This is a genomic window from Mycobacterium sp. 852013-50091_SCH5140682 (genome assembly GCF_001665685.1).
Lineage (GTDB): Bacteria > Actinomycetota > Actinomycetes > Mycobacteriales > Mycobacteriaceae > Mycobacterium.
The window spans coordinates 173,015-288,357 of the sequence record NZ_LZTB01000011.1; the positions used below are offsets into that span (position 1 = coordinate 173,015).

95 protein-coding genes, 3 tRNA genes and 1 pseudogene (2 of these 99 running past the window's edge) are annotated in these 115,343 nt (G+C 66.2%); 41 read left to right on the forward strand and 58 right to left on the reverse strand.

Features of this window, described 5'->3' with window-relative positions:
* The 10 genes from rplU to A5784_RS04350 all read right to left on the reverse strand — a co-directional run.
* Positions 1 to 157, reverse strand: the 5' portion of a protein-coding gene (rplU, locus tag A5784_RS04305) for a 50S ribosomal protein L21 (RefSeq protein WP_029367319.1). The gene continues 155 nt to the left of window position 1, outside the view; only the first 157 of its 312 coding nucleotides appear in the window; the start codon lies at positions 155 to 157; its stop codon lies beyond the left edge, outside the window.
* Between the two features lie 163 nt (positions 158 to 320).
* Positions 321 to 3,461: a ribonuclease E gene (gene rne, locus A5784_RS04310; protein ID WP_064942654.1), complete on the reverse strand. Its 3,141-nt coding sequence runs from the start codon at positions 3,459 to 3,461 to the stop codon at positions 321 to 323.
* 289 nt (positions 3,462 to 3,750) lie between these two features.
* Positions 3,751 to 4,173 carry a nucleoside-diphosphate kinase gene (ndk, locus tag A5784_RS04315; protein WP_029367322.1) on the reverse strand — a complete coding sequence of 141 codons (423 nt, stop codon included), beginning with the start codon at positions 4,171 to 4,173 and terminating at the stop codon, positions 3,751 to 3,753.
* A 24-nt stretch (positions 4,174 to 4,197) separates the two neighbouring features.
* A complete protein-coding gene (locus A5784_RS04320; RefSeq protein ID WP_064942656.1) occupies positions 4,198 to 4,941 on the reverse strand; it encodes a carbonic anhydrase in 744 nt (247 codons plus the stop codon).
* A gap of 61 nt (positions 4,942 to 5,002) precedes the next feature.
* On the reverse strand, positions 5,003 to 5,341 hold the full coding sequence (locus A5784_RS04325; protein WP_232005935.1) for a DUF4233 domain-containing protein: 339 nt from the start codon (positions 5,339 to 5,341) through the stop codon (positions 5,003 to 5,005).
* Positions 5,342 to 5,379: 38 nt separating this feature from the next.
* Positions 5,380 to 6,801, reverse strand: coding sequence for a bifunctional tetrahydrofolate synthase/dihydrofolate synthase (gene folC, locus A5784_RS04330; protein WP_064942660.1), 1,422 nt, complete (start codon positions 6,799 to 6,801; stop codon positions 5,380 to 5,382).
* A complete protein-coding gene (locus A5784_RS04335) occupies positions 6,798 to 9,449 on the reverse strand; it encodes a valine--tRNA ligase (protein ID WP_064942666.1) in 2,652 nt (883 codons plus the stop codon). The genes folC and A5784_RS04335 overlap by 4 nt, the downstream gene beginning before the upstream one ends.
* 98 nt (positions 9,450 to 9,547) lie before the next feature.
* On the reverse strand, positions 9,548 to 10,165 hold the full coding sequence (locus A5784_RS04340; RefSeq protein ID WP_064942668.1) for a DUF937 domain-containing protein: 618 nt from the start codon (positions 10,163 to 10,165) through the stop codon (positions 9,548 to 9,550).
* Positions 10,166 to 10,268: 103 nt separating this feature from the next.
* Complete coding sequence (locus A5784_RS04345) at positions 10,269 to 11,519, reverse strand: saccharopine dehydrogenase family protein (protein WP_064942670.1); 1,251 nt, start codon at positions 11,517 to 11,519, stop codon at positions 10,269 to 10,271.
* Between the two features lie 10 nt (positions 11,520 to 11,529).
* A complete protein-coding gene (locus A5784_RS04350; protein WP_064942838.1) occupies positions 11,530 to 13,506 on the reverse strand; it encodes a S9 family peptidase in 1,977 nt (658 codons plus the stop codon).
* Positions 13,507 to 13,644: 138 nt separating this feature from the next.
* Here A5784_RS04350 and A5784_RS04355 point away from each other — a divergent pair, with 138 nt between their 5' ends.
* Positions 13,645 to 14,793 (forward strand): FAD-dependent oxidoreductase, encoded by a 1,149-nt coding sequence (locus A5784_RS04355; RefSeq protein ID WP_064942672.1) that lies wholly within the window; start codon positions 13,645 to 13,647, stop codon positions 14,791 to 14,793.
* A gap of 4 nt (positions 14,794 to 14,797) precedes the next feature.
* Here the strand turns inward: A5784_RS04355 and A5784_RS04360 are convergent, their stop codons facing one another.
* The 7 genes and pseudogenes from A5784_RS04360 to A5784_RS04390 all read right to left on the reverse strand — a co-directional run bounded on the left by A5784_RS04360 (position 14,798) and on the right by A5784_RS04390 (position 22,784).
* Complete coding sequence (locus A5784_RS04360) at positions 14,798 to 15,280, reverse strand: transglycosylase family protein (protein WP_064942673.1); 483 nt, start codon at positions 15,278 to 15,280, stop codon at positions 14,798 to 14,800.
* A gap of 223 nt (positions 15,281 to 15,503) precedes the next feature.
* Positions 15,504 to 15,737 (reverse strand): annotated as a pseudogene (locus A5784_RS04365) (transglycosylase family protein); the annotation flags it as partial.
* Between the two features lie 1,091 nt (positions 15,738 to 16,828).
* Positions 16,829 to 17,398, reverse strand: a complete 570-nt coding sequence (gene mobA / locus A5784_RS04370) for a molybdenum cofactor guanylyltransferase (RefSeq protein ID WP_082944651.1) — start codon at positions 17,396 to 17,398, stop codon at positions 16,829 to 16,831.
* 90 nt (positions 17,399 to 17,488) lie between these two features.
* The gene (locus A5784_RS04375) at positions 17,489 to 18,598 is read right to left on the reverse strand and encodes a 2-oxoacid:ferredoxin oxidoreductase subunit beta (protein WP_064942676.1); all 1,110 of its coding nucleotides are present in this window, start codon (positions 18,596 to 18,598) and stop codon (positions 17,489 to 17,491) included.
* Positions 18,595 to 20,529 (reverse strand): 2-oxoacid:acceptor oxidoreductase subunit alpha, encoded by a 1,935-nt coding sequence (locus A5784_RS04380; RefSeq protein WP_064942677.1) that lies wholly within the window; start codon positions 20,527 to 20,529, stop codon positions 18,595 to 18,597. The genes A5784_RS04375 and A5784_RS04380 overlap by 4 nt, the downstream gene beginning before the upstream one ends.
* A gap of 309 nt (positions 20,530 to 20,838) precedes the next feature.
* Positions 20,839 to 21,657, reverse strand: a complete 819-nt coding sequence (locus A5784_RS04385) for a PfkB family carbohydrate kinase (RefSeq protein ID WP_064942678.1) — start codon at positions 21,655 to 21,657, stop codon at positions 20,839 to 20,841.
* 125 nt (positions 21,658 to 21,782) lie between these two features.
* Complete coding sequence (locus A5784_RS04390) at positions 21,783 to 22,784, reverse strand: LacI family DNA-binding transcriptional regulator (RefSeq protein WP_064942679.1); 1,002 nt, start codon at positions 22,782 to 22,784, stop codon at positions 21,783 to 21,785.
* A 141-nt stretch (positions 22,785 to 22,925) separates the two neighbouring features.
* On the opposite strand from A5784_RS04390, the gene A5784_RS04395 reads away from it, so the two are divergent.
* Genes A5784_RS04395 through A5784_RS04410 form a run of 4 tightly spaced genes read left to right on the forward strand, consistent with a single transcriptional unit; the run spans position 22,926 to position 26,939 of the window.
* On the forward strand, positions 22,926 to 24,083 hold the full coding sequence (locus A5784_RS04395) for a phytanoyl-CoA dioxygenase family protein (protein WP_064942680.1): 1,158 nt from the start codon (positions 22,926 to 22,928) through the stop codon (positions 24,081 to 24,083).
* Entirely contained in the window at positions 24,080 to 25,087 is a 1,008-nt protein-coding gene (locus tag A5784_RS04400) for a Gfo/Idh/MocA family protein (RefSeq protein ID WP_064942681.1), read from the forward strand. Before A5784_RS04395 ends, A5784_RS04400 begins: the two co-directional genes overlap by 4 nt.
* Entirely contained in the window at positions 25,084 to 25,953 is an 870-nt protein-coding gene (locus A5784_RS04405) for a sugar phosphate isomerase/epimerase family protein (RefSeq protein ID WP_064942682.1), read from the forward strand. The genes A5784_RS04400 and A5784_RS04405 overlap by 4 nt, the downstream gene beginning before the upstream one ends.
* Entirely contained in the window at positions 25,950 to 26,939 is a 990-nt protein-coding gene (locus A5784_RS04410) for a Gfo/Idh/MocA family protein (RefSeq protein ID WP_064942683.1), read from the forward strand. The genes A5784_RS04405 and A5784_RS04410 overlap by 4 nt, the downstream gene beginning before the upstream one ends.
* Here the strand turns inward: A5784_RS04410 and A5784_RS04415 are convergent.
* A complete protein-coding gene (locus tag A5784_RS04415; protein WP_064942684.1) occupies positions 26,936 to 27,922 on the reverse strand; it encodes a LacI family DNA-binding transcriptional regulator in 987 nt (328 codons plus the stop codon). The genes A5784_RS04410 and A5784_RS04415 overlap by 4 nt on opposite strands.
* A gap of 102 nt (positions 27,923 to 28,024) precedes the next feature.
* Here A5784_RS04415 and A5784_RS04420 point away from each other — a divergent pair, with 102 nt between their 5' ends.
* Entirely contained in the window at positions 28,025 to 28,999 is a 975-nt protein-coding gene (locus A5784_RS04420; RefSeq protein ID WP_064942685.1) for a Gfo/Idh/MocA family oxidoreductase, read from the forward strand.
* Positions 28,996 to 29,766 carry a TIM barrel protein gene (locus A5784_RS04425; protein WP_064942686.1) on the forward strand — a complete coding sequence of 257 codons (771 nt, stop codon included), beginning with the start codon at positions 28,996 to 28,998 and terminating at the stop codon, positions 29,764 to 29,766. Before A5784_RS04420 ends, A5784_RS04425 begins: the two co-directional genes overlap by 4 nt.
* A gap of 81 nt (positions 29,767 to 29,847) precedes the next feature.
* Here A5784_RS04425 and A5784_RS04430 read toward each other — a convergent pair whose 3' ends face one another.
* Complete coding sequence (locus A5784_RS04430; protein ID WP_064942687.1) at positions 29,848 to 31,077, reverse strand: trypsin-like peptidase domain-containing protein; 1,230 nt, start codon at positions 31,075 to 31,077, stop codon at positions 29,848 to 29,850.
* A gap of 297 nt (positions 31,078 to 31,374) precedes the next feature.
* On the opposite strand from A5784_RS04430, the gene A5784_RS04435 reads away from it, so the two are divergent.
* Complete coding sequence (locus A5784_RS04435; protein WP_064942840.1) at positions 31,375 to 33,999, forward strand: helix-turn-helix transcriptional regulator; 2,625 nt, start codon at positions 31,375 to 31,377, stop codon at positions 33,997 to 33,999.
* Between the two features lie 13 nt (positions 34,000 to 34,012).
* Here the strand turns inward: A5784_RS04435 and A5784_RS04440 are convergent, their stop codons facing one another.
* A complete protein-coding gene (locus A5784_RS04440; RefSeq protein WP_064942688.1) occupies positions 34,013 to 35,095 on the reverse strand; it encodes an aldo/keto reductase in 1,083 nt (360 codons plus the stop codon).
* 152 nt (positions 35,096 to 35,247) lie between these two features.
* Between A5784_RS04440 and A5784_RS04445 the strand changes: the two genes are divergently transcribed.
* Both A5784_RS04445 and A5784_RS04450 read left to right on the forward strand, forming a co-directional pair.
* A complete protein-coding gene (locus A5784_RS04445) occupies positions 35,248 to 36,162 on the forward strand; it encodes an AraC family transcriptional regulator (protein ID WP_064942689.1) in 915 nt (304 codons plus the stop codon).
* Positions 36,163 to 36,216: 54 nt separating this feature from the next.
* Positions 36,217 to 36,726, forward strand: a complete 510-nt coding sequence (locus A5784_RS04450) for a nitroreductase family deazaflavin-dependent oxidoreductase (RefSeq protein WP_064942690.1) — start codon at positions 36,217 to 36,219, stop codon at positions 36,724 to 36,726.
* Between the two features lie 92 nt (positions 36,727 to 36,818).
* On the opposite strand, the gene A5784_RS04455 is transcribed toward A5784_RS04450, so the two are convergent.
* The 4 genes from A5784_RS04455 to A5784_RS04470 all read right to left on the reverse strand — a co-directional run bounded on the left by A5784_RS04455 (position 36,819) and on the right by A5784_RS04470 (position 40,691).
* The gene (locus tag A5784_RS04455; RefSeq protein ID WP_064942691.1) at positions 36,819 to 37,637 is read right to left on the reverse strand and encodes an ATP-binding cassette domain-containing protein; all 819 of its coding nucleotides are present in this window, start codon (positions 37,635 to 37,637) and stop codon (positions 36,819 to 36,821) included.
* A gap of 4 nt (positions 37,638 to 37,641) precedes the next feature.
* Positions 37,642 to 38,700 carry an ABC transporter permease gene (locus A5784_RS04460; RefSeq protein WP_029372964.1) on the reverse strand — a complete coding sequence of 353 codons (1,059 nt, stop codon included), beginning with the start codon at positions 38,698 to 38,700 and terminating at the stop codon, positions 37,642 to 37,644.
* A gap of 34 nt (positions 38,701 to 38,734) precedes the next feature.
* Positions 38,735 to 39,721 (reverse strand): sugar ABC transporter substrate-binding protein, encoded by a 987-nt coding sequence (locus A5784_RS04465; protein ID WP_064942692.1) that lies wholly within the window; start codon positions 39,719 to 39,721, stop codon positions 38,735 to 38,737.
* Between the two features lie 232 nt (positions 39,722 to 39,953).
* Positions 39,954 to 40,691 carry a GntR family transcriptional regulator gene (locus tag A5784_RS04470; protein WP_064942693.1) on the reverse strand — a complete coding sequence of 246 codons (738 nt, stop codon included), beginning with the start codon at positions 40,689 to 40,691 and terminating at the stop codon, positions 39,954 to 39,956.
* Positions 40,692 to 40,902: 211 nt separating this feature from the next.
* Between A5784_RS04470 and iolC the strand changes: the two genes are divergently transcribed.
* From iolC to A5784_RS04500, 6 genes are read left to right on the forward strand one after another with little or no spacing between them, the layout of a single operon-like run.
* Complete coding sequence (gene iolC / locus A5784_RS04475; protein ID WP_064942694.1) at positions 40,903 to 41,910, forward strand: 5-dehydro-2-deoxygluconokinase; 1,008 nt, start codon at positions 40,903 to 40,905, stop codon at positions 41,908 to 41,910.
* Positions 41,903 to 42,778: a Cgl0159 family (beta/alpha)8-fold protein gene (locus A5784_RS04480; protein ID WP_064942695.1), complete on the forward strand. Its 876-nt coding sequence runs from the start codon at positions 41,903 to 41,905 to the stop codon at positions 42,776 to 42,778. Before iolC ends, A5784_RS04480 begins: the two co-directional genes overlap by 8 nt.
* A 1-nt stretch (position 42,779) precedes the next feature.
* Entirely contained in the window at positions 42,780 to 43,649 is an 870-nt protein-coding gene (gene iolB, locus A5784_RS04485) for a 5-deoxy-glucuronate isomerase (protein WP_064942696.1), read from the forward strand.
* A 2-nt stretch (positions 43,650 to 43,651) separates the two neighbouring features.
* The gene (gene iolD, locus A5784_RS04490; RefSeq protein ID WP_064942697.1) at positions 43,652 to 45,604 is read left to right on the forward strand and encodes a 3D-(3,5/4)-trihydroxycyclohexane-1,2-dione acylhydrolase (decyclizing); all 1,953 of its coding nucleotides are present in this window, start codon (positions 43,652 to 43,654) and stop codon (positions 45,602 to 45,604) included.
* A 13-nt stretch (positions 45,605 to 45,617) separates the two neighbouring features.
* Positions 45,618 to 46,523 (forward strand): sugar phosphate isomerase/epimerase family protein, encoded by a 906-nt coding sequence (locus A5784_RS04495; RefSeq protein WP_064942698.1) that lies wholly within the window; start codon positions 45,618 to 45,620, stop codon positions 46,521 to 46,523.
* 7 nt (positions 46,524 to 46,530) lie between these two features.
* The gene (locus A5784_RS04500) at positions 46,531 to 47,559 is read left to right on the forward strand and encodes a Gfo/Idh/MocA family protein (RefSeq protein WP_064942699.1); all 1,029 of its coding nucleotides are present in this window, start codon (positions 46,531 to 46,533) and stop codon (positions 47,557 to 47,559) included.
* Between the two features lie 169 nt (positions 47,560 to 47,728).
* On the opposite strand, the gene A5784_RS04505 is transcribed toward A5784_RS04500, so the two are convergent.
* On the reverse strand, positions 47,729 to 48,736 hold the full coding sequence (locus tag A5784_RS04505; protein ID WP_064942847.1) for a LacI family DNA-binding transcriptional regulator: 1,008 nt from the start codon (positions 48,734 to 48,736) through the stop codon (positions 47,729 to 47,731).
* Between the two features lie 98 nt (positions 48,737 to 48,834).
* On the opposite strand from A5784_RS04505, the gene A5784_RS04510 reads away from it, so the two are divergent.
* Positions 48,835 to 50,001, forward strand: coding sequence for a Gfo/Idh/MocA family protein (locus A5784_RS04510; RefSeq protein WP_064942700.1), 1,167 nt, complete (start codon positions 48,835 to 48,837; stop codon positions 49,999 to 50,001).
* A 1-nt stretch (position 50,002) separates the two neighbouring features.
* Positions 50,003 to 51,001 carry a Gfo/Idh/MocA family protein gene (locus A5784_RS04515; RefSeq protein ID WP_064942702.1) on the forward strand — a complete coding sequence of 333 codons (999 nt, stop codon included), beginning with the start codon at positions 50,003 to 50,005 and terminating at the stop codon, positions 50,999 to 51,001.
* Between the two features lie 105 nt (positions 51,002 to 51,106).
* Here A5784_RS04515 and A5784_RS04520 read toward each other — a convergent pair whose 3' ends face one another.
* A complete protein-coding gene (locus tag A5784_RS04520) occupies positions 51,107 to 53,281 on the reverse strand; it encodes a glutamine synthetase III family protein (protein ID WP_064942704.1) in 2,175 nt (724 codons plus the stop codon).
* Between the two features lie 205 nt (positions 53,282 to 53,486).
* Between A5784_RS04520 and fdhD the strand changes: the two genes are divergently transcribed.
* Positions 53,487 to 54,311: a formate dehydrogenase accessory sulfurtransferase FdhD gene (fdhD, locus tag A5784_RS04525; protein WP_064942706.1), complete on the forward strand. Its 825-nt coding sequence runs from the start codon at positions 53,487 to 53,489 to the stop codon at positions 54,309 to 54,311.
* Between the two features lie 75 nt (positions 54,312 to 54,386).
* Here the strand turns inward: fdhD and clpX are convergent, their stop codons facing one another.
* The 5 genes from clpX to A5784_RS04550 all read right to left on the reverse strand — a co-directional run bounded on the left by clpX (position 54,387) and on the right by A5784_RS04550 (position 58,772).
* A complete protein-coding gene (clpX, locus tag A5784_RS04530; protein ID WP_064942708.1) occupies positions 54,387 to 55,667 on the reverse strand; it encodes an ATP-dependent Clp protease ATP-binding subunit ClpX in 1,281 nt (426 codons plus the stop codon).
* A 230-nt stretch (positions 55,668 to 55,897) separates the two neighbouring features.
* A complete protein-coding gene (gene clpP2, locus A5784_RS04535) occupies positions 55,898 to 56,545 on the reverse strand; it encodes an ATP-dependent CLP protease proteolytic subunit ClpP2 (protein ID WP_029372951.1) in 648 nt (215 codons plus the stop codon).
* Positions 56,542 to 57,144, reverse strand: a complete 603-nt coding sequence (locus tag A5784_RS04540; RefSeq protein WP_064942710.1) for an ATP-dependent Clp protease proteolytic subunit — start codon at positions 57,142 to 57,144, stop codon at positions 56,542 to 56,544. The genes clpP2 and A5784_RS04540 overlap by 4 nt, the downstream gene beginning before the upstream one ends.
* A gap of 106 nt (positions 57,145 to 57,250) precedes the next feature.
* On the reverse strand, positions 57,251 to 58,657 hold the full coding sequence (tig, locus tag A5784_RS04545; protein ID WP_064942712.1) for a trigger factor: 1,407 nt from the start codon (positions 58,655 to 58,657) through the stop codon (positions 57,251 to 57,253).
* A gap of 41 nt (positions 58,658 to 58,698) precedes the next feature.
* Positions 58,699 to 58,772 (reverse strand) — tRNA-Pro (locus A5784_RS04550).
* Between the two features lie 137 nt (positions 58,773 to 58,909).
* On the opposite strand from A5784_RS04550, the gene A5784_RS04555 reads away from it, so the two are divergent.
* Positions 58,910 to 58,983: transfer RNA gene (locus A5784_RS04555), tRNA-Gly, on the forward strand.
* A gap of 217 nt (positions 58,984 to 59,200) precedes the next feature.
* On the opposite strand, the gene A5784_RS04560 is transcribed toward A5784_RS04555, so the two are convergent.
* Together A5784_RS04560 and A5784_RS04565 are read right to left on the reverse strand one after the other, a co-directional pair.
* Complete coding sequence (locus A5784_RS04560) at positions 59,201 to 62,851, reverse strand: hypothetical protein (RefSeq protein WP_156750365.1); 3,651 nt, start codon at positions 62,849 to 62,851, stop codon at positions 59,201 to 59,203.
* 174 nt (positions 62,852 to 63,025) lie between these two features.
* Positions 63,026 to 63,211, reverse strand: a complete 186-nt coding sequence (locus A5784_RS04565) for a hypothetical protein (protein ID WP_064942716.1) — start codon at positions 63,209 to 63,211, stop codon at positions 63,026 to 63,028.
* A gap of 523 nt (positions 63,212 to 63,734) precedes the next feature.
* On the opposite strand from A5784_RS04565, the gene A5784_RS04570 reads away from it, so the two are divergent.
* Positions 63,735 to 64,919: a serine hydrolase domain-containing protein gene (locus A5784_RS04570; protein WP_064942718.1), complete on the forward strand. Its 1,185-nt coding sequence runs from the start codon at positions 63,735 to 63,737 to the stop codon at positions 64,917 to 64,919.
* 51 nt (positions 64,920 to 64,970) lie between these two features.
* Positions 64,971 to 65,816 (forward strand): hypothetical protein, encoded by an 846-nt coding sequence (locus A5784_RS04575; protein ID WP_064942720.1) that lies wholly within the window; start codon positions 64,971 to 64,973, stop codon positions 65,814 to 65,816.
* Positions 65,817 to 65,887: 71 nt separating this feature from the next.
* On the opposite strand, the gene A5784_RS04580 is transcribed toward A5784_RS04575, so the two are convergent.
* The gene (locus A5784_RS04580) at positions 65,888 to 67,573 is read right to left on the reverse strand and encodes a cation:proton antiporter (RefSeq protein ID WP_064942722.1); all 1,686 of its coding nucleotides are present in this window, start codon (positions 67,571 to 67,573) and stop codon (positions 65,888 to 65,890) included.
* A gap of 116 nt (positions 67,574 to 67,689) precedes the next feature.
* On the opposite strand from A5784_RS04580, the gene A5784_RS04585 reads away from it, so the two are divergent.
* Positions 67,690 to 68,280 carry a hypothetical protein gene (locus tag A5784_RS04585; RefSeq protein WP_064942724.1) on the forward strand — a complete coding sequence of 197 codons (591 nt, stop codon included), beginning with the start codon at positions 67,690 to 67,692 and terminating at the stop codon, positions 68,278 to 68,280.
* A 9-nt stretch (positions 68,281 to 68,289) separates the two neighbouring features.
* On the opposite strand, the gene A5784_RS04590 is transcribed toward A5784_RS04585, so the two are convergent.
* The gene (locus A5784_RS04590) at positions 68,290 to 69,084 is read right to left on the reverse strand and encodes an Fpg/Nei family DNA glycosylase (RefSeq protein ID WP_064942725.1); all 795 of its coding nucleotides are present in this window, start codon (positions 69,082 to 69,084) and stop codon (positions 68,290 to 68,292) included.
* Between the two features lie 96 nt (positions 69,085 to 69,180).
* On the opposite strand from A5784_RS04590, the gene A5784_RS04595 reads away from it, so the two are divergent.
* Positions 69,181 to 69,729 (forward strand): hypothetical protein, encoded by a 549-nt coding sequence (locus A5784_RS04595; RefSeq protein WP_064942727.1) that lies wholly within the window; start codon positions 69,181 to 69,183, stop codon positions 69,727 to 69,729.
* Between the two features lies 1 nt (position 69,730).
* On the opposite strand, the gene A5784_RS04600 is transcribed toward A5784_RS04595, so the two are convergent.
* The 4 genes from A5784_RS04600 to A5784_RS04615 all read right to left on the reverse strand — a co-directional run bounded on the left by A5784_RS04600 (position 69,731) and on the right by A5784_RS04615 (position 73,266).
* Complete coding sequence (locus tag A5784_RS04600; RefSeq protein ID WP_064942729.1) at positions 69,731 to 70,690, reverse strand: isopenicillin N synthase family dioxygenase; 960 nt, start codon at positions 70,688 to 70,690, stop codon at positions 69,731 to 69,733.
* A complete protein-coding gene (locus tag A5784_RS04605) occupies positions 70,687 to 71,127 on the reverse strand; it encodes a nucleoside deaminase (protein WP_064942731.1) in 441 nt (146 codons plus the stop codon). Before A5784_RS04605 ends, A5784_RS04600 begins: the two co-directional genes overlap by 4 nt.
* Complete coding sequence (locus tag A5784_RS04610) at positions 71,124 to 72,518, reverse strand: purine-cytosine permease family protein (protein WP_064942733.1); 1,395 nt, start codon at positions 72,516 to 72,518, stop codon at positions 71,124 to 71,126. Before A5784_RS04610 ends, A5784_RS04605 begins: the two co-directional genes overlap by 4 nt.
* A 70-nt stretch (positions 72,519 to 72,588) precedes the next feature.
* Positions 72,589 to 73,266 carry a GntR family transcriptional regulator gene (locus tag A5784_RS04615; RefSeq protein ID WP_064942735.1) on the reverse strand — a complete coding sequence of 226 codons (678 nt, stop codon included), beginning with the start codon at positions 73,264 to 73,266 and terminating at the stop codon, positions 72,589 to 72,591.
* Positions 73,267 to 73,473: 207 nt separating this feature from the next.
* Here A5784_RS04615 and A5784_RS04620 point away from each other — a divergent pair, with 207 nt between their 5' ends.
* Genes A5784_RS04620 through A5784_RS04645 form a run of 6 tightly spaced genes read left to right on the forward strand, consistent with a single transcriptional unit; the run spans position 73,474 to position 79,182 of the window.
* Complete coding sequence (locus A5784_RS04620) at positions 73,474 to 74,286, forward strand: transporter substrate-binding domain-containing protein (RefSeq protein ID WP_064942737.1); 813 nt, start codon at positions 73,474 to 73,476, stop codon at positions 74,284 to 74,286.
* Between the two features lie 33 nt (positions 74,287 to 74,319).
* A complete protein-coding gene (locus A5784_RS04625; protein ID WP_064942739.1) occupies positions 74,320 to 74,982 on the forward strand; it encodes an amino acid ABC transporter permease in 663 nt (220 codons plus the stop codon).
* Positions 74,982 to 75,689, forward strand: coding sequence for an amino acid ABC transporter permease (locus A5784_RS04630; RefSeq protein WP_064942849.1), 708 nt, complete (start codon positions 74,982 to 74,984; stop codon positions 75,687 to 75,689). Before A5784_RS04625 ends, A5784_RS04630 begins: the two co-directional genes overlap by 1 nt.
* Positions 75,686 to 76,414, forward strand: a complete 729-nt coding sequence (locus tag A5784_RS04635) for an amino acid ABC transporter ATP-binding protein (RefSeq protein WP_064942741.1) — start codon at positions 75,686 to 75,688, stop codon at positions 76,412 to 76,414. The genes A5784_RS04630 and A5784_RS04635 overlap by 4 nt, the downstream gene beginning before the upstream one ends.
* Before the next feature lies 1 nt (position 76,415).
* Positions 76,416 to 78,005 (forward strand): N-acyl-D-amino-acid deacylase family protein, encoded by a 1,590-nt coding sequence (locus A5784_RS04640; RefSeq protein WP_064942743.1) that lies wholly within the window; start codon positions 76,416 to 76,418, stop codon positions 78,003 to 78,005.
* A gap of 40 nt (positions 78,006 to 78,045) precedes the next feature.
* Entirely contained in the window at positions 78,046 to 79,182 is a 1,137-nt protein-coding gene (locus A5784_RS04645) for a mandelate racemase/muconate lactonizing enzyme family protein (RefSeq protein WP_064942745.1), read from the forward strand.
* 21 nt (positions 79,183 to 79,203) lie between these two features.
* On the opposite strand, the gene A5784_RS04650 is transcribed toward A5784_RS04645, so the two are convergent.
* Positions 79,204 to 79,812, reverse strand: coding sequence for a mycothiol-dependent nitroreductase Rv2466c family protein (locus A5784_RS04650; protein ID WP_064942747.1), 609 nt, complete (start codon positions 79,810 to 79,812; stop codon positions 79,204 to 79,206).
* Between the two features lie 256 nt (positions 79,813 to 80,068).
* Between A5784_RS04650 and A5784_RS04655 the strand changes: the two genes are divergently transcribed.
* Both A5784_RS04655 and pepN read left to right on the forward strand, forming a co-directional pair.
* Entirely contained in the window at positions 80,069 to 80,461 is a 393-nt protein-coding gene (locus A5784_RS04655; RefSeq protein ID WP_064942850.1) for a DUF732 domain-containing protein, read from the forward strand.
* Between the two features lie 38 nt (positions 80,462 to 80,499).
* Positions 80,500 to 83,085 carry an aminopeptidase N gene (pepN, locus tag A5784_RS04660; RefSeq protein WP_064942749.1) on the forward strand — a complete coding sequence of 862 codons (2,586 nt, stop codon included), beginning with the start codon at positions 80,500 to 80,502 and terminating at the stop codon, positions 83,083 to 83,085.
* Between the two features lie 233 nt (positions 83,086 to 83,318).
* Here the strand turns inward: pepN and A5784_RS04665 are convergent, their stop codons facing one another.
* The 3 genes from A5784_RS04665 to A5784_RS04675 are packed head-to-tail and all read right to left on the reverse strand — an operon-like array spanning position 83,319 to position 84,721.
* Entirely contained in the window at positions 83,319 to 83,804 is a 486-nt protein-coding gene (locus A5784_RS04665; RefSeq protein WP_064942751.1) for a DUF5130 domain-containing protein, read from the reverse strand.
* The gene (gene ctaJ, locus A5784_RS04670; RefSeq protein WP_029372926.1) at positions 83,791 to 84,024 is read right to left on the reverse strand and encodes an aa3-type cytochrome oxidase subunit CtaJ; all 234 of its coding nucleotides are present in this window, start codon (positions 84,022 to 84,024) and stop codon (positions 83,791 to 83,793) included. The genes A5784_RS04665 and ctaJ overlap by 14 nt, the downstream gene beginning before the upstream one ends.
* 52 nt (positions 84,025 to 84,076) lie before the next feature.
* Complete coding sequence (locus tag A5784_RS04675) at positions 84,077 to 84,721, reverse strand: HNH endonuclease (RefSeq protein ID WP_064942753.1); 645 nt, start codon at positions 84,719 to 84,721, stop codon at positions 84,077 to 84,079.
* Between the two features lie 132 nt (positions 84,722 to 84,853).
* On the opposite strand from A5784_RS04675, the gene A5784_RS04680 reads away from it, so the two are divergent.
* Both A5784_RS04680 and A5784_RS04685 read left to right on the forward strand, forming a co-directional pair.
* Positions 84,854 to 85,258: a globin gene (locus A5784_RS04680; RefSeq protein ID WP_064942755.1), complete on the forward strand. Its 405-nt coding sequence runs from the start codon at positions 84,854 to 84,856 to the stop codon at positions 85,256 to 85,258.
* On the forward strand, positions 85,258 to 86,796 hold the full coding sequence (locus tag A5784_RS04685; protein ID WP_064942757.1) for a glycoside hydrolase family 13 protein: 1,539 nt from the start codon (positions 85,258 to 85,260) through the stop codon (positions 86,794 to 86,796). Before A5784_RS04680 ends, A5784_RS04685 begins: the two co-directional genes overlap by 1 nt.
* A gap of 88 nt (positions 86,797 to 86,884) precedes the next feature.
* Here A5784_RS04685 and A5784_RS04690 read toward each other — a convergent pair whose 3' ends face one another.
* The 9 genes from A5784_RS04690 to A5784_RS04730 form a co-directional block, all read right to left on the reverse strand.
* Entirely contained in the window at positions 86,885 to 87,547 is a 663-nt protein-coding gene (locus A5784_RS04690; protein ID WP_064942759.1) for a DUF8185 domain-containing protein, read from the reverse strand.
* The gene (locus A5784_RS04695) at positions 87,544 to 87,957 is read right to left on the reverse strand and encodes an acyl-CoA thioesterase (protein ID WP_156750367.1); all 414 of its coding nucleotides are present in this window, start codon (positions 87,955 to 87,957) and stop codon (positions 87,544 to 87,546) included. The genes A5784_RS04690 and A5784_RS04695 overlap by 4 nt, the downstream gene beginning before the upstream one ends.
* Positions 87,954 to 92,810, reverse strand: a complete 4,857-nt coding sequence (locus tag A5784_RS04700; protein WP_502687490.1) for an NAD-glutamate dehydrogenase — start codon at positions 92,808 to 92,810, stop codon at positions 87,954 to 87,956. Before A5784_RS04700 ends, A5784_RS04695 begins: the two co-directional genes overlap by 4 nt.
* A 109-nt stretch (positions 92,811 to 92,919) precedes the next feature.
* Complete coding sequence (gene ettA, locus A5784_RS04705; protein WP_064942763.1) at positions 92,920 to 94,593, reverse strand: energy-dependent translational throttle protein EttA; 1,674 nt, start codon at positions 94,591 to 94,593, stop codon at positions 92,920 to 92,922.
* Positions 94,594 to 94,698: 105 nt separating this feature from the next.
* Positions 94,699 to 95,193: a single-stranded DNA-binding protein gene (locus A5784_RS04710; RefSeq protein ID WP_064942765.1), complete on the reverse strand. Its 495-nt coding sequence runs from the start codon at positions 95,191 to 95,193 to the stop codon at positions 94,699 to 94,701.
* A 152-nt stretch (positions 95,194 to 95,345) separates the two neighbouring features.
* Positions 95,346 to 97,367 (reverse strand): bifunctional copper resistance protein CopD/cytochrome c oxidase assembly protein, encoded by a 2,022-nt coding sequence (locus A5784_RS04715; RefSeq protein ID WP_064942767.1) that lies wholly within the window; start codon positions 97,365 to 97,367, stop codon positions 95,346 to 95,348.
* Between the two features lie 40 nt (positions 97,368 to 97,407).
* A complete protein-coding gene (locus A5784_RS04720; RefSeq protein WP_064942769.1) occupies positions 97,408 to 99,807 on the reverse strand; it encodes a glycerol-3-phosphate 1-O-acyltransferase in 2,400 nt (799 codons plus the stop codon).
* Positions 99,804 to 101,396 (reverse strand): HAD-IB family hydrolase/lysophospholipid acyltransferase family protein, encoded by a 1,593-nt coding sequence (locus A5784_RS04725; RefSeq protein ID WP_064942771.1) that lies wholly within the window; start codon positions 101,394 to 101,396, stop codon positions 99,804 to 99,806. Before A5784_RS04725 ends, A5784_RS04720 begins: the two co-directional genes overlap by 4 nt.
* On the reverse strand, positions 101,393 to 102,877 hold the full coding sequence (locus A5784_RS04730) for a wax ester/triacylglycerol synthase family O-acyltransferase (RefSeq protein WP_064942773.1): 1,485 nt from the start codon (positions 102,875 to 102,877) through the stop codon (positions 101,393 to 101,395). The genes A5784_RS04725 and A5784_RS04730 overlap by 4 nt, the downstream gene beginning before the upstream one ends.
* A gap of 135 nt (positions 102,878 to 103,012) precedes the next feature.
* Here A5784_RS04730 and A5784_RS04735 point away from each other — a divergent pair.
* The 5 genes from A5784_RS04735 to A5784_RS04750 all read left to right on the forward strand — a co-directional run bounded on the left by A5784_RS04735 (position 103,013) and on the right by A5784_RS04750 (position 106,960).
* A tRNA-Arg gene (locus A5784_RS04735) sits at positions 103,013 to 103,085 on the forward strand.
* Between the two features lie 401 nt (positions 103,086 to 103,486).
* Positions 103,487 to 103,975 (forward strand): universal stress protein, encoded by a 489-nt coding sequence (locus A5784_RS04740; protein ID WP_064942775.1) that lies wholly within the window; start codon positions 103,487 to 103,489, stop codon positions 103,973 to 103,975.
* Between the two features lie 42 nt (positions 103,976 to 104,017).
* Positions 104,018 to 104,917 (forward strand): hypothetical protein, encoded by a 900-nt coding sequence (locus tag A5784_RS04745; RefSeq protein ID WP_064942777.1) that lies wholly within the window; start codon positions 104,018 to 104,020, stop codon positions 104,915 to 104,917.
* 215 nt (positions 104,918 to 105,132) lie between these two features.
* Positions 105,133 to 105,477, forward strand: a complete 345-nt coding sequence (locus tag A5784_RS38125) for a hypothetical protein (protein WP_156750368.1) — start codon at positions 105,133 to 105,135, stop codon at positions 105,475 to 105,477.
* A 7-nt stretch (positions 105,478 to 105,484) separates the two neighbouring features.
* Positions 105,485 to 106,960 carry a WXG100 family type VII secretion target gene (locus tag A5784_RS04750; protein ID WP_064942779.1) on the forward strand — a complete coding sequence of 492 codons (1,476 nt, stop codon included), beginning with the start codon at positions 105,485 to 105,487 and terminating at the stop codon, positions 106,958 to 106,960.
* A gap of 226 nt (positions 106,961 to 107,186) precedes the next feature.
* On the opposite strand, the gene A5784_RS04755 is transcribed toward A5784_RS04750, so the two are convergent.
* Entirely contained in the window at positions 107,187 to 107,855 is a 669-nt protein-coding gene (locus A5784_RS04755; protein ID WP_082944652.1) for a sensor domain-containing protein, read from the reverse strand.
* Between the two features lie 146 nt (positions 107,856 to 108,001).
* Here A5784_RS04755 and A5784_RS04760 point away from each other — a divergent pair, with 146 nt between their 5' ends.
* A complete protein-coding gene (locus A5784_RS04760) occupies positions 108,002 to 108,298 on the forward strand; it encodes a hypothetical protein (protein ID WP_064942781.1) in 297 nt (98 codons plus the stop codon).
* 15 nt (positions 108,299 to 108,313) lie between these two features.
* Here the strand turns inward: A5784_RS04760 and A5784_RS04765 are convergent, their stop codons facing one another.
* The 5 genes from A5784_RS04765 to prpD are packed head-to-tail and all read right to left on the reverse strand — an operon-like array spanning position 108,314 to position 114,228.
* Positions 108,314 to 108,958: a dihydrofolate reductase family protein gene (locus tag A5784_RS04765; RefSeq protein ID WP_064942782.1), complete on the reverse strand. Its 645-nt coding sequence runs from the start codon at positions 108,956 to 108,958 to the stop codon at positions 108,314 to 108,316.
* 58 nt (positions 108,959 to 109,016) lie between these two features.
* A complete protein-coding gene (locus tag A5784_RS04770; RefSeq protein ID WP_064942784.1) occupies positions 109,017 to 110,630 on the reverse strand; it encodes an FAD-dependent monooxygenase in 1,614 nt (537 codons plus the stop codon).
* A gap of 57 nt (positions 110,631 to 110,687) precedes the next feature.
* A complete protein-coding gene (locus A5784_RS04775; RefSeq protein WP_064942786.1) occupies positions 110,688 to 111,812 on the reverse strand; it encodes a bifunctional 2-methylcitrate synthase/citrate synthase in 1,125 nt (374 codons plus the stop codon).
* The gene (prpB, locus tag A5784_RS04780; protein ID WP_064942788.1) at positions 111,809 to 112,726 is read right to left on the reverse strand and encodes a methylisocitrate lyase; all 918 of its coding nucleotides are present in this window, start codon (positions 112,724 to 112,726) and stop codon (positions 111,809 to 111,811) included. The genes A5784_RS04775 and prpB overlap by 4 nt, the downstream gene beginning before the upstream one ends.
* Complete coding sequence (prpD, locus tag A5784_RS04785; protein WP_064942854.1) at positions 112,723 to 114,228, reverse strand: 2-methylcitrate dehydratase PrpD; 1,506 nt, start codon at positions 114,226 to 114,228, stop codon at positions 112,723 to 112,725. The genes prpB and prpD overlap by 4 nt, the downstream gene beginning before the upstream one ends.
* Positions 114,229 to 114,338: 110 nt before the next feature.
* Between prpD and A5784_RS04790 the strand changes: the two genes are divergently transcribed.
* Positions 114,339 to 115,343: the 5' portion of a short-chain fatty acyl-CoA regulator family protein gene (locus A5784_RS04790; protein WP_197514637.1), read on the forward strand. 408 nt of this gene lie beyond the right edge of the window; 1,005 of the gene's 1,413 nt are visible here — the first part of the coding sequence; the start codon lies at positions 114,339 to 114,341; its stop codon lies off the right edge, out of view.

Sequence of the window (115,343 nt, forward strand, 5' to 3'; positions counted from 1 at the left end):
CGGCCTTGCTCGTGACCTTGGCACCGTCGACCACCAGCGCGACCGGCAGCGACACAGACGCGCCAGGCTCGGCGTCGAGCTTCTCAACCTTCACCACGTCACCGGCTGCAACCTTGTACTGCTTGCCGCCGGTCTTGACGATTGCGTATGTCGCCATCGTGTCCTCTGCTGTGCGGGCGCGCGCTACCGGACGGTGCGTGCGCGGGTCTTGGGTGGCGGGGGTACCCCGCCGTCACCGGCCTGCGACTGCAGACACTGGCGACAACTGGTCAAGGGTACGTGACCAGCGGGTAGAGGGTCAAACCGCCCGGACACCCCTGCTACTCATGGGTGGGCGGACCCGCAGGTCGGGCCGCTGCCCGGCGACGCGGCCGCCGAGCGACGGTGATCACCTGCGGAAGTTCGACCTCGTGGTCGTCCTCGTCGTCGGAGTCGTCATCGGAGTCGTCATCGATGACCTCGATGTCATCGTCGATGTCGACTTCCTCGTCATCGGAGTCCAGGTCGATCTCGTCCTCGTCCGACTCTTCCTCTTCGTCGGAGTCGTCCTCGTCGGAGTCCTCATCCTCGTCGGAGTCAGCGTCGTCGTCCTCATCAGAGTCAACGTCGTCTTCGTCGTCCGAGTCCTCGTCATCCGTGTCCTCGTCATCGAGGTCTTCCTCGGCGGTCTCCCGAGCCACCTGCTCAGCGGTGTCGTCGCCGTGGGCAGTCTCGACAACGCCGTCCTCGGTGCTCTCGAGCTCGTCGAGTTCCTTGGCGTGCTCATCGTGCTCATCGTGCTCGTCGTCATGATGGCGACCGTTGGCCGCGGCCATGGCCTTGAACATCGGGTGCTCGCCGGCCGGATGGTCGGGCACCTTGACGACCGGCACGTCTTCGGGCTTGCCGGTCTTCTTGCCACGCTTACTGCGCCGTCCACCGCCGGCGGCGGGCTCGGACTTGCGCCCGCTGCCGCCTGCCGACACGGAGTCGACCGGGTCGCCGTGCAACACGATCCCGCGGCCACCGCAGTGCGTGCACGACGTGGAGAACGCCTCGATCAGCCCGGTGCCCAACCGCTTTCGCGTCAACTGCACCAGGCCCAGCGAGGTCACCTCGGAGACCTGATGGCGTGTGCGGTCACGGGCCAGCGCCTCGGTCAGCCGCCGGAGTACCAGGTCGCGGTTGGACTCCAGCACCATGTCGATGAAGTCGATCACGACGATGCCGCCGATATCGCGCAGCCGCAGCTGCCGGACGATCTCCTCAGCGGCTTCCAGGTTGTTGCGGGTGACGGTCTGTTCGAGGTTGCCGCCCGAGCCGGTGAACTTGCCCGTGTTGACGTCGACGACGGTCATCGCCTCGGTGCGGTCGATGACCAGGGTGCCACCCGAGGGCAGCCACACCTTGCGGTCCATGGCCTTGGCCAACTGCTCGTCGATGCGGTGCACGGCGAACACGTCCGGGCCGGACCCGCCGTCCACGCCGCCGGCCTCGTACTTGGTCAACCGGCCCATCAGATCGGGGGCCACGGTGTTGACGTAGGAGTTGATGGTGTTCCAGGCGTCGTCGCCGGACACGATCAAACCGGAGAAGTCTTCGTTGAACAGGTCGCGGATGACCTTCACGAGCACATCGGGTTCCTCGTAGAGGGCGACGGCGGCGCCGGCCTTCTTCCCGGTGATCTCTGCGGCCTTGGCCTCGATCCCTGCCCAGCGCTCCTGGAGCCGGTTCACGTCAGAGCGGATGTCGTCTTCGCTGACGCCTTCGGAGGCGGTGCGGATGATCACGCCGGCATCGGCGGGGACCACCTCACGCAGGATCTCCTTGAGGCGCTGCCGCTCGGTGTCGGGCAGCTTACGGCTGATGCCGGTCGAAGACGCCCCAGGGACGTAGACCAGATAGCGCCCGGCCAGCGACACCTGCGTGGTGAGCCGTGCTCCCTTGTGCCCGACCGGGTCTTTGCTGACCTGGACGACGACGTAGTCGCCGGGCTTGAGGGCCTGCTCGATCTTGCGCTGCGCGCCGCCGAGGCCGGCGGCCTCCCAGTTGACCTCGCCCGCGTAGAGCACGCCGTTGCGGCCGCGACCGATGTCGACGAACGCAGCCTCCATCGAGGGCAGCACGTTCTGCACGATGCCGAGGTAGATGTTGCCGACCAACGATGCCGAGGCGGCAGAGGTCACAAAGTGCTCGACCACCACGCCGTCTTCGAGCACCGCGATCTGGGTGTAGCGGGCACCTTCGTGCGGCGGCTCGGTGCGGACCTTGTCGCGAACGATCATGGTGCGCTCGACGGCCTCACGGCGCGCCAGGAATTCGGCTTCACTCAGGATCGGCGGACGGCGCCGGCCGGCGTCGCGGCCGTCACGTCGGCGCTGGCGCTTGGCCTCCAGCCGGGTCGACCCGGAAATGCCCTGGATCTCGGATTCGTCTCCTGCGGACTTGTCCGACCGCTCGGCACGCGGAGCCCGCTCATGCACGACGGTGTTGGGCGGGTCGTCGGGCGACGCGCTGTCCTCGGAATCACCCGAGCCGGTCTTGCGGCGCCGGCGGCGACGACGCCTGCGGGTGCCTGCGTCGGTGCCGGTGCTGTCCTCGTCGCCGCCTTCGTCGGAGTCATCGGACTCGTCGTCGGAGTCATCGGACTCGGCCTGATCGTCGCCGGGCTCGGCCTCGCCTTCCGACTCCGGGCCGTTGTCGTCGCTCTGTTCACCACGGCCGCGACCCCGGCCCCGGCGACCGCGGCGACGTCGGCGTGCGGCGGGCCGGTCAGCCTGGTCGTCGTCGGAATCGCCATCGGAATCACTGTCGGCGGACGCATCGAAGTCGTCGTCCTCGTCGTCGGTGTCGACGGGTTCGAAAACGATCGGCTGCGGGGCGACGAACAGCGGCAGGTAGTCCGCGCGTTCGGTGTGCGGCTCACGCGCCGGGGGGATGTTCGCGGTCTCCAGGATCAGCCGGGACTCGGGTTCGTCACCCACCACGACAGCCTCGACACGGATGGCTTCCGGTTCCGGCTCAGGTTCCGCTGCCGCGGGCTCCGGCTCGGATGCCGACTGCTCGGGCTCCGGCTCGGATGCCACGGGCGGGGACTCGGCGGGCGGTTCCGATTCCGCCGCCGGTTCCGATTCCGGCGCGACGGGCGCAGGGGATGTCTCGGGCACCGTGAAGGACTCGGTCACCGCCACCGGTTCGACGGACTCGACCACAACGGCCTCGACCACAACGGCCTCGACCACGCTAGGTTGGACCTCGGACTCAGCCGGGGCCAAGACCGCGCGGACCCGCTCGGCGTCAGCTTTGTTGACGGTCGAGTGCGCACTGCGGTGGCGTCCGTCGAACTCGGCGAGCGCGTCGAGCACCCGCCGGCTGGTGGTACCGAGCACTCGGGCGAGCGAATGGACCCTCAGGCGTTCTGGGAGTCCGTCCTGCTGCGGAGTCTGGGTGGATTGGTCTTCGGTATGGGCATCTTCGGCCACGTATTCTCCTCAAGCCCCCGGGCGCGTCTTGGCGACGCGGCCACGCGAGGGCTTCCGCTATGGGCCCGGGATACTTCACCCGGACATGTTGTGGTCTCGCTCCGGGCGGCTCAATGGTGAACGCACCCGGTGCCTGGCTGAATGATGGCTGGACGGTCGGCGCCGCACCGGCTGGCGGTGGTCGCGCTCGTCGAAGTCTTCATCCGGGCGTCCAGCCTCGGTTGAGGCTGGCTACCCGCGACCAGTATCCCACATCACTGCGGCTGTACCGACCAGACCGCGTGAGGAGTTACTCCCCGGCAGATTCTCCGGGGAACCAAAGGGCGATCTCACGGGCCGCCGACTCCAGCGAATCCGAGCCGTGCACCAGGTTGTCCTGGGTCACCAGGGCCAGGTCGCCACGGATCGTGCCCGGCACGGCCTTCTCCACCGGATCGGTGCCACCGGCCAATTGCCGGAACGCAGCCACCGCGCGGGGGCCCTCGACGATCGCAGCGACCACGGGGCCGGACGTGATGAATTCGAGCAGCGAACCGAAGAACGGCTTCTCCGCATGCTCGGCGTAGTGCTGCCGCGCCAGCTCATCGCTGACGTTCTTCAACTCCAGGGCCGCCAGGGTCAGGCCCTTGCGTTCGATCCGGCCGATGATCTCCCCGACCAGGTGGCGCTCTACGCCGTCGGGCTTGATCAACACGAGGGTCCGCTCAGTCACGGCGCACAGCGTACCGGCCGCCGTTCAGGCGATCGTCGCCACTCCCGTATCCAGGCTGTAGTACGCGGTGACGACCTTGACCGCACCGGAATTCATCCGGTCACGGATCACCGATGTCGCCACGATCGCGTCCTTCGAGAGCTCGGCATTGGCCCGCACAGTGTTGTCCAGAAGGTCGCCCTGACGCTGCTCGGCGACGGTGATGGCCGGGGTGATCGCCGAGACCAACGCGTGCATATCTTCTTCCGGCGCTTTGTGGTCCTGGACCGTCTTGAGCGTCGCCGACACCGCACCGCAGCTCTGGTGGCCCATGACGACCACCAGAGGGGCGCCCAGATGCGCGACGCCGTACTCGATGCTGTCCAGCAACGCGGCGTCGACGATGTTGCCTGCGACGCGCGCGACGAAAAGGTCGCCGAGACCCTGATCGAAGATCACCTCCGGCGGCAGCCGGGAGTCCGAGCAGCTGAGGACCACCGCGAACGGCTGCTGGGACTTCGACAGAGAGAGCCGACTGGCCGGATCCCGGTTCGGGTTACGCATCTGGGCGTCGACGAACCTGCGGTTGCCGTCACGCAATTGCTGCAGCGCCACGTCGGGGTTGGAGATCACCGGCCGCGGGGACTCGGTGACGAACACCTCCCCCGGCGGAACGGTCACAGTGTCGGCGCCGCCTTCGGATGCGGGCTTGCCGCAGCCTGCCAGCGCTGTTGCCGCACCGACGCCGACGAGCCCGAGCCAGCGGCGTCGTGAAAATGTGAGGTCCATCGCACCACTCCCGTCGCCGACGTCAATAACTGACAATCATCGGCGCCCGGTGGCGGTGTCGTCAGCTTTCCGTCGAATCCTGCTGGCCGGGCAGCAGGCCGCGGTCCTGGCGTCGTTTCACCTCGCCACGTAGGTACAGGATCAACAGCCAGACCAACAGGAACACCAGGCCGATGAAGCCGATCCCGGCGTGGATCACCACCCCGGCGATCACCACGAACTGCAGTGCCAGATTGACCCAGAGCGCCCATGGCCTGCCCTGCATGCCTGCCATCAGGATGAGGACCACCGCCAAGCCGACCAGGTAGCCCCCGGACCACACGGTCAGCCCGGCGCCTGTTGCGACGACCGGCAGGGCCAGCAGCACGACGATGGCTTCGAGGATCAGGGTTCCGGCCATGACGCCGCGGAAGCTCTTCCACGGATCAGGTGGCGTACTCACTGTGGGTCCTTCCCGAAGAGGGTCCGGGCGGCTCCGGCCGTCACCACCGAACCGGTGATCACCATGCCAGCCCCGGACAGGCCCTCGCCCTCGGCTCCGGCGTCCTCGACCAGGGCGGTGGCGATTTCGATGGCGTCGGGCAAGGTGGCCGCCGTGATCACCCGGTCCTGGCCGAAACGCTCCTCGGCGCGCTGCGCCAGCGACTCGACGTCCAGAGCGCGCGGCGAGCCGTTGTGGGTCACCACAAGCTGATCGAACGCCGGCTCAAGCGCCGTCAAGATGCCGTCGACGTCCTTGTCGGCCAGCACCGACACCACACCCACCAGGTAGCGGAAGTCGAATTCCTCACGGAGCGCCTCCACCAGCGCCTGCGCCCCGGCGGGATTGTGGGCGGCATCGATGAAAACCGTTGGTGCACTGCGCATCCGCTCCAGCCGGCCGGGACTGCGGACGGCCGCGAAACCGGCCCGCACCGCGTCGATGTCGAGTTGCCGGTCAGCACCGGCACCGAAAAACGCCTCGACCGCCGCCAGCGCGACCACCGCGTTGTGCGCCTGGTGTTCGCCGTGCAGCGGCAGGAAGATGTCCGAGTACACCCCGCCCAGGCCCTGCAGTTCCAGCACCTGGCCACCGATGGCGACCTGACGACCCAGCACCGCGAACTCCGAGTTCTCCCGCGCCACCGCAGCGTCCGCGCGCACCGTCTCGGCCAGCAGCACCTCCATCGCCTCGGGCGGCTGCTGGGCGATGACTGCGACAGTGTCGGTAGGCACCAGATCATCGGGCTGGCGGGTGATGATCCCGGCCTTCTCCCCCGCGATCTCGGCAAGCGTGTCACCGAGGTAGTCGGTGTGGTCGAGGCCGATCGGCGTGATCACCGCGACAGGCGCGTTGACGACGTTGGTGGCGTCCCATCGGCCGCCCATACCGGTCTCGATGACAGCGACGTCCACCGGCGCGTCGGCAAACGCCGCGAAAGCCATCGCCGTGAGCACTTCGAACTTGCTCATCTTCGGCCCGCCCGCCGCTTCGGACTGCTGATCGACGAGCAGGACGAACGGCTCGATCTCGCGGTAGGTCTCCACGTAGGTTGCGGGCGAAATAGGTTTGCCGTCAATGGAAATCCGCTCCACCGCGGACTGCAGGTGCGGGCTCGTGGTACGCCCGGTCCGCCGGTGCAATGCGGTCAGCAGGGCGTCGATGATCCGACATACCGAGGTTTTGCCGTTGGTGCCCGCAACGTGGATGGACGGGTACGCCCGCTGCGGTGAACCCAGCAACTCCAGCAGCGCGACGATGCGGGTGGTGCTTGGTTCGAGTTTGGTCTCCGGCCACCGCTGGTCGAGCAGGTGCTCGACCTGAAGCAACGCGGCGATCTCGTCGGGCGACGGAATCGGGTCAGTCCCCGGATCCGTCATTTGAGCCCGGCCAGGCGCGCGGTGATGCGTTCGACCTCCTCGGTAGCCACCTGCTGGCGGCCACGGATCTTGTCGACCACCTCGGCGGGCGCCTTGGCCAGGAACGCGTCGTTGCCGAGTTTGGCTGCGGTGGTGGCCATTTCCTTCTGCGCGACGGCCAGGTCCTTTTCCAGCCGGCGCCGTTCGGCCGCGACGTCGACGGTGCCTGACGTGTCGACCTCGACCACGACGGTGGTCTGCGACAGGCGCACCTCGACGGCCGCCGACGGCGTGAACCCGTCACCGGCTTCGGTCAGCCAGGCCAGCGACGTGATGGCCGGCAGCTGCTCGGAAAGCTCCGCGGCGGCGATGTCGGACAACCGTGCCGGAACCTTCTGCCGATCGGCCAGCCCCTGATCGCTGCGGAACCGCCGCACCTCGGTGATGAGCTTCTGCATATCGGTGATGCGTTGGGTGGCAACAGAATCCGGGGCGAAACCGGACGGTTGCGGCCAGGCCGCGATCACTGCCGACTCGCCACCGGTCAGCGTCTTCCACAGCGTCTCGGTGACGAACGGCATCACCGGATGCAGCAACTTGAGCAGCGTGTCGAGAACTGCCGCGAGCACCGCCGTGGTGTGCGGCAAACCGCCGAAGATCTGCACCTTGGCCAGTTCCACGTACCAGTCGCAGAACTCGTCCCACGCGAAGTGATACAGCGCCTCGCAGGCCCGGCTGAACTGATAGGAGTCGAGCGCTTCGTCGACCTCGGCACGGACCTCTTCCAACCGGCCGAGAATCCAGCGGTCGGCGTCGGTCAACTCGGCCGCGGGTGGCAGAGCCGCGGGGGCGGCGCCGTTCATCAGCGCGAACCGGGTCGCATTGAACAGCTTGGTGGCGAAGTTACGTGAGGCGCGGGCGTGGTCCTCGCCGATGGACAGGTCACCGCCGGGGCTCGCGCCGCGCGCGAGGGTGAACCGCAACGCGTCGGCGCCGAACTTCTCCACCCACTCGAGCGGATCGATGCCGTTGCCGCGCGACTTGCTCATCTTGCGGCCGAACTCGTCGCGAATCAGGCCGTGCAGGAACACATTTTCGAAGGGCACCTGGCGGCCACGCTTGCCCTCGAGCGTGATCGCCGGGTCACCGCCGACGAACGTCCCGAACATCATCATCCGGGCCACCCAGAAGAACAGGATGTCGTATCCAGTGACCAGCACGCTGGTGGGATAGAACTTGGCCAGCTCGGCCGTGTGGTCGGGCCACCCCATGGTCGAGAACGGCCACAGCGCCGACGAGAACCAGGTGTCGAGCACATCAGGGTCCTGCTCCCAGCCTTCCGGCGGGGTCTCATCGGGTCCGACGCACACGGTCTCGCCGTTCGGGCCGTGCCAGATGGGGATGCGGTGGCCCCACCACAGCTGCCGCGAGATACACCAGTCGTGCATGTCGTCGACCCACGCGAACCACCGCGGCTCCAGGCTCGGCGGGTGGATCACGGTGTCGCCGCCGCGCACCGCGTCCCCGGCGGCTTTGGCCAGGCTCTCGACCTTGACCCACCACTGCAGCGAGAGTCGCGGTTCGATCGGCTCGCCGCTGCGCTCCGAATGCCCCACGCTGTGCAGGTAGGGCCTCTTCTCCGCGACGATCCGGCCCTGCTCGGCCAAGGCCTCGCGCACCTTGACGCGCGCCTCGAATCGATCCATCCCGTCGAATTGCGTTCCCGTGTCGGCGATCCGGCCCTTGGTGTCCATGATGGTCGGCATCGGCAGCTGGTGCCGCAGGCCGATCTCGAAGTCGTTCGGATCGTGCGCGGGCGTGACTTTGACTGCGCCCGTGCCGAATTCGGGATCGACGTGGGTGTCGGCGACGATGATCATGTCGCGGTCGGTGAACGGGTGCGGCAATGTGGTGCCGACCAGATGGCGGTAGCGCTCGTCGTCGGGGTGCACGGCAATCGCGGTGTCGCCCAGCATGGTTTCGACACGGGTGGTGGCCACCACGATGTGCGGCTCGTCGTCGCTCATCGAGCCGTACCGGAACGACACGAGTTCGCCCTCGACGTCCTCGTACTTGACCTCGAGATCGCTGATCGCGGTCTCCAGCACCGGCGACCAGTTCACCAGCCGCTCGGCCTGGTAGATCAGCCCGGCGTCGAACAGGCGCTTGAAGATCGTGCGGACCGCACGGGACAGGCCGTCGTCCATGGTGAACCGGTCGCGGCTCCAGTCAACGCCGTCGCCGATGCGGCGCATCTGGGCGCCGATGGTGCCGCCGGACTCGCGCTTCCAGTCCCACACCTTCTCGATGAACTCTTCGCGGCCGAAGTCTTCCTTCGTCTTGCCGTCGGTGGCGAGCTGCTTCTCGACCAGGGTCTGGGTGGCGATGCCGGCGTGGTCCATGCCAGGCAGCCACAGCACTTCGTAGCCCTGCATCCGCTTACGCCGGGTCAGCACGTCCATCAGGGTGTGGTCGAGGGCATGGCCCATGTGCAGGCTGCCGGTCACGTTCGGCGGCGGCAGCACGATCGAGTAGGCAGGTTTGTCACTCGTGGCGTCGGCGGTGAAGTAACCGGCATCCACCCAGCCCTGGTACAGCTCGGCTTCTACCGCACCCGGCTCCCAGGACTTGGGAAGGGCGTCGGCGCGGTTGTCAGGGGTGGAGGTCACCGCGCCATTCTAGGAAGGTGTGACCCGGATACGCTAAAGCCCCCGACGCCGCTGTATTCGCTGGCGACGGGGGCGTGCGCGGAAAAGGATCTCCGGAGCTACTTCTTGCCGCCCAGCAGACCGCCGAGGATCTCGCCGATGGCGTTGCCCTGGCCTCCGCCACCACCGAGCACGCTGCCGAGGATGCTGCCCAGCGGATTGTTCGCGGCACCGCCTCCACCACCGGCGCTCGCCCCGCCCAGGATGCTGCCGAGGATGTCACCGAGCCCGCCGCCGGATGCCTGGGCAGCAGGTTCGGCAGGCGCGTTCTTCTGGGCGAACTGCTTGCCGATGTAGGCCAGCACGATCGGGGTCAGGATCGGCAGCAGCTTCTTGATGAGGTCTCCACCGCCGGCACCTGCGCCGGCCAGCGCCGAGGCCACCTGACCGCTGTCGTTGCCGCCGAAGATGTGAGCGACCATCTGGTCGCCCTCCTTCTGGTCGACGTCGTCGACCTTCACGCCGCCGTCGAGCAGACCACTGGCACCCTGCGCGGTGACGGCGGACTCCAGGTTGCTCGAGTCGATGTTGTCGGCTTGCACGTTCTGCTGCACGCCGCCGACGAGCGCGGGAACCAGCGTCTTGATGGCGTTGTTCACCTCGCCTTCGTCGGCGCCCAGCTTGTTCGCAATCTCCGCGACGGGAATCTGTGCGAAGAGGTCGTTCAGATCGGCCATATTGTTCCCACCTTCGTTGCTGGCGTTGATGAATTCCTCGCCGCCGACCCTAGTCGAATTGATCTTGTTACACAGGTGTTCCGCGCGCCCCGATCAATTCGGCTCAGGTCAGGGCGGTGGTCTCCAATTGCACGTCGGCAGCGGGGAATCGGGCCAGCAGGGCATCCCCCATCGCGGCCGCCGGAGTGAGCACGCCGCGCAGGTCGGACAGCTTGTCGCGATCCAGCGCCAAGGCCAGCCCGCATTCGCCGAGCAGCACCGCGGTGGCCTGGTATCCGGGGTCGCCCTGCTGGGCCATCGACGCCACGTAGCGCGCACCGGAGGACGTCGTCGTGTACGTCTCGACGCGGTAGTGCCCACGCTTGCGGGCTTGTTCGCTGGGGCCGGTGCCCGGCTTGGGCGCCAACCGTTCGACGAGTGCGGCGGGCAGCCGGTCGAAGTACCGGCTGCCCAGCCCGAAGGCCACGGCGGTGGAGCCGGTGAGTGCGGCGGCCGCCAGCGGCGCGGCCACCGACCGGCCCAGGCTCATCTGCTCGGTATAGGCGAACCGGCGGCCGTAGGCGTAATCCAGGAGCGCGTTGCTGCGCCGCACGATTCGGGTGTTCGGCCCCGCCATCGCGAACGCACCGGTCCAGTAGCCCGCGAGCTCCGGCGCGATCTCGCCACCCCTGCGCCACCGGAGGTCGGGCTGGCCGCCGAGTTCCGGCTCGGCAGCACGGTCGGGGCTCAGCGTGTACGGGTCGTTCATCAGCTGCCGGGCTTGCGGATCCCGCGACGACGTCCGCATGAACTCCATCATCGAGGCCACCGTGCCGCCCGACACGCCTCCGGCGAACGTACGCACCACCAGATCGGTGTCGCCGAGCTGACCCGCACTGTCGGCCGCGGCCCGCCGGTACAACGCGTAGGTGGTGAGATCCGATGGGACGGAATCGAATCCGCACGAATGCACGATGCGGGCGCCGGTGTCTAGCGCTTGCTTGTGAAACTGGTCGATGCTCTCGTGGATGAACATCGTCTCGCCCGTGAGATCGGCGTAGTCGGTTCCGGCCGCGGCACACGCCGCCACCAACGGCAGGCCGTATTTCGTGTAGGGCCCGACGGTGGTCACCACAACCTGGGTTCGGGCGGCCATCGCCTCGAGAGTGGACGGTGCCGACGCGTCGGCGGCGAGCAGCGGCCAATCCCGGGCCTGCCCGCCGAGGCCGTCACGGACCGCCCGCAACCTTTCCTCCGACCGGCCTGCCAGGGCGATTCGCGCCTCCGCACCGGCCCGGGCCAGGTATTCGGCGGTGAGCTTGCCGGCGAACCCGGTCGCCCCGTACAGCACCAGATCGAACTCACGCTGGGTCATCCCGCCGACGCTACCCGAGCAGTTCAGGCATCTCAGATTCTTCGTCGCGCAGGTGACGGCCGAGGAACGCCGTGACCACCTGGTACCAGATCTTGGCGTGTTGCGGCGCGAGCACCCAGTGGTTCTCCGTCGGGTAATACAGGAAGCGGTGCGGACTCTGGCCGTTGTCGTCGGCGGGCAGACCCGAGGACGACAGCAGCTCGTACCAGAGCCGTAGTCCTTCGCCGATCGGTACGCGATAGTCCTTGTCCCCGTGGATGACCAGCATGGGGGTGTGAATCTGTCCGACGTATCGGTGCGGCGAATTGCGTTGTGTCATTTCGGGTGTCATCTCGCGAGCCCACCAGAACGCGCTGTCGGTGGTCGGCCCGAACTGGTCGAGCGCCCACAGGCTGGCGTGCGTGACGATCGCATCGAACCGGTCGGTCTGCCCCGCGATCCAGTTGGCCATGTAGCCGCCGAACGAACCGCCCATCGCCGCGGTGCGTGAATCGTCGATCCGCGGGTGCTCGCATGCCGCGTCGACGGCGGCCATCAGGTCGGTATACGGCTCGGCACCCCAGGCGCCCCAACCCCGTTGGATGAACTGCTGACCGTAGCCCGTGGACAGGCCCGGGTCGGGCATCAGCACCGCGTAGCCGTGAGCGGTGAGCAGCCACGGATTCCAGCGCCAGTGCCAGGTGTTCCAGCTGCCCAACGGACCGCCGTGGATCCACAGCACCAGTTCTGCCGGCTCGTCGCCTTCAGGCAGCGTCAGCCATGAGCGGATCGGCGTCCCGTCCTCTGCAGTGGCGACCAATTCGGTGAGTGTGCCGGGGATTTCTGGGATCTCGACGCACGGCAGCTCGGTGATCGTGCCGTCTGGGTCGAGCCGTACCGGATGCGGCGGCACGGCGTAGGAGCTGCGCAGCGCGTAGATGACGCCGCCCGGTGCGGGGCACACGTCGGTGTAGGCGTAGTCGTCGTCGGTGAGCCGTTCAACGGTGCCGCTGCGCGGGTCCACCGTGAAGATGGGCCGACGGCCTGCCTCGTCCGCGGTGACGATCAGTGCCGACGAATCCGCGGCCCACGCCACAGATGCCGGCCAGCGATCCCAATCCGCTGTGATCTCGGCGTGGTCTTCACCGAAGTGCATGCAGCACAGCGTGATCCGCGGCGCATCGGTGGGGGTCGAATGAGTTTCCCTGGTGAACGCGACGGCGGTGCCGTCGGGCGCGATGACGGGATGCTCCAGTTCGGCGTCGGATTCCTCGGCGATGGTGGTGTGTGTCCCGGAAGCCCGGTCGATGCGGACCAGAACGGACCGGTTGGACACGCCCGGCCCGGGCACATGCCACGACGTGATCAGGAAGTCGCCGTCACTGCTGAGGTCGAACGTGGTCTCGCGCAACGCGTCAGCGGGATGCGGGGTCAGATCTGCCTGCCCGTCGGCATCGATCAGATGCGGCTGGTCGGGCCCGAGGTCGTGGTCCCAGAACCGGACTGGATAACCGGTGTGCAGCACGGCCGATACCGCGTTGTCCTTGCGCCGCTCCCGCAGCGCCTTGTCGTCGGCAAGGCTCTCGGCCGCGGCCAGCTGCGCCGCGCTGACCACGGTGACCTCGGCCGCGCGCGCACTGACCACAGCACTCACGCCGCCCGGCATGCTCAGGAGCTCGTCTGCTTCACCGCCGGCCGCAGGCAATCGCCACACCGCGGCAGGCGCCTTGTCGTCGGCGGCCCCGCCGGGCGCCGGCCGCGCGGCCAGGAACAACAGATCACCGATGCTGGTGAACGTCGGCGCGGACTCCCCTTTTGCGCCGTGGGTCAGTCGCCGTGCGGGCCGGCTCCCCTCGGCGTCCAATTCCCAAATCGCCGTGACGAATTCGGTGCGCTTGTCATTGAGGACGCTGACCGTGGTGACCACGCGCGAACCGTCCGGCGACACCGCAAGACCGGAAACCCGGGGCAAGGCAAGGTACTCGTCGAGATCGTGAAACGGCGTCATGGTCACTCACGGTAGCCGCGGGACGTCAGACCACCTGGGTGACCTGGCCGGTGCTGTCGGCACAAACGTGCGTGGGGTGCGGCAGCGAACACGCGACCGACCCGTTGGTGCGCGCTCCCATTTGGCTACATTCGAGCCATGGCTCAGTCCGTCCTCGTCGTCGGAGCCGGTATCACCGGCCTGGCCACCGCTGTCGCGTTGCAACGCCAGGGATTCGAGGTGCGCGTCCTGGAGGCCCGCGACGACACGTCGGCGGGTACGGGAATCAGCATCTGGCCCAACGCTTTGGCCGCACTCGACGAGCTGGGCCTCGGTGACGCGGTCCGATCCGCGGGAGGACGCGTGACCGCCGGGGCCGTGCGCTGGCACGACGGCACCTGGCTGCGTCGTCCGGAGCCCGAACGCTTCATCCGGGCGCTCGGCGAACCGCTTGTGGTCATTCGGCGCGCTGACCTCACCGACATCCTGTCCGCTCCGCTGGCGGCAGACACTGTCGAGTACGGCGTCGGGGTGCGCGGGCTCGTGACGACCGCTGACGGCGTGCGCGTAACGGTGTCGGACGGTTCGACGCGCGATGCGGCAGCCGTGGTCGGGGCCGACGGCGTCGACTCTGTGGTGGCGCGCCATCTGAACGGACCGCTGACTCGGCGCTATGCCGGTTACACCGCGTGGCGCGGGGTGGCGAAGCACCGCATCGATCCGGATATGGCGGGCGAGACCATGGCCGCCGGATTAGAGGTGGGCCACGTGCCGATGGGCGCGGAGCACACCTACTGGTTCGCGACCGAGCGAGCACCGGAAGGGCGCACCAGGCCCGACGGGGAGCTGGCGTATCTGCAACGGGCCTTCGCCTCCTGGGCCGAACCCATTCCGGCCTTGCTCGCCGCCGCGGACCCTGCCGAGGTACTGCGCAATGATCTCTATGACCGCGCGCCGGCCAGGTGCTGGGCGCGTGGACCCGTGGCGATCGCGGGGGACGCCGCACATCCGATGCGCCCGCATCTGGGCCAAGGCGGCTGTCAGGGGCTCGAGGACGCAGCGGTTCTCGGCGAGCTGGCGGGCCTGGCTCCGGATCTGGCGACGGCCTTCGCGCAGTTCACGACACGCCGACGCCGTCGCGTGCAGATGATCGTGCGTGAGTCGCGGCTGATCGGGCGGATCGTGAATCTGCGTCCCCCAGTCCTCAGCGCGGCCGCGATCCGGGCCAGCGCGCTGGTCCCCGAATTCGTACTCACCCGACACCTGGCGACCATCGCGGCGCGTTCGGCGTTCACCTCCGCGCGCTGAGGCCTCAGCGGGGAGCGCCGAGCGAGGCCAGCGGATCGAGCAGGGTCGAGCAGAGTCGGCGCAGGTCGAGGATCCCCAGTACCGAGCCGGGCCGGACGGCTGCACACCCGCTGGTGGCGGCAGGCGCCGGAGCAGCCCAGTCGGCGGGTGCTCCGGCTTGCGCGCCGCATTTCGGCCACGCCCCCAGGCCCTGAGTGGCCAGGACGTTCTCGGCGACCCGGATCTGCTCCTCACGCGACGCGGTGGCCGGGGAACCGCTGCCACCGTGGGCGGCCCAGGTGGCCGGTTTGAACTGCAGTCCGCCGTACGCGCCATTCCCGGTGTCGGTGGACCAGTTGCCACCGGATTCGCATGCGGCGATGGCGTCCCAGTTGACGGTGTCGGCGCCTGCGGTCGCCGTGGACACGGCGAGCGGAGCGAGCATCAGCCCCGCGGTGCCTGCGGCGAGCCAAAAACTCCTGATCAACGCGCTGCGGATGGTGCTCATCGTGGTCCTTCCCCGACCCTCGACTCCAGGACCCACACCAACAAGGTCACGATCTTGCATCTGTGCGGTCACTGTTTGCATCGTGTGACCAAATTCACGCGTTACAGGGGAGGCTGAAGATTTTTTTGAGGCCAGAGCAACGGGAGGGCCTGCTGAGCAAAAAAGGAGCGGTGCCGGGACGATTCCCGGCACCGCTCCTGGTCAAGCGTCTTGCGCGCGCCGATCAGCCGCGACGGCCGCACACCGGCCATGCGCCGATGCCCTGGGAGTGCAGCACGTTCTCGGCGACCCGGATCTGCTCCGAGCGCGAGGCGTTGTGAGGCGAGCCGGAGCCACCGTTGGCGCGCCACGTGCTCATCGTGAACTGCAGGCCGCCGTAGTACCCGTTGCCGGAGTTGGTCGACCAGTTGCCGCCCGATTCGCAGGCTGCAACGGCGTCCCAGTTGACACTGTCCGCATTGGCGGTGCCGGAGGCCAGCGCCATCGGAGCCACAGCGAGGGCTCCGGCGATAGCGGCCATGCCGAACGTCTTGCGGATGTTCTTCACTTCGTTCCTTTCGCCAAGCGCGCGCCACCCACACCCGCTCACGCGGGTGCGGCAGCCTGTGACAGGCCGGAGGAGTTGGTTCGTGCCGTCTCGGTCAGGCACGAAAGGGGGGGCCGAAACGCCCGGCCGGTATGACACCTGACCTCCGCATGGGCGCTCTCGCCGCCGCGGCCCCGCTCACACGCAGGTTCTTGGTTTTGGAATTGTTTGCTCCGTTTTGGAGCCGGTACGGACCGTACAAAGGTCTCGAAGAGAAGTCATATCGATCTAGAACCGATCGCGGAAAGATAACGTTCAGATCACGGGACGATGAGAGATTCGTTTATGCAGGTCAACTCTGCATTTGTCCAAGTTCGGCCGGTAAACCTTCTACCAGCATAAAGTGACACATATCACCCGCATTTTGTGACCTGAGCCACCGGAAAACCGCATGAAAACTGGCCCGCGCGCCCGCTGATCGACGTAAAACGACTGGTCAGTGCCATTGACGAGTGTTACAAACGCCGAGCGCTCGAATTTGTTCGCTGCGAGCATGCGGGCAGCGCTGTCCGGCCGGCCGTCAAAATTGTTGAGCCACAATGGGTCCCGCATCGCACCTCGCCCGGTGCGATGTTGGTAGATGCCCACACTGCGGCGTTAATCTCCTGCATTCCAGTATTTTTCACTCACCGCAGCACAGCCGATGCGGCGGGAAACCACGCATCGGATTCTCAGATTCTCTTAGACAGCGCGGTCAACGGGCCTTTTACCGCCCTTGCGGGCGGCATGTCCGATGACTTGTACCGCGAGGCGATCACGGGACGTCACCCAAACTCCAACGGGTACAACATGTTTCATCGAACGTCAGATCAACCGCCGGCCGACAGCCCAATTGTTGCCCGAAAGGCACGCACATCGTATATGAATAAAAAATTGCCAAAGAATATCGAAACGATAAATTCAGCTCTATAAGACTGCAAATGCGTTATTTGCTGATCCGCAGAACGCCCAGTGCAGGGCTGTCACGGCAGGTCTGCGGTGGTGTTCACGTTGGTCAGGGCGGGCTGCTCGGCGTCCAGCACCACCCGCTGCGTGTCGACGGATTCGGCCAGTGCCCGCATGCTGCGTTCCCCGGCCGCCACCAATTCGGCGATGCGGTCGGTGAGCGCACTTCGGTAGATGCCCGCCAGGTAATGATCGCGGCCGTCCCACGGCAACACGATGTCGGCATGGAGCCGGACAGCCGGAGCGACCAGCTCGTCGATGAGCTCGGCGGACAGGTACGGCATGTCGACCGCACAGACGAAGGCCAGCTCCCGGCCGGCGTCGGCAGCCGCACGCAGTCCACGCCCTGTCGCGACCAGCGGGCCCACGCCGCGGATCTCGTCGCGCAGCACGTGCGCGCTCAACTCGGGTAGCGGCTGGCCGGGCGCGGCGATGACGAACACCGGTGAACAGCGCACGCTGACCGCGGCGACCACACGCTCTACCAGCGTCGAACCTTCGAACGGGAGTGTGGCCTTGTCGCGGCCCATGCGGCGGGAGGCTCCACCCGCGAGGACCACTGCAGCCAACGGCACGGGCGATGTCACGCCCGTGACGTTAGCGCACGCGCACGCGAGGAGCGGTTAGACAGGCGCGCACGCGAGGAGCGGTTAGACAGGCGCGCACGCGAGGAGCGGTTAGACGGTCCAAGTGTCTTTGCCGCGCAGCAGCGCCTGCAGCGCTGCCGTGTCGTGAGGCTTGGCCTCGCGCGCCGAGCTGATCTGCGCACGGGCGGCGTCGTCGTAGGTCGGCTTGGCGACCTGACGGAAGATGCCCATCACCATGTGCTCGAGGTTCTGCTCGGACAGCCTCGACAGTGCGAATGCATACGCCGGATCCTCGATCTGAGCGTTGTGCACCACGATCTGCTCGGCGGACACGTCGGCGGTCTTGGCCACTTCGAGGCCATAGCCGGACTGGACCACGCAGTACTCGCCATCGGCGCCGAAGGTGATCGGCTCGCCGTGGCGCAGGTTGATCAGCCGGTCCTCGGCGCCTTCCTTGCGCAGCGCGTCGAACGAACCGTCGTTGAAGATCGGGCAGTCCTGCATGATCTCGACCAGCGCCGCGCCGCGGTGGGCGGCGGCGGCGCGCAGCACCTCGGACAGGCCCTTACGGTCGGAGTCCAGGGCGCGGCCGACGAACGTAGCTTCGGCGCCCAGCGCCAGCGAGACGGGATTGAACGGGTAGTCCAGCGAGCCCATCGGCGTCGACTTGGTGACCTTGCCGGTCTCCGACGTCGGTGAGTACTGCCCCTTGGTCAGACCGTAGATCCGGTTGTTGAACAGCAGGATCGTGAGGTTCATATTGCGGCGCAGGGCGTGGATCAGGTGGTTGCCGCCGATCGACAGCGCGTCGCCGTCACCGGTCACCACCCACACCGACAGATCCGGCCGGGCCAGCGCCAGGCCGGTCGCAATGGTCGGGGCACGGCCGTGAATCGAGTGGAAACCGTAGGTCTCCAGGTAGTACGGGAAGCGGCTGGAGCAGCCGATGCCACTGATGAACGCGATGTTCTCGCGGCGCAGCCCCAGCTGGGGCAGGAAGTTGCGGATGGTGTTGAGGATGACGTAGTCACCGCATCCGGGGCACCAGCGGACCTCTTGGTCGCTGGTGAAGTCCTTGCCCTTCTGCGGCGTGTCCGTTGTGGGCACCAGGGCGGTCTTCGTCAGGCCGGCCGTCAGTCCCAGGTCCGTGCCAATGAACTGGGTCGATGCGCGATCCGCTTCGCTTCTCGCTGTTGTCATGCGTTGACTCCCACAGACTCGACAGTGGCCGCCGCCAACCGCGCGAACTTGGCCTTGTCACTTTCCTTTTCACCCAATGTCCCGTCCAGGGCGGCGTCGATGATCCCCTCGACCTCGTCCGCCAGGAAGGCCATGCCCTCGACCTTCGTCACCGACTGGATGTCGACCAGGTACTTGCCGCGCAGCAGCAGGGCAAGCTGGCCCAGGTTCATCTCCGGCAGCACGACCTTGGGGTAGCGCTTGAGCACCTCACCGAGGTTGGCCGGGAACGGGTTGAGGTGGCGCAGATGCGCCTGGGCCACCTTGATGCCCTTGCGCCGGGCACGCCGGCAGGCTTCACCGATCGGCCCGTAGCTGCTCCCCCAGCCCAGCATCAGCAGGTCGGCGTCGCCGCTCGGATCGTCGACTTCGAGATCGGGCACCGCGATACCGGCGACCTTCTCCTCGCGCAGCCGAACCATCAGGTCGTGGTTCTTCGGTTCGTAGGAGATGTTGCCCGAACCGTTGGCGGCCTCGAGGCCGCCGATGCGGTGTTCAAGACCGGGGGTGCCCGGGACGGCGAACTGCCGTGCCAAGGTCTCCGGGTCGCGGGCGTAGGGCTGGAACGGCTCGCCTTCCTTGGCGAAGGTGTGCTCGATCGGCGGATAGGTGGTCACGTCGGGGATGCGCCACGGCTCCGAACCGTTGGCCACCGCGCCGTCGGACAGCACGATCACCGGGGTGTGGTAGTGCACCGCGATGCGCGCGGCCTCGACCGCGATGTCGAAGCAGTCCGAGGGCGACCGGGGCGCGAGCACGGCGACCGGCGATTCACCGTTGCGGCCGAACATCGCCTGCAGCAGGTCGGCCTGCTCGGTCTTCGTGGGCAGGCCCGTGGACGGGCCACCGCGCTGCACGTCGATGATGAGCAGCGGCAGTTCGGTCATCACCGCGAGGCCGATGGCCTCGGACTTCAGCGAGATACCCGGGCCCGAGGTGCTGGTGACGCCGAGCGCACCACCGTAGGACGCACCGATGGCCGCGCCGATGCCTGCGATCTCGTCCTCGGCCTGGAAGGTGAGGACGTTGAAGTTCTTGTGCTTGGACAGCTCGTGCAGGATGTCCGAGGCCGGGGTGATCGGGTACGTGCCCAGCACCACCTGGATTCCCGCGAGCTGGCCCGCGGTGACGATGCCGTAGGCGAGCGCGGTGTTACCCGAGATCTGCCGGTACTCGCCGGAGTCGAGCTTGGCCGGGGACACCTCGTAGGTGGTCGCGAAGGCCTCGGTGGTCTCGCCGTAGTTCCAGCCCGCCTTCAGCGCCAGCACGTTGGCCTCGGCGATCTCGGGCTTGCGGGAGAACTTTTCCCGGATGAAGTTCTCGCTGTGCTCCAGCTCGCGGCCGTACATCCACGACAGCAGGCCGAGCGCGAACATGTTCTTCGCGCGCTGACCGTCCTTCTTGGTGGCGCCGATCGCCTCGACCGCTCCTAGCGTCAGCGTGGTCATCGCGACCGACTGCACGACATAGTCGGACAGCTCGTCGGACTCCAGCGGGTTGCTCTCGTAGCCGACCTTGGCCAGGTTGCGCTTGGTGAACTCATCGGAGTTGGCGATGATCAGGCCACCGCGCGGCAGGTCGGAGACGTTGGCCTTGAGGGCGGCCGGGTTCATGGCGACGAGCACGTCGGGGCGGTCACCGGCGGTGAGGATGTCGTAGTCGGCGATCTGGATCTGAAACGACGACACACCGGGCAGCGTGCCCTGTGGCGCGCGGATCTCGGCGGGGTAATTCGGTTGTGTGGCAAGGTCATTGCCGAAGAGCGCCGCTTCCGAGGTGAAGCGGTCACCGGTCAGCTGCATACCGTCGCCGGAGTCTCCGGCGAACCGGATGACGACCTTCTCCAGCTTCTGCCTGGGCGCGGCTCCATTGCCGTTGCCGTTGTCACCCACGGCTCCCGCCTTTCACGCTGTTCGGCCGCCGCGCCGTGTCGCTGCCCCGCAGGGCGCGCCGTCGGTTCGGCGTGCACCAAAATTTTGATGTCACTAGCAGTACCGATTATTGCACTGCTCTTAGGTTGGGCTTTACCACGGCGTAGCCCGACACGCGGGCGATCACTGACCGAAGGCGCTGTTCAGTGACGTGAAGCTCGCTGAAGTGAGACAGGATTGTGGTATTCGTCACGTTCAGGAGAATGTCATTCTCTAAGGAAAAGCTACCGATGAGTAGCTGTGGGCTAGCACTTGGCCGCCACCGCGTACCTACAGTTCGGGTACCACCTGGACCCGTTTGTCGAGCTCGCGGGCCACGAGCTCGCTGGCCAGCTCGGCGGCGCGGCAGGGGCCTGCCCCCGCCGCCCGGTTGGCGACGTAACACGCAGTGAACATGTCACCGGCCCCGGTGGTCTGCACACCCATCACCCGCCAGGCCGCGGGCACGCGGACCACTGTGCCGTCGGTATAGATGTCACAGCCCTCGGAGCCGTAGGTGACCACGATCTCCGGCACACCGAGCTGCTCGGCGACCGCGGCGTCGAACGGGCCGTCGGCGACGATCACGGCCTCGTCCTCGGCCAGTTTGAGCACATCGAGATGACGCAACAGATCGGGCGAGAAGTTCCGGTCCTGGATCAGGGGGCCCAGCTTGTCGGCGCGGACCAGCCCCTGGCCGTCATAGGCGATGCGGTGCCCGCGGGCAGCGAGGTGCGCGAGCGTGTCCGCCGGGAAGTCGGTGCGCAGCAGCGGGGCCAGGTGGATCCAGGTGGTCTGCGGGTCGTCGGCGTCGATGTCGGCAGGCGTCCACACGGGTCCGAGGGCGTCGACCGACATGTGCCGGTGATCGGTGTCGTCGTAATCGAGGCGGAAGCCGCTGGTGCGGTCTGCGGGCAGGAACCGCACCATCGATCCGAAGCGGTCCAGCACGCCGTCGAACAGTTCATGGTCGGCCTCCGCGCCCATCGCCACGATGTGCCGCATGCCGGCCGCCGACTCGAGAGCCACCCCGGCGAACGACGCACAACCACCCGGGCTGGGCGGAGCCCCGTCGATGACGTCGATCGCCAGATTCCCCAGCACGGTCACGCCCGGGACGAGCTCTTTCGGCATCGAACGGATCTCCCCCCGGCTGGTCCATATGGTCTGGGCGCACGTGCGTGGCCGTGGGGCGAAATGGTAGCGGGACGGACTGTGAGCTGAACAATCGATGATCAAGGCAGGTTGTACGGCGTGACGATCTGGATGGGCGTCGGCTTGGCGGGTTCGGCCGGCAGGGCGCCATGCTGCTGGAGGATCAGCCGAACCGCTGTGCGGGCATCGGCCCGCAGGTCGTTGTGCAGCACCGCCGAGATCCTGCCGTCGCGCAGCAGACGCCGGTTGTCGGCGTCGAGGTCGTGGGCGATGAAGACGCTGCAGTCGCGGCCGAGCCGGTCGAATGCCGCCAGGGTCGCGGTGTTTCCGCCTCCCGGCGAGTACACGGCGCGGACCGCCGGGTGGCGCTGCAGAGCGTCGAACACCAGGCGTTCGGTCGTCACGTCGATACCGTCGCTGTCGGTGACCTCGACGACCGCCCGCCCCGACGCCCGCAGGCCCGACCTGAACCCCATCTCGCGCTCACCCTCCCCGCGGAACACCGTGCGGCTCACGGTGATCAGAACGTCCGACGCGGTGCTGCCGAGCCACTGATCCACCAGATAGGCCGCGGTCAGCCCGGCCCCGTGATTGTCGATCCCGACGTAGCCGCACCGCACGCTCGTCGGCACGTCGGTGGCGTAAGTGACCACCGGTACACCGGAGCCGACGAGCCGGTCGATCGCCTCGGCCACCTCGGGTTCGTCCTGCGCCTTGAGGATGACCCCGTGGCTGGCGCGCACGCGCGTCAGCGCATCGACCATCTGCGCCGTCGTCCCCGATTCCCACAGGTGGAACCGCGCACGCACCAGCGCCGGGGCGAACGCAGGCAGTTCGGCCTCGACCGCCGCCCGGAAGGCATCGGAAAACCGTTGCGGCGTATGCATGATCACGTCGATCAGGAAACGCCGGCCGTTGAGCCGCAGCTGCGCCCGCTGCTTGTCCAGATCGGCGATCGCCTGCCGGACCTCGGCGCGGGTGTTCTCCCGCACGCCGGGGCGGTCGTTGAGAACGCGATCGACGGTGGCCTCGCTCAGCCCACACTGCTGCGCGATCTCGCGAACCTTGTACCGGTGTGCCATTTTTCCTCCCGCGAGCAGTCGTTGCGGTACGCGACACGCCGCCGTTCGCGTACCGCAACGACTGCTCGCCGACAATGGTGATGGTTTTTTGATGGCTTTTTGCCGTTGATTGTGTCACAGAACACCGCAAGACTGTCTGTTATGGCCGCTCGACTGACCACCGCCCATCACCCGTGGATCACCGAATCCGATTGTTCGCTCGACGATTTCCGCGATCAGGTGTCCCGCCAGACCGACGCGGGCGATTACCCGCATGCAGTGGACATCCGCGCCAACGTGCCGGTGTACGCGGCATCGGCACCTACCGACCGCAAGGCCCTGCAGTCCGAGCTGATCGACGCCCTGACCGACGGTCCCGGTGTGGTGGTGTTCGCCGACGCGTTCGACCACCCGGTGATCGACGCCGCCAGCGCCGCCTTCACCGAATTGATCGAAGCCCAGCACGCCGAGGGCGCCGCCGCCGGTGACCATTTCGGCAAGGCCGGCGCCAACGACCGCATCTGGAACGCAGCGCAGAAGCTGGCACTGCACTCCCCCGCGGTGTTCGCGGAGTACTACGCCAACGACGTGCTCGCGCTGGTGTCGCAAGCCTGGCTGGGCCCGCGCTACCAGGTGACCTCCCAGGTCAACGTCGTCAATCCCGGTGGCGCAGCACAGGTTCCGCACCGCGACTACCACTTGGGGTTCGTCAGCCCCGACCAGCTGGCCGGCTATCCGGCACACCTGCACCGGCTCTCGCCCGCGCTGACCCTGCAGGGCGCAGTGGCTCACTGCGACATGCCACTGGCAAGCGGCCCCACCATGCTGCTGCCGTATTCGCAGCGCTTCGAGGCCGGCTACATCGCGTTCTACCGTCCGGAGTTCATCGAGTTCTTCGCCGCCCACCAGGTGCAGATTCCATTGGCCAAGGGAGACGCGGTGTTCTTCAACCCGGCGCTCTACCACGGGGCCGGTGCCAACACCTCGCCCGACATCCGACGGATGGCCAACCTGCTGCAGATCTCGTCCCCGTTCGGCCGGGCGATGGAGTCACTCGACCGCACCGCGATGGTCCGCGCGGTGTACCCGGCGCTGCTGGCCATGAAGAAGTCCGGACGTTCCGAACACGAGCTGGCCAACGTCGTCAACGCCACGGCCGAGGGCTACGCCTTCCCCACCAATCTCGACCACGATCAACCCATCGGCAGTCTGGCTCCACCCAGCCAGGTCGACACCGTGCTGGCCGCGCTGGCCGACGACCTCGACGCCGACGAACTCGACACCATCCTCGCCGCACAGAATGAACGGAGAATCCCATGACCACACTCGGCGTGATCGGACTGGGCCGCATCGGCGCCTTCCACGTCGACACGCTGTCGAGCCTCGACGGCATCGACCGGCTGGTCCTCGCCGATGAACGGCCCGATGTGGTGGCTGCCGTCGCCGCCAAACACGGTGCCACGCCCGCTGATTCAGTGGAGGACCTGCTCGACTCGGGTGTCGACGGCGTGGTCGTCGCCGCCGCGACTCCGGCGCATGCCGAGCTGACCCTGGCCGCCGTGCACCGGGGCCTGCCGACCTTCTGCGAAAAGCCCATAGCCGCAACGGCCGCCGAGAGCGCGCACGTGGCCGACGTGATCGCCAAGTCCGGAGTTTCGGTCCAGGTGGGCTACCAGCGCCGGTTCGACGCCGCGTTCGCCGCAGCCAAACAAGCGGTGGATTCCGGCTCGCTGGGCCCTCTGCACACCGTGCGCAGCACCACCATGGACCCGGCCCCGCCGCCGATGGAGTACATCGCCGGATCCGGCGGCATCTTCCGCGATTGCGCCGTACATGATTTCGACGTGCTGCGCTGGATCACCGGGCAGAACGCCGTAGAGGTGTATGCGACCGGGACCAATCAGGGTGATCCGCGGTTCACAGAGTACGGCGATGTCGACACCGCCACTGTGGTGGTGACGTTCGATGGCGGCGCCACGGGCATCGTCTCTGCAGCGCGGTACAACGCGCGTGGCTATGACTGTCGACTGGAGGTGCACGGCTTCCACGACACGGTCGTGGCGGGCTGGGATCAGGGTGTGCCGATGCGGAACATGGATCCCCGCAATGACTTTCCTACCGGTCCTTACCATCATTTCTTCATGGACCGGTTCACCGACGCGTTCCGCGCCGAGCTGGCCGGCTTCGTCTCGGTGGTCAAGGGCGAGGCCATTCCCGGAGCCACCGTGGCCGACGCCGTCGAGGTCGCCTGGCTCGCCGAGGCGGCCACCGAGTCGCTGCGGCGAGGGGTTCCGGTGCGCATCGAGGAGGTTCGGAACGCATGAGCCCGATCAAACTGGCGGGAGCGCCCATCTCGTGGGGCGTCTGCGAGGTGCCAGGCTGGGGTTACCAACTGCACCGCGATCGGGTGCTCGCCGAGATGCGCGACACCGGACTCACCGCAACCGAACTGGGGCCCGACGGATTTCTGCCCGCCGATCCGGCTGAGCTGGCCGCTGTCCTTGACACACAAGGGCTTTCGTGTGTCGGCGGGTTCGTCCCCGTGGTGCTGCACGACGCGGGCCACGACCCGGCCGACGATTTGGCCGGTCCGCTGGCCTCCTTGTGTGCGGCCGGCGCAGGTGTCGTGGTGCTGGCTGCTGCCACCGGAGCCGACGGCTACGACTCGCGACCGGTGCTCGACGAGGACCAGTGGGCCACCCTGCTGGCCAATCTGGACCGGCTCTCGGAGCTGGCTGCCGCGGCAGGCCTGCTCGCGGTGCTGCACCCACATGTCGGGACCATGGTGGAGACCCGCAGCGACGTCGACCGCGTGCTCGCCGGCTCAGCCATCCCGCTGTGCCTGGACACGGGCCATCTCCTGATCGGCGGCACCGACCCGCTCGAGTTGGCGAAAGCCGTGCCGCACCGCATCAAGCACACGCACCTCAAGGACGTCGACGCCGCCCTGGCCGCCCGCGTGCAATCGGGCGAGCTCACCTACACCGACGCCGTGCGGGCGGGCATGTACACGCCGCTGGGCACCGGGGACGTCGATATTGCCGGGATCGTTTCGGTGTTGCGCAACAATGGGTTCGACGGCTGGTTCGTCATGGAGCAGGACACGATCCTCGACGGCGAGCCGACGGACGAGGGGCCGGTCCGTGATGTGCGCACCAGCGTCGCGTACCTGACCGGCGTCGTGGAGTGAGCTTACGCATCGGAGTGCTGGGCGCCTCACGCATCGCCGAGAAGGCGATCGTGGGGCCGGCCCAGCAGCTGGGCCACCGGCTGGTGGCTGTCGCGGCCCGGGATCCGCGCCGGGCCGCCGCGTTCGCCGAGAAGTACGGCGTCGAGCGCGTCGCGGACTCCTACGCCGAGGTCATCGACGATGCCGAGGTGGACGTCGTCTACAACCCGCTGGCCAACGGATTACACGCGCCGTGGAACCTGGCGGCGATCACTGCGGGCAAGCCCGTGCTCAGCGAGAAACCGTTCGCCCGCAACAGATCCGAAGCGTGCAGGGTTGCCGAGGCGGCCCAGGCCGCCGGGGTACCGGTGCTCGAAGGTTTCCACTACTTCTTCCACCCGGTCACCCGGCGTGCCTTCGCGCTGGCTGCCGACGGATCGCTGGGCACCATCACGCATGTCGAGGTGCGGATGGCCATGCCCACTCCAGCCGACGACGACCCGCGCTGGTCATTGGAGCTGGCGGGCGGGGCGCTCATGGATCTCGGCTGCTACAGCCTGCACATCATGCGGTCGCTGGGTCGGCTGGCGCCTGACGGTCTGCAGGGCCTGCCCTCGATTACCCGGGCGCACGCCGAGGAACGCACTGCGGGCGTGGATGAGCAAACCGAGGTAGAGCTCGCCTTCCCCGGCGGCGCAACGGGATTCAGCGCCCATTCGATGGTGGCCGAGGCCTATTCGTTCACGCTCCGGATCATCGGGACCGCCGGAGACGTGTTCGTGCACGACTTCATCCGGCCCGACCTCGATGATCGGCTGACCGTCACCGATCCCACGGGGCGGCGGGTGGAGCGGCTCGGCGTCCGCTCGTCGTACAGCTACCAGTTGGAGGCATTCGCCACGCATGTACGCGACGGCGTACCGCTGCCCTACGACCTTTCCGATGCCGTGGAAAACATGTCGTACGTCGACACCGCCTACCGGGCGGCAGGCTTGGGGCCGCGCTAGGTTCTCGGCGCGGTCGTCGAGCTCCGCACCACCAATTTGGGCTCACACACCACGTCGACGGGGACGCCCGGTGTGTCGATGCGTTCGATGGCCCGCGCGACGGCGAGTTCGGCCAGCCGTCCGCTGTCCTGCCCGACGGTGGTCAAGTCCACGTGGGCCAGGCCGGCCAACGGGCTGTCGTCGTAGCCGACGACCGAAACCTGTTGCGGCACCGTCACACCCGCGCGGATCGCGACGTCGATGAAGCCGAGCGCGCAGCGGTCGTTGAACGCGAAGACCGCCGTGGGTAGCGGTGATCCGTCGCCGACGAGGGTCGTCGCCGCGGCCGCTCCAGCATGTTCGGTGATGCCACCTGCGACGGTCGTGACCGTCACACCGGCTGCCGCAGCCGCCCGGCGGACGCCCTTGCGCCGTTCGGCAGCCCCGGGCGCCCGGCCACCGTCGAGGTAGGTGATCGCCGTATGCCCGAGTTCGACGAGGTGACCCACTGCCAGGCCGGCGCCTACCGTGTCGTCGCTGCGCACCGCGTCCACGCCGCGCACCTTGCGTGCCAGCACCACCACCGGCAACCGGCCATCGAGATCGGCCAGGTCGCGCGCAGGCAACTCGCTGCCGATCAACAGCAGTGCCTCGCAGCGGTCGTCGAGCAGTGTGCGGACGGCCTTGGCTTCCCCGTGGTGTGGGGTCACACAGCTCAGCAGCACGTCATAACCGTGCGCTTCGGCAGCGCAGTACACCCCGTCGACCAGTCCGGCATGGAATTCCTGTCCCGCGGTGAACACGACGCCGAGCAGGTTGGAGCGCTGCGAGCGCAGCAACCGGGCTCGAGGATCGGGCCGGTAGCCGATCTCGTCGGCAGCCTGGCGGACCCGAGCCCGGGTGGCCTCGCTCGCGCCCGGCACGTCGCGCATCACGATGGACACCAGGGCGCGTGAGACGCCGGCCCTCTCGGCGACGTCCTGCAGCGTCGGTCGATCCCGCATGGCGATCAGTCTAGAACGTTCTAGCAATTTTCTTGACGAACCTGCCCGCACCGGCTTTACTCATCACAGTTCTAGAACGTTCTAGTCCCTCAGGAGTCCGTCATGTCAAGTCCCGTTCGTTTCGGCCTCATCGGCACCGGCTGGATCGGCCGGTTCCACGCGGAGTCACTCGTCGGCCGAGTTCCCGGCGCTGCTCTGGTCGCCGTCGCCGATCCGAATATCGAAGCGGCACAATCGATTGGAGCACCACGTGCGTACGCGGACCCGGCCGAGTTGATCGCCGACCCGACCATCGACGCGGTCGCCATCTCTTCCCCCGCCGCCACCCATACCGATCTGGTGGTCGCAGCCGCGCAGGCTGGCAAGCATGTGTTCTGCGAGAAGCCCATGGCCCTGACCCTCGATGACGCCGACCGCGCGATCCGCGCCGCCGAGACTGCGGCAGTGGCGCTGCAGGTCGGATTCAACCGTCGCTTCGCGAGCGACTTCGCCGTAGCCCATGATGCCATCACGGCGGGCGGCATCGGCACACCGCAGTTGTTGCGCTCGCTGACCCGCGACCCCGGGATCACCGCCGATGTGGCGGCGCGGGTGAAACCGTGGACGATCTTCAACGAGACCCTGATCCACGACTTCGACACGCTGTGCTGGCTCAATCCGGGTGCCCGGGTCACCGAGGTGTACGCACAGGCCGCGGCGCTGATCCACCCGCAGTTCGCCGACGCCGGGTTCCTTGACACTTCGGTGGTCCAGCTGCGCTTCGACAACGGCGCGTTCGGCATCGCCGAGGCCAGCTTCCAGGCGGTGTACGGCTACGACGTGCGCGGGGAGATCTTCGGCTCCAACGGCGTGCTGCTGGCCGGGCGTGAACCGGCCGACGCTCCCAGGCTCAACACCGAGCTCTTCCACGATGCCTATGTCGCTCAGCTGGCCCACTTCGTCGACAGCGTCGTCGCAGGCGTCACCCCGTCAGTCACCGGGCACGACGCCCGTGTTGCCCTCGAAATCGCTTTGGCAGCAGCAGAATCCGTATGCACCGGCGCGCCCGTGGCGCTCGCAGAGGCGGTGACCGCATGAGTTTCGAACTGGCCGTGTGCGCCGAAATGGTGTTCACCGATCTCGACATCACCGAACGTGCCCGACGCATCGCGGAACTCGGTTTCGCGGTGGAGATCTGGAGTTTTCACGACAAGGATCTCGACGCGCTCGCCGCCACCGGCGCACGGTTCTCGTCGATGACGGGTTATCTGCACGGTGATCTCTACGATCCCGAGGGAGCTCGGGAAGTGGTGCGCACCGCCGAGCAGGCTATCAAAGCCGCCGCAGTACTTGGTGTTCCGCGTCTGGTGGTGCACCCGGGCGAGCTCGCCGACGGCCGAGCCGCCCGCCCGCAGCACCGCCCAACCGGGCAGATGTGGCTCGCGGCGCAGCGTGGCCTGGAAGCCCTCGGCGAGCTCGGCGCCGACGCCGGTGTGACGTTCTGCCTGGAGAACCTCAACACCGTGGTCGACCATCCGGGGGTGCCTCTGGCACGCGCCAAGGACACGCTGGCACTGATCGAGGCGGTCGGGCACCCGAACGTCAAGATGATGCTCGACCTCTATCACGCCCAGATCGGTGAGGGAAATCTCGTCGAGCTCGTCCGCAGGGCCGGAACCGCCATCGGAGAGGTCCAGGTGGCCGACGTGCCGGGACGGTGTGAACCGGGCACCGGCGAGATTCACTACCCCGCCGTGGCAAAGGCATTGCGCGACAGCGGATACACCGGAACCGTCGGCATGGAGGCCTACGCGGCCGGCGACAGTGTCACAGCGCTGGAGGCGTTCCGCGCGGCCTTCTCCTGATCCGCCGAAACTACGCTTATTGAGGTAGTTCTGCCCAAATCGGGCCACAAAGCGTAGTTTCGGCGAGGTCGCACCGTGCGGTTACGCCGCGTGATCGTGGTTGTGGCTGACCACTTGCGGTTCGGTGGCAGCGACCACGGGCGGCATGGGCGCGACGACCGGCTTCGGTGCCGGCTGCGGCAATGAGCCACTGTCGGCCGGCAGCGCATTGCGTCGTTTTGCCCTGCGCCGCAACACCAGTAGCACCGGCGCAATGATGAGCAGTACCGCCGCCAGCCCGCCGCCGATTCCGACCCACAGCCACGGGAAGGGTTTCGCCGGTGCGGCCGGGGTCACCAACTGCACACTGTTCTTGACGAGGAAGGCCCGTAGCGCGGCTGCATCGGTGACGAAGTTGAACGGCTGGTTCTCCCCCGAGATGGTGAAGTCGTTGAGGCCCACCACCTGACCGGTCGTGTTGTCGACCGTCGGGCCGCCGCTCATACCCCCGGAAATGGCGGCGCTGATCTCCGTTCGCGCCGCGCCGCTCGGGGTCACCTGCTGACTCGAGGCCGAGCCGTCCTTGAAGCTGGGTTCCTGCAGACGCGACGCGTCCATGTTTTGGCCGATGTCACCGGGGAATCCGGCCGAGGTCAGGCCGGTGCCCGGAGCGGGGGCCTTGTCGGCGACGGGCAGAGCAGGCAGCGCGGGCTGGTTGGCGACCTTGATCAAGGCGTTGTCGCCGTCGTCGAACTTCTGGAAGTCGACGACCTGAGCGGTCACGAAGTGGTCGATGACGCGGCCCTGCCCTTCGGGCTGGATCACCTCGACGCTGCGGTCGATGGGAGATCCTGGCTGCTGGCCCTCGATCTGCCATTCGTCGGCGAAGGCGTTGCTCGCATCCTTGGTTGCGGTGTCGATATCTTCGCCCGAGTCGAGGTACAGCTGAGTGAGTATGTCCTGCTTGACCTCTGCGTTGTTGGGATCGACACAGTGGCCCGCGGTGGCGATGTAGCCGGCCGGGTCCACGATCACACCCGAGCAGGAGAAGTCGGCCTTGATCACTTTCGACCAGAAGCCATGCCCGTCGGTGGTGGCCGACGCCGGAACGTAGACCTGCCCGGAGTACTCCGTCGAGATGTAGACCAGTGACTCCTTGACGTGTTGGTCGATGTCCGTTTGGGTTTGGGCGTGCGCGTACGGCGCACCAAGTGCCAACCCGAACATCGTCAGCGGCAGCGCCGCGATTGAAACCATTCCGGTTTTGGCTCGACTCGCCGCGGTGGACGGGGCGCGGGTGATCCCGGCGGATCCCGGCAGAAAGGTAGACATGTCACTTTTCTCCTTGGTGAAGTGGGTCGTATCGGTGGATACCCGAGCAACGTATGGCCGTGGGCGACGAGAATCACGAGTAGTCGCTACTCGTATGGGTCCGGGATAAGCAAGGCCCGCAGGGGTACCGGCAAATAGTTGCCGCCGGTAACAGTTGATCAGCGAATTCTTCAGCTATATCACAGGTTATCGACAGCATCGGGCGCCAGGCATAAGCCCGATCCGGAATTGCTGGCGGTCGGGCTGCGTTGCGCTTCTTCTCGCGTGGCGGGCGATATTGACGCCTACACTTTGAACGTGGCACGCCAATGGCAGCTACTGGATCGTCGTGCCGAACGCGATGCGATCAGATCAGCGCTGACCGCCACCGACAGCTGCGGCGTCGTCCTGGTGGGCGCGGCGGGGGTCGGGAAGACAACACTGGCCCGCACCGTCACGGCATCGTTGCGCTCGAACGTCCGCTGGGCCGCATGCACCGAATCCTCCCGGAACATCCCCCTTGGCGCCTTCGCGTCGTGTGTGAGCCCATTGGCCTCACGCGACCCGGTCGCCCTCATCGCGTCGGCCCGGGCCTCCGTCCTCGACGGCGAAAGCACCGTAATCGGCGTCGATGACGCGCATTTGCTCGATCAACTATCGGCGATGCTGCTCCACCAGATCGCCGTCGATCGAGCTGGACACATCGTGGCCATCGTTCGTAGCGGCGAGCCGGTACCTGACGCTGTCACGTCGCTGTGGAAGGACGGGTACCTGGAACGCTTCGAGCTCCTACCGTTCTCCAAACAGCAGAGCATCGCGCTCGTGGAATCGGTGCTCGGCGGGACGTTGGAGGGCCTGAGTGCCGACGTCATGTGGGAAGCATCGGGCGGAAATCCGCTGTTCCTAAGGCATCTGGTCGAAGGCGCCTTGGAGGCCGGCACCTTGGCCGAGGTCAACGGCGTGTGGCAATGGCGCGGCCGCACAGTGGTCCCTTCGGGCTTGGCCGCGCTGATGAAGGCGAGACTCGATCACGCGGGCGTCGATGTCGTCAACGCGTTGACGCTGTTGGCACTGTGCGAACCGCTCGATATCGACGCGCTCTACGAGCTGGCCGGTGAGCAGGCCGTGGACGCCGCCGAGGCGCAAGGGTTGATCCGACTCGCCCCCGACGGCGCCCGAATCGTCAACGCGCGGTTCAGTCACCCGCTGTACGGAGACGTCATCCGATGTCACGTGCGGACCGGGGTGGCACGCAAGCTCAGAGGCCGCCTCGTTCAGGTCCTTCGCGACCGCAAACTGGACTCGCCCGTGAGCCGCATTCGACTGGCGCAGCTCTACGTCGACAGCGATCAGCCTGTGGACACCGACCTTGTCGTCGCCGCTGCCAAGGACGCGATGTTCCTGTCCAACCTGCCGCTCGGTCAAGAGCTGGCCCGCACGGCGCTCGAATGCGGTGGCGGTCTGCGGGCGGCCGCGCTCTTGTCGCGGGCGTTGCTGTGGCAAGGCCATCCGATGCAGGCCGACGAGATCCTCGCTCGGTTTGATCCTGCGAGCCTCGACGAATTGCAACTCGTCCAGTGGGGCATTCCCCGTCTGTCCCTGCTCTTCTGGTCGATGGGCGATGTCACCCGGGCGCACGAGGTGCTCGACGTGCTGTGCGCGCGAGTCAAACATCCCAGCCTCAGGCTGATCGTCGATGCGACCGCGTCGGCATTGGCAGTGCACGAGAACCGAATTGCCGACGGGTTGACCGCGGCCGAGCGCATCCTCGCCGATACCAGCGCGCCCGACCAGGCGTTCGAATTCGCCGCTTTCAGCGCGGGACTGGCCATGCCGGTCGCCGGTCGCGGCGGCGACTTCGAACCGATCGCGGCCAGGTGCCGCGCCGAACAGAAGGCCACCGACGGCATGATCCGCATCATGGTGCGGTACTGCGACGTGCTGGCGCTGACCTATGTCGGCCAGCTGGATCTGGCCGACCGCCGGGCAGCCGAATACGTCGATTTCTCGTCACCGGGCCAGTTCGCGGGATGGGCGATCGCGAAGATCATCGCCGGGCTCGTCGCCACGTATCGCGGGCACTTCCCGCAAGCCATTTCGTCGATCGAACAGGCTCTGGCGGCGCTCACCGCCGAGGCCTCGTTGCCCTGGCGGCTACCTGCGCGGCTGCTGCTGGCGCGGGCCTATGCCGCGCTGGGCAGATCGGAGCAGACCGAACGGGTGCTCGACGACGCGATGGAGCACTCCGGAGCGTTCATGGCACTGCACGAGCCGCAACGGTTGATCGCCAGATCGTGGCTGGCGGCGGCGAAGGGCCATGACCGTTCCGCCGTCGAATTAGCCCGCACCGCGGCCGATCTGGCAGATCAATCGGGCCAGTACGCCGCCGCTGCCGAAGCGCTGCACCATGCGGCACGCTTCGGCGACCGCACGGGTGCGAGCCGCCTTGCCGCACTGGCACAGCGCGTAGACGGCCCGGTGGCGGCCATCTACGCCCGTCACGCCGCGGCTCTCGCTGCCTCCGACGGGCAGGCACTCGATGCGGTCAGCGCGGAATTCGAAAAGGCCGGACTGCTGTTGTCTGCCGCGGACTCTGCCGCCCAGGCCGCGGCACTGCACGACCGCGCCGGGCAACGACGGCAAGGCACGGAGTCCGCAGCGCGTGCCCTGCGTCTGGCAACCGAATGTGGCGGGGCCACAACGCCTGCGGTCAGATCGGCCGCGCATCCACTGCCGGTGACATCGCGGGAGCGGGAGATCGTCGCGCTGGTTGCCGAAGGGCTGTCGAACCGTGAAATCGCGAAGCGTCTGACGCTGTCGGTGCGCACCGTCGAAGGACACCTCTATCGCGCGTGCACCAAGCTCGACGTCACCGACCGCGACGAATTGGCGAAAGTGGTACTGCACCACGCCGACTCGAAGGGTATCCCGAAAACAAACTGACGCGCCTGTGCAGTCAGTACCGCACATCGCTGGCCAACAGCGGCGGGTAGACCCCGGAGGTCTGCCCGTCGACGGTGGTCCCGGCGAACTGAAGAGTCGCCCGCATGGCGCCGTTGAGATCCGCAGGGTAGTCGAGCACGGGGGCGGACACCTTGTCGAGGCGCATGAGCTGATCAGGCTGCAGAACGACGTCGAGCCCGGCCAGGTTCGATTCCAGATGAGCTTGTCGCCGGGCCCCGATGATCGGCACCACAGTTCCAGTGCGGGCCAGCAGCCACGCGAGCGATACTGCGGCCGAAGATGTTTGGAGTTCCTCAGCGATATCGGCGACGGTCTCGATGACGTCGTACTGCGCGTCGTCCGGACCACCGACGTAAGCCGCACGCGCGGAGTCGATCACATCGGCGCCGCGGCGGTACTTCCCCGAGAGAAAGCCATTCTTCAACGGGCTCCACGGCACCAATGCCATCCCCTGATCGGCAGCCAACGGCGCCAGTTCGCCTTCGACCGTGCGGGCCAGCAGCGAGTATTCGACCTGCAGGGCGATCAGCGGGCTCCAGCCGCGCAGCAATGCCATGGTCTGCGCCTGCGCGGTGACCCAGGCCGGCGTATTGGAGAACCCGAGGTAGCGGATGGTGCCCGCGCGGACCAGGTCGTCAAGCGTGCGCATGGTTTCCTCGATCGGGGTGTGGCGATCCCAGTTGTGCAGCCAGTACACGTCGAGGTAATCGGTATTCAGACGGCGCAGAGTTTCGTGCAGCTGCGCGCTGATGGACGACCGGCCGGCTCCCCCGCCGTTGGGGTCACCAGGAAACAGGTTGGTGAAGAATTTCGACGCGAGAACCACACGGTGGCGACGGCCCGGGCTGCGCGCGAAGAAGTCGCCGAGGATCTTCTCGGAATGCCCGTTGGTGTAGAAGTTGGCGGTGTCGATGAAGTTGCCGCCGCGATCGAGGTAGGCGGCGAGGATGCGCTCGGATTCCTCGACGCTGGTTCCCGCCGCACCAGGATCCTCTCCGAACGTCATCGCCCCGAGTGCGAATGGGCTGACGCGTAGACCGGACCGCCCGAGAGTGACGTAGCTGTCGAGTGCCATGAAATTGCTCCCTTACACGATGAATTGGATGTCTCCATCGAAGACCAGGACGCGTGAAACGGGTAGATCGATCCCGGCGGGCTCTTGCATGATCCTGCTCAACTCAGCGGTATACGACCATCGGTCTCGCCCGGGCATGGTTATCTGAGACCATGCGCAAAGGACCGGATTCCCTCACCGAGATCCGCCGGCTGATCGACGCGCACGCCCGACCCGATCTGGGTTCGGCCATCAACGGGTTGCTGTTGTCGAAGGTCGCCGGAGCGCACAGCCCCGATTACTCACTGACCGAACCGCTGCTGGTTGTGATGGCGCAGGGCGGCAAGCGACTGCTGCTCGGCGACGAGGTGTTCGAATACCGTTCAGCGCAATACCTGATCGTGGCCGCCAGTGTTCCGGTCACCGGTCACTTTCTCGACACCACCGCGACGCATCCTTCGTTGGCGATGGGATTGGTGTTGCGGCCGGCCCTGTTGTCGACGCTGATGTTGCAGGCGCCTGCCGAATCTCTGTCGCGTGCCGCAGCTCCGGCCATCGCAACCGGCGATGCTTGCCCCGACCTGCTGGACGCCGTCGCGCGCATGTTGCGGCTTCTGGAGCATCCCGCCGACGCGCCTGTGCTCGGCCCGCTCATCGAGCAAGAGATCCTGTGGCGGTTGCTGACCGGTCGGCACGGATCCACGGTGCGGCAGATCGGCACGGCCGACAGCTACCTGGCCCACATCAACCGCGCTATCGCCTGGATGCGCGACAACTACGCCGAGCCGGTTCGGATCGAAAAGCTGGCAAAGATGGCCGGAATGAGCGAGTCGGCTTTTCACCGTCAGTTCCGAGCCGTCACCGCGATGAGCCCACTGCAGTTCCAGAAGCGAATTCGGCTGCAGCACGCCCGATCACTGCTGTTGACGCAACCCGGTGACATCGCCGGAGTCGGGCATCGGGTGGGTTATGACAGCCCGTCGCAGTTCAATCGCGAATACCGCAGGATGTTCGGTGCCCCACCCGGTCAGGATGCCGCGCAGCTGCGCGCTGCGGGTTCGGCGACCGAAGCCACGCGGTTCCCGTGACGACGTGATCGCGATTCCGCCCCGCCTCTGCGGCCGGCTGCGCACAATGTCGGGATGGCCGAAGGATCCTTCCCGCACAGCAGCTGGGGGCGAGAGAAGCCGTCGCCCGTGTTCAAGCCGGTGTTCGCATTCGTGGCGTCCCCATTCGGATCGAAGGTGATCCGTGCCCTCGTTCCGCTCGACGAGTTGCTCGTCGACCGCAGCAAGGGCCGCATCTCGTTGTTCGGGCCGCTGTCGCTGCCGGAACTGTTGTTGACCACCACCGGTCGGAAGTCAGGCCAGCTGAGGACGACCGTCCTCAGCTACATCCACGACGGTCACCGGTTGCTGCTGTTGGGCAGTAACTTCGGCCAGCAGCACCATCCGTCGTGGTCGGCCAATCTGATCGCCGACCCACACGCCTCGGTCTCGATGGCCGGCAAGGAGATTCCAGTGCAGGCGACCGTGCTGGACGGGGCGGACCGCGAAGGGTCGCTCAGACGCTTCCTGAGCTATCCGATGTACAGCGCCTATCAGAACCGCACCGACCGCGCGCTGCGGGTCTTCGCCCTGACCCGGCGCTGATCCACCCGGTGCTGCCCCAGCCTCGCGAGCGTGCGCGAACTGCTGCCTGAACACGGCGTGTCGGCCAGCAGACCCGCACGCTCGCGGTGCAACTACTTACGGCCCAGCTCGTGGCTGAGCGCCTCCAGTTCGTCGCCACCGGCCATCTGTTGGGTGAGGTGTTCGAGCGTGATTTCGTCGTAGGTGCAGTCCAGCTTCTGCCTGCCCCGATTGAGCAGCACGAAGTGGTCGCCCACCATGTGCGCGTGGTGCGGGTTGTGGGTGATGAAGATGACCCCGAACCCCTGCTCCTTGGCCGCGGTGATGTAGCGCAGCACCATGCCCGACTGCTTGACGCCCAGCGCCGCGGTGGGCTCGTCGAGAATGAGCACTCGCGCACCGAAGAAGACCGCGCGCGCGATCGCCACACATTGACGCTGGCCGCCCGACAGCGACCCGATGGGCGCGTCCACGTCAGGCAGGTCGATGCCCATCTTGTGCAGTTCGGAGATGGTGGTCGCCCGCATGGCGCTGATGTCCAGGGACTTCAGCAGGCCCTTCTTGCGCAGTTCGTTTCCGAGGAAGAAGTTGCGCCACACCGGCATCAGCGACACCACGGCCAGGTCCTGGTACACCGTGGCGATGCCGGCGTTCAGCGAGTCCTTGGGTGACTCGAAGACCGTGTGCTTGCCGTCGATGAGCAGTTCGCCCTCAGTGGGTTTGTGCAAACCGGCAATGATCTTGATCAAGGTGGACTTGCCCGCGCCGTTGTCTCCGAGCACGCCCGTCACCTCACCGGCACCCACCCGCAGGTTGATGTCCTTGAGGGCGATGATGTTTCCGTAGCTCTTGCCGACGTGCTTGAGCTCGACCAGTGGCACCTCGCCGCCCGACGGCGTCTCGGCGATCGGTGCCTCAGCAGTTGTGCTCATCTACTTACCTTTTCGCTGCGTAGTTACGGACGACGTTGTTGGCGATCACCGCGAACAGCAGCATCGCGCCCAGGAAGAACTTGAACCAGTCCGGGTTCCAGCCGGCGTAGACGATGCCCTGGTTGGTCATGCCGAAGATGAACGCGCCGATGAGGGTGCCGACGGCGGTGCCATAGCCACCGGTCAGCAGGCAGCCACCCACGACCGCGGCGATGATGTAGAAGAACTCGTTGCCGATGCCCTGGCCGGATTGCACGGTGTTGAAGGCGAACAGCAGGTGCATGCCCACGAACCAGGCGCAGAAGCTGACGAGCATGAACAGACCGATCTTGACCTTGGTAACCGGGACACCGACCGCACGCGCACTGTCCTGATTGCCGCCGACCGCGAAGATCCAGTTGCCGATCCGGGTTTTGAACAACACGTACGTGGCGATGACGGTGAACAGAATCCACCAGATCACGGTGATGCGTACGGACACCCCGAAGAGCGTGAACGACGACGCAAAAACGGCTCGCCCGGAATCGAATCCCTGCATGTCCGACACACTCGGGGTGGCGACCTGCCCCGACAGCAGCTTGGTTACGGCCAGGTTGATACCGGTGAGCATGAAGAACGAACTGAGCGTGATGAGGAATGACGGAATCTTGGTCCGCATCACCATGTAACCGTTGAAGAACCCGACGGACAGTGCGATCACCAGCGACAGTGCCGCTCCGGTCCATAGATTCAGGTGCAGGTTGTAGCTGAGCATCGACGCGGCCAGCGACGAGGTGGTGACCGCGACGCCCGAGGACAGGTCGAACTCGCCGCCGATCATCAGCACGCCGACACCGACCGCCATGATGCCGATGGTCGAGCTCGCGTACAGCACGGTGGCCAGCGCCTCGGGGGTGCGGAACGGCGGAGCCACGATGAGGAACAGCACGAAGATTCCGACGGCGCCGACGAAGGCACCCATCTCGGGTCGGATCAGTAACCGCTGCAGCCGGTTCTGTTCCTTCACCCGTTCGTCGCGGACGACCTTGTGAGTCTCGAGATTGAGATCTGCCTGGGTACTCATGCGCTGAGTCCTCTCTTCTTCGCGCAAGCGCTCATCAGCGTGTCCCGTTCTTCGCGTACTCGGCGACCGCGTCGATGTTCGACTTGTCGATGAACGACGGCCCGGTCAGCGTCGGTTGACCGCCGCCGATGACGTTGCCGTTGTTGATGTAGAGCCACAGCGAGTCGACCGACAGATAGCCCTGCAGGAACGGCTGCTGGTCGATGGCCCACTGCACATCGCCGTTCTGGATCGCACCGACGAGAGCGGCGTTGGTGTCGAACGTGCCGACCTTGGCCTTGCTGTTGGCGTTCTTCACCGATTGCACCGCGGTCATCGCAAACGGCGCACCGAGGGTGATCACATAGTCGATGCTCGGATCCTGTTGCAGTTTTGCGGTGATGGTGGATTCGACCGACGGCATGTCCTTGCCGTTGACGTTGAGCACCTCGGCCCCGGGGAACGTGTTCTTCACACCGGCACAACGTGATTCGAGTCCGACGTGCCCTTGTTCCTGGATGACGCAGATGGCCTTCTTGGCGCCTTCGGCGGCGACGCGCTTGCCGGCACCCTGACCCGAGATGTACTCGTCCTGCCCGAAGAATTCCTTGACGCCCATGGCTTGCCAGGCGTCGGCGCCGGCATTGAAAGCGACCACCGGAATGCCCTTGGCCGTGGCATTCTCGATCGCGCCCTTCATGGCGTCAGGCTTGGCCAGCGTCACCGCGATGCCCTTGACCCCGCTGTCGACGGCGGTCTGCACGAGGTTCGCCTGATTGGGGGCCTCGGGGTCGTTGGAGTAACGGAGTTCGATGTTGTCTTTCTTGGCAGCCGTCTCGGCACCCTTGCGGACCAGATCCCAGAACGAGTCACCCGGCACCTCGTGGGTGATCATCGCGATGGTCGCCCGCGGGGTGTCGGCCGTGCCCGAGCCCATGCCTCCGCCGTTGCTGGCAGGTTTGCCGCCGGTGCTCGAACATGCGCCGGCCCCGAGCACGAGCACGCTCGCCCCGGCCGCCGCGATGAGCCGACTGAACCTCATTGCTTCTCCTCGTCCTCGACATCACCGCGGGCTTCTGCGCCTGGACTCCAGTGGCAAGCGACACGGTCTCGCCCATGATGTAATACCGCTCACATCTGAAAGTCAATACTTTGTTCGGACATTAGGACTGCATATCAAACGCTGGGGCGGGGCATGGCAAAGCCGCCCGGCGCCACTGGGGCGATCGAGCTTGACATGAAATGCACTAGTACAGAGCCGATTTGGCGATACGTTAGCGGTCCACAAGCGTGGTGTCGAAGTAGTACCGCGATGCGCGATACACATGGCTGCCATATTCGACGATGCGACCGGAGTCGTCGAACGCCGTGCGTTCCATGACCAGCAGAGGCGCCTTCGGCTTCTCGTCGAGCAGCCGGGCCTCGTCGCGGTCGGCGGCCTTCGCGCCGATGCGCTGACGGGCCAGCCTGATGTGAACGCCGCGCGCACGCAACGACTGGTACAGCCCGGAGTGCTCCAGGTCCGCCTCGTCGGGGGCCACCGCGGCAGGCAGATAGTTGGTCATGAGCGCCAGGGGCTGACCACCGGAGCTGCGAAGTCGACGCATCATGACCACCTCGCTGCCGGGCGCGAGATTGAGGTGTTCGGCGATGTCGTCTGCGGCGGGACCGGACACATAGTCCAGCACCCTGGTGGCCGGCTCCTGCCCTGCCCGCGCCAGGTCGTCGTACAGGCTGGTCAACTCGACCGGCCGATGCACGGGTGTCTGCACCACCTGGGTGCCGACCCCGCGCTTGCGCACCAGCAGCCCCTTGTCCACCAGTTCCTGGATGGCGCGCCGCGTCGTCGGTCGCGACAGATTGAGCCGGCTGGCAAGTGCGAGTTCGTTCTCGAAGCGGTCCCCCGGCTTGAGTTGCCCGTCCAGGATGGCCTTTTCGAAGACCTGGGCCACCTGAAAGTACAGCGGTATCGGACTCGAACGGTCGAGTTCGACAGACAGCGTCGGGGTCACTCTCGCTCCGATCCTCGGGGCCTCCGCGCGGGTTCGCTGGAGTGACTACACAGACTACCTGCAAATGACGGAAAGTAAGAATGTCCGAACAAAGTCTTGACAGCACCCGGCGACGGGGCGCACAGTCGACACCGACGGCAGACGCAACCGATCGCCGTGCGCGCCGTCGCGCCGAAACCGCATATGCCCACACCACACTCGGGAGTTCCTCGTGACCGATACCCCCAACCAGGCCTTCGATGTCGTCGCCATCGGTCGCTGCGGCGTCGACGTGTATCCCCTCCAGGTCGGACTCGGTTTGGAACATGTCGAATCTTTCGGCAAGTTTCTGGGCGGCAGCGCCGCCAACGTGTCGGTGGCCGCGGCCCGATTGGGCAACCGCGCTGCGTTGATCTCCGGCGTGGGCGATGATCCCTTCGGTCGCTTCGTCCGCAACGAACTCGCCAGACTCGGCGTCGACAACCGCTTCATCACCACCCACGGCGAGTACCCGACGCCCGTGACGTTCTGCGAGATTTTCCCGCCCGACGACTTCCCGCTCTACTTCTACCGCAAGCCTTCCGCACCTGATCTGCAGGTCCGTGCCGACGAGCTCGACCTTGACGCCATCGGCAACGCTCGGCTGTATTGGTCGACGGTCACCGGGCTGTCCGAAGAGCCAAGCCGCAGTGCTCATTTCGCGGCGTGGGAGGCCCGGAGGGCGAGCGAAGCGACGGGGAATGACACAGCACGGAAGCCACTCACGGTGCTCGATCTCGACTACCGGCCCATGTTCTGGGATACGCCTGCGGCGGCCACCGAACAGGTGCAGCGCGCCCTGCAGTACGTCACCGTCGCCGTCGGCAACCGCGAGGAATGCGAGATCGCCGTCGGTGAGACCAACCCGCACAAGGCCGCCGACGCGCTGCTCGACCTCGGTGTCGAGCTCGCCATCGTCAAGCAGGGACCGCGGGGCGTGCTGGGTAAGACCAGACACAGCGCGGTCACCGTGCCACCGAACCAGGTCGACGTGATCAACGGGCTCGGCGCAGGAGATGCCTTCGGCGGCAGCCTGATTCACGGGCTGCTGCACGACTGGCCGCTGGAGAAAACGTTGCGTTACGCCAACGCCGCCGGTGCCATCGTGGCGTCCCGGCTCGAATGCTCAACCGCGATGCCGACTGCCGCCGAGGTGGCCGAGCTCGCCGAACAAACCGCCGTGGAGGCCGTCAATGTCTAAATGCCGAGACTATGCCGAGGTGACCCAGCTTCGGGCCACCGAGCCCGGTGCCGTCGCGAAAGCCTGGCAGGAACGCACCACCCGCCCGACCACACGTGGCGACGGCAGGCTGATGATCGTCGCCGCCGACCACCCAGCGCGCGGCGCGCTCGGCGTCGGGCCCCGGCCCACGGCGATGAACAGCCGCACCGATCTGCTGGACCGGCTGCGGGCGGCCCTGGCCGTCCCCGGCGTCGACGGCGTGCTGGCGAGCTCCGACATCCTCGACGATCTTGTACTGCTGGGCGCACTCGAGGACAAGGTCGTGTTCTCCTCGTTCAACCGCGGAGGCCTGGCCGGTGCGTCGTTCGAGTTGGACGACCGGATGACCGGCGCCACCGCCGCATCGACCGCCGCTGCCCGGATGAACGGTGGAAAGATGCTGTGCCGCATCGCTCTTGATGATCCCGGTACGGTGTCCACCCTGACGGCATGCGCACAGGCGATCGATGATCTGGCCGCACATGGTCTGATCGCGATGCTCGAACCGTTCATGTCGGCTCGCGTCGACGGCAAGGTCCGCAACGACCTGTCGCCCGACGCCGTGATCAAATCGGTCCACATCGGTCAGGGACTCGGATCGACTTCGGCCTACACCTGGATGAAGCTGCCGGTGGTCCCCGAGATGGACCGGGTGATGGAATCCACCACCCTGCCGACGCTGCTGCTCGGCGGCGATCCCGCCGATCCCGACGAGGCGTTCGCATCCTGGGAGAAAGCCCTCGGGCTGCCCTCTGTGCGGGGCCTGGTCGTGGGCCGGACGCTGTTGTACCCCAACGACGACGACGTCAGCGGCGCCGTGGCGACCGCGGTGAAGATGGTGCGGTGACGTGGAAAGCAAACTGTACATCCCCGCCAACAGCGCGACAGCCCCGTACACCGTCGACATCACGCCCGAATCCGCGGGCTGGGCGGAGTCCAGCCTGCACGTGGTCGATCTCGACGGCACCGAGTCGGTCACCCGCAGCACCGGTGACACCGAAGTGATGATCCTGCCGCTCGCCGGCGGCGGCACCGTGCAGTGCGGCGACGAGACGTTCGAATTGTCGCCCCGCGCATCGGTGTTCGACGGCCCAGCCGACATGGTCTACCTCGGGACGGGCCAGACCTATACGCTGCGCGGCCATGGCCGCGTGGCGATCTGCGGGGCACGGGCGGCCCACTCCTATCCCAACCGCCGGGTGGCCGCCGCCGACGTCGCATTCGAATTGCGCGGCGCGGGCAACTGCAGCCGTCAGGTGCACAACTTCGGCACGGCGACGGCGTTCGAGGCCGACTCGCTCATCGCCTGCGAGGTGATCACCCCGGGCGGCAACTGGTCGAGCTATCCCGCGCACAAGCATGACGAGAACACCGAGGTGGAGACGCAGCTGGAGGAGATCTACTACTTCGAGATCGACGACAGCCCCGCCGGCACACCGGGATTCGGCTACCACCGGGTCTACGGCACGCCGCAGCGTCCGATCGAGGTGCTCGAGGAGGTGCGTTCGGGTGACGTCGTGCTGGTGCCACACGGCTACCACGGTCCGTCCATCGCCGCACCGGGGCACCACATGTACTACCTCAACGTGATGGCCGGGTCCGGTCCCGAGCGCGCGTGGAGGATCTGCGACGACCCCGATCACACCTGGCTGCGCAGCAGCTGGGAGCACCAGTCCGTCGATCCGCGCCTTCCCTTCACTGCCTCCGAAGGAGCCTGAACATGGTTTCGACCGCACCCAAGTCGACCGAGAAGTACACCGACACCGAACCCACCGTGCGACTCACCGTGGCGCAGGCGACCATCCGCTTCCTCGCCAACCAGTACGTCGAACGCGCCGGCGAGCGCACCAAGTTCTTCGCAGGCTGCTTCGGCATCTTCGGTCACGGCAACGTGGCCGGGCTTGGCCAGGCGCTGTTGCAGGAGGAGCTCGAGGCGCACGAAGCCGGACGGGAGCCCGGTCTGAAGTACGTGCTGGGCCGCAACGAGCAGGCCATGGTGCACAGCGCCGTCGCCTATGCCCGCCAGAAGGATCGGCTGCAGGCGTGGGCCGTCACCGCCAGCGTGGGCCCCGGCGCCACCAACATGCTCACCGGCGCGGCGCTGGCCACCATCAACCGCCTGCCGGTGCTGCTGCTTCCCGCCGACACGTTCGCCACCCGCGTCAGCGCGCCCGTGCTGCAGGAACTCGAGCTGCCGTCCTCCGGAGACGTCACGGTCAACGACGCGTTCAAACCGTTGTCCCGGTATTTCGACCGGGTGTGGCGGCCCGAGCAGCTGCCCGCGGCACTGTTGGGCGCCATGCGGGTGCTGACCGACCCCGCGGAAACCGGTGCCGCCACGGTGGCGATTCCGCAGGATGTGCAGGCCGAGGCTCATGACTGGCCGGAATCGCTGTTCGCCGAACGCACCTGGCATGTCGCCTGCCCGCTGCCGGAACGCTCCGTCATCACGCGCGCCGCCGAGGTGATCCGTTCGGCACGCAAGCCACTGATCATCGCCGGCGGCGGTGTGCACTACTCGTTCGCCGAAGAGGCTCTTGCTGCGCTCTGCGCGCAGACCGGCATCCCGGTGGCGGAGAGCCAGGCCGGCAAGGGGTCCCTGCGCTACGACCATCCCCAGTCGGTCGGCGCCGTCGGCTCGACCGGGACCACGGCCGCCAACGCCCTGGCGGCCGATGCCGATGTGATCATCGGCATCGGTACCCGCTACAGCGATTTCACGTCGGCTTCGCGCACCGCGTTCAACAATCCCGACGTCCGATTCGTCAACATCAATGTGGCGTCGCTGGATTCGGTCAAGCAGGGTGGCATCAGCATCGTCGCCGACGCGCGGGAGGCCATCGAAGCCCTGGGACCGGCGCTCGGCGACTACACCGTCAGCGACGAATATCGTTCGCGGGTCACCGAACTGGCCACCGAATGGGAGGACACCGTGTCCTCGGTGTACGCCACGTCCGACGATGGCGCCGCGCTGAACCAGAACCAGGTCATCGGTCTGGTGAACACGCTGTCGGATCCGCGGGACGTCGTGGTGTGTGCCGCCGGCTCGATGCCGGGCGACCTGCACAAGCTGTGGCGCACGCGCGACCGCAAGGGCTATCACGTCGAATACGGCTACTCCTGCATGGGATACGAGATCGCGGGCGGTATCGGAGTGCGGATGGCTGCTCCCGACCGCGATGTGTTCATCATGGTCGGCGATGGTTCGTACCTGATGATGGCCACCGAGATCGTCACCGCAGTGCAGGAAGGCGTCAAGGTGATTCCCGTGCTGGTCCAGAACCACGGATTCGCTTCCATCGGAGGGCTTTCCGAGTCGCTGGGCTCTCAGCGGTTCGGCACCGCCTATCGGTACCGCACCGGTGACGGCCGGCTCGACGGCGACAAGCTGCCGGTCGACCTGGCCGCCAACGCGGCGAGCCTGGGCGCCGACGTCATCAAGGTCGGCACCGCAGCCGAGTTCACCGATGCGGTCAAGGTCGCCAAGGCGGCCGACCGGGTCACCGTCATCCACGTGGAAACGGACCCGTTGATCTATGCGCCCGACAGCCAGTCCTGGTGGGACGTCCCGGTGTCCCAGGTGTCCACGCTGGAATCCACTCAGACCGCCTACGAGCGGTACGCGGACTGGAAGAAAGTCCAACGCCCCCTTATCCGCCCGTCAGATCGCTAGAAGGAAACCCAAAGTGAGCAAGATTCTCGTAGGTTCCGCACCCGACTCCTGGGGCGTGTGGTTCCCCGACGATCCCAAGCAGACCCCGTACACCCGCTTCCTCGACGAAGTCGCCGAATCCGGTTACGAGTGGATCGAACTGGGCCCGTTCGGCTATCTGCCCACCGATCCCCAGCAGCTCTCCGACGAACTCGCCAAGCGCAATCTGAAGTTGTCGGCGGGAACCGTCTTCGAGCACCTGCACCAAGACAACTCGTGGGATGCCGTCTGGACCCAGATCGAGGACGTCGCACGGCTCACCGCCGCGGTGGGCGGCAAGCACGTCGTCGTGATCCCCGAGATGTGGCGCGACCCCGCCACCGGCGCGGTGCTCGAGGATCGCAACCTCACTGCCGAGCAGTGGCGCAAGAAGACCCAGGGCATGAACGAACTCGGCAAGGCCATGTTCGAAAAGTACGGCGTGCGTGCGCAATACCATCCGCATGCCGACAGCCACGTCGACACCGAGGAGAACGTCTACCGCTTCCTCGACGGCACCGATGGTGAGTTTGTCAATCTGTGCCTGGACACCGGCCACATCAGCTACTGCGGTGGCGACAACATCGCGATCATCCGCCGGGCCCCCGAGCGTATCGGCTACCTGCACCTCAAGCAGGTCGATCCCGAGGTGCGGGCCAAGGTCGAGGCTGAGGACCTGCCGTTCGGCGAAGCCGTCAAGCTGGGCGCGATGACCGAGCCGCCGCTGGGCATCCCGGAGATGCCGCCGCTGCTCGCCGAGATCGAGAAGCTCGGCATCGACGTGTTCGCGATCGTCGAGCAGGACATGTATCCCTGCGAGGTCGATGCACCCCTGCCCATCGCCAAGCGCACCCAGTCCTACCTGGGGTCGTGTGGCGTTCCGTCTGTGAAATTCCGCTAGGAGAACAATGTCCGACCTGCGTATCGCGGTGCTCGGCGTGGGCATCATGGGTGCCGACCACGTCGAGCGGCTGGCCTCACGCATCTCCGGTGCCCGCGTCACTGTGGTGAACGACTTCCTCACCGAGAAGGCCGAAGCCGTCGCCGCGGGTGTCCCCGGCTGCCGCGCAGTCGGGGATCCGTTGGACGCGATCGCCGACCCCGACGTGGATGCGGTGGTGCTGGCCACCCCTGGCCCCACGCACGACAAGCAACTGCTGGCATGCCTGGATCACGGCAAGCCGGTGTTGTGTGAGAAGCCGTTGACCACCGACGTGGAATCGTCGCTGGAGGTCGTCAAGCGCGAGGCCGAACTCGGTAGGCGACTCATCCAGGTCGGCTTCATGCGCCGCTTCGACGACGAGTACATGCAGCTGAAGGCGCTGATGGACTCCGGTGAGTTCGGCCAGCCTCTGGTGCTGCACTGCGTGCACCGCAACCCGGCCGTACCACCGAGTTTCGACAGCTCGATGGTGGTCAAGGATTCGCTGGTGCACGAGGTCGATGTGACGCGATTCCTGTTCGACGAGGAGATCGCGTCGATCCAGATCATCAAGCCGGCGACTAATCCCGGTGCACCACAAGGCATTCAGGACCCTCAGATCGCGATCATGCGAACCACGTCAGGCAAGCACATCGACGTCGAACTGTTCGTCACCACCGGCGTGGCCTACGAGGTGCGCACCGAGTTGGTCGGTGAAAAGGGTTCGGCGTTCATCGGACTCGATGTCGGGCTGATCCGCAAAGGCGCAGGCACCTGGGGTGGCCAGATCACGCCCGGCTTCCGGGAGCGGTTCGGCCGGGCGTACGACACCGAGTTCCAGCGGTGGGTCAACGCCGTAGCGGCCGGGGCGGGCTCCGGCGATTACACCGACGGTCCCACAGCATGGGACGGTTACGCCGCTGCCGCGGTCTGCGCCGCAGGAGTCGAATCCCTGCAGTCGGGCCGGCCGGTCGACGTGTCCATGGTCGATCGCGCCTCGATCCCCGGCGCCTGACCCCGCACCCCTGCACCGCGAGCGTGCGTGTCTGTTGCCCGACACGCCGCTCGCGCCCGGCATTTTGCGCACTCTCGCGCGGGAGACGGCATGACACGGTTGATCACCGACGCCGGGCTCACGCACGTCGAAATCGAACTCATCGAGCGGTGGTGGGTGCCCGGGGGCTCTAACCCGGCGCGGCTGTCGAGCGCCGGATGCTCAGCGCCGGCTGATGCAGGTACACCCGTTGTGCGCCGCTGATGCCGTCGAGACGCTGCAGCAGGAACTTAGCGGCCTGCACGCCGACGGCGAAGTTGCCGTTGTCCACCGACGTCAGCGACAGGTGCCGGATCCGGGCCAGGTAGGTGTCGTCGTAGCCGACCAGTGAAAGATCCCGGGGCACAGAGAGATTACGGTCATCAGCCGCGGACAGCGCGCCGACGCACGCGACATCGTTGAACGCGAGGATCGCCGTCGGCCGGTCGGGGCGGTCCAGGAGCCGGCCCGCCGCGGCGTACCCGCCCTCCTCGGTCATCCCGGACAGCTCGACGGCACCGGGCAAGCCGGCGTCGGCCAACTCGGCTTCAAACCCGTCTCGCCGCAACGTCCCGACGATGCCGGGGCCCGCAAGATGGCCGATGCGCCGGTGACCGAGATCCAGCAGATGCCGTACCGCCAGCCGGGCGCCCACCACGTCGTCGTCCGCGGCGATGTCTACGGTCGGCAGGTTCGGCTCATGGGTACCGGCGAGGACGACCGGGACGTCGCGCGCCGCGCGCTCGATGGCCGCGCCTGCTTCGGTGGTGCCGACCACCACGAGTCCGTCGACGCGTTGCGCCAGCAGCCGGTCCACGGTGTCACGGCCCACCCGCTGATCGAGGTGGCTATCGGCCAGCAGCCCGGCGACGCCGACCGCGTCGAGTGTCGTGGTGAGGCCTTCCAGCAGTGGCACGAACCACGGGTTGCGCATGTCGTTGAGCACCACCCCGACGGTGCCGGTGCGGGCCTGCGACAGACCGCGGGCGATGTGGTTGGGCCGGTAGTCCAGTTCGGCCATCGCGGCCTCCACCGCGGCGCGGCTGGCGGCACTGACATTCGGCTCGCCGCGCAGCACCCGTGACACCAGCGACTTGGACAGCCCGGCTTGGGTGGCTACGTCACGGATGGTCGCGGGACGTCGCGGTGACGGATTCATTGCCGTCAGCATATTGATCCTCACCCTCCTGCCCCGTATCGTTACCGCTGTTGGGACCGGTCCCAGTTTAGTCCCACACGGTCCGTCCGGAGGAACAAATGAGTGATCTGCGGCTGTCCGCGGGCATGGTCGGTGGCGGCGAAGGCGCCGACATCGGCAAGACCCACCGCCAGGCCATGCGGCTCGACGACCAGTTCGTGCTGAGCGCCGGCGTGTTCGGCCGCGGTGCAGCGGCATCGGCGCGGATGGCCGACCGTCTCGGCGTCGACCGCATCTACCCCGACTACCGGGAGATGGCGGCCGCTGAGGCAACCCGGCCGGACGGCGTCGACGTCGTGGTGGTCGCCACCCCCAACGACAGCCATTTCGACATTGCCAGCGCGTTTCTGCGCGCCGGGATCTCGGTGGTGTGCGAGAAGCCGCTGACCCGCGATGCCGCCAGCGCGGCCGAACTGGTGTCGATCGCAGCCTCGACGGGAGCGATCCTGGCTGTCCCCCACTGCTATTCGGCATACGCGATGGTCCGTCACGCCGCGCATTCGGTCCGTGCCGGACAGGTGGGCCGAGTGCGCTCGGTGGTGGTGGAGCATGCGTCGGGCTGGGCGTCCACACCGCTGGAGCGCGCCGGACACAAGCAGGCGGCTTGGCGCACCGACCCCGACATTGCTGGAAAGGCCAGTGTGGTAGGCGATCTCGGCACCCATGCGTATCACCTGCTGCGTTACATCACCGGCTTGGAGGCCGACGAAGTGTCAGCAGAGCTGTCCACCCTCGTGCCGGGTCGCCGCACCTATGACAACGCCGCCGTCCGACTGCGATTGTCCAACGGGGCACCGGCCACGCTGTGGGCCTCCATGGCGGCCACCGGAAACGAGCACGGCCTGCGCATCCGGGTGTTCGGCGAGACCGGCGCCCTGGAATGGCGCCACGAAGATCCCCATCACCTCATCGTGCGTGACCTCGCCGGTGGCACAACGGTTCTCACGCAGGGAATGGCGTCACTGTCGGATGACGCGCAGCGGCTGACCCGGCCCGGCCTGGGCCACCCCGAAGGCTTCCTGGAGGCGTTCGCGAATTTCTACCTCGACCTCGCCGAGATGCTGCGGGGGCGGCGTGACGGCACTGCCCTCACGCCCCGCGAACTGACCATCCCGACCGGTGTCGACGGCTTGATCGGAGTGCAGTTCGTGGAAGCGGTCGAGTCGTCCCACGACCGCAACGGCGCCTGGGTGGCGCCCGCTGTCGCGGCTCTGACGGGAGTGTGAGGTGTACCGATTCGCCTTGCTCGGTGCGGGTTTCATCGGGTCCGTGCACGCCGGCAACCTCGCCGCGCATCCGGAGATCGACTTCGCCGTCGTCTACGACGTCGACGCCGAACGTGCGTCGGCGCTGGCGGGCCGCCACGGCGCCCGGGCTGCCACCGACCTCTCCGAGGTGTTCGACCCTGCCCACATCGACGCCGTGTTCATCGCCTCCTCGACCGACACCCATGCCGAGCACTTGCGTGGGGCTGCCGCCGCGGGCCTGCCTGTGCTGTGCGAGAAGCCGATCGACCTCGACCTGGATCGAGCCGTCAATGTGGTTGGTGCCGTGCAGGAATCGGGCGTCACGGCGATGGTCGACTTTAACCGGCGGTTCGACCGCGACTACGCGGAGCTGCAGCGAGTGGTGTCCTCGGGCGAGGTCGGCGATGTGCAGCTCATCCAGATGACCACCCGCGGTCCCGCGCTACCACCATTGAACTACCTCGCGGTGTCGGGCGGCCAGATGCGCGACCAGACTGTGCACTTCTTCGATCTGGCCCGCTGGATCGCCGGCACCGAACCGGAGGCGGTTTTCGCGACCGGATCGACGATGACCGACCCCGCGCTCGCCGAGATCGGTGACGTCGATCTGTCGGCGGTGACCCTGCGGCTGCGCGGCGGCGCCCTGGTGCAGATCGACAGTGCCCGCCAGATCGGCTACGGCTACGACGAGCGCATCGAAGTGCTCGGCTCGACGGGCATGGTGGAGGCCCGGCGCCACCGCACGGGAGCGGTGTCCCGTTACAGTGCGGGTCGGGTGATCGACGACGGCATGCACGCCGGATGGTTCGACCGGATCGCCCCAAGCTACCGCGCCGCGCTGGATCATTTCGTCGACGCCCTCGGGGGCCGGAGCACCGTCGGACCCGATCTGACCGAGGCACTCAAGGCCCAGGCCATCGCCGAGGCCGCCGCGATATCGCTGTGCACCGGCCGGATGGAACCCGTGGAGTATCCGTAGGACCAATATTCGATCTCGTCGGCCAAGCCCGGCGGATCGCCGGATGTGGGGCTGCGGTTACCAGGGTCCCGGACGGGACCAACCCCACACCCGGCGACGACTCGGTCAGAGGATGTACAGCATTTCCTGGTAGGTCGGCAACGGCCACAGGTCGTCTGCCACCACACCCTCCAACGCATCTGACGCGGCACGCACTTCCGCCATCGCAGGCAGCAGCGCGTCCCGGGCGTTACCGGCCTCTTCGAAGGCATCGGCACTCTCGTGGGACAGCCCCGCCTTCAGCTTGGCCAAGGCGGCCGTCAGGGCACTGATCGAGTCCGAAACCTGTTGCAGCAGCGTCGTATCCGGCTCAATACCGACGGCCTTGAGGGTCGCGACGTTCTGAGCCAGCTCAGTTTGGTACCGGATCGCCGCGGGCAGGATCACCGTTGACCCGATCTCCAACGTCAGCTTTGCTTCGACGCCTATGGTCAGCGCGTACTGCTCCAACCGGACCTCGTAGCGACTGTGCAGCTCACGCTCGTTGAACACCCCGTACTTCTCGAAAAGCTCGACAGAATCAGGCGCGATCAGCGCAGGCAACGCGTCCAACGTGGTCTTGAAGTTGGGCAGGCCCCGGGCGGCGGCTTCGATCTGCCAGTTCTCGGAGTAGCCGTCACCGTTGAACACCACCGCGCCATGCTCGGTGATGATGTCGGTGAGTAACTTCTGCACTGCGGCATCGAAGTCCTCCCCGTCTGCCACGGCGTGCTCCAGGAGTGTCGCGATGTGATCGAACGACTCGGCCATGATGGTGTTGAGAATGATCATCGGCACCGCGACGGTCTGGCCCGAACCCGGTGCCCGGAATTCGAAACGGTTGCCGGTGAAGGCAAACGGGCTGGTGCGGTTGCGGTCACCCGGATCGGTCGGCAGGACCGGCAAGGTGTCGACGCCGATGATCATCGAGCCCTTACCCTTTGACGACGTCGCCGCGCCCTTGGCGATCTGGTCGAACACATCGGCCAGCTGGTCGCCGAGGAAGATCGAGATGATGGCCGGTGGCGCCTCGTTGGCACCCAACCGGTGATCGTTGGTGGCCGAGGCCACCGAAACACGCAGCAGCCCAGCATATTTGTGCACCGCACGGATGACCGCCGCGCAGAACACCAGGAACTGGGCGTTCTCATGGGGAGTATCACCGGGCACCAGCAGCGATCCGAGTTCGGCGTTGCCGACCGAGAAGTTGACGTGCTTGCCCGACCCGTTGACGCCGGCGAACGGCTTCTCATGGAACAGGCATTCCATGCCGTGCTTCTTGGCGATGGTCTTGAACACAGTCATCAGCAACTGCTGGTGATCGGAGGCGAGGTTGGCCCGCTCGAACATCGGGGCCACCTCGAACTGGCCGGGCGCCACCTCGTTGTGCCGAGTCTTGGCGGGGATTCCGAGTTTGAACAACTCTCGCTCGGTGTCCATCATGAAGCCCAGCACGCGCTCGGGTACCGCGCCGAAGTAGTGGTCGTCGAATTCCTGTCCCTTGGGCGGTTTGGCGCCGAACAACGTGCGGCCTGCGTTGATGAGGTCCGGCCGGGCCAGGAAGAAGTGCCGGTCCACGAGGAAGTACTCCTGCTCGGGACCGCAGAACGATACGACCTTCTCCAGGTTCTTGTGGCCGAACAGCTTCAGGATGCGTTCGGCATGTATCCCCATGGCCTGTTGGCTGCGCAGCAAGGGGGTCTTGTAGTCCAGGGCCTCACCGGTCATCGATACGAAAACCGTTGGGATACAGAGCGTATTACCGTTCGGGTTCTCCAGGATGTAAGCCGGGCTGGTGACGTCCCAACCGGTGTACCCCCGCGCCTCGAAGGTGCTGCGCAGCCCGCCCGACGGGAAACTCGAAGCGTCAGGCTCACCCTGGATGAGCGTCTTGCCGGCGAACTCAGCCAGCGTCTGGCCGTCGGAGACGGGTTCCAGGAAGGAATCGTGCTTCTCGGCGGTCAGCCCGGTCATCGGGTAGAACACATGTGCGTAATGGGTGGCACCCATCTCCAACGCCCAGTCCTTCATCGCCGCGGCGACTGCGTCCGCCACCGACAGGTCGAGTTTGGCGCCCTTCTCGATGGTTGCGACGACGGACTTGTAGACCGATTTCGGCAGCCGCGCTTGCATCTCGGCCTTGGTGAACACGTTGGCCCCGAAGATCGAGCCCGGCGCTTCGCCCGGGACGAAACTGATGGCCGGCGGTACGTAGGCCTCGACGTTGGTGATGGCCTGCAGACGAGCTGCGTTTGCGCTCAATGGACTTCCTTATCGCTACATGTGCGTGACCGGCCAACAGTAGGAAGGCCCGATGGCGGACCTGTTACTTGCACGTCAAGGGCGCAATACCGACGTTAACGCTGGCGTCAGGGCTGTCGGCCCGTCGTGAACCGCACACGTGGTGCACCAACCGCCCCCGCCGCGCGAAGGACTAAGTTGGAACCATGACCGGGAGGCGGCAACTGTGGGCCGAGTGACCACACGACGCCGTGCCACCCATCTGGACGCGACCGGGTTGGAGAAGCGGCCGGAGACGCTCGTCGTCGAAGAGCCACTGGAGATTCGGCTCAACGGGACACCCATCACCGTCACCATGCGCACACCCGGCTCGGATGTCGAGCTGGCTCAAGGCTTTCTGCTCACCGAAGGCGTCATCGCCACCCGCGACGATCTGCTGACGGTGCGGTACTGCCGCGGTGCGACGGAGGACGGCACCAACACCTACAACGTGCTCGACGTGACTTTGGCACCCAACGTGCCTGCACCGGCGGTCGACGTCACGCGCAACTTCTACACCACCTCGTCCTGCGGGGTGTGCGGGAAGGCATCCTTGGAGGCCGTGCGGCTGATCAGCCGCTACTGCCCGGGTGACGATCCGTCGACCGTCGCGGCCGACACCCTCTCAGCCCTGCCACCCCGGCTGCGGGAAGCGCAGAAGGTCTTCGCCAGCACGGGCGGCCTGCACGGGGCCGGGCTGTTCGCGACCGACGGCACCTTGCTCGTGGTGCGCGAGGACATCGGCAGGCACAACGCGGTCGACAAGGTGATCGGCTGGGCGCTCGAGCAGAACCGCATACCGCTCACCGACACCGTGCTCCTGGTCAGCGGCCGGGCGTCGTTCGAACTCACGCAGAAGGCCGTCATGGCGGGCATCCCGGTGCTGGCCGCCGTGTCGGCGCCGTCCTCGCTGGCCGTGGACCTGGCCGCGCAATCGGGTCTTACCCTGGTCGCGTTCCTGCGGGGCGATTCGATGAACGTCTACACCCGCCCCGACCGGGTGACTCAATAAGTACCGGGCCGAGAATGCACTGAGGGTCGTGATCCGGATGGGATCACGACCCTCAGTGCAATCTGGACGTAAAAGCTAGGCGCTCTTGTCGCGGCGCTCGGCCCGCGTGGGCTTGCGCGGCACGATGGTCGGCAGCACGTTGTCCTGCACGGTCTCCTTGGTGACGACGACCTTGGCGACGTCGTCGCGGCTGGGGATGTCGTACATGACCGGCAGCAGCACCTCTTCCATGATGGCGCGCAGCCCGCGGGCGCCGGTGCCACGGTGGATGGCCTGGTCGGCGATGGCTTCGAGTGCCTCATCGGTGAACTCCAGCTCGACGCCGTCCATCTCGAACAGCCGCACGTACTGCTTGACCAGTGCGTTCTTGGGCTCGGACAGGATCTTGACCAACGACTCCTTGTCGAGGTTGGTCACCGACGCCACGACCGGCAACCGGCCGATGAACTCGGGGATGAGCCCGAACTTGATGAGGTCCTCGGGCATGACCTCTGCGAAGTGGTCCTGGGTGTCGATCTCGGCCTTGGACCGCACCTCGGCGCCGAAGCCCAGGCCGCGCTTGCCGACTCGGTCGGAGACGATCTTCTCCAGACCGGCGAAGGCACCCGCGACGATGAACAGCACGTTGGTGGTGTCGATCTGGATGAATTCCTGATGCGGATGCTTGCGGCCGCCCTGCGGGGGCACCGAGGCCTGCGTGCCTTCGAGGATCTTCAGCAGCGCCTGCTGCACACCCTCACCGGAGACGTCGCGCGTGATCGACGGGTTCTCGCTCTTGCGGGCGATCTTGTCGACCTCGTCGATGTAGATGATGCCGGTCTCGGCCCGCTTGACGTCGTAGTCCGCCGCCTGAATCAGCTTGAGCAGAATGTTCTCGACGTCTTCACCGACATACCCGGCCTCGGTGAGCGCCGTCGCGTCCGCGATGGCGAACGGAACGTTGAGCATCTTGGCCAGCGTCTGCGCGAGGTAGGTCTTACCGCAGCCGGTAGGCCCCAGCATGAGGATGTTCGACTTGGTCAGCTCCACCGGTTCCGAGCGGGAGTCGCGGGACTTCTCGCCGGCCTGGATGCGCTTGTAGTGGTTGTACACAGCCACCGCCAGGGTCCGCTTCGCGGTGTCCTGGCCGATCACGTAGCCCTCGAGGAAGTCGCGGATCTCCGCGGGCTTGGGCAGCTCGTCCAGCTTGACGTCGTCAGCGTCGGCGAGCTCCTCCTCGATGATCTCGTTACACAGGTCGATGCACTCATCGCAGATATAGACGCCGGGACCCGCGATGAGCTTTTTGACCTGCTTTTGGCTCTTTCCACAGAACGAGCACTTCAGCAGGTCACCGCCGTCTCCGATGCGCGCCATTCGGGGGGTCCTACTTCCTGTTCACGGTCAGTCGTTTCGCCATTTCGAGGGTTTCCCCGGGCGTTAAACCCGACGCTACCCGTTCGCTCCTCCGCGGTGCGACCGATAAAGCCGAATCGCGTCGGTGATATTTACCTGTGCAGGAGAACATATCGTCTCCGGCCGCTCACGACCCGTCAGTGCGCTGACTGTTACACGGGCGTGTCGTTGCCGGAGACGATCGGTCGGGCTTAGGACTTCTGCGCCGACAACTTCCGGTACTCCAGCACCGTGTCGATGATGCCGTAATCCTTGGCCTGCTCGGCGGTCAGAATCTTGTCGCGGTCGGTGTCCTTGCGGATGACCTCGGGATCCTTGCCGGTGTGCCGCGCCAGCGTGGTCTCCATCAGGGTACGCATGCGCTCGATCTCGGCGGCCTGGATCTCCAGGTCGGAGAACTGGCCCTGGATGACGCCACCCAGCGAGGGCTGGTGGATGAGCACCCGGGCGTTGGGCAGTGCGAGACGCTTACCGGGGGTTCCGGCGGCGAGCAACACCGCGGCAGCCGACGCGGCCTGCCCCAGGCACACGGTCTGGATGTCGGCCCGCACGTACTGCATGGTGTCGTAGATCGCCATCAGCGAGGTGAACGAGCCACCCGGGGAGTTGATGTACATGGTGATGTCGCGGTCGGGATCCAGCGACTCCAGCACCAGCAGCTGCGCCATGATGTCGTTGGCCGAGGCGTCGTCCACCTGCACGCCGAGGAAGATGATGCGCTCCTCGAACAGCTTGTTGTACGGGTTGGATTCCTTGACGCCGAAGCTGGAGTGCTCGATGAACGACGGCAGGATGTAGCGGGCCTGCGGCTGAAGGCGGGGATCAGTGTGGTCGGTCATTTGTCTAGTCCTGCTCCCGGTCCGGTGCCGTTGACGTTGGCGCTGGTGATGATGTGGTCGACGAACCCATACTCCAGGGCTTCCGGTGCGGTGAACCAGCGGTCGCGGTCGGAGTCGGCCTCGATGCGCTCGATCGTCTGCCCGGTGAACTCAGCGTTGAGGCGGAACATCTCCTTCTTGATGACCGCGAACTGCTCGGCCTGGATGGCGATGTCGGCCGCGCTGCCCGTGACACCGCCGAGCGGCTGGTGCATCAGGATGCGGGCGTGCGGCAGCGCGTAGCGCTTGCCCTTGGTACCCGCGGCGAGGAGGAACTCCCCCATCGACGCGGCCATGCCCATCGCGTAGGTCGCGATGTCGCACGGCGCCAGCACCATGGTGTCGTAGATCGCCATGCCCGCGCTGATGGAGCCGCCGGGCGAGTTGATGTACAGGTGGATGTCCTTGGTCGGATCCTCCGCCGACAGCAGCAGAATCTGCGCGCACAGCCGGTTGGCAATGTCGTCGTCAACTTGGGAGCCCAGGAAGATGATCCGCTCGGAGAGCAGTCGCTCGTACACCGAGTCGACAAGGTTGAGCCCTGCCCCGGCGCCACGCATGTCAGTCACGACTGGATACCTGCTTTCTCTTACGTCTTGGTACTGACGACATTAACCAACCTGGAACGCCACGCACTCCCAGACAGGGGCGCGTTCGCTCACAGCGTCACTCGGCGCTGTCGGCATCCTTGTCGGCCTCGGCCTCGTCGGCCTCGTCGCTGCTGTCCTGCTCAGCCTCGGCGTCAGCGTTACCGACCGGGCCGAAGAGCTCGGTGGTGTCGACGACCGTGCCGTCGGTGTCGGTGACGGTCGCGGCGTGCACGACGGCGGCGATGGTCAACGCGCGGCGCACGTCGGCGAACATGGCAGGCAGCTGGTTGTTCTGCTGCAGGAGCTGGATCAGCTGCTGCGGCTCGATGCCGTACTGACGCGACATCAGCACCAGACGCTCGGTGAGGTCGTTCTGGCCGACCTGGACGTCGAGCTTGTCGGCGAGCGCGTCCATCAGCAGCTGGGTCTTGATGGCCTTCTCCGCGTGGGTGCGGTTGTCGGCATCGAATTCCTCACGGCTGCTGCCCTGTTCGGTCAGCTGCTCGGCAAACTTGTCCTCGTCGTGGTCGAGGGCGTGAATCCGGTTGTGCAGGGTGTCGTCGACCTGGGCCTGCACGATGTTCTCCGGCAGCGGAACCTCGGTCTGCTCCAGGAGCTCCTCGAGCGCCTTGTCCCGGATCTGCTCGGCCTGCTGCACGCTCTTGACCCGCTTGACCTGCTCGACGAGGCTCTCCTTGAGTTCCTCGAAAGTATCGAATTCGCTTGCCAGCTGGGCGAATTCGTCGTCGGCCTCGGGCAGCTCGCGCTCCTTGACCGACTTGACGGTCACAGTCACCTCAGCGTCCTTACCGGCGTGCTCACCTGCGGCCAGCTTGGTGGTGAACACCTTGGACTCACCCGCGGTCAGACCGGTGATGGCGTCGTCGAGACCGTCGATCAACTGACCCGAACCGACCTCGTGCGAGAGCCCCTCGGTCTTGGCCTCGGGCACATCCTCGCCGTCGACGGTGGCCGACAGGTCGATGGAGACGAAGTCGCCCTCCTGCGCGGGGCGCTCGACGCCGGTCAGGGTGCCGAACCGGGCGCGCAGCGACTGCAGCTCGGCGTCGACCTCTTCGTCCGTGACCTCGATCGGGTCGACGGTGATCTTCAGCGACTCCAGGTCGGGCAGCGTGATCTCGGGGCGGACGTCCACCTCGGCGGTGAACACCAGCTCCTCGCCGTCCTCGAGCTTGGTGACCTCGATCTCGGGCTGGCCGAGCGGTTTGATGTCGGACGTCGAGACGGCCTCGCTGTAGCGGCTGGGCAGCGCGTCGTTGACGACCTGCTCCAGCACGGCGCCACGGCCGATACGGGCCTCGAGCAGCTTGCGGGGAGCCTTGCCGGGACGGAAGCCGGGCAGGCGGACCTGCTTGGCCAGCTCCTTGAACGCCCGGTCGAAGTCCGGCTCCAGCTCGGTGAAGGGCACCTCCACATTGATGCGCACCCGGGTGGGGCTCAGCTGCTCGACCGTGCTCTTCACTCTTGTCGCTCCTAGATAGTTCTGTCGTTCTGGCGGGTGAGTCGGGGTGACAGGATTTGAACCTGCGGCCTTCCGCTCCCAAAGCGGATGCGCTACCAAGCTGCGCTACACCCCGTGTGCATCGATTGTCTGCGTGACCGATCGCAGGCGCGAACCCACAAAAGGACCACGCGAGATACTACGGCCTGACCACCTGAAGCCTTCAATTGGATTTGATTGGGGGCACACCGGTACAGTGCTGATGCTGCACATGCGGGCGTAGCTCAATGGTAGAGCCCTAGTCTTCCAAACTAGCTACGCGGGTTCGATTCCCGTCGCCCGCTCCACGGAAAAACGGCCCTACCGGCGAAAACGCTGGTAGGGCAGCTTTTTGTCCTTTCGGCGCTCGTGAGATCCCGGACGAGCCGCGGGAAGCGCGACGCAGTTGCCTGAGAGGTTTTCGCGACTGGTGTGACCGATGTTGCGTTCAGCGTTGCTCACCCCCAAATCGCGTGTGTTCGATTCGCCGGACAAGTGGGCACCCAAGGGGGCAGTTGCCCGACGTCAATTCCGCGGCGGTACAGGAACGGGTACGGGCCCCGGCTTGGCCTTCGTGAAAGAGCTGGGGTTCATCCCGAGTTTGACGAGCCGGTCGACCATGTAAGCGTCGACCTCCAGGGGTCTGTGCACGTTGTAGTGTTCCCACGCCTCTTCGATCATGATCTCGAGTTGGTTGACGGTGCCCTGGGCATCGGCGGCGTGGACGCTCGTCCCCTTGGCGATCGGTTCGTAGCGCGCCTTCATCTTCTCCAATTCACCGATGTATTTCTGCAAGTCGTTCGCCCACATCGTGTTTGGATTGACGAAGGGGAACTTTGGAAGGCTCCCGGCCGGGCCGAATTCTGTCACGTACAGCTGATGCGCGACGGCGCCGTAGGGCGAGTTGAGGTCGAGGACCGGCGCCTCTTGCGCCTTGCCCAGCATCGCCCGGTAGGCGCCGCCCGCCTTGGTGCCGCCCATCTTGGCGGCGATCTGATCGATACTTATCCCTGGATTCTCGGCAATCAAATATCGCGCGATCAAATAGAACTGGGCGGCATGCCGCACCTCATGCGCGAGAGCAGAAGCCATGTCCTCGATCGGCTTCGCCAACTCGGCAGGGTTGACGCGGATCACCCATCCATTCCGATATATCAACGCGATTTCATCGGGCTTTAGCTGACCCGGCTCAGCGATGACTATCTCCGGCTTGGGCATATCGGCCGGCGCGAACTTGCTCAGCGCCTGTGCGCCGATCTCTTTGACGTTGGCCTCGGTCAGCGGTCCGGAAACCCCCATCTGCCGGACGCCGGCGGTGTACTCCGCCAACCGCTCCTTATCGGCCAGCGACAGTTCTTTCTGACCGGCGATGTCCATCGAGAGCGGATCGGCCGGCTGGCCGGAGGTCGATCCCGCGGGCGTGTCCGATGGGGTCTTATCGACGATCATCCTGGGTTCCGGCGGCGGCGAGAACGTGTCGCCAACAGGGAGACCGCTCTTCTTGCGGAGCATGTTGAGATCGCGCAGCGCTGCCCGCTCGTCCATGACCAGAGCGAAGTCGTCGGCGCCCGCGCCGCCTTTGCGATTTCTGAGCCGTTGACTGATGGTGGGCCAGTCATCGCCCGTCGTGTCGAAGTCGCCGAGCTTAGCCCGGCGCTGATCGCGCAAGACCAACCACTTGGCCTCGGCCTCACTCAACTCCCTGACGCTCTGGTTGCTCAGTTGGAAACGCTCGATGAGCTGACTGATGCGACCGGCTTGCTTGGCGAGAAATGGCGATGCGATCTCGATCCCAGCCGTGACCGCCGCGGTGGTGGCTGCGCCCTGAGCGGTCTTGGCGAGCAGAATCAGGACGTCGTCACCTAGTCCGCGCTTCCAGGTTTCATCCTGGGCGGTGGCTTCGGCGAAGCTGCTCAGGGCGGCTCCCGTGCCGCTCGTCAGAATCGTGGTCACAGATTGAGTGATCTTCGGCTGACTCGTCCACGCCGCCTTGGCGGCCTGCTCGGCGTTGAGCGCCATGGCTTGCTTGTACTCGACCGACACAAGCCCCTGGGCGACCGACGGCAAGATCACGTCCGTCACACCTTCGACGGCTCCCCCCAGAAACGCCGCCATCCCGTCGTTGCCCGTGGCGTCGAAACTGGCACCCTTCGCCACCTTGTTGATCACCACCTTGGCCGTGCCCTTCGCGACCGCTGCGACCGCCGCCCTGACACCCACGTTTTCGAACGTCTCAATGGCACCTGCGACCAATCCGACACCCGCACCAGCAGTGATGTATGCGATGACCAGCCCGACCGCGGTGTAAGCGATCTGCGCCGCGACATCGTTGACTGAATCGGCGGTCTTCGTGAGGCTGTCGGCCGACGCGAGCACTGATCCGCTTTTCGCGTTGAGATCCGCAGCCTCGGCTGAACCGGGGGATTTGTTGTCACCGGTCGCCTTGATAGCCCAGTCGAGTTCGCGATTCTCGTCGGCCAACGCACTGTAGGCGTTGGTGAAGCCGACGGATCCCGGATCGGTCAGGCTCTCTTTACCGAAGTCTCTGACCAGTTTTGCCCGCTCCAAGGGGTCCATGCTGCCTGCACCCGATAGCAGGATCTTCGTCGCCTTCAGGTACTCCTTGTCGTTGAGGTGCGACTTCATCAGCCCCCGCGTCGTGCCCGCGGTCTCCGCCTGCTGCAGGATGGCGACCTTGTCTGCGTCGCTTGCAGCTTCGAGCACGCTGTAGCAATAGTCCTCGTCGTCGTCGAGACCGCTCAGCGCAAACGAAATGCGATCCGCTACCGTCCCGCTCAGGATGGTTTTCACGTTCTTGAAGTCGCCACCTGTCTTGCGGGCGACGAGGTCCACGAACGGATCTCCTACGGACTGTTGACCTTTGTTCAGCGCATCGGCGAAGAGCTCGCGATCCGCCCCCTTGGCATTTTTGAAGACCTTCATGACGGCGCTGCCGCTGTCGGCTCCGGCGGCCGTCAACTTCTGCATCGCGGTTGGGTTCTCCGCAAGCAACGCGTTGAGTCGCTCTTTGTCTTCGGCCGCCAGCTCCGACATCGTCGAGGGGTCAAGTGGCTCTTCGCGCATCTGCTTTTTCTCAGCGGCACTGGCGATTTCGAGGTAATTCCACACGACGCTCAGGTCGTCCTTGAACTTCACAGCCACGCGCAGCCGCTCGTTCAGCGACACCGAGCCTTTGACGAGAATCATCGCGGCGAGGTATTTGTGCTTGTTGTCCAAAAGGCCGATGTCGGCGGGGTCTTCGGGGGACATCAAGCCCACTTCGGCAATCAGGTCCTTGTGATAGCCAGTCTGATACGACGCTTTCAGCGCGTTTTTGTCGGGGGCCTTGTCGACGAGAGTGAGCACCTTGTCCCATGCGACGGTCATCCCCGTCGGAGCCTCGATTTCGGCCGCCAGCTCGTCGACCAGTCGAAATTCGCCGAATGCCATCAGTGCGCGCAGTTCGTACCCTGTGCGTTTCCACTGCAGAGTCTTGCTGTCGAGAATTCCGGCGATCAGCGAGGTCTGTCCGTTGGGCAGGGCGATAGATGTGGCGTCGGAGAAATGCTCTTTGAATTCACGGGCGAAGATCGCCTCCGCCTCTGCGAACGTATTGCCGGAGGCGCTCCCGCCGGCCGGAGCCGCCAGCACGCGACGGATTGTCTCTAGGTCGAAGTCGGTGCCGTACAACGCGAACAGCAATTTGTCCGCTAATCGCAGCCCGCCGAATCGGAAGTATGACGACGCCCGCACGCCATAGTCGATGCCGAGGTATTTGACCATGTCCTTGTTGGCGTCGGAGTTGTACTCCTTCTGGTAGGCCGACTCCAGTTCGCCGTGGCGCATGGACTGCTTGTGCAGCCAGTCGTAAAGGCCGGTGGGCCAGACATTTCCGGCGCCCATCGGCAGAGAACGATCGATGATCGCCGACCGCAGATCAGCCAAGCGCTGCTTGGCCGGGTCGGCCGGCTCGTCACGCTGAACGACTACGCCGCCGGAAAGCGCACTTACCAGTGCACGATTGCCGACCGCGCCCTGCAAGTCCAGAATGCCGTCAGCTGAAAGCTGGGTGACTCGGCGCGGGTTGGGCGCACTCGCCGTCGGCCGGCCGGGCCGCCGGGGCGCAGCCTCTGGATTCACCCGCGAGTGAGGCTCGTGTGCGTGACCGCTCGCCATTGACCACCCACCTTGCCGCTCGGCGTCCGACGTCGCGAACGGGCATCCACCGTCAGGCTCACCGCACATGATCGTTTGCCGCCGGGATCATTGGCAACGAACACCGGGGCACGGCCAGGGAACCCGTGTGGTGCCCCTTCGGGCAACGGGCTCGCTGCGCGGGTTCAGTTCCCGTCAGATGCGCTGACAGGACAGGCATATCGGCGCCTCTTCGTCACCCTCGTCGCCAGTCACGTCGACCCCCATCGCGCGCAGCCGATGCGGCCCCGTCAACTCGCCTGCGCGGCGCTGTGTGCGGATCGCGCGTCGGGCCGCGGCGCGGGGCACATGCTGAAAGATGACGGCGCTTTCGTCCGACACCGCACCCGGGCGGCGAGATGGATAACCGACCCAGCAGAAGCTGACTGCGTCCGTCGGCAGGGAGACCTTCTCTGCGTAGCGCGCGAACGGTTCCGCTGATCGTGGTTCAGTTGTGCCAACGCGGAATTCGACTCGGCATGGCGGCTGCGAGTCTGGGCGGTGTGACACATCAGCGTTCTTCGAACGCCCGGCATCTTGAGCGTGAAATTCTGCTCCGCCCCACGGTGCAACAAATGCCTGAGGTCGAAGTGCAGTGTGACCGTTTCCATCTCGCGCGTCATCGCGATCCCCTCGATCGGCCAAGCCACTGGACTCTGCGACGTCGACTCCGACAGCACACGGCGCCTGCGGAAATTGACGCCAAAGATGGCATGCCGAATGCCCTGAGAGCCTGATCACGGGCCGGTCTCGAATCGCTTCCAATCGATTTGGACCCTTGTGGTGGTCATGGCCACGGCCCGTACATTGGTGGTCGTCCCCGACTCACCGGCCAACGGCTCCGGTCCAACACGCAGGAGCCCGCATGATCACGACAGCTCCCCCGATAGCCGGCACGTGCCTGCCGCAATTCATCCGGGTGCGAGACGCCTTCGAACGCAACTTCGCCGAGCGTGGCGAGGTCGGTGCCGCCGTCGCGGTCTGGGTCGAAGGCGAGCTGGTGGTCAACCTGTGGGGTGGATCGGCCGACGCAGCAGGCACTCGCCCGTGGCGCGAGAACACCCTGGCCAGCGTCTTCTCCGGATCCAAGGGACTGTTGAGCAGCTGCGTGCATCTGCTGGCCGATCGCGGCGAGATCGATCTCTACGCTCCGATCGCCCGGTACTGGCCGGAGTTCGCCCAGGCCGGCAAGCAGGACGTCACTGTCGCCATGGTGCTCGGGCACCGCTCCGGCGTGATCGGCCCGCGCGAACCCATGGACTGGCGCGACGTGACCGATTGGGACGGCGTCTGCGCACGGCTGGCCGCAGCCGAGCCGTGGTGGGAACCCGGCACCGCGCAGGGCTATCACACCGTGAGCTTCGGCTTCATCCTCGGCGAGGTGATCCGCCGGGTGACCGGCCGCACGTTGGGCCAGTATCTGCGCACCGAGATCGCCGAGCCGCTGGGCATCGACGTCCATATCGGCCTGCCCGCCGACGAGCACCACCGCTGCGCGGAGATGCTGAACAAGCCGACCGTGCGCAGTGTGCTGGCCCAGAACAGGGTCTCTACCCCGCCGCAGCACCTGAACGACCATCCGTGGGCGGCATTCGCGGTGTCGATGGATTTCGTACCGGACGACGAGCTCGGCGCCCACGCCCTGGGCACTTGGCGGTCGGCTGAATTCCCCAGCACCAACGCGCATGTGTCTGCACTGGGCATGGCGACGTTCTACAACGCATTGGCCCAGGAAACGTTGATCAGCCGCGAACACCTGGAGCGTGCTCGGGTGTCCCAGGGCGGCTTCGACCCCGACGTGGTGCTCGGCCCGCGCGTCGCCGATCACGGCTGGGGTCTGGGATACATGCTCAACCAGCGCGGCGTGGCCGGCCCCAACCTCCGGATTTTCGGCCACGGCGGCTCCGGTGGCTCGTACGCGTTCGTCGATCTCGAACACCGCATCGGCTACGCGTACGTGATGAACTTTTTCGACGCGACCAAGTGCAACGCCGACCCCCGCACGGTCGCGCTGTCCAACGAGGTGTACTCCGCTCTCGGCGTAATCTGACGCCCACTGCGACACCCGGAAACCCCGTTTCCGCTCGGTACCCTGGACGCCATGAACAGCGTTTTGCTGGTACTCATCGTCCTGGTCATCGCCGCCATCGCGTTCGCGGTCTACAGCTCGTCGAAATCGGCCGGACGACGGACTGCCGAATCCCTCGCCGACGCCAAGGCCGACGCCCGGCGCATCATCGAACGGCTCGGCGGCCAGGTGCTCAACCTGACTGGCACCGACGATGCGTCCAAGCAAGCCCTGGCCGACGCGTCGGAGCGCTACACCGCCGCGTCCTCACAGATCGACCAGGCAACCTCTGCCAAGCAGGCCGCGCTGGCCAAGGAAAGCGCCATCGAGGGCCTGTACTACGTCCGCGCCGCGCGCACCGCGATGGGCATGGATCCCGGTCCCGAGCTGGAGACCCTGTCCGGCCAGCGGTCAGCGGGCGCGGTCACCGAGGACCGCACCGTCAACTTCGAGGGCCGGCAGCTCGAGGCCTCCCCCACGCCGTCGCAGCGCACGCCCAACTACTACCCCGGCGGCCGGGTCGCCGGCCGACCGGTGCCTGCCGGCTGGTATTCCGAGCCCTGGTGGAAGACCGCCCTGGTCGCGGGCGCATGGGGCGTCGGTTCGGCACTGCTGTTCGACTCGTTGTTCAGCGGCATGCACGGGGTCAACTACGGCGCGCAGGGTTTCGAGAGCGGCTACGGTGACGGCTACTCCGACGGATACGCCGCCGGCCAAGATGCCGGCGGCTACGACGGCGGCGGCTACGACGACAGTGGCTCCGGCGACAGTGGCTCTGGCGACTGGGGCGGCACCGACGCCAGCGGTTGGGACAACGGCGGATTCGACGGCGGCGGGTTTGACGGCGGCGGATTCGACTTCGGCGGCGGGGACTTCTGACCCAGCGCGAGCAGACGCGAACGTCCGCGACATGCCGCGGTTCGGGGACTTTCGCGACTGCTCGCCGGTCTTCAGAACCGGCTATCGAGCCGCGCCGACACCCCGGCCTCCTGCAGGTCGAGCCGCTCGAGCATGGCCCGGACCGCCTCGTCCTCGATGCGTCCCGCGTCCCGCTCGGCGATGAGCGCCTGCCGCTGAGCCGCCAGCACATCGCGGTACAGCCCCGAGAACACCTCCGACCGCCTGGTGTGGGCCTCGGGGTCGGGCATTTCGTCGGCATCTTGTGAATGCCGCGCGATGATGCCGCGGATCTCGGTCAGCACCCTCGGGTTCATTCCCGGCGGTGCCTCGAAGTTCGCCAGCACTTCCTCGGCGGCGTCGTGCACCAACCGCTCAGCCTTGAGTTCCTCGGCCCGGTCGACCTCGTGGTCGTCGCAGAACCGCGACAGATGGAGCCGCCGGATCAAAAGCGGCAGCGACCAACCCTGGATCAACAGGGTGCCGACGCTGACGACGAAGGCGATGGCCTGAATGGTGGCCCGCTCGGGGAACGGTTCACCGGTGATCGTCGTCGCCGGGATCGCCGCGGCCGCAGCCAAGGTGACCACCCCGCGCATGCCGGTCCACGAGACCACCACGCTCTCGCGCCAGGACAGCGGCCTGCGGTCCACACGTGAGCGCCACTTGCCCATCGGCTTGCGTCGCACCTTCGTACCCAGCGCGCCACGGCCACCCCGCTCGGGCACCGGCACGCTCAGCCGGTTCTCGACATGCCGGAACAGCTTGTTGCGGCCGAACATCACAAACACCGACAGCGGCCGGATCACCAAGACGATCAGCAGCACGATCGCCGACGCGACGGCCACCTCCATCAGCGATTCATGCGCGTCGTTGAGGTGCTCCAGCACGAACCGCAGATGCAGACCGATGTAGGCGAAGACGAACGCCTCCAACAGCACATCCACCGAGTTCCACACGTAGCGTTCCTGCAGCCGGGTCTGATATCCGGCGCCCAGCGAACCGTGGCCGACGACGAATCCGGCGACGACGACCGCCAGCACACCCGAGGCATGCAGTTCCTCGGCGGTGATGTACGCCGCGAACGGCACCACCAGCCCTTGAACGGTCTCCAGCCCCGGATTCGCGAGCCGCCGCCGGATCCACAGCGTCACGTAACCCAGCAGTGCCCCCACCAGCGGACCCACCACCGCGCTGAAGGCGAACAGCAGGAAAGGATCCTCGATGAACGTGTGGGTGCCTGCTACCTGGGCCACCGCGATGCTGAACAGCGTCAGCGCCGCAGCATCGTTGATGAGGCTCTCCCCGGTCAGGATCGCCATCACGCGCTTGGGCAGGCCCAGTTTGCGGCCCACCGCGACCGCCGTGACCGCGTCCGGGGGCGCCACGATCGCGCCGAGGATCAGTGCGAGACCGAACGTCAGCGGCACCAGCACCAGCCCGGCCGACACCGCGGCCACCGCGAACGCGGTCACCACCACCAACCCGACCCCGAGACCCAGGATCGGCCGGATGTTGCGCAGGAACGTCGGGAATGAGAATCCCAGCGCCGCCGAATACAGCAGAGGCGGCAGCACCACCGTCAGCAGGATGTGCGAATCCAGTTCGGGCGGCTCGAAATCCGGAAAGAACGACACCGCGATGCCGACGACCACGATGATCAGGGCGGGTTCCAATCCGCGCCGGTGGGCAATGGCTGTGACGACAATGGCTCCGACGACGACGAGGATCAATTCCACTCGTCAATTGTCCCGGCTGATCCCACAATCATCACCTCGGGGTGATACACAACTGCCGCATATGCACCACCGCCGTTGGCTTACGGTTGACTGGAACTCTTTGAGGGGGAAGATGTATGGCGCCGGAACGGCTGGGGTTACTGATGGTCACGTTGACTGCGGCGGGCTCGATGCTTCTGGCCTGCGGATCGGGCCACGCCAAAGACGAGAACGAGCTGCGCGCCCTGGTGGCTTCGCAGGACCACGCGTTGAAGGACTACGACGTAGATCTCGCGGTCGAGTTGGTTTGCCCGGAATATCAGGAGGACAAGCGCGCATCGATGGAAAAGCTCCTGCCGAAGATGACCGACTTCGTGACGCCCGAACAGCGGTCCGATCCGCAGTACATGGCGAATCTGAAAGACATCCTGTTTCAGAAATATGGCGGCCTCGGCCTCTACATCGAAACGGCAGACAACGTGGCGGAAACGCTCCGTCGCCAGGACCCTGTCGCATTCGGGAAAGCCGCCCAAGAATTCGTGGTCGACATGATCGACGTCCAGCGCAGCGACGTGCGGAACATCGACGTCGACGGCGATACCGCCACGGCCGACGTGAAGCGGGCATACGCCATCGGAAAGAACGAACCAGGTGTGACGACAGACACCCAGATGATCTTCGTCAGAAACGGTCTTGGCTGGCTCGACTGCACACCGCCTGCACGGTAGGAACTCGCACTACCTCTGGCAGGCCGGGCACCAGAACAGGTTGCGCCCCTCCAATTCGGCCGTGCGCACCGACGTTCCGCACACCCGGCATGCGTCGCCCGCCCGCCGGTACACATAGGTGCGGGGCCGGCCCGGTCCGTAGGAGGGGGCGCCGTGGTCGTGCTCGGGCCGCACCACGACGATCTTGCCGCGCCGCACACCGACCTTCATCAACGCCACCAGATCGGTCCACATGTCGGCGAATTCGTCCTGGTCGAGGTGAACACCCAGCCGGTAGGGGTCGATGCGATGACGGAACAACAACTCGCTGCGGTATACGTTGCCTACCCCGGCGATCACCGACTGATCCATCAACAACGCGCCGATCGATCTGCGCGACTTGGCAATCCGCTTCCAGGCCACCTCCGGGTCAGCATCGCCGCGCAGCGGGTCCGGGCCGAGTTTGGCGACGACGTCAGCGATCTCGGGCTCGCCGATCACCTCACACACCGTCGGACCCCGCAGGTCGGTGCCGTACTCCGACCCGACCATGCGCATCCGCACCTGCCCCACCGGCAGCGGCAACGGCACGGGCGCTTCGGTGAACGTGCCGTACAAGCCCAGGTGAATGTGGACGACGCGACCGCCGTCGTAGTGATGGAACAGATGCTTGCCCCAGGCATCGGATTTGCGCAGCACCCGCCCGCTCACGTCCGACGCGCCGTCCTCGAACCTCCCCTGCGGGCTCGACACGACCACAGGAGCCCGGCCGAACCGGCGTTGATGCAGCCGGGCCAGCCGATGCAGAGTGTGCCCTTCAGGCATGGCTCGGGCGGGACGGCTCGGGACCGAGGTTGACACGCATGCCGGTAACCCTAACGAGTGCGGCGTGCCCGTTTACCGATGGCGCAAGATGGCGGCATGCAGATCGACGTCGACCAGATCTACCCCTACCTGATTCCCGACGACTATCCCGACACGCTGTCGAGCGCCGCCGGAGCTCAGCGCCGAATCGGACACGGCCTCTCGGTGGCGCTCGTGACGCCGACCGGTCCGCCCGATGCCCAGATTCTGGCCGCGGTGGGCGCCTCGCAACTGACGGCCGCCCGGATCGACCTGACGACGGCATACGCCCACGCGGACCGGGCGTTGTCGCAAGCGTTGTCGGCCGGACGGGTCGCGATGGAGTTCTTCGAGCGCGGTCCCGCCGGGACGCCGACGGTGGTGATGAGCGGAAGCTGGCTGGCCGCAACCACACTGGTTGCCTCGGGACTTCACCAGCGCATGACCCGACTCGTCGGCGACGATGTCGTCGCGGCCGTGCCGCAGCGGGATCTGCTGTTCCTGTTCGGCGCCGACGCCTGCGCAGGCATGGCCGAGGTCATCGATGCCGAATACCGGGCCGCTCGAAAGCCGTTGACCACCAAGCTCTTCACCCTCGAACCTGACGGCCCGGCACCCAGGCCGTAGCTCAGCCGATCGTGATGGCGTCCAGGCGCTCCTTGATGAAATCCGACGACGTCACAGGAGTCAGCCCCGCAACCCGCCCGATCGGCGGATCCAGCGGCGTCACCAGCGCATCGTGGTTGGCCTCGTAGAAGTAGATCAGCGAGACCAGATCCTCTTCGGGGGCGTGCGGCTGCGGCGGCAGCACGCGGTGGCGACCCGACGGCCAGCGCTTGCCGCTCCAGTACTCCAGCAGATCACCGATGTTGACAGTCAGCGCACCGGGTTCCCACGGCGCGTCCTCCCAGCCTTCTGCCTCCGAATACACCTGCAGCCCACCAGCTCCCGGCTCGCGGTCCAACACGGTGACGGTGCCGAAATCGGTGTGCGGGCCGATGCGGAACTGACCCGGCTCCGGCTCGCCCACCACGCTCACCGGCGGGTAGTGGTTGATGTTCATGGTCCAGGTCGGCCGGTCGGCCAGTGTCGCAAAGGGATTCGCCGGCAGCCCGAGTGCGTGGGCGAACAGCGCGAGCAGATCGTCGGACAGCTTGCGCATCGCCGCGGTGTATTCACTGACCAGCGGCTGCAGCGCAGGCACCTCGGCCGGCCAGACGTTGGGCGCGAACCAGATTCGGTCCACGTCCGGGTCGCCGGTTGCCGTCTCGGCACCGAGGCTGTAGCTCTCCTTGAGGTCCGGCGGGGTCTCGGTGCCCTCGGCGTACCCGTTGGCTTCGGCGCCCGGCCCGATCCAGCCGTGGCCACCGACCGGCACCGAGTAGCGCTGCTTGACCTCGGCAGGCAGAGCGAAGAACTCGCGGCTGGCAGCACGCACCCGCGCCGCCAGATCGGCATCCACCCCGTGGCCCGTGATGACGATGAAACCGGCCCGTTGCAGCCCCTCATCGACCTCGGCGGCCACCGCGTCGGCGTCGGCCCCACCGCGGTACCACCGCGAAATATCTACTGTCGCAATGGCGCTCATTCGCCAATATCCTCCGCCCACAGTTCCGGCCGGTCGGCGATGAAGTCCTCCATCATCGCCACGCAGCGCTTGTCGTCAAGCAGCGTAACCGCAACCCCGTTTTCGGACAGCCAATCGTGGCCACCGGAGAAGGTGCGGGCCTCGCCGATCACCACGGCTCCGATGTTGAACTGGCGCACCAGCCCGCTGCAGTACCAGCACGGCGAGAGCGTGGTGACCATGATCGTCGAGCGGTAGCCGCGCTGCCGGCCTGCAGCCCGGAAGGCGTCGGTCTCCGCGTGGATCGATGGATCGTCGTTCTGCACCCGCCGGTTGTGTCCGGCACCCAGCAGTTCGCCGGTATCCCGGAACAGCGCTGCTCCGATCGGAATACCGCCCTCTGCCAAGCCTTTACGTGCCTGCTCGACTGCGACGTCGAGCATCTGTTCGGGAGTCATGCGGCCACCCTTTCTGCCGCGAGCTTGGACCGGCATAACACGAGGTAACAGCCGCCCGCGATGAGGAATCCGACGAAGAAGGTGATGTCACCGAGTTGGGGCATCGCCCGGGCCACCAAGCCGACGAAGTTCGTCTGATTGCAGAACAGCGCCACCGACACCACCAATCCGATCAGGAACGACAACAGGCCCGGCCAGTTACTGTAGGTCCGGTCGTAGAGGAACTGCGCCACGGGTTGGTCACCGCGCAAATACTGGTCGGCGAACACCACGCCAAGCCACGGTCCGATCCAGTACGCGATGATCAGCAGGAACGCCTCGTAGCTCGCGGCCGCGTCGGCCAGTGCCCACCACGCGATGAGGAACCCGACCACGCCGAAGAACACCGTGGCCGCCGCACGCGCGATGTGATGCGGCAGTTTGACCCCGATGGTCACGAAAGCCATTGCGCCCGAATAGATGTTGATGGCGTTGGCGGCGATGGCGCCGATCGCGATTGCCAGCAGCGTGAGGTTGGCCAGCAACGGTGCCAGCTCGGCGGTGAAGGCCGCGGTGGGGTTGTCGGAGACGGCGGGTCCGATGGTCACCGACGCCGCACCGACAACCTGCAGCACCAGGCAGGACACGAACAGCCCCGCGGCTGCGAAGAACCCCGTCCGTGCGGTGGCGTCCGACTTGGGTAGGTAGCGGGTGTAATCAGCGGCATAGGGGGCCCAGCCCGCGACATACCCGAACGCGGTGCCGACGGTCAGCAGAAAGCCACCGGTCCCGCCCACGCCCCCGGACACCGCCGGGGCACCGAAGTCGGCCTTGCTCAGGATCACCACCGACGTGACCGCGAAGATCACCGCCAGCACCGGGAAGGCCCACCGCTCGAAGGCCTGTACGAGGTTGTGCCCGAACACCGCCAGCGCCGTCTGCACCACGACGACGAACACCAGAGCCAGCACCGGCGCCACCCCAACCAGAGTCGACAACGCGAACGCGCCGCTGACACTGTTGGTGGCGAACCAGCCGATGCCCGCGGTCACCGTCATCAGCAACGACGGGACCGCGTTGCCCCGGAACCCGAAGGCCAGCCGGCCCAACACCATCTGCGGCACACCGTGGCGGGGTCCGCGTTTGGACAGGAAGTAGTGCGCAAGCGCCCCGAGCCCGGTCCCGATCGCCATCCCGACCAGCGCCTGCCAGAACGTCATGCCGTAGACGGCGACCGCGAGCACGCCCAGGAAGATCGTGGCGAATTCGAGGTTCGGCGAGCTCCAGGTCCAGAACAGCTGGCTGGGCTTCCCGTGCCGGTCGGCTTCGGCGATGAACTCGTTGCCACCAGGCTCGATGGCCGCGATGCGATCCCGATAGGAACCGTCGGTACTGGGCTCAGCCGCTGTCATGCGTACACCGTGGCGTGAACGGCGGTGTAACGCAAGCCGAACACAGAGCTTAAGCCGCAATTCACCGCACCTAATCAGGCTCGGCGATTGCGAGCAGCTCCTTTGCACTGGCGACGATGTGTGCGTCAAGGGCCGCCCGTCGTCCTGCGGGTCCACCGGCCCGGATCGCCTCGAGCAGAGCACGATGTTCGTCGGGGATCGCGAACGGGGTTTCATGACGCTTCGCAAGGCGGTAGATCTGCATCCGGATGCGTGGCTGCACACTCGCCCACAGCTGCATCGCGTGTTCGGAACCCGCACTCTTGACGATCGTCTCGTGAAACAGCACGTCGAGATCGTTGAGCCGTTCGAGATCGTCGTCGCCCGCGGCCGCTTCCATGAGCGCCACCAGACGCTCAAGTTCGGCCAGCACGGCGGGGTCGGCGCAGGCCGTCTCGACCGCGAACTGCTCGATGGCCAGCCGGACCGGGAGCAACACCCCCAGTAGTTCTTCGGCGCTCACGGTGGCCACAAAGGCCCCGCGGTTGGGAATATGGTGAACCAGCCCTTCACTTTCCAGCTGGCGCAGCGCCTCCCGCACCGGGCCGGGGCTGGCGCCGAGATGCTCGGCCAGCACATCCTGTTTGAGCTGCGCACCCGGCAGCAAGGCACCCTTCACGATCTGCTCGCGCAGCCAGTCCGCAATCTGATGCCGCCGCGACGACGGCGACAGGGCCGCGGCCGCCAGGGGTTCCGCGGACCTGGTCAACGGTCCTCCGTCAATCGTCCTTCTCCCTTCGCAAGGGTCGCCCGATGGCGCCAATCTTATGCAGCGCGATCCACCGAACAGCCTTCCGACAACGTCCACATCGACTGTTGCGCAGATTACAGATTATAGATAATCTCTGATTTATTCCAGCCGATCGGCCCGATGGTCCTCTCGGCAGCCGAAACATCCTCTGAACAAAGGAAACTCATGCGCACACGGATCCGCGCGGCGTTCGTCGCGCTGGCAGCCACGACGGTTGTCCTGACCGGTTGCACGTCGTCCGGCCAGGCCGGAACAACACAGGGCAGCGTCTTGTCAAAGGTGCTGAGCTCCAAAAAAGTGACGATCGGCGTCTTCGCCGACGCACCTCCCTACGGCGTGATGAACAGCTCCGGGGACTACCAGGGCTTCGACATCGACAAGGCCAGAGCGCTTGCCGATTCGCTGGGTGCCCAGGTCGAGTTCGTCAGCACCACAAACGCGAGCCGAATCCCCATGCTGGAGACCGGAAAAGCCGACGTCATCATCGCCGCGCTGACCAACCTCAACGAACGCGCCCAGGTGGTCGCCCTCACTCGACCATATGCGTCCGAGGGGCAACTGGTCATCGTGCCGGCCGACAGCCCGATCCACAGCTATTCCGACCTGGCCGGCCGGACCGTGGCCGCGACGCGCGGCAGCGTGCCCGCGACGATCCTGCAGAACGAATTCCCCCAGGCCAAGCCCAGCCTGCTCGAAGCTGTCGCCGACTCGATCCAGGCGCTGCGCAGCGGAAAAGTCGACGCCCTGATGGAGAGCACGGCCGTGGTGGCAGGCATTCGCGCCAGCGAGGGCGCGGCAGTGCGCGTCCTCGACGCTCCCCCACTGGCGCCGTCCTTCGTGTCCTTCGGAGTCAAGATGGGCGACCAGACCTGGCTGAACTACCTGAACAACTTCATCCTCAACTACAACATCAGCAAGGCCGCCAACGAGTCCTACAACAAGTGGCTCGGCATGGACGTACCCGAGCTCATCAAGTAATCGGCTGCACACCAACTCATTTCAGGACACACCATGCAGCTCTACTACGGCGACCTCATCCCATATCTCGGGCCGCTGGCCAAAGGCCTCGCGGTCAGCATCTTAGTGAGCCTGGCCGCAGCCGTCGCCGGTGGCGCGTTCGGCATCGTGCTATACCTCGGGCGCAACGCACAACTGGCGGCCGTACGCATCGCCTCGACGGCTTACATCGAGATCATTCGCAACACCCCTCTGCTGCTGCAGCTGTACCTGGTGTACTTCGCGTTGCCGCAGGCAGGCGTGAATCTCGATCCGGTCGCGGCGGGCGTTCTGACGCTGAGCATCAACAATGCCGCCTACATGGCTGAGATCTACCGGGCTGGGTTTCAGTCCGTGCCTGAGGGATTGCGCGAAGCCGGTGCGGCGCTCGGCCTCGGCCCGCGGGATACGTTCTGGCAGGTCATGTTTCCACCGGCGATGCGAAATGTCCTGCCCGCCATCACCAATCAGACCATCCTGCTGTTCCTGGCCTCATCGATCACGTCGGTGGTGTCACTGCCGGATCTGATGCACGTGATGATGGGGATCACGTCGACCACCTTCCGCACCATCGAGGCCTTCACCGTCGGCGGTCTGCTGTACTTCGGCGTCGCGCTCCTCATCGCGAGCGCATCGCGCCTCGCCGAAACCCGATTGATCAAGTGGAAGGTGGCGTGATGTTCGAGGGACTCGGCGCCCAACACCTGGCACTGCTCTGGCATGGCGCCCTCGTGACTATTCAGATCTGCACGCTCTCAGTTCTTTTCGGCGGTGGGCTGGGAATCGCCATCGGGTTGATGTCGACCGGGACAGTGCGCGCCCTGCGCTGGTTGACCGCCCTGTACGTGGCCGTCATCCGCGGCGTGCCGGTGCTGCTGGTCATCTTCTTCGTGTATTTCGGGATACCGCTGCTCGCCCCGGGCAGCAGCCTCTCGGAGTACTGGGCCGCGGTCATCGCGCTGTCGGTGTTCGCGTCGGCCTACATCGGCGAACTGGTGCGCGGCAGCATCCAGGCCGTCCCCCGCGGTCAGTTCGAGGCGGCCGAGGCGCTCGGGCTGAGCTACGCACGACGCATGCGCTGGGTGATCCTGCCACAGGCGGCTCGGGTCATCGTGCCGCCCGGCGTCGGATTCCTGGTGGTGCTGATCAAGGACAGCTCACTTGTCGCAGTGATCGGCCTGATCGAACTGACCAGGGCAGGCAACGTGGTCAGCTCGCTGACCGCCGATCCGATCACCACCTACCTCATCGTCGGTGCCGGCTATTTCGTCATCTGCTACACACTCTCGGCGCTCGCGCGCCGCTACGAGCGTCGGCTCGGATTCCGGGTCAAGGCCCCCCAAGTCGGCGACACCCTCACCCTCACCACAGGAGCGAAGAAATGATCGAGGTCGACGGGCTGCGGCTGAGTTTCGGCAACACCGAAGTGCTACACGGTATTTCGTGCCACGTCGCGCGACGCGAGGTGGTGTGCATCATCGGCGCCTCCGGTTCGGGCAAGAGCACCCTGCTGCGCTGTATGAACGGGCTGGAACGACCCTCGCACGGCCGCATCGTCGTCAACGGTCACACGCTCGGGCCGCAGGAGCAGACCGCAGATCTCGCCGTCGTGCGCCGCGACGTGGGCATGGTGTTCCAGCACTTCAATCTCTTCCCGCACATGACGGTCGTGGAGAACATCTCCCTCGCGCCGCGGCGGGTGCTCGGCCGGGCCAAGAACGAAGCCGAGGCCCGGTCCCGCGCCCTGCTAGACCGAGTGGGTCTGGCCGACAAGGCAGGGGTCTATCCGGACTCGTTGTCGGGTGGCCAGAAACAACGGGTGGCCATCGCCCGCGCGCTGGCGATGGACCCGACCATCATGCTGTTCGACGAACCCACCTCGGCGCTGGATCCCGAGATCGTCGGTGAGGTACTCGCGGTGATGAAAGACCTCGCCGCCGACGGGATGACGATGGTTGTGGTGACCCATGAGATGGGGTTCGCCCGCGAAGTCTCCGATCGGGTGATCTACATGGACAAGGGGAACGTCGTCGAAACCGCGGACCCGACCGAGCTTTTCACCGCGCCCCGGGAATCCAGAACCCGTGAGTTCCTGAGCAAGGTGCTCTGACGTGCCTGCACTGGATTACCTGCTGACCGGCGCCCAGATCGTCGACGGCACAGGGGCGCCCGCACGCCGGGCCGATGTCGGCCTGCGCGCCGATCGCATCGCGTTCGTCGGGCTGTCGGCTGATGTCCGGGCGATCACGACGCTGGACTGCACCGGCATGATCGTCACACCGGGGCTCATCGATCCACACAGCCACAGCGACTGGTCGGTGCTGGGCAATCCTGACGCATTCAGCACGATCCACCAGGGTGTGACCACCGAGGTGGTCGGTAACTGCGGCGTCACCCACGCCCCCCTCACGGAGACCGACGTCGATGCAACAGCAGGTGCACTACGCGCGATGGGTTACGACGGCCCGGTCGATTGGCGCGGTTTCGGCGACTTGGTGCAACGTGTGCACTCAGGTCGGACGACACAAAACCTCATGTGGTTCGTCGGGCACACCGCAATCCGCTGTGCGGCGCGCCAGTCCACCGACCAACTGCGTGAACAGGCCCGCCTGCTCGAGGAGGCGATGGACGCGGGTGCGATCGGATTCTCCAGCGGACTCGAATACGGTTCAGGGCGATTCGCCGCCACCGAGGAACTCGTCGCGCTCGCGCGCGTGGCAGGCAAGCGTAACGGCATGTACGCCAGCCATATCCGCAATCGCGATGCAGATCTCGACACCGCGGTCGCGGAGTTCTTCGACGTCGTCGCACGCGGTGGCGTGCGTGCCCAGCTGTCTCATCTCAACGTCCGCCACGACACCGGCGCCCACCCGGGCGCGTGGGCGCGCGCCGCCGAACGGGTCGTCACCGAACGCCGGCGCGGGACTGACGTGTTGGCCGACATGACGCCCTACCCGCACGGCATCGGCATGGCCACCGGCCTGCTGCCCGCCTGGCTGGCCGAGCGGCCCGCGGTCGAAGCGGCGGCACTGCTCGCCGACCGTGAGATCCGGGATCAGGTGCGCCGCGACAGCGACCGCTACTGGCGTTTCGTGCACCGCGGCCAGTGGCACCGAGTCCGCTTGGGCGTCAGCGCAACCCATCCCGAATGGGAAGGCCTGTCGTTTCCCGAGATCGCCGAACGTCACGGCGCCGACGAGTGGGACTGCCTGTTTGACATCCTCACCGCGGCCGGGCCCGACATGGGCAGCGTCCAGTTGATCGGCGAGTTGTTCGCTCCGAGCCATCTCACAGAAGCGATCGCCCACGACCACTTCCTGCTCGGAGTCGATGCGTTCACCACGTGCCGGCCCGGTCCACTCGCCGGCCGTACCCGCAATCCGCTGTTCTACCACGGACATACGCACTATCTCGCGCACCACGTGCCGGCAGGCACCCTGTCCCTGGAGACGGCGATCCACAAGATGACCGGCATGGTCGCCGAGCACTTCGGCATGCACGACCGGGGTGAACTGTGCACCGGCGCGTTCGCGGACGTTGTCGTGTTCGATCCGGCGATCATCGAACGCACCGACACCTGGAGTCTTCCCCAGCGATACGCCGACGCGGCCCGCCATGTCTGGGTGAACGGCGCACCCGTCGTCACCGACGCCACGCACACCGGCCGCAGGCCCGGACTCATGCTCACCCACCGGCCGTGACGTCCACGACCACAACACCACCCGAGGAGCACCAAAAACCATGAAAATCACCGGCATTCAGACGTGTGGCTTGCGCGGCGCCACCCCCGAGGGCGGTTGGTCCAACGAACTGCGTCCCGACGACGTCGTGCACACCCTCGTCGCCGTCCACACGGACGGCGGGCTCGTGGGAGTAGGCAGCGCGTTCACCACCGAAGGCCTGGTGTCCGCCGCCGTGGATGTACTTGCGCCGCAACTGATCGGGCGGAGTGCGCTGGAAGCCGAGCGGCTCACCGAGACGCTGCACCAGAGTGCGTTCTGGATGGGGCGCGGCGGCTCGCTCACGCACGCGACCAGTGCGATCGACATCGCGCTGTGGGATCTGGCCGGCCAGGCCCTCGGACAACCTGTCGGACGACTGCTCGGCGGTCGCTACCGGGAGCGGGTGCGGCCCTACGCCTCGGTGCTCATGGACGAGGCGCCGGTCATGACCGAGAACCTGTCGGCGCTCGTGGAGGAAGGCTTCACGGCGTTCAAGATCGGCTGGTGGAAGTTCGGCCGAGTGGACAGCGCAACCGACGAGCGCACAGTCGCCGCGGCCCGAGAAATCGTGGGCGAGCGACTCTTGGCCGTCGACGCGGGCGGCTCGGAAGCGTTCTTTCCCGGTGGCTTGTCGTGGGCCAAGCGCACCGCCGACATGCTGGCCGACTATGGCGTCGCATGGTTCGAGGAAGCGCTGGCCCCCGACGACGTCGACGGATTCGTGGAGTTGAGAAGGCACTCCAAGGTGCCGATCAGCGGAGGTGAAGTGCTGACCCGGCGTCAGGCGTTCATGCCGTTCCTCGATGCAGGCGCGTTCGACATCGTGCAGCCCGACACCACCAAGGGCGGCGGTCTGAGCGAGTCACGCCGCATCGGCTGGGCCGCCCAGGACCGCGGCGTCCGGCTGATACCGCACGGTTGGAACACCGCGATCGGCCTGGCCGCGGACCTGCACCTGGCCTCGGCTCTGGCCGCGACCGACCTCGTCGAGTACAAGACCGGGTCGGCCTACATCGACGAACTTGTGTGCGGTGGATGGGATCTCGACAGCGACGGGATGCTGGCCGTGCCGGAGGGGGCCGGCCTCGGTGTCACGCTCGATCACGAGAGGCTGCACCGATATGGCAGCAACCCAACGTTCGCCGCGCCGTGCTGAGGCCGGCCCGGCCAGACCCGCTCAGTCGAATTCCGGCGCCTCGGTGCGGCTGCGCTTGAGCTCCCAGAAATGCGGGTACGACGCGAAGGTCACCGACGCGTCCCAGAGCTTGCCTGCTTCTTCCCCGCGCGGGATCTTCGAGAGCACCGGACCGAAGAAGGCCACGCCGTTGACGTGGATGGTCGGGGTGCCGACGTCATCACCGACCGCGTCCATCCCCTCGTGATGGCTCTTGCGCAGCGCCTCGTCGTACTTGTCCGTGGTGGCCGCCTCGGCCAGTTCGGCCGGCAGGCCGACCTCTTCGAGCGACTCCTTGATCACGGCGTCGAAGTCCTTGTTGTCCTGATTGTGGATGCGGGTTCCCATCGCGGTGTAGAGCGGCGCGAGGATCTCCTGACCCTTGAGCTGCTCAGCGGCGATCGCCACCCGCACCGGGCCCCAGGCCTTCTTCATGAGCTCGACGTAGTTCTCGGGAAGGTCGCGGCCTTCGTTGAGCACCGCCAGGCTCATCACGTGGAACTGCACGTCGATGTCGCGGACCTTCTGGACCTCCAGGATCCAGCGCGAGGTGATCCAGCACCACGGGCACAGCGGGTCGAACCAGAATCCTGCAACGTCTTTCTCAGTCATCAATGCGTCCTCTCGAGGGTTCGGGCCAGAGCTCCGTCCAGCACAACTGCGCACCCGCATAGAGTGTTCCCCGAGTCGGTGGTAACCATCGCACCGCGTGTTGCGATAAGCATGTCGACGTCACGGAAGTGGCACAGGAAACGCATAGTGTGCAGATCTTTATTGAACCGTGTTGTCCCTGTGACCCTGGTGAACCACTGTTTCCCAAGTGAGTGGGGCGCTGCAAGTGTCCTACGTGACAGCTGAGGAGCTGAATATGGCCGCACGTGCCTTCCTGACGACCATGGGCGTCGTCGCCGCTGCCGGCCTTGCGCTGGCCGTACCCGCCCAGGCCGACACGAACGACTCGTTCCTGAACGCCCTGTCCAACGCCGGCATCGGCTACAACGACCCAGGCTCGACCGTTCAGCTCGGGCAGCAGGTGTGCCCGATGCTCGTCGAACCCGGCAAGAACTTCGCGTCGGTGGCGTCCCAGATGCGGGGCAACAATGGCATGTCCCCCGAGATGGCGTCGTTCTTCACCGGCATCGCCATCCAGATGTACTGCCCACAGATGATGTCGTCGATCACTGACGGCTCCATCCTGAACAACCTGGGCGGGCTGAACGCACTGAGCGGGATCGCCGGCTTCCCCGGCTTCGGGCAGTAGCCCGAGACTGCCACGCGGCCAGCCGATAGGTTGGACGCGTGGCTCTTCCGAATCTCACCCGCGACCAGGCCGTCGAGCGCGCCGCCCTGGTCACCGTCGGCAACTACCGCATCGAGCTCGACCTCACCGACGGTGAGGGCCGGCCCGGCGACCGCACCTTCCGGTCCACCACGACGGTGGAGTTCGATGCGCTTGCCGGCGCCGACACCTACATCGACATCGCGGCCGACGCGATCCACAGCGCGACCCTCAACGGCGTCCCGCTCGACACGTCCACCTACGACGAATCCACCGGCATCGCCCTGCCGGACTTGGCCGCACACAACGTGCTCGTCGTCGACGCGGACTGCCTGTACTCCAACACCGGTGAAGGGCTGCACCGGTTCGTCGACCCGGTCGACAACGAGGTGTACCTGTACTCGCAGTTCGAAACCGCCGACGCCAAGCGGATGTTCGCCTGCTTCGATCAGCCGGATCTCAAGGCGACCTTCGACATCCAGGTCACTGCGCCGTCGCACTGGGAGGTGATCTCCAACGGGGCACCGGTTTCCGCTGAAACCTCCGGCAGCGCAAAGGTTCACGTCTTCGCCACCACACCGAAGATGAGCACCTACCTCGCAGCGCTTATCGCCGGGCCCTACGCGGTGTGGCGTGACGAGTACTCCGACGACCACGGCACGATCCCGCTCGGCCTGTTCTGCCGCAAGTCGCTCTCCCAGTTCATGGATGCCGAGCGACTGTTCACCGAGACCAAGCAGGGATTCGGCTTCTACCACAAGAACTTCGGCACGCCCTACGTGTTCGGCAAGTACGACCAGCTGTTCGTCCCGGAATTCAATGCGGGCGCCATGGAGAACGCCGGCGCGGTGACGTTCCTCGAGGACTACGTCTTCCGCTCCAAGGTCACCCGGTATTCCTACGAACGCCGCGCAGAGACCGTCCTGCACGAGATGGCCCACATGTGGTTCGGCGACCTGGTCACCATGCAGTGGTGGGATGACCTGTGGCTCAACGAATCCTTCGCGACGTTCGCGTCGGTGCTGTGCCAGGCCGAGGCCACCGAGTACACCGCGGCGTGGACCACGTTCGCCAACGTCGAGAAGTCCTGGGCCTACCGGCAGGACCAATTGCCGTCGACCCATCCCGTCGCGGCCGACATCCCCGACCTGGCCGCCGTCGAGGTCAACTTCGACGGCATCACCTACGCCAAGGGCGCTTCGGTGCTCAAGCAGCTTGTCGCCTACGTCGGGCTCGAACAGTTCCTGGCCGGTCTGCGGGACTACTTCCGCGACCACGCATTCTCGAATGCCACCTTCGCCGACCTGCTGGGCGCGCTGGAGAAGTCGTCGGGGCGTGATCTGTCCGGCTGGGGCCGACAGTGGCTGCGGACGACGGGGCTGAACACGCTGCGCGCCGATTTCGATGTCGACGAGTCGGGTGCGTTCACCCGCTTCGCCGTCACCCAGTCCGGGGCCGCCCCGGGAGCCGGCGAGACTCGGGTGCACCGCCTGGCCATCGGCATCTACGACGACGGTGGCTCGGGCAGGCTGACCCGCGTGCATCGCGTGGAGCTGGACATCGACGGGCCGGTCACCGAAGTGCCGGAGCTCGTCGGGATTTCGCGCGGCCAGCTGATCCTGGTCAACGACGACGATCTGACCTACTGCTCGCTGCGGCTGGACCCGGTGTCACTGCGGACCGTGCTCTCCCGGATCGCGGACATCGCCGATTCGTTGCCCCGGACGCTGGCCTGGTCGGCAGCATGGGAAATGACCCGCGAGGCCGAGCTGCGGGCCCGCGACTTCGTGGCCCTGGTGATGAGCGGGCTGCACGCCGAATCCGAAGTCGGCGTCGCACAGCGGCTGCTGCTGCAGGCCCAAACCGCACTCAGTTCCTACGCCGATCCCACGTGGGCGCACGAGATCGGCTGGCCGGCATTCGGCGATGCGCTTCTCGATCTGGCGCGGGACTCTGCCCCGGGTTCTGATCACCAGCTGGCCTTCGTCAACGCGCTGTGCTCGTCGGTGCTGGCCCCCAACCACGTCGCCGTCCTCTCGACTTTGCTCGACAACGAGCCGGCCGCGGTGAACCTGGCCGGTCTGGTGATCGACACCGATCTGCGCTGGCGCATCGTCACCGCGCTGGCCCGCTCCGGGCACCTCGACGCCGACGGTCCCGAAACGCCGTTCATCGACGCCGAGGCCCAGAATGACCCGACCGCCGCAGGCAAGCGTCACGCCGCTGCCGCAGCGGCCGCCCGGCCGCAGGACGTCGTGAAGGCGGCCGCGTGGGAAGAGGTCATCGAGGACGACGCGCTGGCCAACATCACCACCCGCGCGATCGTCGGTGGTTTCGTGCAGCCGGGCCAGGAGGAGCTGCTCACGCCGTTCACCACGCGTTACTTCGCGGCGATCTCGGGGGTGTGGGAGCGCCGGTCCAGCGAGGTCGCCCAGACCGTCGTCATCGGCCTGTACCCGTCATGGGACATCAGCCAGAACGGGCTGGACGCGGCGGACACGTTCCTGTCCGATCCGGAGGTGCCGCCTGCGCTGCGCCGCCTGGTCCTGGAAGGCCGTGCCGGCGTGGAGCGCTCACTGCGCGCCCGCGCGTTCGACGCAGGCTAGGTCTCGTCGCTAGGTCCCGTACCACCGCGAGCGTGCGCGTCTGCCGGCCGACACACCGTGTTCAGGCAGCAGTTCGTGCACGCTCGTGGTGTGTAGGAGGCCGTTCAATTGTTCTGGAAAGCAGAAATCCCGGTATCGAAACCGTGGTCTCGATACCGGGATCTAGCGCGTAATGCGGCGTGTCGAGCAACAGACCCGCACGCTCGCGGTGCAGAGGTCGTGCAGAGGTCAGGTCAGGCGGGGGAAACGCCGGCGGACAGCACCCGCACAGCGCTGATCAGCCCGTCGATCAGGTTGCCTTCCTTGAACGAGGCGGCAGCCGCGGAGACACCCAGCGGTGCGGCCTCTTCGATGCCACGGCCCTTCACGTCGGCGCCGTAGACGACCTCGATCGCGTGCTGGTCAGGCGACACCGCCAAGAGCACCGCGTTGTTCGGGGTCGGCACCTTGGCCAGGATCTCGCGGGCCGTGGCAGCAGTGTCAGCACCGAGCCCACCGATGTAGACCGCGAAGCGGGCCTTGGCGGCGCGCGAGCCGTACTTCAGCGCGTCGTCGAGGACCACGAGATCCATCGTCGGGAAGGGGTAGTGCACCGACAGCTCGCCGGGTTCGGTGACCCCGGAGATCCGTCCGCTGGATGTGATCGCGTAGCCGTAGGGCAGGTCGATTTCACCGGGCGCGACAGTTGCGACGACACCTGTTTGGCTACCACTTGCCACTTGCGCCACCTCCAATGGTCACTCCGTGCGAATCGTGGCCGCCGTGCCCATGGTCGGCAGGCTCGGCAGCTGCCCACAGGATCGGCTCGTGGGTCCACGAGTCCGACATCTTGTAGGTGGCCGGGTGCGGTCCCCTGCGGGTCAGGAAGATCAGCGCCAGGATCACGAACAACAACAGCGGAACCCCTCCGAGGAGGGAATGGGTAAGTGCTGTGCTCACGGCCAAACCGTATCAGCCGCACGGGCCGGACGCGCCGACAGTGAACACTCCGCTACGCCGCGCCTTCACCCAGGTACCGAACCCAGGCCGGATCGAGGTCCTTGATGGTCGACAACAGCCGCCAGTGCTGGCCTTTCGGCGGCATCGGCACCGTGCGCAGCGACCAGCCGAGCTCCGCCAGCAGCTTGTCGGCCTTGCGGTGATTGCATGCCGCACAGGCGGCCACACAGTTCTCCCACGAGTGCTCGCCACCACGGCTGCGCGGCACCACGTGGTCGACGGTGTCGGCCCGTGCCCCGCAGTAGGCGCAGCGGAAGCGGTCGCGGTGCATCAGTGCGGCCCGGGTCATCGGGATACGCGCCCGGTACGGCACCCGCACGAACGTGCGCAGCCGAATCACCGACGGTACGACTATGGTGCGGGTCGCGGAATGGATCAGCGGCCCGGCCGGGTCGTCGTGCACGACGTCGGCCTTGCCGCACATCAGCATGATCACCGCCCGGCGCAGCGGCAGCGCTGTCAGCGGTTCGTAGGTCGAGTTGAGCAGCAGAACCCGGCGACGGCCCCACACCGATGCGTCGGGGGTCGCCGGGGCCAGTGTCTCGACGCTGTGCAGCGGCCGATTTGGCGCGTGAGGCCCCGAAGGGCCGGATATGTGACCGGTCCGTCGTGAGTGGCCTTTTTTGCTGTGCGCCATAGAGCCTCCGAGCACACAGTCCACCACGGATCCAGGCCGATCGCACGATAATTCTTTGGGTGTCAGCTGGTCAGTCCCATGAACACCAGGTGACGAGACCGCCCTGAGCGCCAACTGGGAACGATCGGCACAATGGGGTGCGTGACGCAGGCTCAACAAACCTTCTACGACGAGGTCGGTGGCCACGACACCTTCCAAACCATCGTGTCGCGGTTCTACCAGCTGGTCCGTGAGGACGAAATCCTGCTGCCGCTGTACCCCGAGGACGACATCGACGGCGCCGAGGAGCGGTTGCGGATGTTCCTGGAGCAGTACTGGGGCGGGCCGCGGACCTACTCGGATCTGCGCGGACACCCGAGGCTGCGGATGCGGCACGCACCCTTCCGCATCGGCCTGCTGGAACGCGACGCGTGGCTGCGGTGCATGCACACCGCGGTGGCGTCGGTCGACTCGGCAACGCTGGACGACACCCATCGCAAGGCGTTGCTGGATTACCTCGAGATGGCCGCAGACGCGATGGTCAACTCGGCGTTCTGATGGCGACATGGTGGGAGCACGCGGTGTTCTACCAGGTCTACCCGCGCTCGTTTCGCGACAGCAACGGCGACGGGGTGGGCGATCTCGACGGGGTGACCGCCGGGTTGGACTATCTGAGCTCCCTCGGCGTCGACGCGCTGTGGCTCAACCCGGTGATGGTCTCGCCGATGGCCGATCACGGTTACGACGTCGCCGACCCCCGCGATGTCGACCCCCTGTTCGGCGGCCTCGATGCGCTGGACCGACTGCTGGACGCGGCCCACGCCCGCGGCATCCGGATCACGATGGATCTGGTGCCCAACCACACCAGCTCGGCACACCCATGGTTCGTCGAGGCGCTCACCAATCCGGCCCGCCGGGATCGCTACATCTTCCGCGACGGCGGCGGCCCCGACGGGTCGGTGCCGCCCAACAACTGGGTTTCGATCTTCGGCGGCCCGGCCTGGACTCGCGTCACCGAACCCGACGGCACCCCCGGGCAGTGGTACCTGCACCTGTTCGACGCGTCGCAGCCCGATCTGAACTGGGACAACCCCGAGGTGTTCGACGATCTGGAGAAAACGCTGCGGTTCTGGTTGGACCGCGGAGTCGACGGATTCCGTATCGACGTGGCCCACGGCATGGCCAAACCGCCGGGCCTGCCCGACATGTCGGTCGTCGACACCGCGGTGCTGCGCAACAGTGACGACGACCCGCGATTCGACAACGAGAGCGTCCACGACATCCACCGGTTCATCCGGACCGTGTTCGACGGCTATCCCGACGCGGTGACCGTCGGGGAAGTGTGGGTGCGCGGCAACGAGCAGTTCGCGAAATACCTCCGCCCCGACGAGCTTCACCTCGGCTTCAATTTCCGTCTGGTGCAAGCCGATTACGACGCCGACGAGATTCGCGACGCGATCGACAACGCATTGGCCGCGGCGGCACTGGCCGGTGCCACCCCGACCTGGACGCTGTCCAACCACGACGTCGAGCGCGAGGTCACCCGCTACGGCGGCGGTGCCCGCGGGCTGGCCCGGGCCCGAGCCATGGCGCTGGTGATGCTGGCCCTACCGGGTGCCGTGTTCATCTACAACGGTGAGGAACTCGGCCTGCCCAACGTCGAGCTGCCCGATGCCGTGTTGCAGGATCCCGTGTGGGAACGCTCCGGCCACACCGAACGCGGGCGCGACGGCTGCCGCGTGCCGATGCCGTGGCAGGGTTCCGAACCGCCGTTCGGCTTCTCCACCAATTCCGATACGTGGCTGCCCATTCCGGCCGACTGGGCCACCCTCACGGTCGCAGCGCAAGAGCACGACCCCGATTCCACGCTGGCGTTCTATCGGCAGGCGCTGCAATTGCGCGGCAGCCGAAGCGAATTCAACGGCAACGGCATCGACTGGCTCGACGATCTGACGTTCCGCAGGCCCGGTGGGCTGGTGTGTGTGCTCAACGCGGGCGCCACTGCGTTACCGCTACCTGCCGGTGAGGTGCTGCTGGCCAGTGGACCGCTCGTCGACGGCACAGTGCCCCCGGACACCGCGGTCTGGCTGGTCTAGTTTTTCCGGCGAGTTCCTCCCGCGAGCAGACATAAAGGTCCGCGACACGCCGTGATTGCGGTACCGCCGCGACTGCTCGCGAGAGGGACTAGCCCAGAACCAGAGCGGGGGCGCCGCGTCTGCGGTACACCGAGCCGAACCTGGCGTCGATGCGCAGCCACGCGGCGTGCGCACGCACCCGCACGATCTCCCCAGCGCTGAGCGACTCACCCGATTGCGGCAGGAAACCCATTGCCGTCAAAGCAAATACGCAGCGCATCGGGACACCGACAGACAAGTCATCGGAGCTGACCACCACCACATCCTGATCGAGCAGTGACGTCGGCGGGCCGTGCGCGCCACCGTGTTCCTTGGCCAGCGTCGTCCCCTGCTCCGCCAGATCGAGCATCACCCGCGCGGGAACATCGTCCACGTGGACGAACCCGGTCTCCGGCGGCAGTCCCCCACGCCAGGCCGAATCCATCGGCATCCCGGTGTCGATGTAGCCACCGTGCGATACCGAGAGCCCGGCACGTAGCGCGTCGGCACCGGCGGACAGATCACCGGGGCGAAGCCGCGCGGAGAACACCCGGCTGGCCAGTACATCGAATCCCGTTGCGACCCAAGCTACTACCTGCTCACCGGCACCGTCCCTGACCCGCAACCGCACCACCGCCGCATCGTCGAGCCGCAGCACCCGGTCGATGAACGTCGCGAAGTCGTCGCGCTGGTGCGGATCGTCGATCCATAGGCCGCGTTCCGGATCGGTCATCGCAGATAGCGCTCCAGATACGCCCGCTGCTCGGACGAAAGACGTTGCAGCCGTTGCTCTTCGATATGGACGGCAGCCAGCTGAGTCTCGGCGATCACCGACGGCTTGCAGTCGGGATCGGCGTGCACGGGGCGCACCTCGTACCCCACGGTGAAGTCCACAGCACGTACCCGCTTGGACCACATCGTGACCTGCAGTGGCGAATCCACCAACCGCAGTTGCCCCTTGTAGACGATGTTGACCTCGGCGATCAGCAGACCGATCGTGGTGATCTCGGCGCCGAACGGCTCACGCAGGAACGGGATCCGTGCCTCTTCGAGGATGGTCACCATGGTGGCGTGATTGATGTGCTGGTACATGTCGATATCCGACCAGCGCACATGCACCGGCGTTGTAAAGCCCGCTGTCACCCGGTTGTTCCCGTCCCACTCGTCCTCGTCATGCTGCGGATCTGACGCGCCGCCACCGACAGCGTCGCGAGGTCCTGCAACTCGCCCTCGTAGATCTCGCCCAGTGTCCGTCGGGCACGGGCCACCCTGGAACTGTTGGTCAGCTCCCATTCGGCGATCTTCTGCTCACCGGTCTCGTCCGGTTCGCCGACCGCCATCACGTCGAAGCACAACGCCCGCACCGACCCGTAGATGTCATCGCGAATAGCCAACCGCGCCAACGAATGCCACCGGTCGTCCCGACCCAGCATCGACACCGCCGTGAGCAGCCCGTCGGCGCCGAGGTGGTCCATCAACGCGAAGTAGGCGTCGGCCACCTCGACCGGGTCCCGCTCGATGATGTCGGCGATGTCGATCACGTCGAGCAGGCTGTACTGGTACAGCCCGGTGGACACCAGATAGGCCAGCTCTGGGGAGACTCCGTGCGAGACGAGCTCACCGGCCTCCTTGTTGACGATGGCCTTATCGGCACCGCGCAGCCACTCCCCTATGCGCGGCGTCAGCGTCGCGACCTTGTCGGCGAACCGGTTGATCTCCGCGCCGACGGCCAGCGGCTGGGGCCGGTAGTTCAGCAGCCATCGGCCGGCCCGGTCGACCAGTCGGCGCATATCGAGTGTCATCCGGTCGGTCACCGCGACCGCGACGCCCTGCTCACCGGCCGCGCGGATCTGGCGCCAGACGTCGCCGATCCGGAAGATCGCATTGGTGGCGACGTAGCTGCGTGCCGCATCGACCGGCCCGACCCCGACGTCCTCGGTGATGCGGTAGGCGTAGCTGATGCCGCTGGTGTCGACCAGATCGTTGACCAGCATGGTGGTGATGATCTCGCGGCGCAGCTGATGCGATCGGATCTCAGTGTGGAACTCGTCGCGCAACCTGGCCGGGAAGTACCGCGGCAGCCGGGAGGCGAACACCTCCTGGTCAGGCAGGTCACTGGCGAGCACGTCCTCTTTGAGAGCCAACTTGACGTGTGCCATCAGCGTGGCCAATTCCGGTGAGGTGAGCCCGATTCCAGCTTCGGTACGACGCCGGATCTCCTTCTCCGACGGCAGCGCCTCCAACTCCCGGTTGAGCCCACGATCGGCCACGAAGTCCTTGATCATGCGGGCGTGCACCGAGAGCATGCTCGCCGAGTTGGCCCTGCTGGTGCCCATCAGATCGTTCTGGTCACGGTTGTCGCCCAGCACGAGTTCACCGACCTCGTCGGTCATCGACAACAGCAGGCCGGTGCGCTCCTCGGCGCTGACCCGGCCCGCGGTGACCAGCGAGTCGATCAGGATCTTGATGTTGACCTCGTGGTCGGAGCAGTCCACCCCGGCGGAGTTGTCCAGCGCGTCGGTGTTGATCCGGCCACCGGCCAGATCGAACTCGATACGGCCCAGCGACGTCACGCCGAGGTTGCCGCCCTCGCCGATCACCTTGGCCCGCACCTGGTTTCCGCACACCCGGATCATGTCGTTGGCCCGGTCGCCGACGTCGGCGTCGGCTTCGGTCTCAGCCTTGACGTAGGTGCCGATGCCGCCGTTCCACAGCAGGTCCACCGGGGCCTTGAGAATGGCCTTCATCAACGCAGGCGGCGTCAACTCGTCGACGTCGCCCTCGATGCCCAGCGCGGCGCGCACCTGCGGACTGATCGGGATCGACTTCTGATCGCGGCTGAACACGCCGCCGCCCTCGCTGATGAGCGACTTGTCGTAGTCGTCCCAGCTCGACCGCGGCAGCTGGAACATGCGGCTGCGCTCGGCCCACGACGTCGCGGCATCGGGGTTGGGATCGAGGAAGATGTGCCGGTGATCGAACGCCGCGACCAACCGAATGTGTTGGGACAGCAGCATTCCGTTGCCGAACACGTCACCGCTCATGTCTCCGACGCCGACGACTGTGAAATCTTGCGTCTGAGTGTCGACGCCCATTTCACGGAAGTGGCGCTTGACCGATTCCCAGGCACCCTTGGCGGTGATGCCCATCGCCTTGTGGTCGTAACCGATCGAGCCGCCCGACGCGAACGCGTCACCCAGCCAGAAACCGTATGACTTGGCGACCTCGTTGGCGATGTCGGAGAACGTCGCGGTGCCCTTGTCTGCCGCCACCACCAGGTAGGCGTCCTCACCGTCCCGGCGCACGACGTCCGGCGGGGTCACGACCGCACCGGTCGCCTTGTCGACGTTGTCGGTGACATCGAGCAGGCCGGAGATGAACAGCTGGTAGCAGGCCACGCCTTCGGCCCGCGTCGCGTCGCGGTCGACCGCGGGGTCGCCGGTGGGCTCCGGCGGTTGCTTGACGACGAACCCGCCCTTGGCCCCGACCGGCACGATGACGGCGTTCTTGACCGCCTGCGCCTTGACCAGGCCGAGGATCTCGGTGCGGAAGTCCTCCCGGCGATCCGACCAGCGCAGCCCGCCGCGGGCCACGAATCCGAACCGTAGGTGCACGCCCTCGACGCGGGGCGAGTACACGAAGATCTCGAATTTCGGCCGGGGCAACGGCAACTCGTTGATCAACCCGGGGTTGAGCTTCATCGCCACCACGCCGCGCTGACGCGCTGAATCAGGCCGCTGCACAAAGTAGTTGGTGCGCAGGGTGGCCTGGATCAGGCTGGCGAACGCGCGCAGCACCCGGTCGGTGTCGAGGCTGACCAGAGCATCGATGTCGGCAGCGACTGCCGCGGCCGCGCTTTGGGCGTCGCGGGGCGCTGCGGCGTCGCGTTCAGTGCCGGGCGGAGTGAACAGTGCCTCGAACAGCTCGACGAGTGACCGCGCGGTGTGCGGGTTGTCGTTGAGCACCGACTCGATGTGGTTCTGGCTGTAGGGGAATCCGGCCTGCCGCAGGTACTTCGCGTACGCGCGCAGGATGACCACCTGCTGCCAGGTGAGCCCGGCGCGCAGCACCAGCTGGTTGAACCGGTCGATCTCGGCGTTGCCCTGCCAGATGGCGGTGACGGCGTCGGCGAAGCGCTGCGCGGTGGCCGCCCGGGCTTCGGCGTCGGGCGCATCGGGCATGTTGCGTAGCCGCGAGACCTTGAACTGGTAGATCCAGACTGGCAAACCGTCCGCGCGGGTAACGGTGTACGGCCGTTCCTCGAGCACGACGACGCCCATGGACTGCAGCATCGGCAGCAGCTCGCTCAGCGATGCCGAATGCCCACCGAGGTACCAGGTCAGCTGGGCGATGCGGTCTTCGCCTTCGCTGAACACCAGCTTGACGGAATTATCCTGCAGCTCTTCGATGATCGCGATGTCGGCGACGGCATCGGCCGGCGTGACGGCCTGCTTGTAGTCCTGCGGGAAGGCGGTGGCGTAGTGCTCGACAGCGGCGGGGTTGAGGCCCTTGGCCGAACTGATCAGCCGGTCACCCCAGTTACGGGTCGCCTCGGTCAGCAGATTCTGGATCCGAGACTCGTTCTCGATCGAGGTGTCGACGCGGTGCGCACGCTCACCGTCGGGCAGCCTGACGGTGAAATGAACTACCGCCCAAGGGGATTCACTGACCCGCGCGGAGTAGTCGATGCTCACCCCGCCGAGCTCGCGGACCAGGATGTCCTGCATCTCCAGGCGGACCGCAGTGGTGTAGCGATCACGCGGCAGGTACACCAGGCACGAGACGAAATGCGCCAGCTGATCGGCGCGCAGAAACAGCAGGGTGCGCCGGCGGGAGCCCAGATCGACGACGGCCATGGCCATTTCGAGCAGCTCTTTGGAGCTCAGGGCGAACAGCTCGGGGCGCGGAATGGTCTGGATGATGTCGCGCAGCAGCTGCCCCGGATGGCTCGGGTCGCGGTGAGCCATCGCCAAGGCTTCTTCTGCGCGCCGTGAGACCAGCGGGATCTCAAGCACATTGGCGTTCATGGCCGCGATGGTGAACAGACCGACGAAACGGTGTTCGATCGCACCGGCAGGGCTGCCGCTTTCCCGGACCACCACCAGGTACGGATAGGCGCCGTAGCGCAGGTAGCTCGTCATGGTCGCCTGGGCCAGCACCAGCAGATCGTCCGGATTGGTCAGCGGCGGCAGCACGTCCTGCCGCAGCCGCAGGACACCCAGCCGGCTCGCCGGGTCGACGACGGCCTGGCCGTCTCCGACCGCGCACTGCTGGTAGCCCAGGAGCGCGAAGTGCCCGTCGGCCAGCCAGCGCAACAACGCCGCCACGTCCTTGCGGTCGGCGTTGGGAAAATGCCCTTCGACATCGGTGGCGAGGTCGTTGGCCAGACCGTGCAGCGCGGCGGCCATGGCACCGGTGTCCAGGCCGATCTGTCGGGCGTCGGCCAGGATGCCCGGCACCAGGCGCGTGGCCTCGGTGAGAGCACCGCCGGCGGCCGCGCCATTGACGGGGATGAGGATCCAGCATTCGTCGACGCCGTCTCCGGGTACTGCATCGGCGACCGGCCTGATGTCCTGCAACTGCCCGTCGGCGTCCCGGCGGACCCGGAACACCGGGTTCATCATGGCGCTGTAGGCGACGCCGAGACGGTGCAGCAGCACCGTCACCGAATCGACCAGCATCGGCGCCTGATCGGTGACGATCTGCAGAGCGGGTCCGGTCTCCGCATCGCCCGGGTAGACCGCGACGTTGGTCTCGCCGGGTGCGCGCCGGGCGCCCAACCGGTAGTGGGCCGCGACGGCGCCACCCGACACGAGCCGATCGGGCGCGCTGAGCGCGATCGGCCCGGTCGTGGTGGCGCCCGGCGCGTCAGCCTGCGGCCCCCGGTAGGTGGACAGCAGGGCTACCGCAAGGCGTTGCGTGATATCGGGCGTTGGCTCCGGACCTCCTGGGACGCTTTTCGTCTGTTGCCCCTGAGATTGCGGCCATGCCGTCATACCGAATACTCCTGACTCACGCCCACACACCGGCACTGGTGCGTAGCAGCGACATTAGTCGTACCCCGACTTGCTGTGTTTGATCCTCGCGAACTATCCCGCCTACTGGTCAGTCGCGGGTGAGGCGGCGATGCGTGACCCGGTGCGGGCGAGCCGCTTCGGCGCCGAGCCGGTCGATCTTGTTCTCCTCGTAGGCGCCGAAGTTGCCCTCGAACCAGAACCACTTCGCGTCGTTGTCGTCGTCACCTTCCCACGCGAGGATGTGCGTGCAGGTGCGGTCGAGGAACCACCGGTCGTGCGAGATGACCACCGCGCAGCCGGGGAAGTTCTCCAGCGCATTCTCCAGCGACGACAGGGTCTCCACGTCGAGGTCGTTGGTCGGCTCGTCGAGCAGAATCAGGTTGCCGCCCTCTTTGAGGGTCAGCGCCAGGTTCAGGCGGTTGCGTTCACCGCCGGAGAGCACGCCTGCCGGCTTCTGCTGATCGGGGCCCTTGAAGCCGAACGCCGACACGTAGGCCCGCGACGGGATCTCATTCTGGCCGACCTCGATGTAGTCGAGCTTGTCGGAGACGACCTCCCACACCGTCTTCTTCGGGTCGATCCCCGCACGGCTCTGGTCGACGTACGACAGCTTGACCGTGTCACCAACCCTGACCGTGCCGCTGTCCGGCTGTTCCAGGCCGACGATGGTCTTGAACAGTGTGGTCTTGCCGACGCCGTTGGGCCCGATCACGCCGACAATGCCGTTGCGCGGCAAGGTGAACGACAGATCCTTGATCAGCTGGCGGCCGTCGAAGCCCTTGTCGAGGTGCTCCACCTCCACCACCACATTGCCCAGTCGCGGTGGCGTCGGGATCTGGATCTCCTCGAAGTCGAGCTTCCGCGTCTTCTCGGCCTCCGCGACCATCTCCTCGTACCGGCCGAGCCGGGCCTTGTTCTTGGCCTGACGCGCCTTGGCACCCGAGCGGACCCATGCCAGTTCGTCCTTGAGCCGCTTCTGCAGCTTCTGGTCCTTCTTGCCCTGGACCTCGAGGCGCTCGGCCTTCTTCTCCAGGTAGGTCGAGTAGTTGCCCTCGTACGGGTAGGCCCGGCCGCGGTCGAGTTCGAGGATCCACTCGGCGACGTTGTCCAGGAAGTACCGGTCGTGGGTGACGGCCAGGATGGCGCCCTTGTAGGCGGCCAGGTGCTGCTCCAACCACAGCACGCTCTCGGCGTCGAGGTGGTTGGTGGGCTCATCGAGCAGCAGCAGATCAGGCTTGGACAGCAGCAGCTTGCACAGGGCGACGCGGCGGCGCTCACCACCGGAGAGGTGCGTCACGGGTTCGTCGGCCGGCGGGCAGCGCAGCGCATCCATCGCCTGCTCGAGCTGGGAGTCGATGTCCCAGGCGTCGGCCGCGTCCAGCTCCTCCTGCAGGTGGCCCATCTCTTCCATGAGCTCGTCGGTGTAATCGGTGGCCATGAGCTCGGCCACCTCGTTGTACCGGTTGAGCTTGGCCTTGATCGCCACGCCGGCTTCGACGTTCTCGCGGACGGTCTTGGTTTCGTCGAGCTGCGGCTCCTGCATCAAAATGCCGACCGTGGCGCCGGGGGCCAGCATCGCGTCACCGTTGTTCGCCTGGTCGAGCCCGGCCATGATCCGCAAGACGCTCGACTTGCCCGCCCCGTTGGGACCGACGACACCGATCTTCGCGCCCGGAAGGAAATTCAGCGTGACGTCGTCGAGGATGACCTTGTCGCCGTGCGCCTTGCGGACCTTCCGCATCGTGTAGATGAATTCGGCCATGCCGTGATGTGCCTTTCTGAAGCTGTCCAGTCTTTCTGACGAGGCCCGCGCGGGGGAAGCACAAGTCCTGTCACCCGCGCCCATCCTAGGCGTGACCGAGCGACGTCAAGCCGACAGTGGCAGCGCCCCCGACTCCAGCGCCGCTACCTCCGTCTCATCGACGTCATCGTCGGCGGTGTCGGGACCGTCGCCGTCCAGCGCCGCCTGCTGATCCGCCTCGGGCGCGGCGCCGGTGCCGACCGGCTTGGGCAGCAACTCGACCTTGGCGCTGCACCGTGACAGGTCGGGACCGACCGCGGTGGCGCGGACCTCCACCGACGACCGTCGCACACCTTCTTTGTCCTCGTACTCACTGGTGTAGAGGTGCCCGACGACGACTACGGCGTCACCCTTGCCGAGCGAGGCGCTGACCCCACGGGCCAGGTTTCCCCAGCAGTTGACCGTCACGTACAACGAATTTCCGGGCTCCCAGGTTCCGCCGGCGCCGCGGCGGCGTGAGTTGCTCGCGACCCGGAACTTGAAGAGTTCCTGGTCTCCGAACCGGAGCCGGACAGGATTGGTGACGATGTTGCCGACCACGGTGAACGGTGTCTCGAACATTGCTGATTCCCTTTCGCTGGTGATGTGGGCACCGGGGCCGGAAAGCCGCGATGCCTGACACCGCCATTGACCGCCGCGGCACCGACAAGGACGGGCCACGGCAGCTGTCGGAAGGGAAGGTTGTGGATGAAATGCAGGTTGGGGATAACTCGTCAGTCCGCCGGCTTGTCGCGACGGGCCATCTCGGCGAGCATCGCGTTGTACGCGGCCAGCTCGGCGTTGTCGTCGCGGTCGGCGGCCCGGTCGAGCCGCTTGGCAGTGCGCTGATCGCTGCGCCGCCACTGGATCAGCAACGCCAGCATCACGATGACCAGTGGGACTTCCCCTGCCGCCCAAGCGATTCCACCGCCAAGGTGCTGATCGCCGATCAGGTCGGTGTGCCAGGGCAGCTGCAGGGACCGGTAGAAGGTTGCGCCGAGCACGGTCTGCATGCCCATCATCACCACGCCGAAGAACGCGTGCAGCGGTAGCGACGCGAACACCATCCCCATCTTGGCCAGATGCGGGATGGGCCGCGGGGTGGGGTCCACGCCGATCACCACCCAGTAGAAGAGGTAGCCCGACACCAGGAAGTGCACGTTCATCAGCAGGTGCGCGGCGTGATTGCTCACCGCCGCGTCGAAGATGCCGCCGAAGTACAGGCCGTAGAACCCGGCCACGAACAACACGGTCGCCACCACCGGCTGGGTCAGGAACTTCGATACCGGGGAATGCAGAGCGGCCAGCAACCACTCGCGTGGACCCGGTGCAGCCCCACGGCCCGCGGCGGGCAACGCGCGCAACGCCAGGGTGACCGGCGCCCCGAGCACGAGCAGGATCGGCACCAGCATCGACAGCAGCATGTGCGCGATCATGTGCATGCTGAACATCGCAGGCATGTACCTGCCAAGCCCCGACGAGGTGGTGAACAGCAACGTCGCGCAGCCGAGCAGCCACGCCGCAGTCCGGCCCACCGGCCAGGCGTCTCCTCGCTTGCGCAGCCGGCGCACCGCGAGCAGGTACACGACCGCGCCGATGATCGCAGCGGTGCCGAAGATCAGGTCGAAGCGCCAGTCGAACAGCACCCGGGCAACCGTCGGCGGCCCGGAGAAGTCGTACCCGATGGCCACCTCCGTCGCACTGGGCACCCTGGTCTCCGGGGGCGGCGGCGTGCGGCCCAGGCCGACGGCGATCCCGAACGTCGCCCCGAACAGTGCCGCCTCGCCCAGCGCCAGCCGGATCAGGGGGCGTCGGCCGTCCGGGTCGGCCTGCAGAGCGGCCACCCCACTGCGGCGCTGCGCCCAGCCGAGCACCCCCAGCAGGCCAAGGGCCACCATCTTGGCGACGATCAGCAGACCGTACGGTGTGCGCACCAGATCAGCCGGTTGAATGCGCACCAGCGCGTTGATCACCCCGCTGAGCGCCATCGCGACGTAGCACCACAGCGCCAGGGCCGAGAACCGACGGGCGGCCAGAGCGGTGTTCTCGCCGAGTTGACCGCGCAGCGCGTGCACCAGCAGCGCCAGCAGCCCACCCGCCCACAGCGCGGCGGCCATGAGATGGATGAACAGACTGTTGGTGGCCAGGTCGTGGGCGCCACCCGCCGATGAGTGCCCGGTCAGCGCCAGCGGCACCAACGTCAGCATCGATCCGCCCAGCAATACCGGTGTCCAGCCCCAGCGCAGCACGGGCAGGCTGGCGATGGTCACCGCAGCGGCCAGGATCGCGGTCCATCGCCATGCACCTGCGGTGTCGATCAGGCTGGCCACCGACCACACATCGGTCGGGCTGAGGTGCTCGAGCAGCGGCTGACCGGACACGTCCGACACGGTCAGCGGAACCAGCAGCGCGGCGCACACCGTCCACACCGCCGAAGCCGCCGACCCCAACCGCAACGCGCGGTAGCCGGCCACGTCGAGCACACCGTTGGCCTGCGGCGGCACCAGGAACGCGGCGAACAGGAACCCGCCGACCGCGACCACGGCGGCGATCTCGCCGGCCGCCCGAAAGAACGGCAGTCCGTAGGTGGTGATGGGACCGGGGTTGGGCAGCCCGGTCGCCGTCAGCGCGTCGGCCAGCGCGAGCGCTCCGATCCCGGCGGCGATGGTTCCGGCCAGCACCCCGACGCCGACGAGCACGGGCCACACAGCATTGGTGCGCACGCCTGATGCGGCCGGCGCGCCGGGAGAAGTCATGTTCCCAGCGTATGGCGTGGCCCGGCCCACTCTTCGTGGGCTAGGCCGAACCGGCGCGCTCCCGGTGGCGACGCCGCTCCTCGGCGAAGAAGCGATCCCGGGCGATCCGTTCGACGTGGGTCATGTCGGCCAGGATGCCGCGGATCTCGCGCAGGAACGCCGTGCGGCGCTCGGTGAGATCGGCCGCGGGTGTCAGCAGGTTCTGGTCGGCGGCCACCTGGCGTGCCGTGGCGAACAGCAGGGCCGACACCGCCTCGTTGCTCTGGATCCGGCCTTGCGCGACCTGCTGAGCACCGAGCCCCAACGCCCGCTTGGTGAGTTCCTTCTCGGAGATCTCGGCGGGAGCGTCGCGCAGGACGTCCGCGACGATCTCATCGGCCTCGAAAAACGGCCGCAACATGGCACCGGCGATCAGTGGCCGCTTGGCGCGCAGCAGTTGGAAGATCTCCTCACCACCGGCCGACACATGCGTTTCCCAGTCCGGCCTGTCTTGTCCTGCTTGCGTGCGGGGCCCCTCCGGTCCTCCTCGCGTGCGGGTGTGCCAGGACATCTCCTCGGCGATGTTCTCCCGGAACGCCGCCGAATCAGCGAAGTAGAAGTCGAACTTGAGCAGGTCGCGCAGGCGCATGACCTGATCCCAGAACGCCTGCAGCGGGTCGTCGGTGGCGTGCGCGGCATGCACGAGGGCGAGTTCGACGATCGACGTCTCGAGGAACGCGTGGATGAGCGAGTTGCGATAGAACGCCGCCTCCAGTTCGTTCTCCGGAGCGATCCTCCACACCGGCTCGCGGCCACCGTCGACGAGAGTCACGGGGTGACCGTTGGACAACGCGTCCACCGCCGACCGGACCCCCTCTAGGGTCCGCAGCCGCAACGCACTGTTGGTCACCGGGGTGTTCTTGCGCTCGAGGTAGTCCAGCGAATCCTGCAGGGTGTGGTGCAACTGTTCGAGCGTGAGCGCGACGCCCTTGGTGGTGAGCAGCAGCGCCGACACGAGCCCCGTCGCGTTGACCGGCGTGACCCGCAGGATCCGCCAAGCCACTTCGAAGGCCATCTTCTGCATCGCCAGCCGCTTGGCGGCCTCGTCCTCAACCATGGGGCCGTGCGGCTCGCCGAGGTACTGGCGCATCGAAACCGCTTCGGGGAACCGCACGTAGATCTTGCCGTAGTTGCGTTCGCCCTGAGCCTTGACGAAGTCGTAGAGCCAGCTGAAGCTCTCGGGCCGTTTCTCGCCGCCGCGGGCGTAGGCCGCGTACTCGGCGGTCTCGTGCAACTGATCGAAACTGATCGACACCGGCTGCAGCAGGATGTCGTCGCTGCGACCGTCCAGGTAGGCGTCGGCCACGTAAGCGAGCAGACCGAGCTTGGGCGGCAACATCTTTCCGGTGCGAGACCGCGTGCCCTCGATGGCCCAGCTGAGATTGAACCGCTTCTCGACGATGTAGCCGACGAACTGTCGCAGCACGTATTTGTACAGCGGGTCGTCGAGCTTGCGGCGCAGGAAGATCACCCCGGAGTGACGCAACAGCGGACCCATCACCCCGAAGGACAGGTTGATGCCCGCGAAGGTGTGCACCGGGGGTAACCGGTTCTCCCGCATGGCCAGCGGCACGATGCCGCCGTCGATGTAGGACCGGTGGGAGAACAGCAGAACCGCGGGGTGGGTTTCGAGGTTGTGCCGCATCTTCTCGACCTGGTCGCGGTCGTAGTCGATGCGTGGGTCGAATCCGCGGCTGAACAGCCGGCCCAGCGCGGGTATCAGATCGACCGAGAACCGGCTCCACCCGGTGGACAGCTCGTCGAGCATCTCGCCGGCCTTTTCCACCGTGGCGCCGGGGATCTGGTCCAGGCCCTCACGGAATCGCGCCGAGGCCAACATTTCCGGCTTGATCAGGCGCGGCGACTTGTACTCCGGGCCCAGCAGCCGCAGCTCCACCCGCTCGATCGCCAGCGCCGCCCGCCGCAGGACGAAACGTGCGAATTCCCTTGGACTTTCGGCTGTCGTCTGCTCACTCCACTGCCGGTGCAGCTCGGAGACCTTGGCCGGCTCACCGGCCACCACCCGCGCGCGGGACGGATCCTTGCGCAGGATCCGCCGCTGCAGGATCTCCGGCGGCCGGTAGGTGTCCCGGCCCGAGATGAGCCCGACCACCTTGAGCCGGGTGGGCAGACCGGCGGGCACCCAGAACACCCGCACCGGCACCACGAGCCGGTCCTCGTCGGCCTCCAACTCCTCGACCAGGCTGGCCAGCACACCGGGCGCCGGTTCGTCGGCCGCGGGGAGCTGCAACACGTCGATCTTGGAATCGGGATGTTCGCGCCGGTGCGTCCGCAGCCAGTCGTTGAGCAGTTCCAGCTCCGCCGGCGAAGACACCGACGCGAGCACCAGCGCATCGTCGGCGGTGCTGAAACTGGCGAAATAGTCGTCGGGCGCCGTCACGGCCGACCCTTCACAACCCGGCCGGTACCCGAATTAGATTCGGCCGCACCGGATTTCTTGGGCACGCTACGGATCTTCGGTTTGAGCGAGTGGGGCCGGTCGTAGATCGGAAAGCTCGGCAGCTCGTCATCGGGCCATGACTTGAGGGTGTCGAGGAAGATCTGGCGTACCTCGGCGATGCGGTCCGGCAGTTCGTCGAGGGTCCAATCATCCACCGGGATGGGCGGATACACCGCGACGTCGACCGTCCCGGGATTGAAGGTGCTGGAGTCGCGGGCGGCGATCACCTCCGCGTTGCGGATGACGATCGGCACGATCGGGATACCTGCGGCCATCGCGATTCGGAACGGCCCCTTCTTGAAGGGCCCCACCTCGGTCGTGTCCAGCCGGGTGCCCTCCGGTGCGATGAGGACTGAAAGTCCTTTGCGCGCAAGCTCTTCGATCTTGTGCAGGCTTTCGACCGCCTTCTCCGGGTCGTCCCGGTCGATAAATGCGGTGTCCATGACCTTGCCGAGCGTTCCCACCAGCGGGTCATTGGCGAGTTCCTTCTTACCGACCCCGGTGAAGTTGTCGCTGACCAAGGTTCCCGCGATCACCGGGTCGGCCTGGTTGCGATGGTTGAAGATGAAGACCGCAGGCCGCTTGGCGGTCAGGTTCTCTTTGCCCAGCACGTTGAGGTTGACGCCGGTGACGCCCAGCAGAACCCGGCCCATCAGCGACGTGAAGAGGTTGACGCCGCTGCGCTTGTTGCGGTTGAGCAGGCCCCAGCTGACGGCGCCCGCAGCCAGCGGCATCATCGAGGCGAAGCCCGCGGCGGTGCGCAACTGCGACACCGGGCTGCTGCCGCTGCGGCTGCTGAACCGCAGGATCGGCCAGCCGCGTTTGGCGGCAACGGCGGCCAGTTTGCCCGCCGGGTTGGTCGGCCGCGGATTGCCCACCAGGTACATCAGGGCGACATCCTCGTCACCGTCGGCGTAGAAGTAGCTCTTCGCCAGGTCAACGTCGTTCTCTGCCGAAAACTTCTGTACCGCATGAGCTTTGCCAGGACCCCAGATGACCGGTGTCTGCACCTCACCGGTGATCAAGCTGTCGTCGTCGGTTTCGAACTTGTTGCACAGCACATTGTCGATGCCCAGGAATTGCGCGACGGGCTCCACCTGAACCGTCAGCGCCGACGAACTGAGGACGACGGTATGGCCGCGATCCATGTGCGCCCGCACCATGGCCCGCATCTCGGGGTAGATCCGGTCCCGTACATGCTGGACGAACAACCGCTCCCCCAGCTCGTCGAGATCGCTCATCGAATTCCCGCGCAACATACGGGCGCCCTTGCCGATCAGATCCTCGAATTCGGACCGTCCGAGCTGATGGTTCAGGCCCGCCTGGACCATCCCGATGAACTCGCCCACACCCATCTGTCCGCGCCGCAACCGGTCCTGGGTCATCAGCACCCCGGTGAACCCCGCCACCAGCGTGCCGTCGAGATCGAAGAACGCACCGATCTCGGGACCTTCCGGGCTCGCCTCGATTTCAGCCAACGAGCCCGGCAGCCGCTGCTTCAACTTTTCTGACCGCCCTGGTGACGTCACTGTGCTGTGCTCCCATTCGACGCGGTTTCGGCCGGAGCAGGCGCCTCGGCAGTAAACGTGGCCGGCGCGGCACGACCGTCGCCCCCGAGCGCGAGCACCTCGTCGAAGCCGTCGAGCAGGCATTGCGCGAACAGCCGCTCGTTGGTGATGGACGCGCGGTCGTAACGCGTCGTGACGGTCACGTAGCCGCCCCGCGAAATCAGCACGGCCATGATGGCCACGCCGGGCAGCGGCCCGATGCCGTAGTGGCGCAAGATCTTTGCGCCTGCGATGAACGTATCGCCGGGGTACATCGCCACGTTGCTGGCCTGCACGTCGGAGTGCACCACGTTGCCCGCGACCGATTCCAGGAAGTTGTCCGGCAGAAGGCTGAGCACCGGGGCGATCGCGCCCACCATGTCGATGGCCCGCTCTTCGCGCTTGCTCGTCATCTGGGTGCGAACCGCTTTCATGCGGTGCTCCGGATCCACGATGCCGACGGGCGCAGCGATGTTGACCCCGGCAAAACGGTTGCCGCCTGCCGGATCATCCTCCGAGCGCAGGTTCACCGGTACCGCCATCGGCAGGTTCTGGATCGGGATACCCATCGCGTCGTGATAGAGCCGAAGCGCACCGCACATTCCGGCCAGGTACGCGTCATTGATCGAGCCGCCTACGGCCTTGGACGCCCGGTGCAGGTCACTGAATTTGATGTCGATGGCCTCGGTGCGCGACGACAGGCTGCGCCGACGCAGCAACGGTGACGGGTCGGCCGCCGGGCCCATCACCCGTGCACCCGACATGGCGTAATCGACCACGCCGCTGACTGCGGAGACCGGGTCGCGCACCACCCGCGTCGCGGCACGCACGCCCGCGCCCAGCGCCCCGAGCACGCCGCCGGCGATGGCGCCCGGAAGGCGGTTGAGTCCTTGGCGCATCAGGTCATTGGGCGAGAGATCCTGCGGGATGGGCAGCGGCGGAGCCGGAGTGGGGTCAGGGTCGCGTTCCAGGTCGTAGATGCTGGCGAACATCTCGATGCTGCCGACGCCGTCGGTCACCGCGTGGCTCAGATGCAGGATGGTCGCGGCGCGGCCACCTTCGAGGCCTTCCACGAGCGTCGCACTCCACAGCGGCCGGGAGATGTCCAGCGGCGACTGCATCGCCACCTCGGCGACGTCGAACAGATCGCGCAGCGTGCCCGGGGCGGGCACCCGCAGCCGCCTTACGTGGTAGTCGAGGTTGAAGTCCGGGTCCACCACCCAGCGTGGCGCCGCCGTCGGAAGCGACGGCATGACCACCTTCTGTCGCAAGCGCAGCACCTTGCGCGACGCGTTCTCGAAGCGCGTGCGGAACCGCTCCCAGTCCGGGGTGGTGTCGAGGATCTCGACCCCCATGATTCCGGAGCGGGTGCGCGGATTGGCCTCCCCTCGATGCAGGAGCTGGTCGACGGCACTCAGTTCCTCGGGCAATCCGGCCGCATCCAACTCCGGCACGTCACTCATAACGCGATCCCTCTTCCTCCCCGGCTGCCAAGTGCAGCGTCCACGCTAGTCCGCTGCCGATGAGTGCGGGACAGCTTTGCGGGGTGTCACGATTGGCGGTCCACCCGGGCAGGGAAGATACACTTCAGCCGCGTTGCCTCCGTAGCTCAGCGGATAGAGCAGCCGCCTTCTAAGCGGTTGGTCGCAGGTTCGATCCCTGCCGGGGGCGCAATCTGTCTTGGCAGTTGAGGCCAGCTGCGAAGATGCGCTAACGGCGTTGCCGCCGACAGCGTGCCGAGTGCTTGTTCACAGCCGGATCGCACGCAGGCAGCATCGAGAATTCAGCTGCTGCACCCGTACCGGTCACCGGTACGCGGCTTCGGTCCGATCGTCGCGGGGCCAGGACGCCGCCGGCGCCTGCCATCGCCCACGTGGCGGAATGTCGGCGAGCCCCGCGACGAAAAGAAAGTGGGCCCAGATACTTTCGCGAGTCGCCGAAATCCGGGCGGTCATGGCGGGCAGGCCGGACGGTGCGACACCACATTTTCCCTTGACGCAAGACTGATGTGAACCGGCCTGACACGCGTTAATGTCCTGATTGTCCTCGCAAACCGGCAGCTTGGAGACGCCATGAGCACCTATCGGACGGTAGTTGTCGGGACCGACGGTTCAGACTCGTCAATGCGAGCGGTTGACCGCGCCGCGATGATCGCCGCGCAAGACAACGCGAAGTTGATCGTCGCGAGCGCCTACCAGCCCCATGTCGAGAAGGGCGGTTGGTCACGACCTCCGTCCCACGATCATGTCGAGGACCCCCGCGCCGCCGACAGCCTGCGCAGCGATGGCTACAAGATGCACGGGGCAGCCCACATCTACGAAATCCTCCAGGAGGCACGCGACCGGGCGAAGGCGGTCGGTGTCCACGACATCGACGAGCGGGCGATCGAGGGTGCGCCGGTCGACGCCCTGGTGAAACTCGCTGAACAGACGAAGGCCGATCTGGTTGTCGTCGGAGACGTCGGGCTGGACTCGGTCGCCGGACGGCTGCTGGGCTCGGTACCGGCCAACGTCGCCCGTCGAGCCAAGGTCGACATTCTTATCGTCCATACCGCGGACTAGGACGCTCGCGCGGGCGACCGTGCGCAACAATCTGGTTCTGAGATGAGCACACGCCCGAAACGAGAAGACGTCCGTCAGCGGCTCGCGCAGCGCTACCGGCAGCTGGCCGAACTACGCAAGGAGGGCCTGACTGCGGCGGTCGCCTCCCGCTTCCGGGAGATCGACGGCGCGACGCTGGGCACGCTCGTGTCGGTCCAGCTGTTCACGACGGTCCTTCCGTTGATGATCATCGGATTCGACTATTTCGCCGGCTTCGCCGAAAATGCCAGCCCCGGCGTCGTTTTCAGCCGCGAGGTCGGCCTGGTGAGTCCACTGACCGACAGGGTGCGGGCGGCCTTCGGCGATTCCTCGGCATTCCGATCGAGCTGGACATTCATCGGGGTCGCCGGGTTCCTGGTCTGGGGAATCCCGATGTCCATCACCATCGCCAGCATCTTCGCCAAGGCCTGGCGCCGTGAACAGTTCGGCCTGGGACAACGGCTGGTGCGCGGTGTCATCTGGTTCGTGCTGTATCTGACCATGCTCGCCGTGCGGGGGCTGATCGCGCTCGACCACGACCACCCCGGTTCGTTCCGGCCCCTGCTGTTCATGATCGCGCTGGTGCCGGTGTGGATCTTCTGGTCGCTCACACCGGTTCTGCTCGTCCGCGACGGTGCGCGTGGCATGCGCTACCTCGCGCTCACCGGGCTCGGCGGAGTGCTCATCAACGGGATCACGCTCCCCCTCGCTGCCCGGGTGGCGTTCCCGCCGTTGCTGCGCGGGTGGGAGGGCTTCGGCCCGATCGGTGTGGCGATGGCCGTGATGACGTGGTGCGGGGTCAGCGGCATCGGGTGGGTGTTGACGGCGTGTGTGGGCGCGGTGGTGTGGGAACGGACGGCACCGGCCGACACCGTCATCGACTCGGAGGTCGACGCTGACTCGGACCTGACGGAAGACGCGTAGTGCCAACGCCCGCACGGCCTGTGCCCCTCGGTACAGTGGCCGAGCGTGTCTACAGTCACGTTCCTTACGGTGCGCGCTTGATCGTCCTTTGGGACCCCAACGCCCACCAGGTGCTGCCGCCAGGCTCTCCATTTCGGTGACGATGCCCCTTCGGCTGTGGCAGTACGCTACTTGTGGCTAGGCGATTTGCCGAGCAGGGCCCGGGGGAGTTTTGCATGTCCGATGCATTGAACGTTGACACTGTACGTTTGCAGGCAGAATCAGACCGCACGTTCGCCCACATGACTGAATCGCGAATCGAGCACTCGGCGCATGACGATGCCTTGCTCGAAGCAGCAGGGCAGTGGCCAGGCGATATTGGAGCTGCGATCGCCTTCATAGCAGACAAGTGGTCCGAGCAGCGCGAGGATCTGCACCGGCACATTGGCCGTATCGGTATAGGGATGCAAGATAGCGCCGTTGCTTATGCCGCCACTGACGGCAGCGCAGCCGAAGCGATCGATTCGGTTAGCGGTGGTCTCACGCCGACTACACCGGCAATCGGTCCACGCGACATGTGAGCACGATGTGGCTTCAATTCCCGATATCGAAAAGTGGGATCCGAACATCCTGCAGCAGGTGCTCGACACTTCCAAGAACGCCGGAAATACTCTGCAACGCTTAGGGGATGGTCTGGATGGCACCAAGAAGGCACTCGAGGACTGGCAGGGACCGGCCGCCGACGCGTGGCAGGAGGAACACGGCAAAGTTCGTTCTAAGGTCGACGAACAGATCGGACAGGCCGGCACCGTCGGTTCTATCGCGTCAACGGCGATTGCCGACGTTACGTATGTCGTCAACCAGCTGAAGGCAATTCGGGCATTACCGGAACAGAACGGCATGAAGATCATGCCTGACGGTTCAGTTGTTGACCCGCAGTCCGGCAGCACTGATCCGCAAATCGCATTGACACGTCTGACTATTCAACAGACTGCAGAAGAGCAGCTAAAGGCGCTTGTCACCCAGGCGAATGCTACCGAAGTTGAGGTCGCGAACGCGCTGCGGGCTGCGGTAGGAGATTCCGCCAAGATTCAGCCAGTTCCTTCTGGTGCGCCGAGCGCGCCGACTGCTGAACAGATCGAACAGAAAAAGACTCAGACGGAGGCGTTTCGGAGCGTATTCGGCAGGCCACCAACCTCTGCCGCAGATTGGAAAACCGCCGAGGCACTCGACCCCCACAGTTACGCCCCCAAAACCCACGGCAAACCACCGAATATCGTTGTCGGCAGGATAAAACCTGTACCCGGCCAAGGCGTAGTGCAAGCCAACTTGTTCATTCCGGGCGAGGACGCGATGGCACCGTCGGTTGATCCGGCTCGACCAATCTTCCCTCACGGGCAATTCAACGCCGGAGACAACCGAGGTTTCAACCCGAACACTCCATCTGAAGCCAACCGCGTACAAATCACCGTCGACTACGAAAACGGCCTAGTGACGGTTCGCCAGAACCCCTCGGTGAACCTCACTACCGGAGAGGTCAAACCCGGTGCGCCTGACGTCTCAGTGACGCAAAAGTCTGACGGTGGGGTTTTGATCAAGTACAACGCCGCGGATCCATTCTCACCAGGCGGTCAAGACCTCGCCAAAGCCCTCAACTACAGCGTAAATGGTGAAATTGCCGTCCAGCCAAGTGTTTCCGGCCCTGCCGTCGGGGGAAATATCACCACATTCCCAGCCCTTGAGGTGACCCATACTACGCCAACTGGGCAGGTCACATCCGTACTTCAGTCTCCCCCGACGTTCGTGACCAACGAATTCGGTCCAATGGTTGGGCTCCTGCCGCCGACCAAAGCAATCGGAGATGTCGGACTGCTAGGCGACTTCAATAGTTATTTCCCCGCTCCTCACGGCGGACTAACGGTCCCCTTCGGTCCGAACCACCTGCCCGGCGCCGCGCCGATCACGCCACCACTATCGATTGTGCCGCCAACGCTCACGGCCCTCGGCCCGGTCAGCGCCATCCCCGACATACCGGTGCGCACTCCGGTTCACATCCCCAGATGACGAAACAATCTGCGGTGTCTATCGATGGGTACGGGCGACCACGACGGGCTCAGCTGTTTGCGGCGTGTATGAGCAGTTGCCGTTGCCATGCGACTCGCCGTCACGGCGGGCCGTACGTTCCACGAAGAACGCGCAATGTTGACATCGGGTCTGTCGCCACCGCCCTTGGGTTCTTCATGTTTGCCGCTACCGAGGAGGTGCTACCGGTAGCTGTGCCCGCGGCCGGTCAGACCGCACGGACCTTCGCGCTAATGGCATCCGCGATCGATTGTGCCTGCGATATTTCGCTGCCGGTGTGGCACACCTCAACCGCGAAGACAAGATTGGCTGTTGTACGCGCATCTACGGCACACAGGTCGGGCTCCCCCGTGGCTGAGGGGGTGCGATAGGTCCACGCCTGTTCTGACAACGTGGCGCTACCGAACTCAATAGTGCCCTGCCCAGCGTTTGACGCACGACATTCGTTGGTCGCCTTGATAACCCCATCGAACACTCGATTGGCCTCCGCTCTGCTCGGATATAGCGCAATTGTCTGGAACGTCCGGGCACCGAGAACTCGTGAATATCCGACGTACCTGTAAGCGAGGTATTTGTCGCCAAAAACCGAAGCATCGTGCTTGCCGGCGATCATGACTGCACAAGGGAGACCTGGATGGACCAGGCCTCGATTGTCGGGTGCTCCTTCAATCACTGGAATCGTGCTGACGTCCAGCCCGGTGAGCCGATGCACGGCGTCACCGTCGAGAAACAGCGATGCCATGTCGGTAGGAGCCACCACAGCCTCACGAACCGAAGACGGCACCGGGGTCGTCCTCGTTGGCGACGAACCCTGACTGGCGCACCCGGAACTCGCAGCTACGACGACCGCGCAGGTGAACCTGAACCAGAGCCTCATCGCTTGATCCTAGAACTGACGAAATACCACGCCAGCACACGCTCTGAGGGACCTCAGACGATAGGGACGGAGCTCACAACGCCCCGTGCGTTGCCCGCCGGGGTGGCCCAAATCGATCCCACCGCAACCAGGTAGCGTGCGCACCCGTGCATGCCAACGGACTCGACCCTGACGACGAATACGACCTCGACGAAGACGAGGCCAAGCTGTCCGAAGAGGACTTCAACGCCCACACCTTAGAAATCCGCCGGGCTGACGGCACAGCGGTGGTGACGCTGTCGGCGCTGGGTTCGGGACAGCAGTGGGCCGTGTACATGCAACCGGGTGGCACGGTGCAGAACGCCTACCTGGGTGAACCGGGTAGCCCCAGCCTGTGGGTCGACACGAACGATGCCGACGTCACCCGCGACGACGACGGCACCTACGTCATCACCATCGATTAGCCGGCAGGCATCCCGTCATCTGCGCCAGAACAAGTGGTGGGTGACGCCACTGGGGCTCGGCACGATGTCGTGGTGGAACCGGTCGTCCAACTCGTCCGGTGAGCGCCACAGGCGGGTTCCGGAACCCAACTCGATCGGAGACACCGCCACGTGCAGCGTGTCGACGAGGTCGGCGTCGAGGAACTGTCGGATGGTGGTGGCACCGCCACCGAGTCGGACATCCTTGCCCTGCGCTGCCTCACGTGCCTGATCCAGCACGGCAGCCGGGTCGCCATTGACGAAGTGGAACGTGGTGTCGGAGAGGGTCAACGACGGCCGCGCGTAGTGGGTCATGACCAAAACCGGCGTGTGGAACGGAGGCTCCTCGCCCCACCAGCCCTGCCAGTCATGGTCCTCCCACGGTCCGCGGTATGGACTGAACTTGTTGCGGCCCATGATTTCTGCGCCGATATTGTTCGCGCAGTCGCGGGTCATGTAGTCGTCCAGGCCGCGACTGCCGCCCGGATCCGTGCGATTGGGCCAACTGGCCGTGGCACCGGCCCAGGAGAACATGACTGCGGGGTCGGCGTGGCCGAACGGCCGCTCGCGGCTCTGATTCTCGCCGGCGCCGAAACCGTCGCTCGAGACGTTGAAATTCTGCACTTTGAGCAGTTGGACCACGCGTTCACTCCGATCAGTCAGACATTGATACCACTGTGACCGGCTATGGCCCGAGAACTCATCGAAAGGTGAGCTTGAGATGGGCGACCAGCGCATCGCCGTCGACCTGCCCGCGCGACACGTAACCCACGTAGCCGTCCGGCCGGACGACGTATGCCGTCGGGTCCGCCGCCGCGTATGCCCGCGCGAAATCCCCTGTGCTGTCCCAGACCAGCGGCAAGGTCGTGGTGTGCGCGGCGGCGTCCGGGTGGGCGATGAGGTAGGCGTCGGCGAGTCCGTGGCAGGCCTCTACCGCGTCGGCGACTACCTGCTCGATCGCCGCGATGACGTCGTTGTCGCACCGCGGCCCGACGTAGCAGAGCAGCGTGTGCCGGGGCCCGGCCAGCAACGTGAACAATCGTTGCGACGGTACGACCGCGTCGCGAGTCAGGCCGATTGCATCCGGGGCCCGGGTCCCGGGTCGCGGTGCCGACGCGTCGTCGCCGGTGCTGACGATCGGGCTACCCCCGTAGTCGATGAGCAATTGCGCCTCGCGACGCATGATCTGCTCGGGATCGGCGGAGTCCGCGCCGATGCCGTGGCGGGCGTGGCGGACGGTGCGGCCCACCACCTCCTCCCCCACCGGGCGACGTTCGGCGTCATAGCTGTCCAACAACCCCTCGGACGCAACACCTGAGACCGCAAGCGCGAGTTTCCACCCCAGATTGTGCGCATCCTGGATGCCGGTGTTCATGCCCTGCGCCCCGGTCGGCGGATGGATATGTGCCGCATCGCCTGCTACGAACACCCGGCCGCGGCCGTAGGCGTCGACGATGCGGTGGCTGATCCGGAACACCGATGACCATCGCAGATTCCGGGCCGTGGTGGGCTCCGGCGCGAGCCGGTCCAACACCGCCTGGATGTGGGCCAGCTCCGGCGTGCGCTTCCCCTGAAACCCGTGCTGCACATCACCGTTCGGTGCCACTGCGAGTTCGTCGGGGACGAGCATCGACATCCGATAACGCTTGCGGCCCGGCAACGGAATGCACACCAGCAGATCGTCGGTGTGACCAGCGGTCTGGCGCATAGCTCTGACGGTGTAACCGGGCGGCACCGACCAGTCCACTTCGACATCGCCGAGCATGTACTGTTCCTCGAACGCCGCGCCCTCGAACGTCAAACCAAGTTCTTTGCGCACCAACGAATGTGCACCGTCTGCACCGATCAGATACTGCGCCTGCACGTTCTGCTCGTTCCCGCAGGCGTCCGTCAGCGTCGCGGTGACACCGTCGGTGTCCTGCTGGAACCCGGCAAGCCGCAGACCGCGCTCGACGGCAACGCCGCGGGCAACCAGCTCCTCGCCGAGGATGCGTTCGGTGGCGTACTGCGGTAGCCCGATGAACCGGAACGGCACATCGTCGGGCAAGGCCAGGTCCAGCCGCGCGACCTGCTCGCCGTTCACATAAACAAGTTGCCCACGCAGCTCGACGGCGGCGTCGAGGATCTGCCGCAGCACACCCATCCGCTCGAACAGCTCCAGCGTACGGGGCTGGATTCCAACGGCTTTCGCATACTGCGGCGATTCCGGCAGCGGGTCGACGATGCGACATTCGACACCGTTGCGCGCGAGTTCGATCGCAGCGCTCAGGCCGATCGGCCCTGCTCCGGCGATCAGCACATCCGTGTCGCTCACGCCGCGATTATGCGGCCCCTGTGGGCCCGGCATCGTGCGATTACCGGATTTCAGCCCTCACGACAGCGCGCGCTGCGGCTGACCGCTGTACTCGCTCAGCGGACGGATCAGGGCGTTGGAGCCCGCTTGCTCGATGATGTGAGCGGTCCACCCGGTGATGCGGCTCATCACGAAGATCGGTGTGAAACTGGGTATGTCGAAGCCCATCAGGTGATACGCCGGACCGGTCGGAAAGTCCAGATTGGGCTGAATCCCGGTGGCGGCACGCATCGTCTGTTCCAGCCGTTCGTAGATGTCGAGCCACCGCTGCCCGTCGTGAACCGCTGCCACCTGCTGCAGCGCCGCCTTCATGGTCGGCACCCGGGAGTCGCCGTTGCGGTACACCCGATGGCCGAAGCCCATCACCTTCTCTTTTCGGGTGAGCTTGTCGTGCAACCATTCCGCGGCGCGATCGGCCGAGCCGATCTCCATCATGTCGTGCATGACCGCCTCGTTGGCCCCGCCGTGCAGGGAGCCCTTGAGCGCCCCGATCGCCGCGGTCACCGCGCTGTAGATGTCGGACTGCGTCGAGGTGACGACGCGGGCCGCGAAAGTCGATGCGTTGAAACTGTGCTCGGCGTAGAGGACCATCGACTGCGCGAAGGCCTTGACGACCACCGGGTCCGGCACCTCCCCGAAGCACATGTTCAGGAAGTTCTCGGAGTAACCGAGGTGCGAATCCGGACCGATCGGCTCAAGACCGCGCCGCCTGCGCATGTCCGCCGCCACGATAGTCGGCAGCACCGCGAACATCCGCAGCGACTTGGCGTAGTTGGCATCGACACTGCTGTCGTCCTCGTCGGGGTCCTCGGCGCCGAGATAGCTGATGGCGGTGCGCACCACGTCCATCGGGTGGCAATTGTCCGGGAGCTTCTCCAACAGCGATAGCAGCGACCTGTTCAATCGCCGAGATGCCCGCTCCCGCTGCTGAAACAGCGCCAACTCCTGATCGGTGGGCAGCTCACCGTGCCACAGCAGATAGGCCACCTCTTCGAAGCTGCAGTGCGCGGCCAGATCCTGCACGGGATACCCGCGGTAGGTCAGGGTGTTGGTCTCGGGCACCACCTTGGAGATGGCGGTGGTGTCGACCACCACGCCCGCCAGTCCCTTGTAGATCTTGGGTTTGCTCTCAGTGACAGTCACCGCGTTATCCCTTGCAGCGAGAAGTTGTAGACGTCGGAGTCGAACTGGTTGTATTCGGCGTAGCGCAGCAGTTCGTAGAGCCTGCTGCGGTGTTGCATCTGGTCCAGAAGACCGGATTGCGTACCTGCGGAATCGATTTCGCGAAGGCCGGCCTCGACGGCGTACATCGCCAGCCGCAACGTGGTGACCGGGTAGATCACCACGTTGTAGCCGATGTCGGCCAACTGGCGTGCGGTCAGCAGATCGGATTTGCCGAACTCGGTCATGTTGGCCAGCAGCGGTGTGTCGACCGCGGCGCGGAACTGCTCGAATTCGGCAGGCGTACCTAGTGCTTCGGTGAAGATCAGGTCGGCACCGGCATCGGCATAGGCCTTGGCGCGGTCGATGGCCGCGGAAATCCCCTCGATTCCCGCGGCATCGGTGCGCGCACAGATCACGAAGTTCGGGTCACGCCGCGCCGCGACCGCGGCCCGCAACCGCTTGACCATCTCCGCGGTCTCGACGACGGCCTTGCCGTCGAGGTGACCGCACCGCTTCGGATTGACCTGGTCCTCCAGGTGCAGTCCGGCGAGGCCACTGTCTTCGAGTTGTGTGACGGTGCGCGCGGCACTCATAGGTTCACCGAATCCGGTGTCCGCGTCGATCAGCGTCGGCAGATCTGTCGCCGAAGCGATCTGCGCCCCACGCGTGGCGACCTCCGTCAACGTGGTCAGGCCGATGTCGGGCAGCCCCAGATCGGCCGAGAGCACCGCGCCCGAGACGTACACGCCCTCGAAGCCGATCTCGGCGACCAGCTTGGCGACCAGCGGCGAAAAGGCGCCTGGAAAGCGTTGCAGTTTCCCGGATTCCAGGCCGACGCGAAAGCGCGCCCGTTTCTCGGCTGCCGAACTCGCCGATGCCAGCAGGCCGCTCATTGGAAAATCCCCGAGGGCACTGTCGGAGCTTTCTCCAGCACCCGCGCATCGACGCGCATGTTCAGTGCGCTCAACCCGCCCGGCTTGATGTCGGCGATGCTGTCGACGGCCGACAGGAACCGTTGCTGTTCTTCAGGTTCCACCACACCGTCGGCGAGCTCGGCGAACTTGGCCACGTACTGCTCGCGTTCGAAGGGCCGCGCCCCCAGCGGATGCGCGTCGGCGACGGCGAGTTCGTCGACGATCGTCTCGCCGTTCTTCAGCGTCACCACGGCCCGCGCACCGAACGCCTTCTCGGCGGGATCGGTGGAGTGGTAGCGGCGGGTCCACTCCGGATCCTCGACAGTGCTGATCTTGCGCCACAATTCGATGGTGTCGGGGCGGTGTGCCCGCTCGGGGGCGTAGGACCGCTCGTGATGCCAGGTCCCGTCCTGCAGCGCGACAGCGAAGATGTACATCACCGAGTGGTCCAGCGTCTCACGGGAGGCGTCGGGATCGAACTTCTGCGGATCGCCCGATCCGGTGCCGATCACCACGTGGGTGTGGTGACTGGTGTGCAGCGTGATGCTCGCGACCTGGTCGAGATCTCCGATGCGCTCGCGCATCCGGCGGGCCAGGTCGATCGGCGCCTGGCTCTGGTACTCCGCAGAATGCTCCTTGGTGTACGTGTCCAGGATGGCGCGCTTGGGTTCTCCCGGAGCCGACAGCGGCACCCGGTAGGTGTGCTCCGGGCCTGACAGCAGCCACGCGATCACGCCGTCCTCGCCCTCCCAGATCGGGGCAGGCGAACCCTCACCACGCATCGCCCGGTCGACCGCTTCGATGGCGACCTTGCCTGCCCACGCCGGCGCGTAGGCCTTCCAGCTGGAGATCAGGCCCTTGCGGGATTGGCGCGTGGCGGTGGTCAGGTGCAGGGCCTGGCCGACAGCGGCATAGATGGTCTCCGGGTCCAGCCGCAGCATGGTGCCGAGGCCTGCGGCAACCGACGGCCCGAGATGGGCGACGTGGTCGATCTTGTGCTCGTGCAGGCAGATTCCCTTCACCAAGTCGACCTGCACCTCGTAGGCCGTCGCGATACCGCGAATCAGGTCCGCTCCGCGCACGCCGAGCTGTTGAGCCACCGCCACGAGCGCGGGGATGTTGTCACCGGGATGCGAGTACTCGGCGGCCAGGAAGGTGTCGTGGAAATCCAGCTCGCGCACGGCCACCCCGTTGGCCCACGCCGCCCATTCCGCCGACACCGTGCCGTCGACGCCGAACACCGCAGCACCGTGGCGGGTCTTGTGGGCCAGCGCCTGGGCCCGGGCAACCGTGACGGGCCTGCGGATCACCGATGCCGCCGATACCGCGGCGTTGTCGATGATGCGGTTGATCACCATCGCCTCGGTCTCCGGCGGCACGGCAACCGGGTCGGCGGCAACCTCGGCGATCTTCCAAGCGAGGTGTTCGTTGCGGGGAAAGTCCTCGGCACTGCGCCGGGTGCGGACGTCGTGAACAAGCATGATCCGCACGGTACGCAGGACCTAGAACTGGAGAAAGTACCTGTAAATGCGTAATTTTGCGTCCTTCCCAGACGAAGTTTGCGAATGTTGTGTAAGGCTCGCGCGGTAGCCTGAGGGCGGTGGCGAAGACATTCGCGGGCGCCCGACTCAGACGGCTCCGAGACGAGCAAGGCCTCACGCAGGTCGCGCTGGCACGCGCGCTAGGCCTGTCCACCAGCTACGTGAACCAGCTGGAGAACGACCAGCGACCGATCACCGTCCCGGTGTTGCTCGCGCTCTCCGAGCGATTCGACCTACCGACGCATTACTTCGCACCCGACGCCGACGCGCGCCTTATCTCGGACCTCCGCGAAATCCTCACCGACTCAACCGCCGCGCAGATCGAAGAGCTGGTCGCCCGGATGCCCGAAACGGCCCAGACCATCGTGAGCTTGCATCGGCGCCTGCACGACGCCACCGCCGAATTGGAGGCCGTGCACGACCGGGCGAGCCGCGACGTGCAGACCGGCGCCCAGCAGCCCATGCCGTTCGAAGAAGTGCGCGACTTCTTCTACGACCGCCGCAACCACATCGACGCGCTCGACCGCGCGGCCGAAGAATTGTTCGCGACGCACCGATTGCAGATCGGCGGCCTGGACAGCCAGCTGGCTGATCTGCTGTCCACCGAGTTCGGTATCACCGTGGTGGTCGACGACGGCGGCATCCTGGGCCCGAACGCAAAACGCCGGTACCACAGCGATGCCCGCACCCTTCATGTCGCGCGATGGCTGCTGCCCGGCCAGCGGGCATTTCAGCTGGCGACCCAGATCGCATTGCTGTCGCACGCGGATCTCATCGATGCCATCGTCGAGACCGACGACCAGTTGAGTTCAGAGTCAAAGGATGTCGCGCGGATCGGGCTGGCGAACTACTTTGCCGGCGCGCTGCTGCTGCCGTACCGGATGGTGCTGTCGGCCGCCGAGGAATTGCGCTACGACATCGACCAACTCGCGCGGCGATTCGAGGTCGGATTCGAAACCGTGTGCCATCGGCTGTCGACGTTGCAGCGGCCGGACGCGCGCGGCATCCCGTTTATCTTCGTCCGTACCGACAGCGCCGGGAACATTTCAAAACGA

Coding starts and splice junctions, on each gene's coding strand:
- A5784_RS04400 (WP_064942681.1), top strand. CDS start 24,080: ATGACCACACTCGGCGTGATCGGACTGGGCCGCATCGGCGCCTTCCAC.
- A5784_RS04510 (WP_064942700.1), top strand. CDS start 48,835: ATGAGTGATCTGCGGCTGTCCGCGGGCATGGTCGGTGGCGGCGAAGGC.
- A5784_RS04625 (WP_064942739.1), top strand. CDS start 74,320: ATGCAGCTCTACTACGGCGACCTCATCCCATATCTCGGGCCGCTGGCC.
- A5784_RS04415 (WP_064942684.1), bottom strand. CDS start 27,922: ATGCGGGATCGACCGACGCTGCAGGACGTCGCCGAGAGGGCCGGCGTC.
- A5784_RS04460 (WP_029372964.1), bottom strand. CDS start 38,700: ATGAGTACCCAGGCAGATCTCAATCTCGAGACTCACAAGGTCGTCCGC.
- A5784_RS04440 (WP_064942688.1), bottom strand. CDS start 35,095: ATGGCACTCGACAGCTACGTCACTCTCGGGCGGTCCGGTCTACGCGTC.
- prpB (WP_064942788.1), bottom strand. CDS start 112,726: ATGAGCGGCCTGCTGGCATCGGCGAGTTCGGCAGCCGAGAAACGGGCG.
- A5784_RS04680 (WP_064942755.1), top strand. CDS start 84,854: ATGGGGTGCGTGACGCAGGCTCAACAAACCTTCTACGACGAGGTCGGT.
- A5784_RS04360 (WP_064942673.1), bottom strand. CDS start 15,280: ATGAGCACCATCCGCAGCGCGTTGATCAGGAGTTTTTGGCTCGCCGCA.
- A5784_RS04450 (WP_064942690.1), top strand. CDS start 36,217: ATGGCCGAAGGATCCTTCCCGCACAGCAGCTGGGGGCGAGAGAAGCCG.
- A5784_RS04650 (WP_064942747.1), bottom strand. CDS start 79,812: ATGACTGAGAAAGACGTTGCAGGATTCTGGTTCGACCCGCTGTGCCCG.
- folC (WP_064942660.1), bottom strand. CDS start 6,801: ATGACGGATCCGGGGACTGACCCGATTCCGTCGCCCGACGAGATCGCC.
- A5784_RS04655 (WP_064942850.1), top strand. CDS start 80,069: ATGGCCGCACGTGCCTTCCTGACGACCATGGGCGTCGTCGCCGCTGCC.
- A5784_RS04395 (WP_064942680.1), top strand. CDS start 22,926: ATGGCCGCTCGACTGACCACCGCCCATCACCCGTGGATCACCGAATCC.
- A5784_RS04595 (WP_064942727.1), top strand. CDS start 69,181: ATGCAGATCGACGTCGACCAGATCTACCCCTACCTGATTCCCGACGAC.
- A5784_RS04645 (WP_064942745.1), top strand. CDS start 78,046: ATGAAAATCACCGGCATTCAGACGTGTGGCTTGCGCGGCGCCACCCCC.
- A5784_RS04610 (WP_064942733.1), bottom strand. CDS start 72,518: ATGACAGCGGCTGAGCCCAGTACCGACGGTTCCTATCGGGATCGCATC.
- A5784_RS04620 (WP_064942737.1), top strand. CDS start 73,474: ATGCGCACACGGATCCGCGCGGCGTTCGTCGCGCTGGCAGCCACGACG.
- A5784_RS04540 (WP_064942710.1), bottom strand. CDS start 57,144: ATGCGTGGCGCCGGGGCAGGGCTCAACCTTGTCGACTCGGTGTACGAG.
- A5784_RS04605 (WP_064942731.1), bottom strand. CDS start 71,127: ATGACTCCCGAACAGATGCTCGACGTCGCAGTCGAGCAGGCACGTAAA.
- A5784_RS04320 (WP_064942656.1), bottom strand. CDS start 4,941: ATGGACCTCACATTTTCACGACGCCGCTGGCTCGGGCTCGTCGGCGTC.
- A5784_RS04430 (WP_064942687.1), bottom strand. CDS start 31,077: ATGTCTACCTTTCTGCCGGGATCCGCCGGGATCACCCGCGCCCCGTCC.
- prpD (WP_064942854.1), bottom strand. CDS start 114,228: ATGCTTGTTCACGACGTCCGCACCCGGCGCAGTGCCGAGGACTTTCCC.
- A5784_RS04350 (WP_064942838.1), bottom strand. CDS start 13,506: ATGACGCCGTTTCACGATCTCGACGAGTACCTTGCCTTGCCCCGGGTT.
- ettA (WP_064942763.1), bottom strand. CDS start 94,593: ATGGCCGAATTCATCTACACGATGCGGAAGGTCCGCAAGGCGCACGGC.
- A5784_RS04730 (WP_064942773.1), bottom strand. CDS start 102,877: ATGAGTGACGTGCCGGAGTTGGATGCGGCCGGATTGCCCGAGGAACTG.
- A5784_RS04700 (WP_502687490.1), bottom strand. CDS start 92,810: ATGACGGCATGGCCGCAATCTCAGGGGCAACAGACGAAAAGCGTCCCA.
- A5784_RS04755 (WP_082944652.1), bottom strand. CDS start 107,855: ATGAGGCTCTGGTTCAGGTTCACCTGCGCGGTCGTCGTAGCTGCGAGT.
- A5784_RS04590 (WP_064942725.1), bottom strand. CDS start 69,084: ATGCCTGAAGGGCACACTCTGCATCGGCTGGCCCGGCTGCATCAACGC.
- A5784_RS04630 (WP_064942849.1), top strand. CDS start 74,982: ATGTTCGAGGGACTCGGCGCCCAACACCTGGCACTGCTCTGGCATGGC.
- A5784_RS04325 (WP_232005935.1), bottom strand. CDS start 5,341: ATGGCCGGAACCCTGATCCTCGAAGCCATCGTCGTGCTGCTGGCCCTG.
- A5784_RS04355 (WP_064942672.1), top strand. CDS start 13,645: ATGGCTCAGTCCGTCCTCGTCGTCGGAGCCGGTATCACCGGCCTGGCC.
- clpP2 (WP_029372951.1), bottom strand. CDS start 56,545: ATGACCGACCACACTGATCCCCGCCTTCAGCCGCAGGCCCGCTACATC.
- A5784_RS04690 (WP_064942759.1), bottom strand. CDS start 87,547: ATGACCGATCCGGAACGCGGCCTATGGATCGACGATCCGCACCAGCGC.
- A5784_RS04600 (WP_064942729.1), bottom strand. CDS start 70,690: ATGAGCGCCATTGCGACAGTAGATATTTCGCGGTGGTACCGCGGTGGG.
- A5784_RS04340 (WP_064942668.1), bottom strand. CDS start 10,165: ATGGCCGATCTGAACGACCTCTTCGCACAGATTCCCGTCGCGGAGATT.
- A5784_RS04505 (WP_064942847.1), bottom strand. CDS start 48,736: ATGAATCCGTCACCGCGACGTCCCGCGACCATCCGTGACGTAGCCACC.
- iolD (WP_064942697.1), top strand. CDS start 43,652: ATGGTTTCGACCGCACCCAAGTCGACCGAGAAGTACACCGACACCGAA.
- A5784_RS04390 (WP_064942679.1), bottom strand. CDS start 22,784: ATGGCACACCGGTACAAGGTTCGCGAGATCGCGCAGCAGTGTGGGCTG.
- A5784_RS04585 (WP_064942724.1), top strand. CDS start 67,690: ATGGCGCCGGAACGGCTGGGGTTACTGATGGTCACGTTGACTGCGGCG.
- A5784_RS04375 (WP_064942676.1), bottom strand. CDS start 18,598: ATGACAACAGCGAGAAGCGAAGCGGATCGCGCATCGACCCAGTTCATT.
- A5784_RS04455 (WP_064942691.1), bottom strand. CDS start 37,637: ATGAGCACAACTGCTGAGGCACCGATCGCCGAGACGCCGTCGGGCGGC.
- A5784_RS04445 (WP_064942689.1), top strand. CDS start 35,248: ATGCGCAAAGGACCGGATTCCCTCACCGAGATCCGCCGGCTGATCGAC.
- A5784_RS04685 (WP_064942757.1), top strand. CDS start 85,258: ATGGCGACATGGTGGGAGCACGCGGTGTTCTACCAGGTCTACCCGCGC.
- A5784_RS04345 (WP_064942670.1), bottom strand. CDS start 11,519: ATGACCCAGCGTGAGTTCGATCTGGTGCTGTACGGGGCGACCGGGTTC.
- A5784_RS04420 (WP_064942685.1), top strand. CDS start 28,025: ATGTCAAGTCCCGTTCGTTTCGGCCTCATCGGCACCGGCTGGATCGGC.
- clpX (WP_064942708.1), bottom strand. CDS start 55,667: ATGGCGCGCATCGGAGACGGCGGTGACCTGCTGAAGTGCTCGTTCTGT.
- A5784_RS04575 (WP_064942720.1), top strand. CDS start 64,971: ATGAACAGCGTTTTGCTGGTACTCATCGTCCTGGTCATCGCCGCCATC.
- A5784_RS04740 (WP_064942775.1), top strand. CDS start 103,487: ATGAGCACCTATCGGACGGTAGTTGTCGGGACCGACGGTTCAGACTCG.
- A5784_RS04500 (WP_064942699.1), top strand. CDS start 46,531: ATGTCCGACCTGCGTATCGCGGTGCTCGGCGTGGGCATCATGGGTGCC.
- A5784_RS04675 (WP_064942753.1), bottom strand. CDS start 84,721: ATGGCGCACAGCAAAAAAGGCCACTCACGACGGACCGGTCACATATCC.
- A5784_RS04405 (WP_064942682.1), top strand. CDS start 25,084: ATGAGCCCGATCAAACTGGCGGGAGCGCCCATCTCGTGGGGCGTCTGC.
- A5784_RS38125 (WP_156750368.1), top strand. CDS start 105,133: ATGTCCGATGCATTGAACGTTGACACTGTACGTTTGCAGGCAGAATCA.
- A5784_RS04570 (WP_064942718.1), top strand. CDS start 63,735: ATGATCACGACAGCTCCCCCGATAGCCGGCACGTGCCTGCCGCAATTC.
- A5784_RS04745 (WP_064942777.1), top strand. CDS start 104,018: ATGAGCACACGCCCGAAACGAGAAGACGTCCGTCAGCGGCTCGCGCAG.
- A5784_RS04715 (WP_064942767.1), bottom strand. CDS start 97,367: ATGACTTCTCCCGGCGCGCCGGCCGCATCAGGCGTGCGCACCAATGCT.
- A5784_RS04710 (WP_064942765.1), bottom strand. CDS start 95,193: ATGTTCGAGACACCGTTCACCGTGGTCGGCAACATCGTCACCAATCCT.
- A5784_RS04480 (WP_064942695.1), top strand. CDS start 41,903: ATGTCTAAATGCCGAGACTATGCCGAGGTGACCCAGCTTCGGGCCACC.
- A5784_RS04635 (WP_064942741.1), top strand. CDS start 75,686: ATGATCGAGGTCGACGGGCTGCGGCTGAGTTTCGGCAACACCGAAGTG.
- A5784_RS04560 (WP_156750365.1), bottom strand. CDS start 62,851: ATGGCGAGCGGTCACGCACACGAGCCTCACTCGCGGGTGAATCCAGAG.
- A5784_RS04465 (WP_064942692.1), bottom strand. CDS start 39,721: ATGAGGTTCAGTCGGCTCATCGCGGCGGCCGGGGCGAGCGTGCTCGTG.
- A5784_RS04425 (WP_064942686.1), top strand. CDS start 28,996: ATGAGTTTCGAACTGGCCGTGTGCGCCGAAATGGTGTTCACCGATCTC.